This is a genomic window from Pseudomonas sp. 2,4-D (genome assembly GCF_030418155.1).
Lineage (GTDB): Bacteria > Pseudomonadota > Gammaproteobacteria > Pseudomonadales > Pseudomonadaceae > Aquipseudomonas > Aquipseudomonas alloputida.
Genome location: NZ_JAUHUI010000020.1, coordinates 1 through 98042, shown reverse-complemented (window position 1 = coordinate 98042; position 98042 = coordinate 1). Strand labels below are relative to the sequence as shown.

General features: G+C 61.9%; 83 protein-coding genes, 1 tRNA gene, 1 pseudogene and 1 riboswitch. Of the genes and pseudogenes, 59 read left to right on the top strand and 26 right to left on the bottom strand.

The features are described from left to right. Positions 1 to 259: 259 nt before the first annotated feature. Both putA and QYE47_RS15960 read right to left on the bottom strand, forming a co-directional pair. On the bottom strand, positions 260 to 4213 hold the full coding sequence (putA, locus tag QYE47_RS15965) for a trifunctional transcriptional regulator/proline dehydrogenase/L-glutamate gamma-semialdehyde dehydrogenase (protein WP_070384418.1): 3954 nt from the start codon (positions 4211 to 4213) through the stop codon (positions 260 to 262). Between the two features lie 64 nt (positions 4214 to 4277). After that, entirely contained in the window at positions 4278 to 4496 is a 219-nt protein-coding gene (locus tag QYE47_RS15960; RefSeq protein WP_134697803.1) for a hypothetical protein, read from the bottom strand. Positions 4497 to 4568: 72 nt separating this feature from the next. Between QYE47_RS15960 and putP the strand changes: the two genes are divergently transcribed. From putP to QYE47_RS15915, 9 genes are all read left to right on the top strand, one after another. Continuing rightward, positions 4569 to 6047 carry a sodium/proline symporter PutP gene (gene putP / locus QYE47_RS15955; protein ID WP_041167205.1) on the top strand — a complete coding sequence of 493 codons (1479 nt, stop codon included), beginning with the start codon at positions 4569 to 4571 and terminating at the stop codon, positions 6045 to 6047. Between the two features lie 106 nt (positions 6048 to 6153). Beyond that, entirely contained in the window at positions 6154 to 6990 is an 837-nt protein-coding gene (locus QYE47_RS15950; RefSeq protein WP_010955521.1) for a 23S rRNA (adenine(2030)-N(6))-methyltransferase RlmJ, read from the top strand. Between the two features lie 192 nt (positions 6991 to 7182). After that, positions 7183 to 8940 carry a carbamoyltransferase gene (locus tag QYE47_RS15945; protein ID WP_003249431.1) on the top strand — a complete coding sequence of 586 codons (1758 nt, stop codon included), beginning with the start codon at positions 7183 to 7185 and terminating at the stop codon, positions 8938 to 8940. Continuing rightward, complete coding sequence (locus QYE47_RS15940) at positions 8924 to 10054, top strand: glycosyltransferase (RefSeq protein WP_070384417.1); 1131 nt, start codon at positions 8924 to 8926, stop codon at positions 10052 to 10054. Before QYE47_RS15945 ends, QYE47_RS15940 begins: the two co-directional genes overlap by 17 nt. Further along, positions 10054 to 10950, top strand: coding sequence for an antimicrobial resistance protein Mig-14 (locus QYE47_RS15935; RefSeq protein ID WP_070384416.1), 897 nt, complete (start codon positions 10054 to 10056; stop codon positions 10948 to 10950). Before QYE47_RS15940 ends, QYE47_RS15935 begins: the two co-directional genes overlap by 1 nt. Next, the gene (locus QYE47_RS15930) at positions 10947 to 12350 is read left to right on the top strand and encodes a PIG-L deacetylase family protein (RefSeq protein WP_070384415.1); all 1404 of its coding nucleotides are present in this window, start codon (positions 10947 to 10949) and stop codon (positions 12348 to 12350) included. Before QYE47_RS15935 ends, QYE47_RS15930 begins: the two co-directional genes overlap by 4 nt. Before the next feature lie 48 nt (positions 12351 to 12398). Beyond that, positions 12399 to 13355 carry a glycosyltransferase gene (locus QYE47_RS15925; RefSeq protein ID WP_003249439.1) on the top strand — a complete coding sequence of 319 codons (957 nt, stop codon included), beginning with the start codon at positions 12399 to 12401 and terminating at the stop codon, positions 13353 to 13355. Between the two features lie 65 nt (positions 13356 to 13420). Next, positions 13421 to 14194, top strand: a complete 774-nt coding sequence (locus tag QYE47_RS15920; RefSeq protein ID WP_010955517.1) for a glycosyltransferase family 2 protein — start codon at positions 13421 to 13423, stop codon at positions 14192 to 14194. A 37-nt stretch (positions 14195 to 14231) separates the two neighbouring features. Continuing rightward, the gene (locus tag QYE47_RS15915) at positions 14232 to 15323 is read left to right on the top strand and encodes a glycosyltransferase (RefSeq protein ID WP_019437559.1); all 1092 of its coding nucleotides are present in this window, start codon (positions 14232 to 14234) and stop codon (positions 15321 to 15323) included. Between the two features lie 3 nt (positions 15324 to 15326). Here the strand turns inward: QYE47_RS15915 and QYE47_RS15910 are convergent, their stop codons facing one another. Beyond that, on the bottom strand, positions 15327 to 15932 hold the full coding sequence (locus tag QYE47_RS15910; RefSeq protein ID WP_014592616.1) for a hypothetical protein: 606 nt from the start codon (positions 15930 to 15932) through the stop codon (positions 15327 to 15329). A 100-nt stretch (positions 15933 to 16032) separates the two neighbouring features. On the opposite strand from QYE47_RS15910, the pseudogene QYE47_RS15905 reads away from it, so the two are divergent. The 3 genes and pseudogenes from QYE47_RS15905 to hldE all read left to right on the top strand — a co-directional run bounded on the left by QYE47_RS15905 (position 16033) and on the right by hldE (position 20583). Beyond that, positions 16033 to 17207: pseudogene (locus tag QYE47_RS15905) on the top strand (O-antigen ligase family protein). 15 nt (positions 17208 to 17222) lie between these two features. Then, positions 17223 to 19031, top strand: coding sequence for a lipid A export permease/ATP-binding protein MsbA (gene msbA / locus QYE47_RS15900; protein ID WP_070384413.1), 1809 nt, complete (start codon positions 17223 to 17225; stop codon positions 19029 to 19031). 130 nt (positions 19032 to 19161) lie between these two features. After that, positions 19162 to 20583 (top strand): bifunctional D-glycero-beta-D-manno-heptose-7-phosphate kinase/D-glycero-beta-D-manno-heptose 1-phosphate adenylyltransferase HldE, encoded by a 1422-nt coding sequence (gene hldE / locus QYE47_RS15895; RefSeq protein ID WP_003249449.1) that lies wholly within the window; start codon positions 19162 to 19164, stop codon positions 20581 to 20583. Between the two features lie 81 nt (positions 20584 to 20664). Here hldE and QYE47_RS15890 read toward each other — a convergent pair whose 3' ends face one another. From QYE47_RS15890 to QYE47_RS15875, 4 genes are all read right to left on the bottom strand, one after another. Then, positions 20665 to 21633, bottom strand: a complete 969-nt coding sequence (locus tag QYE47_RS15890) for a hypothetical protein (RefSeq protein WP_014592612.1) — start codon at positions 21631 to 21633, stop codon at positions 20665 to 20667. A gap of 58 nt (positions 21634 to 21691) precedes the next feature. Beyond that, positions 21692 to 22504: an aldo/keto reductase gene (locus tag QYE47_RS15885; RefSeq protein ID WP_003249454.1), complete on the bottom strand. Its 813-nt coding sequence runs from the start codon at positions 22502 to 22504 to the stop codon at positions 21692 to 21694. Next, positions 22501 to 23676: an FAD-binding oxidoreductase gene (locus QYE47_RS15880; RefSeq protein ID WP_014592611.1), complete on the bottom strand. Its 1176-nt coding sequence runs from the start codon at positions 23674 to 23676 to the stop codon at positions 22501 to 22503. The genes QYE47_RS15885 and QYE47_RS15880 overlap by 4 nt, the downstream gene beginning before the upstream one ends. Positions 23677 to 23764: 88 nt before the next feature. Continuing rightward, entirely contained in the window at positions 23765 to 24097 is a 333-nt protein-coding gene (locus QYE47_RS15875) for a multidrug efflux SMR transporter (protein ID WP_004577390.1), read from the bottom strand. 86 nt (positions 24098 to 24183) lie between these two features. Between QYE47_RS15875 and QYE47_RS15870 the strand changes: the two genes are divergently transcribed. Next, entirely contained in the window at positions 24184 to 25074 is an 891-nt protein-coding gene (locus QYE47_RS15870) for a LysR family transcriptional regulator (RefSeq protein ID WP_003249460.1), read from the top strand. An 11-nt stretch (positions 25075 to 25085) separates the two neighbouring features. Beyond that, positions 25086 to 26357 (top strand): lipid IV(A) 3-deoxy-D-manno-octulosonic acid transferase, encoded by a 1272-nt coding sequence (gene waaA, locus QYE47_RS15865; protein WP_070384412.1) that lies wholly within the window; start codon positions 25086 to 25088, stop codon positions 26355 to 26357. A gap of 114 nt (positions 26358 to 26471) precedes the next feature. Here the strand turns inward: waaA and QYE47_RS15860 are convergent, their stop codons facing one another. Further along, the gene (locus tag QYE47_RS15860; RefSeq protein WP_014592609.1) at positions 26472 to 27905 is read right to left on the bottom strand and encodes a TolC family outer membrane protein; all 1434 of its coding nucleotides are present in this window, start codon (positions 27903 to 27905) and stop codon (positions 26472 to 26474) included. A gap of 160 nt (positions 27906 to 28065) precedes the next feature. Then, positions 28066 to 28172: riboswitch (TPP riboswitch) on the top strand. 153 nt (positions 28173 to 28325) lie between these two features. Here QYE47_RS15860 and thiC point away from each other — a divergent pair. Together thiC and cytX are read left to right on the top strand one after the other, a co-directional pair. Continuing rightward, a complete protein-coding gene (gene thiC, locus QYE47_RS15855; RefSeq protein WP_070384411.1) occupies positions 28326 to 30206 on the top strand; it encodes a phosphomethylpyrimidine synthase ThiC in 1881 nt (626 codons plus the stop codon). A 144-nt stretch (positions 30207 to 30350) separates the two neighbouring features. Continuing rightward, entirely contained in the window at positions 30351 to 31634 is a 1284-nt protein-coding gene (gene cytX / locus QYE47_RS15850; RefSeq protein ID WP_041167102.1) for a putative hydroxymethylpyrimidine transporter CytX, read from the top strand. Here the strand turns inward: cytX and QYE47_RS15845 are convergent. Then, positions 31603 to 32349, bottom strand: a complete 747-nt coding sequence (locus QYE47_RS15845; protein WP_003249476.1) for an RsiV family protein — start codon at positions 32347 to 32349, stop codon at positions 31603 to 31605. The two genes, cytX and QYE47_RS15845, sit on opposite strands and share 32 nt — an antisense overlap. A gap of 185 nt (positions 32350 to 32534) precedes the next feature. Here QYE47_RS15845 and QYE47_RS15840 point away from each other — a divergent pair, with 185 nt between their 5' ends. The 9 genes from QYE47_RS15840 to QYE47_RS15800 all read left to right on the top strand — a co-directional run bounded on the left by QYE47_RS15840 (position 32535) and on the right by QYE47_RS15800 (position 41811). After that, positions 32535 to 33152, top strand: a complete 618-nt coding sequence (locus QYE47_RS15840; RefSeq protein ID WP_003249478.1) for an NUDIX domain-containing protein — start codon at positions 32535 to 32537, stop codon at positions 33150 to 33152. Further along, positions 33143 to 33595, top strand: coding sequence for a DUF1249 domain-containing protein (locus tag QYE47_RS15835; RefSeq protein ID WP_003249480.1), 453 nt, complete (start codon positions 33143 to 33145; stop codon positions 33593 to 33595). Before QYE47_RS15840 ends, QYE47_RS15835 begins: the two co-directional genes overlap by 10 nt. Positions 33596 to 33680: 85 nt before the next feature. Then, positions 33681 to 34481, top strand: a complete 801-nt coding sequence (cpdA, locus tag QYE47_RS15830; protein WP_014592606.1) for a 3',5'-cyclic-AMP phosphodiesterase — start codon at positions 33681 to 33683, stop codon at positions 34479 to 34481. A 131-nt stretch (positions 34482 to 34612) separates the two neighbouring features. Then, on the top strand, positions 34613 to 35221 hold the full coding sequence (locus tag QYE47_RS15825) for a YqiA/YcfP family alpha/beta fold hydrolase (protein ID WP_003249484.1): 609 nt from the start codon (positions 34613 to 34615) through the stop codon (positions 35219 to 35221). Between the two features lie 35 nt (positions 35222 to 35256). Next, complete coding sequence (gene parE / locus QYE47_RS15820) at positions 35257 to 37161, top strand: DNA topoisomerase IV subunit B (RefSeq protein ID WP_003249486.1); 1905 nt, start codon at positions 35257 to 35259, stop codon at positions 37159 to 37161. Next, positions 37158 to 38144 carry an esterase-like activity of phytase family protein gene (locus QYE47_RS15815; RefSeq protein ID WP_014592604.1) on the top strand — a complete coding sequence of 329 codons (987 nt, stop codon included), beginning with the start codon at positions 37158 to 37160 and terminating at the stop codon, positions 38142 to 38144. The genes parE and QYE47_RS15815 overlap by 4 nt, the downstream gene beginning before the upstream one ends. After that, the gene (locus QYE47_RS15810; RefSeq protein ID WP_010955495.1) at positions 38141 to 38659 is read left to right on the top strand and encodes a TIGR02281 family clan AA aspartic protease; all 519 of its coding nucleotides are present in this window, start codon (positions 38141 to 38143) and stop codon (positions 38657 to 38659) included. Before QYE47_RS15815 ends, QYE47_RS15810 begins: the two co-directional genes overlap by 4 nt. Positions 38660 to 38669: 10 nt before the next feature. Beyond that, the gene (parC, locus tag QYE47_RS15805) at positions 38670 to 40928 is read left to right on the top strand and encodes a DNA topoisomerase IV subunit A (RefSeq protein ID WP_014592603.1); all 2259 of its coding nucleotides are present in this window, start codon (positions 38670 to 38672) and stop codon (positions 40926 to 40928) included. A gap of 172 nt (positions 40929 to 41100) precedes the next feature. Continuing rightward, positions 41101 to 41811 carry a membrane integrity-associated transporter subunit PqiC gene (locus tag QYE47_RS15800; RefSeq protein ID WP_019437569.1) on the top strand — a complete coding sequence of 237 codons (711 nt, stop codon included), beginning with the start codon at positions 41101 to 41103 and terminating at the stop codon, positions 41809 to 41811. 411 nt (positions 41812 to 42222) lie between these two features. On the opposite strand, the gene QYE47_RS15795 is transcribed toward QYE47_RS15800, so the two are convergent. Then, on the bottom strand, positions 42223 to 43680 hold the full coding sequence (locus QYE47_RS15795) for an AhpA/YtjB family protein (RefSeq protein ID WP_004576414.1): 1458 nt from the start codon (positions 43678 to 43680) through the stop codon (positions 42223 to 42225). Between the two features lie 134 nt (positions 43681 to 43814). Between QYE47_RS15795 and serB the strand changes: the two genes are divergently transcribed. Then, positions 43815 to 45029, top strand: coding sequence for a phosphoserine phosphatase SerB (gene serB / locus QYE47_RS15790; protein ID WP_019437570.1), 1215 nt, complete (start codon positions 43815 to 43817; stop codon positions 45027 to 45029). 76 nt (positions 45030 to 45105) lie between these two features. Here the strand turns inward: serB and asd are convergent, their stop codons facing one another. Genes asd through QYE47_RS15775 form a run of 3 tightly spaced genes read right to left on the bottom strand, consistent with a single transcriptional unit; the run spans position 45106 to position 48368 of the window. Continuing rightward, the gene (gene asd / locus QYE47_RS15785; RefSeq protein WP_003249501.1) at positions 45106 to 45969 is read right to left on the bottom strand and encodes an archaetidylserine decarboxylase; all 864 of its coding nucleotides are present in this window, start codon (positions 45967 to 45969) and stop codon (positions 45106 to 45108) included. A 9-nt stretch (positions 45970 to 45978) separates the two neighbouring features. Further along, positions 45979 to 46788 (bottom strand): rhodanese-like domain-containing protein, encoded by an 810-nt coding sequence (locus QYE47_RS15780; protein ID WP_014592602.1) that lies wholly within the window; start codon positions 46786 to 46788, stop codon positions 45979 to 45981. A 44-nt stretch (positions 46789 to 46832) separates the two neighbouring features. After that, a complete protein-coding gene (locus tag QYE47_RS15775) occupies positions 46833 to 48368 on the bottom strand; it encodes an HDOD domain-containing protein (RefSeq protein ID WP_014592601.1) in 1536 nt (511 codons plus the stop codon). Between the two features lie 130 nt (positions 48369 to 48498). On the opposite strand from QYE47_RS15775, the gene motA reads away from it, so the two are divergent. Then, the gene (gene motA / locus QYE47_RS15770; RefSeq protein ID WP_003249507.1) at positions 48499 to 49350 is read left to right on the top strand and encodes a flagellar motor stator protein MotA; all 852 of its coding nucleotides are present in this window, start codon (positions 48499 to 48501) and stop codon (positions 49348 to 49350) included. Between the two features lie 3 nt (positions 49351 to 49353). Beyond that, positions 49354 to 50394, top strand: a complete 1041-nt coding sequence (motB, locus tag QYE47_RS15765) for a flagellar motor protein MotB (RefSeq protein WP_014592600.1) — start codon at positions 49354 to 49356, stop codon at positions 50392 to 50394. Positions 50395 to 50567: 173 nt separating this feature from the next. Here the strand turns inward: motB and rsgA are convergent, their stop codons facing one another. Then, positions 50568 to 51599: a small ribosomal subunit biogenesis GTPase RsgA gene (gene rsgA / locus QYE47_RS15760; protein WP_014592599.1), complete on the bottom strand. Its 1032-nt coding sequence runs from the start codon at positions 51597 to 51599 to the stop codon at positions 50568 to 50570. 152 nt (positions 51600 to 51751) lie between these two features. Here rsgA and orn point away from each other — a divergent pair, with 152 nt between their 5' ends. Together orn and QYE47_RS15750 are read left to right on the top strand one after the other, a co-directional pair. Continuing rightward, positions 51752 to 52294: an oligoribonuclease gene (orn, locus tag QYE47_RS15755; protein ID WP_003249514.1), complete on the top strand. Its 543-nt coding sequence runs from the start codon at positions 51752 to 51754 to the stop codon at positions 52292 to 52294. 91 nt (positions 52295 to 52385) lie between these two features. Then, positions 52386 to 52997: a trimeric intracellular cation channel family protein gene (locus QYE47_RS15750; RefSeq protein WP_003249516.1), complete on the top strand. Its 612-nt coding sequence runs from the start codon at positions 52386 to 52388 to the stop codon at positions 52995 to 52997. Between the two features lie 140 nt (positions 52998 to 53137). Here the strand turns inward: QYE47_RS15750 and queG are convergent, their stop codons facing one another. Beyond that, a complete protein-coding gene (gene queG, locus QYE47_RS15745) occupies positions 53138 to 54202 on the bottom strand; it encodes a tRNA epoxyqueuosine(34) reductase QueG (protein WP_014592598.1) in 1065 nt (354 codons plus the stop codon). 65 nt (positions 54203 to 54267) lie between these two features. On the opposite strand from queG, the gene QYE47_RS15740 reads away from it, so the two are divergent. The 13 genes from QYE47_RS15740 to QYE47_RS15680 all read left to right on the top strand — a co-directional run bounded on the left by QYE47_RS15740 (position 54268) and on the right by QYE47_RS15680 (position 69471). After that, positions 54268 to 55128 carry an NAD(P)H-hydrate dehydratase gene (locus tag QYE47_RS15740; RefSeq protein ID WP_014592597.1) on the top strand — a complete coding sequence of 287 codons (861 nt, stop codon included), beginning with the start codon at positions 54268 to 54270 and terminating at the stop codon, positions 55126 to 55128. Then, the gene (gene tsaE / locus QYE47_RS15735; protein WP_003249523.1) at positions 55116 to 55589 is read left to right on the top strand and encodes a tRNA (adenosine(37)-N6)-threonylcarbamoyltransferase complex ATPase subunit type 1 TsaE; all 474 of its coding nucleotides are present in this window, start codon (positions 55116 to 55118) and stop codon (positions 55587 to 55589) included. Before QYE47_RS15740 ends, tsaE begins: the two co-directional genes overlap by 13 nt. Before the next feature lie 11 nt (positions 55590 to 55600). Then, positions 55601 to 57031: an N-acetylmuramoyl-L-alanine amidase gene (locus QYE47_RS15730; RefSeq protein WP_014592596.1), complete on the top strand. Its 1431-nt coding sequence runs from the start codon at positions 55601 to 55603 to the stop codon at positions 57029 to 57031. Then, positions 57031 to 58929 carry a DNA mismatch repair endonuclease MutL gene (mutL, locus tag QYE47_RS15725; RefSeq protein WP_014592595.1) on the top strand — a complete coding sequence of 633 codons (1899 nt, stop codon included), beginning with the start codon at positions 57031 to 57033 and terminating at the stop codon, positions 58927 to 58929. The genes QYE47_RS15730 and mutL overlap by 1 nt, the downstream gene beginning before the upstream one ends. Before the next feature lies 1 nt (position 58930). Next, a complete protein-coding gene (miaA, locus tag QYE47_RS15720) occupies positions 58931 to 59902 on the top strand; it encodes a tRNA (adenosine(37)-N6)-dimethylallyltransferase MiaA (protein ID WP_014592594.1) in 972 nt (323 codons plus the stop codon). Between the two features lie 94 nt (positions 59903 to 59996). Further along, entirely contained in the window at positions 59997 to 60257 is a 261-nt protein-coding gene (gene hfq, locus QYE47_RS15715; protein WP_003249532.1) for an RNA chaperone Hfq, read from the top strand. Positions 60258 to 60269: 12 nt separating this feature from the next. Continuing rightward, positions 60270 to 61571 (top strand): ribosome rescue GTPase HflX, encoded by a 1302-nt coding sequence (gene hflX, locus QYE47_RS15710; protein ID WP_012274456.1) that lies wholly within the window; start codon positions 60270 to 60272, stop codon positions 61569 to 61571. Positions 61572 to 61667: 96 nt separating this feature from the next. Then, the gene (hflK, locus tag QYE47_RS15705; protein WP_014592593.1) at positions 61668 to 62849 is read left to right on the top strand and encodes an FtsH protease activity modulator HflK; all 1182 of its coding nucleotides are present in this window, start codon (positions 61668 to 61670) and stop codon (positions 62847 to 62849) included. Continuing rightward, positions 62849 to 63718: a protease modulator HflC gene (gene hflC / locus QYE47_RS15700; RefSeq protein WP_014592592.1), complete on the top strand. Its 870-nt coding sequence runs from the start codon at positions 62849 to 62851 to the stop codon at positions 63716 to 63718. Before hflK ends, hflC begins: the two co-directional genes overlap by 1 nt. A gap of 301 nt (positions 63719 to 64019) precedes the next feature. After that, positions 64020 to 65207, top strand: a complete 1188-nt coding sequence (locus QYE47_RS15695) for an ATP phosphoribosyltransferase regulatory subunit (protein WP_010955481.1) — start codon at positions 64020 to 64022, stop codon at positions 65205 to 65207. Between the two features lie 56 nt (positions 65208 to 65263). Continuing rightward, positions 65264 to 66556: an adenylosuccinate synthase gene (locus QYE47_RS15690; RefSeq protein ID WP_003249542.1), complete on the top strand. Its 1293-nt coding sequence runs from the start codon at positions 65264 to 65266 to the stop codon at positions 66554 to 66556. Between the two features lie 338 nt (positions 66557 to 66894). Continuing rightward, positions 66895 to 68829: a methyl-accepting chemotaxis protein gene (locus tag QYE47_RS15685; protein WP_041167101.1), complete on the top strand. Its 1935-nt coding sequence runs from the start codon at positions 66895 to 66897 to the stop codon at positions 68827 to 68829. 174 nt (positions 68830 to 69003) lie between these two features. Next, positions 69004 to 69471, top strand: a complete 468-nt coding sequence (locus tag QYE47_RS15680; protein WP_014592590.1) for a DUF2867 domain-containing protein — start codon at positions 69004 to 69006, stop codon at positions 69469 to 69471. Positions 69472 to 69553: 82 nt separating this feature from the next. On the opposite strand, the gene QYE47_RS15675 is transcribed toward QYE47_RS15680, so the two are convergent. The 3 genes from QYE47_RS15675 to QYE47_RS15665 all read right to left on the bottom strand — a co-directional run bounded on the left by QYE47_RS15675 (position 69554) and on the right by QYE47_RS15665 (position 72458). Then, positions 69554 to 71119: an iron ABC transporter permease gene (locus QYE47_RS15675; protein WP_003249548.1), complete on the bottom strand. Its 1566-nt coding sequence runs from the start codon at positions 71117 to 71119 to the stop codon at positions 69554 to 69556. Then, the gene (locus QYE47_RS15670; protein WP_003249550.1) at positions 71119 to 72132 is read right to left on the bottom strand and encodes an extracellular solute-binding protein; all 1014 of its coding nucleotides are present in this window, start codon (positions 72130 to 72132) and stop codon (positions 71119 to 71121) included. Before QYE47_RS15670 ends, QYE47_RS15675 begins: the two co-directional genes overlap by 1 nt. A gap of 239 nt (positions 72133 to 72371) precedes the next feature. Beyond that, positions 72372 to 72458, bottom strand: a tRNA-Leu gene (locus tag QYE47_RS15665). A gap of 272 nt (positions 72459 to 72730) precedes the next feature. Here QYE47_RS15665 and rnr point away from each other — a divergent pair. From rnr to QYE47_RS15620, 9 genes are all read left to right on the top strand, one after another. Next, positions 72731 to 75304: a ribonuclease R gene (rnr, locus tag QYE47_RS15660; RefSeq protein WP_003249552.1), complete on the top strand. Its 2574-nt coding sequence runs from the start codon at positions 72731 to 72733 to the stop codon at positions 75302 to 75304. Beyond that, the gene (rlmB, locus tag QYE47_RS15655) at positions 75301 to 76047 is read left to right on the top strand and encodes a 23S rRNA (guanosine(2251)-2'-O)-methyltransferase RlmB (protein ID WP_019437577.1); all 747 of its coding nucleotides are present in this window, start codon (positions 75301 to 75303) and stop codon (positions 76045 to 76047) included. The genes rnr and rlmB overlap by 4 nt, the downstream gene beginning before the upstream one ends. Before the next feature lie 289 nt (positions 76048 to 76336). After that, entirely contained in the window at positions 76337 to 76762 is a 426-nt protein-coding gene (gene rpsF / locus QYE47_RS15650; protein ID WP_003249557.1) for a 30S ribosomal protein S6, read from the top strand. Positions 76763 to 76790: 28 nt separating this feature from the next. After that, a complete protein-coding gene (gene rpsR, locus QYE47_RS15645; RefSeq protein WP_003249563.1) occupies positions 76791 to 77021 on the top strand; it encodes a 30S ribosomal protein S18 in 231 nt (76 codons plus the stop codon). Positions 77022 to 77054: 33 nt separating this feature from the next. Next, complete coding sequence (locus tag QYE47_RS15640; RefSeq protein ID WP_003249565.1) at positions 77055 to 77918, top strand: hypothetical protein; 864 nt, start codon at positions 77055 to 77057, stop codon at positions 77916 to 77918. 20 nt (positions 77919 to 77938) lie between these two features. After that, positions 77939 to 78385, top strand: a complete 447-nt coding sequence (gene rplI / locus QYE47_RS15635; RefSeq protein ID WP_070384410.1) for a 50S ribosomal protein L9 — start codon at positions 77939 to 77941, stop codon at positions 78383 to 78385. A gap of 113 nt (positions 78386 to 78498) precedes the next feature. Then, positions 78499 to 79896, top strand: coding sequence for a replicative DNA helicase (gene dnaB / locus QYE47_RS15630; protein ID WP_010955472.1), 1398 nt, complete (start codon positions 78499 to 78501; stop codon positions 79894 to 79896). A 173-nt stretch (positions 79897 to 80069) separates the two neighbouring features. Further along, positions 80070 to 80285, top strand: coding sequence for a DUF3077 domain-containing protein (locus QYE47_RS15625; protein WP_019438726.1), 216 nt, complete (start codon positions 80070 to 80072; stop codon positions 80283 to 80285). A 284-nt stretch (positions 80286 to 80569) separates the two neighbouring features. After that, complete coding sequence (locus QYE47_RS15620) at positions 80570 to 82870, top strand: YgiQ family radical SAM protein (protein WP_070384409.1); 2301 nt, start codon at positions 80570 to 80572, stop codon at positions 82868 to 82870. Between the two features lie 136 nt (positions 82871 to 83006). Here QYE47_RS15620 and QYE47_RS15615 read toward each other — a convergent pair whose 3' ends face one another. Further along, positions 83007 to 83594 carry a TIGR00730 family Rossman fold protein gene (locus tag QYE47_RS15615; protein WP_014592585.1) on the bottom strand — a complete coding sequence of 196 codons (588 nt, stop codon included), beginning with the start codon at positions 83592 to 83594 and terminating at the stop codon, positions 83007 to 83009. Positions 83595 to 83942: 348 nt separating this feature from the next. On the opposite strand from QYE47_RS15615, the gene azu reads away from it, so the two are divergent. Next, positions 83943 to 84392 (top strand): azurin, encoded by a 450-nt coding sequence (azu, locus tag QYE47_RS15610; RefSeq protein WP_003249580.1) that lies wholly within the window; start codon positions 83943 to 83945, stop codon positions 84390 to 84392. A 111-nt stretch (positions 84393 to 84503) separates the two neighbouring features. Here azu and nadE read toward each other — a convergent pair whose 3' ends face one another. Further along, entirely contained in the window at positions 84504 to 85331 is an 828-nt protein-coding gene (gene nadE, locus QYE47_RS15605) for an ammonia-dependent NAD(+) synthetase (protein ID WP_053868172.1), read from the bottom strand. 3 nt (positions 85332 to 85334) lie between these two features. Then, the gene (gene pncB, locus QYE47_RS15600; protein WP_014592583.1) at positions 85335 to 86540 is read right to left on the bottom strand and encodes a nicotinate phosphoribosyltransferase; all 1206 of its coding nucleotides are present in this window, start codon (positions 86538 to 86540) and stop codon (positions 85335 to 85337) included. Between the two features lie 512 nt (positions 86541 to 87052). Here pncB and QYE47_RS15595 point away from each other — a divergent pair. The 5 genes from QYE47_RS15595 to QYE47_RS15575 all read left to right on the top strand — a co-directional run bounded on the left by QYE47_RS15595 (position 87053) and on the right by QYE47_RS15575 (position 92147). Next, positions 87053 to 88189 carry a branched-chain amino acid ABC transporter substrate-binding protein gene (locus QYE47_RS15595; protein ID WP_003249588.1) on the top strand — a complete coding sequence of 379 codons (1137 nt, stop codon included), beginning with the start codon at positions 87053 to 87055 and terminating at the stop codon, positions 88187 to 88189. A gap of 154 nt (positions 88190 to 88343) precedes the next feature. Beyond that, on the top strand, positions 88344 to 89258 hold the full coding sequence (locus QYE47_RS15590) for a branched-chain amino acid ABC transporter permease (RefSeq protein ID WP_014592581.1): 915 nt from the start codon (positions 88344 to 88346) through the stop codon (positions 89256 to 89258). 2 nt (positions 89259 to 89260) lie between these two features. Continuing rightward, positions 89261 to 90562 (top strand): high-affinity branched-chain amino acid ABC transporter permease LivM, encoded by a 1302-nt coding sequence (gene livM / locus QYE47_RS15585; RefSeq protein WP_070384408.1) that lies wholly within the window; start codon positions 89261 to 89263, stop codon positions 90560 to 90562. Next, positions 90559 to 91434, top strand: coding sequence for an ATP-binding cassette domain-containing protein (locus QYE47_RS15580; protein ID WP_010955466.1), 876 nt, complete (start codon positions 90559 to 90561; stop codon positions 91432 to 91434). The genes livM and QYE47_RS15580 overlap by 4 nt, the downstream gene beginning before the upstream one ends. Then, positions 91431 to 92147: an ABC transporter ATP-binding protein gene (locus tag QYE47_RS15575; RefSeq protein WP_004576969.1), complete on the top strand. Its 717-nt coding sequence runs from the start codon at positions 91431 to 91433 to the stop codon at positions 92145 to 92147. Before QYE47_RS15580 ends, QYE47_RS15575 begins: the two co-directional genes overlap by 4 nt. Positions 92148 to 92191: 44 nt before the next feature. Here QYE47_RS15575 and QYE47_RS15570 read toward each other — a convergent pair whose 3' ends face one another. The 3 genes from QYE47_RS15570 to QYE47_RS15560 are packed head-to-tail and all read right to left on the bottom strand — an operon-like array spanning position 92192 to position 94997. Further along, complete coding sequence (locus QYE47_RS15570; RefSeq protein WP_081343643.1) at positions 92192 to 93241, bottom strand: RES domain-containing protein; 1050 nt, start codon at positions 93239 to 93241, stop codon at positions 92192 to 92194. Beyond that, the gene (locus QYE47_RS15565) at positions 93241 to 94149 is read right to left on the bottom strand and encodes a sce7725 family protein (RefSeq protein WP_070384407.1); all 909 of its coding nucleotides are present in this window, start codon (positions 94147 to 94149) and stop codon (positions 93241 to 93243) included. The genes QYE47_RS15570 and QYE47_RS15565 overlap by 1 nt, the downstream gene beginning before the upstream one ends. Further along, on the bottom strand, positions 94110 to 94997 hold the full coding sequence (locus QYE47_RS15560; protein ID WP_070384406.1) for a sce7726 family protein: 888 nt from the start codon (positions 94995 to 94997) through the stop codon (positions 94110 to 94112). The genes QYE47_RS15565 and QYE47_RS15560 overlap by 40 nt, the downstream gene beginning before the upstream one ends. A 786-nt stretch (positions 94998 to 95783) precedes the next feature. On the opposite strand from QYE47_RS15560, the gene QYE47_RS15555 reads away from it, so the two are divergent. Further along, positions 95784 to 96548 carry an SDR family oxidoreductase gene (locus QYE47_RS15555; protein ID WP_014592579.1) on the top strand — a complete coding sequence of 255 codons (765 nt, stop codon included), beginning with the start codon at positions 95784 to 95786 and terminating at the stop codon, positions 96546 to 96548. A 49-nt stretch (positions 96549 to 96597) separates the two neighbouring features. On the opposite strand, the gene QYE47_RS15550 is transcribed toward QYE47_RS15555, so the two are convergent. Continuing rightward, positions 96598 to 96846: a hypothetical protein gene (locus QYE47_RS15550; RefSeq protein WP_014592578.1), complete on the bottom strand. Its 249-nt coding sequence runs from the start codon at positions 96844 to 96846 to the stop codon at positions 96598 to 96600. Between the two features lie 105 nt (positions 96847 to 96951). Next, positions 96952 to 98042, bottom strand: a 1091-nt coding sequence (locus QYE47_RS15545; protein WP_301159098.1) for an AGE family epimerase/isomerase, incomplete at its 5' end; no start/stop codon positions are given.

The window sequence follows — 98042 nt, the reverse complement described above, 5'->3', positions numbered from 1 at the left end:
CTTTCGCGGGTGAACCCGCTCCTACGACGGCCTCTATCCAACTGTCCGTCACCGTGGTAGGAGCGGGTTTACCCGCGAAAGGACCGGCCCAGGCAGCCGAGAATTTCCAGGGGATAAACGGTAACAACAGAAGACACCCAGTCAGCGTTGGCATGACCACGTTCTGGTGAGCACCTGTTAGTCCAGCCCCTGCTTCAGGACATGCACGCATAAAAAAGGAGAGCCGAGGCTCTCCTTCTTCTTCAACAACCCTCAGCCATTAGCCGATGGTCATCAGGCTGGCGTTACCACCCGCCGCTGCAGTGTTCACGCTCACCGCGCGCTCGATGACCAGGCGCTCCAGCGCAATCTGGTGATCACCGCTGGACAGCCCGTGCACCCCAACGATCGCCCCGGCACGCTTGGCCACCTGCTGGCATACGCCGCGCAGCTGGTCCGAGTCGCCATGGTGGATTACTGCGTCGAACGCCACTTCATCCTTGTTCCAGTCCGCGACCAGCTTCACCTTGGCCTGCAGCTCACGCGGCAGGCGGGCGCGCAGAGCCTTGCCCGGTTCACCGTCAACCCACACCGCCGAGCTGCCAACGGCCAGTACCGCGGCGAACTGCGCCAGCAGGTCGGTTTCGTTGTCGGCCAGGCACAGTACGTGCTCCCGCGGCAGAATGGTGTAGCTGTTGCGCTCGCCGGTCGGGCCTGGCAGCAGGCGAGCGATGCCGCTCTGCGACTGGCTGGCGAACTGGCTGCACAGCGCGGCCAGGTCGGCAAGCTGGTTGTTCTCGGCCCAGGCCTTCAGGCCGTGCAGCGGTTTGACCAGCTGTTCGTGCAGAGTGCGGTCTGGCTTGCCTTCGCCGTCCTGCTGCTGGAAGTGGCGGCCAATGGCGTCGGCCGGGCGGGTCGACAGCAAGCGGTAGAGGTACAGCGGGCCGCCGGCTTTCGGGCCGGTGCCAGACAGGCCTTCACCACCGAACGGCTGCACGCCCACCACTGCACCTACAATGTTGCGGTTGACGTACATGTTGCCGGCGTTGGCGGTTTCCACCACCTTGGCGATGGTCTCGTCGATACGGGTGTGCACGCCGAGGGTCAGGCCGTAGCCGGAGTTGTTGATCTGCTCGATCAGCTGGTCCAGATTGCGGCGGTTGTAGCGCACCACGTGCAGCACGGGGCCGAAGATTTCGCGCTTCAGCTCGTCGAAGCTGTCCAGCTCGATCAGGGTTGGCATGACGAAGGTGCCGCGCTTGATCTCGGCAGCATCGGCAATCGCGACCTGGTAGACCGGGCGGCCTTTCTCGCGCATGCCCTGGATGTGCTTCTCGATGCCGGCCTTGGCTTCGGCATCGATCACCGGGCCGATGTCCACGGCCAGGCGGTCCGGGCAGCCCAGGCGGCTTTCAGCCATGGCGCCCTTGAGCATTTCGATCACGCGGTCGGCGGAGTCTTCCTGCAGGCACAGCACGCGCAGGGCCGAGCAACGCTGGCCGGCACTGTCGAAGGCCGAGGACACCACGTCGATCACGACCTGTTCGGTCAGTGCCGAGGAGTCGACGATCATCGCGTTCTGGCCGCCTGTTTCGGCGATCAGCGGGATCGGCCGGCCCTGGTTGTCCAGGCGGCCAGCGACGTTGCGCTGCAGCAGGCGGGCCACTTCTGTGGAGCCGGTGAACATCACGCCTTTGACGCGCTCGTCTCCGACCAGGCCGGCGCCGACGGTTTCACCTCGGCCCGGCAGCAACTGCAGCACGCCTTCTGGGATGCCCGCTTCCAGCAGCAGGCGCACGGCCTGGGCGGCGATCAGCGGGGTTTGCTCGGCAGGCTTGGCCAGTACCGGGTTGCCGGCAGCCAGGGCTGCGGCCACCTGGCCGGTGAAGATCGCCAGCGGGAAGTTCCACGGGCTGATGCACACCACCGGGCCCAGTGGGCGGTGGGCGTCGTTGCTGAAGTCGTTACGTGCCTGCACCGCGTAGTAGCGCAGGAAGTCCACGGCTTCACGCACTTCGGCGATGGCGTTGGCGAAGGTCTTGCCGGCCTCGCGAATGAGCAGGCCCATCAGCGGCTGGATCTCGGCCTCCATCAGGTCGGCGGTGCGCTCCAGAATGGCAGCACGCTCGGCTGGCGGGGTGGCCTGCCAGATCGGCGCGGCGTTCAGTGCGCACTGGATGGCGTTGTCCACGTCGGCAACGGTGGCCTCCTGCACATGGCCGACTACGTCGCGGTGGTCTGCCGGGTTCAGCACCGGTGCGGCAGCGCTCTCGCTGGCGGCGCAGGCCAGCAGCGGGGCAGCCTTCCAGTCATTGTGAGCGGTGGCCAGCATGGCGCAGGACAGCGATGCCAGGCGGTGTTCGTTGGCCATGTCGATGCCGGCCGAGTTGGCTCGTTCAGTGCCATACAGATCGCGCGGCAGCGGGATGCGTGGGTGCGGGAGGCCGATACTGCCTTCCTGGGTACCCATGCGCTCGATGCTGGCCACCGGGTCGGCGACCAGTTCCTGGATGGAAATCGAGTGGTCGGCGATGCGGTTGACGAACGAGGTGTTGGCGCCGTTTTCCAGCAGGCGGCGCACCAGGTAGGCCAGCAGCGTTTCATGTGTGCCGACCGGTGCATACACGCGGCACGGGCGGTTCAGCTTGCCATCGGCAATCTTGCCGACCACTTGCTCGTACAGCGGCTCGCCCATGCCGTGCAGGCACTGGAACTCGTACTGGCCCGGGTAATAGTTCTGCCCGGCAATGTGGTAGATGGCCGACAGGGTGTGGGCGTTGTGGGTGGCGAACTGCGGGTAGATGGCTTCTGGTACGGCCAGCAGCTTGCGGGCGCATGCGACGTAGGACACGTCGGTGTACACCTTGCGGGTATAGACCGGGTAGCCTTCCAGGCCTTCGACCTGGGCACGCTTGATCTCGCTGTCCCAGTAGGCGCCTTTTACCAGGCGGATCATCAGGCGGTGGCGGCTGCGCTTGGCCAGATCGATGACGTAGTCGATCACGTACGGGCAGCGCTTCTGGTAGGCCTGGATAACGAAGCCGATGCCGTTCCAGCCAGCCAGGGATGGCTCGAAGCACAGGCGTTCGAGCAGGTCCAGCGAAAGCTCCAGGCGGTCGGCTTCTTCGGCGTCGATGTTAAGGCCGATGTCGTACTGCTTGGCCAGCAGGGTCAGCGACAGCAGGCGCGGGTACAGCTCTTCCATCACGCGCTCGTACTGGGCCCGGCTGTAGCGCGGGTGCAGTGCCGACAGCTTGATCGAGATGCCTGGGCCTTCATAGATACCACGGCCATGCGAGGCCTTGCCGATCGAGTGGATGGCCTGCTCGTAGGACGCCAGGTACTTCTGCGCGTCGTGTTCGGTCAGTGCGGCTTCGCCGAGCATGTCGTAGGAGTAACGGAAGCCTTTGGCCTCGAAACGGCTGGCGTTGGCCAGGGCTTCGGCAATGGTCTCGCCGGTGACGAACTGCTCACCCATCAGGCGCATGGCCATGTCGACGCCCTTGCGGATCATCGGTTCGCCGCTCTTGCCGATGATGCGGGTGAGCGAGGAGGTGAGGCCGGTTTCGTTATGGGTGCTGACCAGCTTGCCGGTCAGCAGCAGCCCCCAGGTGGCGGCGTTGACGAACAGTGACGGGCTGTTGCCCAGGTGCGGCTGCCAGTTGCCGGTACTGATCTTGTCGCGGATCAGGGCATCACGGGTACCTTTGTCGGGGATACGCAGCAGGGCTTCGGCAAGGCACATCAGCGCCACGCCTTCCTGGGATGACAGCGAGAACTCCTGCAGCAGGCCCTGGACAATACCGGCACGGCCGCCGGCGCTTTTCTGGTTGCGCAGTTTTTCGGCAATGCCTGCGGCCAGCTTGTTGGTGGCGTCGGCCAGCGGCGCGCTCAGGCGCGCCTGCTCCAGCAGCATTGGCACCACTTCCTGCTCGGGGCGGCGGTAGGCAGCGGTGATCGCCGAGCGCAGTACCGACTGCGGCAAGATGCTTTCGGCAAATTCGAGGAAGCACTGGTGGCTGTGATCGGCCTGGATTTCACCGGCATCGTCGGCCGGGTTGCTGGCATGACCGTTGAGTTCGGTCAGGGTGGCGCCACCCTCGAGCTTCTCCAGATAGTTGAAGATCGCTTGCTTGATCAACCAGTGCGGCGTGCGGTCAATGGACTGCGCAGCTGCTTTGAGTCGCTCACGGGTCGGGTCGTCGAGTTTGACCCCAAGGGTGGTAGTCGCCATTTCTTATCCTCGTTATTGCCACGGTTGTGGCCTAAGCTGGCGTCAAGAGTATCTGTAGGACAATTCAGGTGCAACCAGGTGCAACCCGAATTTTTCGTGTGAAAGGTGCAACTCGTCCGACAGCTATTCCCATACCCTGAAAAGGGGCGCTTTCGGTGCGATTTATTCTGAAAAAGCGGTTTTTTGCTCCCGAAAGGAGCAAGAAGTGGGCTTTGTCGGAAATTGCACGGGCAGGTGCAACTTGCAAAAGAAAAATGGTTGCACCTTCTTTGCGTTGTTGCATAGCATTCGCCGCCTGGGTGCAACCGCCAACGCTGTGGTTGCGCATGATAAAAACAAACGCCAGGGCACACGCATGGGCAATCCACTAACGATCACCTTCGTGATCTACATCGCAGCAATGGTGCTGATCGGCTTCGCCGCCTATCGCGCTACCAACAACCTTTCCGATTACATTCTGGGTGGTCGCAGCCTCGGTAGCGTGGTTACCGCGCTGTCTGCCGGTGCCTCCGACATGAGTGGCTGGCTGCTGATGGGCCTGCCCGGTGCCATCTACTTTGCGGGCCTGTCCGAGGCCTGGATCGCCATCGGCCTGACAGTGGGTGCCTACCTGAACTGGCTGTTCGTGGCCGGCCGGCTGCGCGTGCAGACCGAACACAACGGTGACGCGCTGACCCTGCCGGACTACTTCTCCAGCCGTTTCGAAGACAATAGCGGGCTGCTGCGTATCATTTCCGCCATCGTCATCCTGGTGTTCTTCACCATCTACTGTGCCTCCGGCATCGTGGCCGGTGCCCGTCTGTTCGAGAGCACCTTCGGCATGTCGTACGAAACCGCTTTGTGGGCTGGTGCAGCGGCGACCATCGCCTATACCTTCGTTGGTGGCTTCCTGGCGGTGAGCTGGACCGATACCGTACAGGCGTCGTTGATGATCTTCGCGCTGATCCTGACCCCGGTAATCGTGCTGATCTCCACCGGTGGCTTCGACCAGACCTTCGCCGCTATCGAGGCGGTGAACCCGGCGAACTTCGACATGCTCAAGGGTGCCACCTTCATCGGCATCATCTCGCTGATGGGCTGGGGCCTGGGTTACTTCGGCCAGCCGCATATCCTGGCGCGCTTCATGGCCGCTGATTCGGTGAAGTCGATCGCCAAGGCGCGCCGCATTTCCATGACCTGGATGATCCTGTGCCTGGCGGGTACCTGTGCCGTTGGCTTCTTCGGCATTGCCTACTTCTCGGCCCATCCTGAACTGGCAGGCCCGGTTAGCGAGAACCACGAACGTGTGTTCATCGAGCTGGCCAAGATCCTGTTCAACCCATGGATTGCGGGTGTCCTGCTGTCGGCCATCCTGGCCGCAGTCATGAGTACCCTGAGCTGCCAGCTGCTGGTGTGCTCCAGCGCCCTGACCGAAGACTTCTACAAAGCCTTCCTGCGCAAGAATGCTTCGCAGGTCGAGCTGGTGTGGGTCGGCCGTCTGATGGTGCTGGCCGTGGCCCTGATCGCCATCGCCATGGCCGCCAATCCGGAAAACCGCGTGCTGGGCCTGGTGGCCTATGCCTGGGCTGGCTTCGGTGCCGCCTTCGGCCCGGTGGTGCTGATTTCGGTGCTGTGGAAAGGCATGACCCGTAACGGTGCGCTGGCCGGTATCGTGGTGGGTGCGCTGACGGTGATCCTGTGGAAGAACTTCGACACCCTCGGGTTGTACGAAATCATCCCGGGCTTCCTGTTCGCCAGCATCGCCATTGTTCTGGTGAGCAAGCTGGGCAGCCCTTCGCAGACGATGGTCAAGCGCTTCGAAGCGGCTGATGCGGCGTATCACGCCGACAAGTAACATCCGTTGAATTGGCGGCGCCTGCTTTGCGGGTGCCGCCAATCAGCAGCCAGGCCTGACTCCGCCTGCAAGGCAAGGTAAACTTGCCGCCTTCGCAGGAGTTGCCATGAACTATCGTCACGCCTTCCACGCCGGCAACCACGCCGACGTCCTCAAACACATCGTGCTGACCCGCCTCATCGCCCTGATGTCGCGCAAGGAGCAGCCGTTCGCCTATATCGATACCCACGCAGGGCTCGGTCTGTACGACCTGCAAGGCGACCAGGCAAGCCGTACCGGCGAGTACCTGGAAGGCGTAGCCCGCCTGTGGAATCGCGATGACCTGCCGGCCATGGCCGACGACTACCTGCGCATCATCAAGCGCCTGAATGCCGATGGCGAGCTGCGCTACTACCCGGGGTCGCCCGAACTGGCCCGTCGCCTGATGCGCCAGCAGGACCGCGCCCTGCTCAACGAGAAGCACCCCGAAGACGGGCCGCTCCTCAAAGAAAACATGAAAAAAGACCCGCGCGTGACCGTGCACCTGGGTGAAGGCTGGCATGTGCCCCGGGCCTTGCTGCCGGTGCAGGAAAAGCGCGCGATCATGCTGATCGACCCGCCGTTCGAGCAGGCCGATGAGCTCAAGCGCTGCACCACTGCCATGAAAGAGGCGATCGGCCGCATGCGCCAGACTGTTGCGGCCATCTGGTACCCGATCAAGGACCAGCGCTCGCTGACCCGCTATTACCAGGACCTGACCAGCACTGGCGCGCCGAAACTGTTGCGGGTTGAGCTGTATGTGCATCACCAGGACAGCCCGCAGGGGCTGAACGGCTCTGGCCTGGCCATCGCCAACCCGCCGTGGGGGCTGGAGGATGAACTTAAGGAGCTGCTGCCATGGCTGGCCAAAGAGCTGGCACAGACCGCCGGTAGTTACCGCATGGACTGGCTGATCGCCGAGTAAACCTGTAGGCGCGGGTTTACCCGCGAACACCGGCTACGCCGGTGCCATCCACCGCGTTGCCTGCTTCGCGGGTGAACCCGCTCCTACAAGGGGGCGGTGTGCCTCCAATGTTTGCGTTATAATCCCGCCCTTTAGCCGCCATCCGCCCACGAGGCCGCTGGCGCATTTTTACCGAATGAAGAGGCTAATCCCTTGGCATTGACGATTCTTGGCCTGTCCGGCGCCCTTAGCCATGACCCTTCCGCGGCCTTGTACATTGACGGCAAGCTGATTGCCGCCGCCGAAGAAGAGCGCTTCGTGCGTGACAAGCATGCGAAGAACCGCATGCCCTACGAGTCGGCGAAGTTCTGCCTGGAACAGGCAGGCATCAAGCCGTCCGACGTCGACGTGGTAGCCATCCCGTTCGCCCCGATCAGCCTGTTCGGCAAGGCGCGGTGGCACTATGCCAAGCGCTATTGGTACGCCCCGGATCGTGCACTCGATGCCATCCTGATGGGCAACCGTCGCTACAAGCGCTATCGCAAGAAGATCGTCTGGTGCCTGGAGCAACTGGGCTTCGACCCGAAAAAGGTCAAGATCGAGCCGGTCGAGCACCACCTGGCCCACGCTTCCAGTGCTTATCATTGCTCGGGTTTCAAGGAAAAAACCGCAATCCTCGGCATTGACGGCAAGGGCGAGTACGCCACCACCTTCTTTGGTTACGGCGAAAACGGCAAGATCCACAAGATCAAGGAATTCTTCGACCCGGACTCGCTGGGTGGCCTTTACGGTGCCATCACCGAGTTCCTGGGCTTCGAAATGCTCGATGGCGAGTTCAAGGTCATGGGCATGGCGCCGTATGGCGACGCCAGCAAGTATGATTTCTCGCGTCTGGCCAGCTTCGAAAACGGCGAGTTGGTGATCAACACCGAGTACGCCAACGTTATCGGCCTGCGCCGCTATAAAGAGAAGGGCAAGGGCTTCTACTTCTCGCCAAAGCTGATCGAATGGCTGGGCCCCAAGCGCGAAGGCGACATCGCCGACGAGCCGTACATCCATTACGCCGCCAGCATGCAGGCGCTGTTCGAGAAACTGGCGCTGCAGATGATCGACCATTACCTGGGCGACACCCTGCGTGAAACCGGCAAGCTGGCCTTCGCCGGCGGCTGTGCGCTGAACGTCAAGCTCAACCAGAAGATCATCGCCCGTCCGGACGTGAAAGAGCTGTTCGTCCAGCCGGCCTCCGGTGACGCCGGGACTGCCGTTGGCGCCGCCGCCTATGTTTCCCACGCCCGTGGCGTTCCGGTCGAGAAGATGGAGCACGTCTACCTCGGCCCGTCGTACTCCAACGAGGACGTGATCGCCGCCTGCGCCCGTCACCCGAACCAGCCAAAGTGGCGCAAACTCGAGAACATGCCGCAGCAGATCGCCCAGATCATGGTCGATGGCAACCCGGTAGCCTGGTTCCAGGGCCGTATGGAGTTCGGGCCGCGTGCCCTGGGTGGCCGATCGATCATCGGTTGCCCAAGCGTGGAAGGCGTGGCTGACCGCATCAACCACCAGATCAAGTTCCGTGAACGCTGGAGACCTTTCTGCCCGTCGATGCTCGACACTGTCGCCCCGCAGATGATCAAGGTCGACCATCCCGCGCCGTTCATGACCTTCACCTTCGAAGTCGCTGAAGAGTGGAAGACCCGCGTGCCGGAAGTGGTGCATGAGGACGGCACTTCGCGTGCCCAGGTGCTCAAGCGCGAGTACAACCCGCGTTACTACGACATGATGAAGGCGCTGGAAGACCTGACTGGCAACGGTGTGTCGCTGAACACCTCGCTGAACCGTCGTGGTGAACCGATGATCTGCTCGCCGACGGATGCCCTGAACATGTTCTTCGGCTCGGACCTGCAGTACCTGATCATGGAAGACATCCTGGTTGTGAAGGACGGCGCGGCCCCGTATGACCAGCCGCTCTGAACCGCGCATCCTGCAGTTCTGCCATGGCTATGACGGGCCGTTCCTGGACTGCGCCCGTCAGTACGCCAGCCTGTTTCAGGGGCGTGGGTACCAGGTGACCACGGTGTTCCTCACCGGCGCCGCCGATGCGCAGGTGGCGGCTGGCTGTGCGTCGGACGAGGTGCTGTTCCTTGAGTTCAGTTCCAAGGCCGTGCGCGGCCTGAAACTCGGCGCCATCCGCACATTGCGGCGCATTGCGGCCGAGCGCAATTTCGCTTTCTGCATCGCCCACCGCTTCAAGCCGATCTACGTTGCCCTGCTTGGGACCGGCCTGCCGGTGATTGGTGTGCACCATGCCTTTGGCGACTACCAGCGCAAAGGCCGCCGCCTGTTCGCGAACCTGTTCAGCAAGCGTCTGAGCCTGTTGGGTGTTTCGGACGCGGTACGTGACGATATGCGCCGTTGCTTGCCGCAGTGGCCGGCCGAACGCATCCAGACCCTGTACAACCGCATCGACATCGACGCCCTGCAAGCAGCCCTGGTGCCGCGCACTGACGCACGCCAGGCCTTGGGCCTGGATCCCCAGGCGTGGATCGTCGGCAATGTCGGGCGCCTGCACCCGGACAAGGACCAGGCCACCCTGTTGCGCGGTTTTGCCCAGGCACTGCCGGGGCTGCCGGCTGGCGCCCGCCTGGCGATCCTCGGCAAGGGGCGTCTGGAGGCGAGGCTCAAGGCGTTGGCTGCCGAGCTTGGCATTGCCGGGCAAGTCGACTTTCTTGGCCAGATACCGGATGCGCGCCGTTACTTCCAGGCGTTCGACGTGTTCGCTTTGAGTTCCGATCACGAGCCGTTCGGCATGGTCCTGCTCGAAGCGATGGTTGCCGGTGTGCCGGTGTTGGCCACGGCCTGTGGCGGAGCCCGCGAAGTGGTCGAGGGCGTTGGCGTGCTGTTCCCGCTGGGCGACGCCGCGCAGTTGGCCCAGGGCCTGCAGCACATGGCCGTACTGGACGCTGGGCAGCGCCAGGCCTGTGCCAGGCACATGCTGCAACGCCTGGGTGAGCGTTTCTCTGACCAGGCGGTGCGCGAGGCCTTCTGGCAACTCCCACAGGTGCGCGCGTTGGTGGGGCAGGCCTGATGCTCAATCGTATCCAGGCCTTCCGCGAACGCGGTTGGCAAGCTATCGATGCCAAGGCTTATGCCCAGGCGTGGGCGCGCTTTGGCGGCAGTGTTGCCACCCATCCGCTGGTGGTCGAGCAACTGGCGGACCTGGCACAGATCCCGGTGCGTTACCTGGGCTGGCACCAGGCTGGCGAGCTGAAAGCCGCCATCCCGGCCTGGGGGCGTCACCTGGCGCTGTCCAAGGACGTGCTGAAGCGTACTGGTAAGAAGGCCCTGTTCGACCTCGGTAATGCCGAGATCATTCTGCCGGCGGCGTCTGATGCCGCTGCGCCGTTGCGCCATACAATCCGTTACCTGTCCGAACTGAACCAGGGCCGCTTCATCGGCCTCAAGGCGCAGAAGGAGCAGTTGGCCATGGCCCGGGCGCCTGAAGACCTGTCGAAGAAGTTCCGCTACAACCAGCGCCGTGAACTGCGCCTGCTGGAAGAGGCGGGTGGTGTGGTACGCCCGATCAGCGACTTCAGTGCTCAGGAAATCGCCAGCATGTACTGCGACCTGTTCCTGCGCCGCTGGGGTTTTCCGGCCACCGGTGCCGAGCGTATGGCCGATGTGCTGGAGCGCCTGCGTGAGCTGCTGATCGGCTCGGTGCTGCTGCTGGACGGTAAGCCGATTGCCATCCAGCTGGTGTACCGCGTAGAAGCGCCGGAGTGGATCAGCGTCGAGTACATCAATGGCGGCGTCGACCCTGAAACCAAGGCCTTCAGCCCAGGCAGCGTGCTGAGCTTCCTCAATACCCAGGCCGCCTGGGAAGACGCCCGGTCGCGCAACAAGCCGCTGCGGTTCTCGTTCGGCCGTGCTGACCGTGAGTACAAGGACCGCTGGTGCAACCCTGTGCCGGTGTATCAAGCGTGAGCCGCAAGCAGCAGTTGCTCAAGCGCCACCGGCGCAACAAACGCCTGGGGCTGCTGGCGGGCCTGGTTGCGCTGGTCGCCCTCGGTGTTTTCAGCTGGTGGTGGCTGCCACTGCTGCTGTTGCCGCTGCTTTGGGCTGCCCATGAGGCCTGGTTTGCCGACCACCTGTTCTATGCACCGGGTGAGGACTATGCCTACGACTTCGGCGATCAGGTGCAGCAGGTTCCTGCCAGCCTGCACGATGGCTGGCTCAAGGCTGATTGCACGTTGCAGGGCGACGAAACCCTGGTGCTTGAACTGCGGCTAAAAAGCAGCTGGTTGGGCCGCTTTCTCGATCCTCGGGTCGAGCTGCTGGCTGGCGAAAAGGCCGATCGGCAAGCGTTCGAGCGTGGCGTTGATGGCGTGCGCTTCCTTAACCTGACGGGTCTTGCTGCGCCACTGCAGGCCGGTACGTTGCGACTGCGCGGCCGGCATTGCCGGCTGCAGGGCCAGTTGCGTCTGTGGATAACCCCCTCGGTCGAGCTGCAGCAGCGCCGGGTGATGGTGATCGCGCCACATGCCGACGACGCCGAGTTGGCCGCGTATGGGTTGTACAGCCAGGCCGACGAAAGCTGGGTGGTGACCCTGACCGCCGGTGAGATAGAGGCCGAGCACTACCAGCAGATGGGCCTGGCAAAGGCCGAGGCCGCGCGCCTGAAGGGGCGCCTGCGTGCCTGGGACAGCATCGTGGTGCCGCGTTGGGCCGGCGTGCCGGAGTCGCGTTGCATACAGCTGGGCTACTTTTGCCTGCAGCTGCCTGCCATGCAGGCAGCACCCGACCAGCCGGCCGCCTCACGTGAAGCCGACCTGGCCGATATCCGCGTGTTCCGCCAGTTCAACCCGTTCCCGTTACCGGGCGACCGTGATGGCGCACCCACCTGGCACAACCTGCTGGCCGACCTGCGAGCCTTGCTGGAGCTGGCCAAACCAGAGGTGCTGGTGATGCCGCACCCGCAGCTAGACCCCCATCCGGACCATATCTGCGCTCAGGCGGCGGTATTGGAAGCCTTGCAAGGCATGACCTGGCAGCCACAAACCTTGCTGTGCTACGCCAACCACCTGCACGATAACGACCGCTGGCCGATGGGCGACAGTGGCGATGGCGTGGCTTTACCGCCGCAATTGAGCGCTGCCCAGGCCTGGGCACCCTGCAGCCTGGTACTGGACTGCGCGACTCAGCGCGATAAGGCGATGGCCCTGGGCATGATGCACGACCTGCAGCCGCCGGCACCGTTCAAGCGCCGCCTGCGCCGTCTGCTGCAACGCTGGCTTGCCGGGCGACAGCCATCGCCTTATGGGGAGAACGAATTCTTCCGCAAGGCCGTGCGCCGACACGAACTGTTCTGGCGGCGTGACCTGTAAGCACGCCCCATGGTTGACCGCGAAGGCGCAGAGCGCCCAAGGAAAGCAATGAAAGTCCTATTTCTGGTGCAGAAGGAACAGCGGGCGATTCTTGACCGCCTGTACGATGGCGTCGCGGCCAACTGCGAGTGCGACCTGCGCTGGCTGACCAGCCAGGATCAGCGCAACCTGCGCCGTTACTTCAAGCGTGAGGTGCAAGTCGAGCGCTATGACCGCATCGTGTTCTTCCTGCGTTTCAAGCAGGAGATCCGTCAGGTGGCCTTCATCCGCACTGTGCCGAACCTGGTGATTCTCGAGCACGACGCCTACCAGAACTACATCCCGTGCAAGTACACCGGCAAGTTCAGCGCTCATTATCGTCAACTGCCATGGGCACGGGTGATCAGCTCCGGCTACATGGTCAGCGAGCGCTTGCGCCAGGAAGGTTTCGACGCGGTGTTCGTGCCCAAGGGCTATGACGAGCAGTTGCTGGCCGACCAAGGGCGTGAGCGTGATATCGAACTGGCCTTTGTCGGTAGCGTCAACAGCGTGGCCTACAGCGGCCGCAAGGCACTGCTGGACGAGTTGGGGCAGGTCGAGAACCTGTTGGTAACCCGTACCAAGTCGGGCGAGGACTACTGCAACACGCTCAACCGTATTCGTTTCTTCGTCAGTGCCGATGTCGGCATGGGCGAGTACATGATCAAGAACTTCGAAGCCATGGCCTGTGGCTGTGTGCTGCTGGCATACGACCAGGGCGAGGAAGAGAACCGTGCGCTGGGCCTGCAAGACATGCACAACGTGGTGTTCTATGACAACATCCCGACCCTTCAGGAAAAGCTCCGTCGTTTGCGCGCGAACCCCGAGCTAGCCCGGCAGATTGCAGAAAATGGCCGCCATCTGGCGGTTTCCCGTTTTAGTTTCGGCGCAGTTGGACGTAGCATCGTCGACCACATGCGCCCGGCGCTCAGGCCCCACCCGCCATTGTCTGCATGGCAGCGGCTGCGTCTGAAGCTGGGCATCTAAACAAGAGCTTTCACGCCCAGGAGCGGGTTGTTGAAGGCCGATAGTCGTAATGCGGAGGGAATCCGGTGCGCTTTTCAAATGAGAGTGACGTCACGCTCGTCGTGACCAGTTGTGGGCGGTTCGATCTGCTCAAAGACACCCTTGAGAGTTTCGATCGCTACAACACCGCGCCCATTCGCGAGGTATTCATCACCGAAGACTCTGGCGACGATGCTGTGCATGCCGCTGTGCCGGCGCACTGGAAGCCGCACTGCAAGGTGTTCGTCAACCGGCCCAAACTTGGCCAGTTGCCGTCTATCGACCTGGCCTACAGCCAGGTCAAGACGCCGTACATTTTTCACTGCGAAGACGACTGGCAATTCTATCGCCAAGGCTTTGTCGAAGACTCGCAGGCCATCCTGGATGTCAGTCCAAACATCTTGCAGGTCTGGTTGCGCAGCCATGCCCACGACCTGGCCATCCACAGCCCGTACATCCACTTGGGCGATCGCCAGGTGATCGCCGGGGTGCCGTGCTATCCGCTGCTGTCCGACAAGGCTGAGTGGCAGGCGTTCTCGCTCAACCCTGGGCTGCGCCGATTGAGCGATTACCAGCGCTGTGCGCCATTTGCCGCCTATGCTGGAGAAAAGGCGCTTTCCCGTCGCTACGCTGAGTTAAATCTGACAGCGGTCACCTTGGAGGGTGATGCAGTATTGCACACTGGATTCGGCAATCACGTGACCTTGCCCATTGAAGTGGAGCGTAAGGCCAAGCGTCGTCAACGTGATCGGTTGAAGCTGGCATTGACGCTGGTTGCGGGGGCCTTGATCGGCATGGGAATCACCATTTTTGTTCAATGAAGTCGCTGTCCCACCTGACTTGAGCGGGAGAGGGCCCATGAACATCGTCAATATGATGTGGGCGGGTGGAACGCCGTACATGTCCATCCACAAGGTGCACCGGCAGGTCTTGTCGAACGCGGGTGCCGATGCCCGGATCAGTAACTGGCTGCTGCTGGGGAGCGGGCTCTGCTGTGGGCTCGGTTCGACCCGGGAATGGCATATGCCCTCACGTGCGCTCAAAGGGCGGCATTTGTGGCGCTTGCTGCGCCCGTGGCTGCGCATGCGCTTGCGCAAGGCACTGGCCGAGGCCGGGGCAGAAGTGGTGCTGCTCGATGGTATTGGCGTCGCCCGGTTGGTGCTGCCATTGTTGCAGCGCATCGGGCACGTACGTGCCAAGGTACTGTTCCATGGCAAGACGCGTCTGCATGCCAGCGATATCCGCTTGTTGCAGATGTTTCCGTCCGAGCGTCTGAGTATCGCGGCGGTATCACAGACGTTGGCCGAGTCGCTGGAGCGTGACCTGGGCAGGCCGGTGCAGACGCTGCGCATGGCGCTCGACCCGCTTGCATTCGTCGAGCCTTTGCTGAGCCGGGACCAGGCCAGGCAGGCACTGAAGTTGCCTCAGGGCGCCGAGGTGATGCTGGGTGCGGTAGGGCGATTGGTAGAGAGTAAAGGCTTCGAAATGCTGATCGAGGCATTCGCCAGGGCCAGTGCACGGCAACCGGGCTTGCAGCTGGCGATCATTGGCGAGGGGCCGCAGCATGCCGTGCTGCAGCAGCGTATCGACGCGTTGGGCCTGGCCGAGCGCGTTCATCTGCGCGGTCACCGCGAAGACCTGCAGCAGCTGTATCGGGCATTCGACTGGCTATTGGTACCTTCGCGTTCCGAAGGCCTGGGGCTGGTGGTGCAAGAGGCGGTGATGGCCGATGTACCGGTGGTGTGCAGCGACCTGGAAGTGTTTCGCGAGCAGTTGCGCGACACGGGGGGCTACCTGCCGGTTGCCGACGAAAGCGCCTGGGCTGAGGCGATTGAGCGCTGTACGGCGCTCAGTGCATCGACGATCGCCGCGAAGCAGCGCCAGGCACTGGCACCGGAGCAGGCCTGGCAGGCTTTCTGCAGCGGCTCGCAGAGCCTGTTGCGCAGCTGACCTTCAGCGTGTCAGCAAGGCTGCCTCGAAGGCGGCAAGGGGGAACCGGTCGCCCAGGTTCTCCCGCTCGATATAGCGCACCATGTGCTGCACATTTCGTCGAATCATGCGGGCCGACAGTGGCGGGCGCAGAAAGCGCATGTCGGCCACGTCGATCAAGCCCAGACGCTGGTCGGGGGTGACCACCACGTTGCCCAGGTGCAGCGAGCGGAAATAAACGCCGCTGCGGTGCAACTGACGGATCAGCTCGATCAGGCGTGGCAGGTAAGCGTCCCAGCTGAAGCCGTCATCGCGCGACATCTGCAGCAGCGTTCGCCCGGGTAGCGGGCGATACAGCACCGCAGTGCGGCCCGGCAGGTCGAGCTTGTGCTGGCTGATCACTTCGAGGGTTGGGATGCCCAGTTGCGTCAGGCGCGCGGCGTTATCGACGAAGCGCTGCGAGTAAGGACGTAGCAGTGCAGATGAAATCAGACGCTTCCTACGAAAAACCTTGAGGAAATTTCCATCTGTGAGCAGGTAGACTTTGGCGCCATGGCTGTCTGCCTCAAGCACCTGTGCGCCGAGTGTCAGCTGATCGAAGTCGACCTGGGTGAGCCGGGAGCATTGCATGAATAGAGCCTTGTCGTCTGGCGAGCAAAATGACCGGCAATAATGCCGAAAATAATGCTGTAGCACCATGGATGGTGTTTCTGATTCATCGGGGGAAAGGATGTTGTATCAAAAAAACTGGGCACAAGCGTGGTTAGGTTTGGGCCTGGTCTGGTTCCTGGCGGCGATTGCCCTGGCACCCAGCAACAAGGTTTATCAGCAAGGTCTGGTGTTGTTCTTGTGGCTGCCAACGCTGGTATTGGCCTGGTCGGCCCGAGGTGTGCTGGTGCAAGCCTGGAGGCGGCAACCGGCGCTGTGGGGGAGTGTGCTGCTGTTGTTGGCCTGGAGCGGGCTGAGCCTGGCATGGTCGCCCGCCGAGGAGCCCCTGCGCGAGCTCAAGCGCTTGCTCTACATCCTGGTATTCCTGCTGGCGTTTCCGCTGTTGGCCCAGCTTGGCCAAGCCCGCATTCGTCAGTTATTGCTGCTTGGCAGCGCGCTGCTGGCCATCGCTGCGTTGGTCTCCATCATCAAGTTCTACGGGGTGCAGCGTGCGCCCCTGCTGTTCAGGCTGGCGGGTATCGGTGAGATATCCCACCCCATCCTGGGGGCTTATGTCATTGGTTCGGCCTTGCTCTTGATGCTCTACGAGCCTCCTCGGCAACGTGGCTTGCAGTTGTTGTGGCTGGCGGCACTGGCTTGCCTGGGGGCCTTCGCCATGCTCAGCCAGAGCCGTGGTGCGGTTCTGGCACTGGTGATTACCGTGGTGATGGCGCCGTTGTGGTTCCGTGACCGCCACAGCCGGGTGTTCTCTGTTCTGGCACTGCTTGCCACCGGCCTGGCCTTTTGGGCCGTGTACGACGTTATCGCCCAACGGGGCTCGTCCTACCGGCCGGAAATTTTCCATGCCGTTCTCCAGATGATTGCCGCGCACCCTTGGACTGGTCTTGGCCTGGGGGCTGATTACGAGGTGAGCGCCGTCGGCATGCACTTCGATCACACCCACAACATGTTCACCCATGTTGCCGTTGAAATGGGCTTGCCCGGCATGTTGCTGTGGGTAATGGTGTGGTTGTTCACGCTGGGCGAAATCGTGCGCGCCCGTGGCACCCTGTTCGGCAAGGTCCTGCTGGGCTTCTGGGTCTACTCGACCCTGGCCATGCAGTTCGATGCCGCCAGCCTCACCGGTACGCCACGTGCCGAATGGTTCATCAGCTGGCTGCCGGTGGGCCTTGCCATGTTGCTGCCATGGGGCGTGCCGAAAATGACGCCTGTGGTAAAATTGCCGGTTCAACCTGAACAGCGAGCTCGATAATGGCCGAAACACCGCGACCAGCGGAGCACACCTCCAGCCTGAAGATCTACTTCCGGCTGTTGAGCTATGTGAAACCCTATGTCGGCATTTTCCTGCTGAGCATTGTCGGTTTCGTGATCTTTGCCTCGACCCAGCCAATGCTGGCCGGCATTCTCAAGTACTTCGTCGATGGGCTGAGCAACCCCGAAGCGGTATTGTTCCCCAACGTCCCCTACCTGCGTGACCTGCAATTGCTGCAGGCGGTGCCGCTGCTGATCATCCTGATCGCTGCGTGGCAGGGCCTGGGCTCGTTCCTCGGCAACTACTTCCTGGCCAAGGTCTCTCTGAGCCTGGTGCATGACCTGCGGGTGGCACTGTTCAACAAGCTGCTGGTGTTGCCCAACCGCTATTTCGACAACCACAACTCCGGGCACCTGATTTCGCGCATTACCTTCAATGTGACCATGGTCACCGGCGCCGCTACCGACGCCATCAAGGTGGTGATCCGCGAAGGCCTGACCGTGGTGTTCCTGTTTGCCTACCTGCTTTGGATGAACTGGCACCTGACCCTGGTGATGGTCGCCATCTTGCCGGTGATTGCGGTTATGGTCAGCATCGCCAGCAAGAAATTCCGCAAGCAGAGCAAGAAGATCCAGGTAGCCATGGGCGACGTCACCCACGTTGCCTCGGAAACCATCCAGGGTTACCGCGTGGTCCGTAGCTTCGGTGGCGAGGCCTACGAACAGCAGCGATTCGGCCAGGCCAGCCAGAGCAACACCGACAAGCAACTGCGCATGACCAAGACCGGCTCGCTGTACACGCCGATGCTTCAGCTGGTGATCTACAGCGCCATGGCTGCGCTGATGTTCCTGGTGCTGTTCCTGCGCGGGGACTCCACTGCTGGTGACCTGGTGGCTTATATCACCGCTGCCGGCCTGCTGCCCAAGCCGATTCGCCAGTTGTCGGAAGTCAGCTCGACCATCCAGAAGGGCCTGGCAGGTGCCGAGAGCATCTTCGAGCAACTGGACGAAGCGCCTGAAGTGGACACTGGTTCGGTCGAGAAGGAACACGTGGAAGGGCGCCTGGAAGTGCGTAACCTGAGCTTCACCTACCCGGGTACCGAGCGTGAAGTGTTGAGCGATATCAGTTTTGTCGCAGAGCCCGGGCAGATGATCGCCCTGGTCGGCCGCTCCGGCAGTGGCAAGTCTACGCTTGCGGCCCTGATCCCGCGCTTCTATCACCACGACAAGGGGCAGATCCTGCTCGATGGCGTGGAGATCGAGCACTATCGCCTGCGCAACCTGCGTCGCCATGTTTCGCAAGTCACCCAGCATGTCACCCTGTTCAACGACACCGTGGCCAACAACATCGCTTATGGCGATCTGGCCGGTGCGCCGCGCGCAGACATCGAAGCCGCCGCGGCCGATGCCTATGCCAAGGAATTCGTCGACCGGCTGCCAAAGGGCTTCGATACCGAAGTGGGTGAGAACGGTGTACTGCTGTCCGGTGGCCAGCGCCAGCGTCTGGCAATTGCCCGTGCGCTGCTTAAGAACGCGCCGTTGCTGATCCTCGATGAAGCGACTTCGGCGTTGGATACCGAGTCCGAGCGGCATATCCAGGCCGCCTTGGATCACGTGATGCAAGGCCGTACCACGCTGGTGATTGCCCATCGGCTGTCGACCATCGAGAAGGCTGACCAGATCCTGGTCATGGACCAGGGCCGCCTGGTCGAGCGCGGTACTCACACCGAGCTGCTTGCGGCTAATGGCCATTATGCCCGTCTGCATGCCATGGGGCTGGATGAGCCGGCCAAGGCCGATATCACCTGAACCCTCCTTGATCGGGGCCGTCATGGCCCCGATTGTCACGGGAATTTTCCAGGGATGATCTGGCCATAAAGCCATTGACTACCCTGTGCTAATATCCTGCCCCTGTTCATTATTTCCATATGGGTTGCCCATGAAGTTGTCCATGCCGCGTTTCGATCAAGCCCCGGTACTGGTGGTCGGCGATGTCATGCTCGACCGCTACTGGCATGGCGGTACTTCGCGTATTTCGCCTGAAGCGCCAGTCCCGGTGGTCAAGGTCGATCAGATCGAGGATCGCCCCGGCGGCGCGGCCAACGTTGCCTTGAACATTGCTGCGCTGGGCGCGCCGGCTTCGCTGATCGGCGTCACCGGCCAGGATGAGGCTGCCGACAGCCTGGCCAACAGCCTGCAGGCTGCCGGTGTCCGTTCGGTGTTCCAGCGCATCGCGCACCAGCCGACTATCGTCAAGCTGCGGGTCATGAGCCGTCACCAGCAGCTGCTGCGTATCGATTTCGAAGAGCCGTTCGCCACCGACCCACTGTCGCTGGGCGCGGAGGTCGACAGCCTGCTCGAAGGCGTCAAGGTGCTGGTCCTGTCCGACTACGGCAAAGGTGCACTGAAAAATCACCAGAACCTGATCCAGGCGGCGCGGGCCAAGGGCATTCCGGTGCTGGCCGACCCCAAGGGCAAGGACTTTTCCATCTACCGTGGCGCCAGCCTGATTACCCCGAACCTCAGCGAGTTCGAGACCATCGTTGGCCGTTGCGTCGATGAGGCCGAACTGGTTGCCAAGGGCTTGCAGTTGCTGCAGGACCTGGACCTGGGCGCCCTGCTGGTCACCCGTGGCGAGCATGGCATGACCCTGCTACGCGTTGGTCAGCCGGCGTTGCACCTGCCAGCGCGGGCACGCGAAGTGTTCGATGTGACCGGTGCCGGCGATACTGTCATTTCCACCCTTGCCGCGGCCATTGCCGCGGGTGAGGACCTGCCCCATGCGGTGGCCCTGGCCAACCTGGCGGCGGGCATTGTGGTCGGCAAGCTGGGTACGGCTGCCATCAGCGCCCCTGAGCTGCGCCGGGCCATCCAGCGTGAGGAAGGCTCCGAACGCGGCGTGCTGGGCCTTGAGCAACTGCTGCTGGCCATTGATGACGCTCGGGCCCACAACGAGAAGATCGTCTTTACCAATGGCTGCTTCGACATCCTGCATGCCGGGCATGTCACTTACCTGGAACAGGCGCGGGCCCAGGGTGATCGCCTGATCGTTGCGGTAAACGACGATGCTTCGGTCAGCCGCCTGAAAGGGCCGGGCCGACCGATCAACAGCGTTGACCGGCGTATGGCCGTGCTGGCCGGTTTGGGCGCGGTGGACTGGGTGATCAGTTTCCCGGAAGGCACCCCGGAAAACCTGCTGAGCCAGGTCAAGCCGGATGTGTTGGTCAAGGGTGGAGACTATGGCATCGACCAAGTGGTTGGCGCTGATATCGTCAAGGGCTATGGCGGCACCGTGAAGGTGCTGGGGCTGGTCGAGAACAGCTCGACCACGGCGATTGTCGAGAAAATTCGCAAGAACTGATCTGACCTTGGGGCCGCTGCGGCGGCCCTCTGCAGGGGCGGGTTTACCCGCTCCGGCAAGCAGGTGAAAGCTTTCGGGATGTCACTTGTTCAGCGAGGTCCGCGCCCGCTCCAGCAGCGCTCGCGCCTTGTCGCCAAAGCGTTGCAAGTGCGACGCCCGTGCGGGCTTGCTTTCCACCAAACCCTGCTGCTTCACCCAATCCTTCCAGCGTACCCGTTCATCTGCCACCACCCAGCCTTCCTGCCGGGCAAAACTTTCTGCCAGGTACAGCCCACGCGTACTCGCCGGCACCAGTTCATCCTTTTTCAGCGTGTACAGCTCTGCCAGTGGCTGGCCGTCCTTCAATGGCATCAGGTACAGGTCGGGCCGTTTGCGGTTGAGCCGCGCCACCAGCTGGTCGCCCTCCAGCCGCTCGTCAACGTGGAACAAGCTGAGTTTCTTGGCGTCACGGGGCACTTGCAGGCGCATGTCATAGATCAGCTGTAGCGAAGCGGTGGGCAGGTGCACATAGGCCCGTGGGCGCTCCAGTAGCATCAGCTTGCCGCAATGCACCGGGCGTGCGGCACCGGACTCCGGAGCCAGCACGAAGTGGGGTGTTTCGCGGTAGTGCAGGGCGGCGGCGTAGGGTACGGGCAGCCAGGTGTCGTTGAAGCGCCCGCCCAGCCAACCTTCCGGGGTTTCCAGCAGGCACTCCTCGGCCACTTCCTGTACGGCCGTGTGCAGCGGCAGGTTCAGCTCCTGCGCCGGTACATAACCGGAAATCAGTTTCAGTACCACATCGCCACGGTCTTGGCGGCGCTGACGCACCAGTACCCAGTAATCGCGGTTCTGCCAATGCAGCGTGAGGCGCACCGACACGCCCAGGTTGGCCAGTTCGACCACGAAGTGTTGTGTGTCGGGTAACTGGATGGCCTTGCGCCGTTGCTGAGTCTGGGCAAAGTTCAGCGGCATGCCGATGCTTTGGTAGATCAAGCCTTCGGTCGTGGCCTCGACATGCAGTGGCAGTGTCTTGAAGTTGCTCGGGTTCTTGCGGATCAGCGTTCGCGCCACGAGGCTCCTCCTTGCGTCGGGTCAGTCTCCAGTCCCTGAGTCGGGAGCCTGAGGTAACTCAATGCTGGCCCAGGATGCGGGCGACGGTGGCCACGTTATGGGCCAGGTGCAACGGGTTGATGGTGCCGACAATAGCACTGCTGACGCCCGGGTGGGCGAACAGCAGCTCGAAGCTGGCCTGCACCGGGTCGACGCCCGGGGCCAGGCAGATATGCCCGCTCGCCAAGGCCTTCTTTACCAGGATGGCCTTGCCGTGTTCGGCAGCGTAGTCCAGCACCGGGCGTTCTGCCTGTTCGTTGAGGTTGTAGGTGACCATGGCGCAGTCGCCTTGCTCCAGTGCCTTCAGGCCGCCGGCGACGGTCTTGCCGGACAGCCCGAAACCGAGGATCTTGCCCTCCTGCTTGAGTTCGGCCAGGGTCTGGTAGACCTCCTGCTGTTCGAGGATGGCCAGGTCGTTGCCGTCGGAATGCACCAGCACCAGTTCGATGCGGTCGGTTTCGAGCCGGCGCAGGCTGCGCTCCACCGAGCGGCGGGTGTGGGCAGCGCTGAAGTCGAAATGCGACAGGCCTTCCTCGAACTCTTCACCGACCTTGCTGACGATTACCCATTCATCACGTTGGCCGCGCAGCAGCGGGCCCAGGCGTTCTTCGCTACGGCCATAGGCCGGGGCGGTGTCGATCAGGTTGATGCCAAGCTCGCGGGCCTGGGCCAGTAACAGGCGGGCTTCCTCATCGCCGGGGATCGTGAAGCCAGTGGGGTACTTCACGCCCTGATCGCGGCCCAGCTTGACCGTGCCGAGGCCCAGTGGAGAGACCGTGAGGCCGGTGCTGCCCAGCGGGCGATGGAACGCATGCAGGGTTGGCAGGCTCATGGCAGCAACTGCTCCCAGGCCGGTACGCTCAGTGGAGGGCGTGGGAGGTCGGCCAGGTCGGCCTGTGCTTGTGGACGAATGCCGTCGCGCTCCAGGTGGCTGATTACCCGGTCGCTGAAGTCCGGTGCCAGTGCCAGTTTGGTCGGCCAGCCCACCAGCAGGCGCTGCTGGTCGGCAAGGAAGGCGTTGTCCGGACGTGCCAGGCCAGATTGTGCAGGCTCAGCGCGGTCGACGCGCAGTGTGGCCCAGCGCACCAGGCTCTGATCGACCCATGGGAGCAGGTTGGCGATTTCCTTCTGCGCTGCAGCAATCTGCGCTGCAGGCTCGCGCGCCACGCCATCGGCTTCGGCCAGGTCCCCACCGAGGTACCAGACCCACTGGCCATCGGCTGCCGGATGGGTGGTCACCGTTACCCGCGGCTTGGGCCCGCCGCCGAGGCAGTGGGCGTACAAAGGTTTCAGGTTCGGGCCCTTGGCCATGACCATGTGCAGCGGGCGGGTTTGCATGGCCGGCTGATCCAGGCCCAGCGCCTGCAGCAAGCCTTCGGTGCCGGCTCCGGCGCTCAACACGATGCGTTGGGCACGGATTTCCCGGTCGTCCACGCGCAGGCCGACCAACGCATTACCTTCACGCAAGGGTTCGATGCGTTCACCTGCCAGCAAGGACTCGCCGGCCAGCTCGGCCAGGTTGGCCAGCAGGCTCGGGACATCGACCACCAGTTCCGCCAGGCGGTACACCTTGCCCTTGAACGCGCGGTCCTGCAGTGCCGGTGGCAACTGGTCACCCTTGACTTGGTCGACCCTGCCGCGCACGGCTTTGCTGGCGAAGAAGCTTGTGAGGTTGCCGGCCAAGGTGCCCGGCGACCACAGGTAGTGGGCATCGGAGAGCAGGCGGGTACGACTGAGGTCGAGTTCGCCGTCGCCGGCCAAGGCCTCGCGCCAGCGGCGCGGCATGTCGGCGATGGCTTCCGAGGCGCCGGTCAGGGCGCCGTGCAGGGCGTATTTGGTGCCGCCGTGGATGATGCCCTGCGACTTGATGGTCTGCTCGCCGCCAAGGCTGGCGCGCTCCACCAGCACTGTCGAGTAGCCCAGGCGGCGCAGGCGGGCATTGAGCCAGAGGCCTGCGACCCCGGCGCCGACGATCAGCACGTCAGTGGAAATGGCAGATGGCATGGCGGTACCTCGAAGACTGGGACAGCTGGCAAGTATACAGGCTATACCTGAGATGGCCCTATCGTCGGCGAGCCCCGCACAAGGGCTCTCAATGCCCAGCGGTCTTCGAGAACAGCTGAATCACCACCACGCCACCCACGATCATGGCCATGCCAAGCATCGCCGGCATATCCAGCTTCTGCCCGTAGATCACCAGCGCCGCCACACTGATCAGCACAATCCCCAGGCCCGACCAGATGGCGTAGGCAATCCCCACCGGAATGCTGCGGACCACCAGCGTCAGCATCCAGAACGCAATGCCATAGCCAACCACCATCAGTAGCAGTGGCAACGGCGTGCTCAGGCCTTTCACCGCTTTCATCGAGGCGGTGGCGATGACTTCGGCGCAGATGGCAATGGCGAGGTAGGTGTAGGCATTCATGGCGGGATCCTCCGTTACTGAGCGGGCATTCTAGACGTTGCCTGGATGGGGTAAAGTCATTACCTATCAATTTGGGAGATAGGTTGATGGCCGAGCAGTGGAACCTTGAACAATTGCGTACCTTTCTGCGCGTTGCAGAACTGCGCTCGTTCTCCGCAGTGGCACGTGAGCAGCACAAAGCCCAGTCGGCGATCAGCAGTGCCATCGCGCTGCTCGAAACCGACCTAGGGGTCACCCTGTTCGAGCGCAGCAGCGGCCGGCAACCGAAATTGACTGAAAACGGCAGCGCCTTGCTGGAAGACGCCCGCGAATTGTTACGCCAGTGCGAACGCCTGGATGGCCGCGCCCTGGCCCTGATGCGCGGGCAGGAGGCCTTGCTGCGGGTCGCGCAGGACGAAGCCATGCCGTATCAGCCGGTGATCGACAGCCTCGACGAACTGGCTAGCCGCTACCCGTTCCTGGAGGTGCAACTGGCCAGCGGAGCCCAGGGCGATGTGGCGCGCAAGCTGGTGGAGCGGCGCGCCGATCTGGGCCTGTTCTTCCTCCACGAAAGCATCCCGGCTTCCTTGGAGCGCCGTGCGTTGGGCAGCGTGGAGATGGTCACGGTGTGCGCGGTCGGCCACCCGCTGGCGGGCGAAGGCCGGGTCACCCGCCAACAATTGGCCCGCCACCGGCAGTTGCTGATCACGCCACAACAAAGCGGTTACCCCGGTGGCGAAGCGATCAGCCCACAGGTATGGCGTGCCGATAGCTTCTACGCCATGGCCGAACTACTGATGCGCGGCCTGGGCTGGGCCTGGTTACCCCGGCATGTGGTGCAGTACCCGACCTATCAGGCGCACATGGTCGAACTGGACAGCGACTGGCGGCCGCCGGCCTTGGTGGCAGAGCTGGCCTGGCGCCGCGATGAACCACTGGGCCCGGCCGCGCAATGGCTGGCCGAGCGCTTTGCAGTGCACCTTCGCGCGATCGGGTAGACTTAGCCGCCATGAACAGAACTCTCTATACCTTGCTGTTTCACCTGGGCCTGCCGCTGGTTGCGCTGCGCCTGTACCTGCGCGCGCGCAAGGCGCCGGCCTATGGCCAGCGTATCGGCGAGCGCTTTGCTTTCAAGCTGCCGGCCATGCGCCAGGGTGGTATCTGGGTACATGCGGTATCGGTGGGCGAGAGCATTGCTGCCGCACCCATGGTGCGTGCCTTGCTCAAGGCTTACCCGGAGCTGCCGATCACACTGACCTGCATGACCCCTACTGGCTCTGAACGCATTCGCGCCCTGTTCGCCGACGAACCGCGCGTGCAGCATTGCTACCTGCCCTATGACTTGCCTTGGGCGGCGGGGCGTTTTCTCGATCATGTACAGCCGAAGCTGGGCATCATCATGGAAACCGAGCTTTGGCCCAACCACATTCATCAGTGTGCCAGGCGCGGCATTCCGGTGGCGCTGGCCAATGCGCGCTTGTCCGAGCGCTCGGCCCGTGGCTATGGGCGCTTTGCCAGGCTTACCCGGCCGATGCTGGCCGAGATGAGCCTGATTGCCGTGCAGACCGAAACCGAGGCCCAGCGCTTCCGTGACCTGGGCGCACGCCCTGAGCGCGTGCAAGTCACCGGTTCGATCAAGTTCGACCTGACGATCGACGAACAGCTGCTGCCGCGCGCCAGGGCATTGCGTGAACAGTGGGGGGGCGGCCAGCGTCCTGTGTGGATCGCCGCCAGCACCCATGAAGGGGAAGATGCCTTGATCCTGCAGGCGCATCGGCAGTTGTTGCAGGTGCATGGCGATGCCTTGCTGATCCTGGTGCCGCGCCATCCCGAGCGCTTCAATGCAGTGCATGCGTTGTGCAGCGAGCAGTTCACCACCGTGCGCCGCTCTGCCGGCACACTGGTCGATGCGCAAACGCGGGTATTGCTGGGCGACACCATGGGCGAACTGCTGTTCCTGTATGCCCTGGCCGACATTGCCTTCGTCGGTGGCAGCCTGGTGCCGACCGGTGGGCACAATCCGTTGGAGCCTGCGGCGCTGGCCTTGCCGGTGCTCATGGGGCCGCATGTGTTCAACTTCCTCGAAATCAGCGCGATGCTGCGCGAGGCAGGTGCGTTGCAGCAGGTGGATGATGCTGACGGGCTGGCCGGTGCGGTACGCCGCCTGGTGGAACTGCCGCAGGATGCCAAGCGCATGGGCGAGGCGGGCAGGGCGGTGATGCGGGCCAATCAGGGGGCTTTGCAGCGATTGCTCGAGGGTCTGGGTGCGCTTATCCGCTGATTTTTGCATTGGCTCCTTCGCGGGCTCGCCCGCTCCCACAGGATGGATGCATGGCTCGAGGGCTGCGCTATCCCTGTGGGAGCGGGCGAGCCCGCGAATGGTCCAGCCCCTACCTCAAGGCCTGCGCTCGAAGTTCTTGGCCGCTGCTGCCGCCAGGTCCGGCGGCAGGAAGTCCTTGTCCGGGTTGTAGTCAGGTTTCAGGTAGCGCTTCAGGTCCTGCAGGTCTTGCGGGCTCAGGGTGCCGGCTGCCTGCTTCAGGCTCAGGTTGTCGAGGATGTAGTCGTAGCGGCTATTGTTGTAGTCGCGTACCGAGGTGTACAGCTGGCGCTGGGCATCAAGCACGTCGACGATGTTGCGGGTACCGACCTGGTAGCCGATTTCGGTGGCTTCCAGCGCGCTCTGGTTGGAAATGATCGACTGCTTGCGCGCCTGTACCTGTTCCACATCGGTGTTCACAGCGCGGTGCAGGTTGCGGGTGTTTTCCACGACCTGGCGGCGCAGGCTTTCACGCTGTTGCTCGCTCTGGCTCAGGCGCTGGTAAGCCTCGCGTACCTGCGAACTGGTCAGGCCGCCGCTGTAGATCGGGATGTTCAGTTGCAGGCCAACGCTGGTCTGCTCGACGTCGCCGCTGTAGCGCACCCCCAGTTGCGATGGGTTGGTGAAGCCAAGGCTGTCGTTGTCACCCTTCTGGTACTTCGCCACGGCGTCCAGGGTCGGTGCATGCCCGGCCTTGCGCTGACGCAGGGTCTCTTCTGCGGCAGAAACCGCGTAGTTGGTGGCCAGCAGGTTGAGGTTCTGGCGCCCGGCGGTTTCGACCCAGGCTTTGGCATCGTTGGGCGTTGGCACTTGTACCGGCAGGCTATGCACCACGCCCTGGATAGAGGTGTACTCACGGTTGGTCAGGGTCACCAGGGCCTCGAAGGCATCCTGCACCTGGCGTTCGGCGATGATCCGGTTGGCCCGTGCAGTGTCATAACTGGCTTGGGATTGCAGCACGTCGGTCTTGTCCGAAAGGCCCACGTCGAAACGCTCGTTGGACTGATCCAGCTGGCGCTTGAAGGCGGCTTCTTCTGCCTTGGTGGCGGCCAGGTTGTCCTGGGCGCGGAGGACGGCGAAGTAGTTTTGCGCGGTTTGCAGAATCAGGTTTTGCTCGGTCGCCGACAGCTCCAGTGCTGCCTGTTCGTTGACTGCTTCGGCGGCTTGCAACTGGAACCAGCGATCAGCGCGGAAGATCGGCTGAGCCAGGGTCGCGCTCCAGGCGTTGCCGCTGCGATTGGACGTGATGGATGGCTCGTCCAGCTTGGTGCGGGTGTTCATCATCTCGGCACCGGCCGACAGGTTTGGCAGCAACCCGGCGCGGGCCTGCGGCACCACTTCGCGGCGCGCCCCGTAATCGGCGCGTGCTGCAGCCAGGTCGGCGTTGTTGTCCACTGCTTCCTGGTAGACGCTGACCAGATCGGTTTTGACTGTCGAGGGCACGTCCGCTGCCCAGACCACTCCGTTGGACGCACAAGACACGGCTATCGCCAGTGAGAGTTTGCGCAGCATAGAGGCAATCCTTGTACGAAATTTAATTACTGAACTGTTGAGTATCGAGCGATGGGCCAGTGTAGTGCCATGCGCACCCGGCAACAATCGCTCGGTGTGCCTTTCATCATCCGCGCATTTACCTGCTTGGCTTTGCTGACCACTCCAGTCTAGACTGCGCATGTTCTTGTCGGGGTGCCTTGAAGCAAAGGCTGAGATCGCAGAGGTGCGGATCCCGTTGAACCTGATCAGGTTAGCGCCTGCGTAGGGAACAAGATTGCTCGCCTTCCCGGGGAGCCTCTTGTGCCAGGTCCGGGATTGTCACAGCTGCATACAGCTTCAGGCACCCCATGTCCGGCACTGCACCCAAAGAGGGTGCGTCCGCGCGTTTCAGGTTCACCCCGACATTCCACTGCTAGGAAGCCGTCAGGAGAGCCTGTGATGACCAAACAAGAAAAAGCGATCAACCTCAGCGAATCGGCACAAGTCGATCAGCAGTCCGTGCAACCGTTCCCGCGTTCGCGCAAGATTTATGTCGAAGGCTCGCGCCCGGACATCCGCGTTCCCATGCGTGAAATCAGCCTGGATGACACCCCGACCGATTTTGGCGGCGAGTCCAACGCCCCGGTGCTGGTGTATGACACGTCTGGCCCGTACACCGACCCCGACGTGATCATCGACGTGCGCAAAGGCCTGCCCGATGTGCGTTCGGCGTGGATCGAAGCCCGCGGTGACACCGAGCGCCTGGAAGGCCTGAGCTCCGACTTCGGTCAGCAGCGCCTGAACGATGCAGAGCTGGCCAAGCTGCGTTTCGCCCATGTGCGCAACCCGCGCCGGGCCAAGGCCGGCGCCAACGTCTCGCAGATGCACTATGCCCGTCAGGGCATCATCACCGCCGAAATGGAATACGTGGCCATCCGCGAGAACATGAAGCTACAGGAGGCCCGCGCCGCCGGCCTGCTGAATGAGCAACATGCCGGCCACAGCTTCGGTGCCAACGTCCCGAAAGAAATCACCCCTGAATTCGTCCGCCAGGAAATCGCCCGTGGCCGCGCGATCATTCCGGCCAACATCAACCACCCGGAAGTAGAGCCGATGATCATCGGCCGCAACTTCCTGGTGAAGATCAACGGCAACATCGGCAACAGCGCCCTGGGTTCCTCGATCGAGGAAGAGGTGGCCAAGCTGACCTGGGGCATCCGCTGGGGCTCGGACACGGTCATGGACCTGTCCACCGGCAAGCACATCCACGAAACCCGCGAGTGGATCATTCGCAACTCGCCGGTGCCGATCGGTACCGTGCCGATCTACCAGGCCCTGGAAAAGGTCAACGGCGTGGCAGAGGACCTGACCTGGGAACTGTTCCGCGACACCCTGATCGAGCAGGCCGAACAGGGCGTGGACTACTTCACCATTCACGCCGGTGTGTTGCTGCGCTATGTGCCCCTGACCGCCAAGCGGGTCACCGGCATCGTCAGCCGCGGTGGCTCGATCATGGCCAAGTGGTGCCTGGCGCACCACAAGGAAAACTTCCTGTACACCCACTTCGACGAAATCTGCGAAATCATGAAGGCCTACGACGTCAGCTTCTCGCTGGGCGACGGCCTGCGCCCTGGCTCGATTGCCGACGCCAACGACGCCGCGCAATTCGGTGAGCTGGAAACCCTCGGCGAGCTGACCAAGATTGCCTGGAAGCACGACGTGCAATGCATGATCGAAGGCCCCGGCCACGTGCCGATGCAGTTGATCAAAGAGAACATGGACAAGCAGCTGGAGTGCTGCGACGAGGCGCCGTTCTACACCCTCGGCCCACTGACCACCGACATCGCGCCGGGTTACGACCACATCACCTCGGGCATTGGTGCGGCGATGATCGGCTGGTTCGGTTGCGCCATGCTCTGCTACGTCACGCCGAAGGAGCACCTGGGCCTGCCGAACAAGGACGACGTCAAGACCGGCATCATCACCTACAAGATCGCCGCGCATGCCGCCGACCTTGCCAAGGGCCACCCGGGTGCACAGATTCGCGACAACGCCTTGTCCAAGGCGCGTTTCGAGTTCCGTTGGGAAGACCAGTTCAACCTGGGCCTCGACCCGGACACCGCCCGTGCTTTCCACGACGAGACCATGCCGAAGGAATCGGCCAAGGTCGCGCACTTCTGCTCGATGTGCGGGCCGAAGTTCTGCTCGATGAAGATCACCCAGGAAGTGCGTGAGTACGCTGCCAAGATCGAGGCCGTGGATGTGACGGTCGAGCAAGGCATGCGTGAGCAGGCCGAGCGGTTCCGCCAGGAAGGCAGCCAGCTGTACCACAAAGTCTAAACCGCAGCACCTTACCCTGTGGGAGCGGGCTTGCCCGCGAAGCAAGCACTGCGGTGCATGGCACCGGCTTTGCCGGTGTTCGCGGGCAAGCCCGCTCCCACAGGGTGGTGTATGCCACTTAACATCACTCCTGCGGACATGACCATGACATCACCCAGCCAGTTCTCTCCCGACCATCCAATCCCCATCCAGCAGCGCATCTTCGGTGCTCGCGACCTGTTTTCACTGTGGTTTTCCCTCGGCATCGGCCTGATGGTGCTGCAGGTCGGCGCCATGCTGGCGCCAGGCCTGGGCCTTGCTGGCGCGGTGCTGGCCATCGCTCTGGGCACCGGTGTCGGTGTGCTGTTGCTGGGGGCGGCGGGGGTTATTGGCAGCGACACCGGGCTGTCCGCCATGGGCACCCTGAAACTCAGCCTGGGCAGCCATGGCGCGCGCTTGCCGGCGCTGCTCAACTTGCTGCAACTGGTGGGTTGGGGCGCTTTCGAGATCATCGTCATGCGCGATGCTGCCAGCTTGCTGGGTGCGCGAGCGTTCGGTGAGGACAGTGCCTGGAACAGCCCCATGCTCTGGACGCTGTGCTTCGGTGCCCTGGCCACCCTGCTGGCTGTCAGCGGGCCACTGGCCTTCGTGCGCAAGGTGCTGCGCGCCTGGGGCATCTGGTTGTTGCTGGGCGCCTGTCTGTGGCTGACCTGGAACCTGTTCGCCAAGGCCGACCTGGCGGAGCTGTGGAACCGTGCCGGGGATGGTTCGATGTCGCTGGCGGTTGGCTTCGATATCGTCATCGCCATGCCGCTGTCCTGGCTGCCGCTGATCGCGGACTACTCTCGCTTTGCCCGCAATGGCAGGCATGTGTTCGGCGGTACGGTAGTGGGATACTTCATCGGCAACACCTGGCTGATGAGCCTGGGCGTGGCGTACACGCTGGCGTTCGCCGCCAATGGCGAAGTCAATGCCTTGCTGCTGGCCCTGGCGGGCGCCGGCATGGGGATTCCGCTGCTGCTTATTCTGCTGGACGAGTCGGAAAAGGCCTTCGCCGACATCCACTCGGCGGCGGTTTCCACCGGTGTGCTGCTACCGCTGAAGGTCGAGCACCTGGCGTTGGCCATCGGCGTGTTGTGCACCCTGATCGCCCTGTTGGCGCCACTGGCACAGTACGAAAACTTCCTGTTGCTGATCGGTTCGGTGTTCGCACCGCTGTTCGGCGTGGTGTTGATGGACCACTACGTGGTCCGTCGACGCCGTCTGCCAGCACAGGTCAATGGCTTGCACTGGCAGGCGTTGGTGGCCTGGTTTGCCGGGGCGGTGGCCTATCACCTGATTGCCGCCAAGGCGCCTGAACTGGGCGCTACCCTGCCCGCATTGCTGCTGGCAGGTGTGCTGCATGGGCTGCTAAGCCTCAGCCGCGGCCGGGAAACAGTTCAGGCTTGAGTACGCCATTCAGGCGCGGGTAGGGGATCTTCAGTTCCACGTGGCCCATGGAGTAGGGCGCGATGGCATAGACCTCGTACTTGACCACTACCGCGCCGTACGTCAGGGCGACGTGCGGCGATTTCTTGAACGGCCAGGTCTTGACGAACTCGGCATCCTTGTCCATACCCACGCTCATCAGCCAGGCACGGTGCGATTCTTCGACGGTTTTCCAGAAGGTGTCTTCCTGGCCGGGCACCAGCATGTCCTGCAGGGTCAGCACCTTGTCCAGTTTGCGTGAATAGTTGATGAAGCCGCGCCCGGGCATGCCGTGGGCGCCACCGCTGTCCAGGTAGCTGGACAACTCGATGATCACCAGCCCGTCATGCTGCTCGCGTACCTTGGCTTGCAAGTAGCTGCTGTTACGTTTGTCGGCACTGGCCAGATATTGCTGTTCGTAGGCCTGCAGGGTGGCTGGTGCGGTGCCATGCTGATTGTCTTCGGTCAGTTGCAGCAGGCGTTTTTCGACGATGCCGTCGAGCTTGGGCAGGGCCGGGAAGTGGATCATGTCGATGTTCACCAGCGGGCAGTCGCTCTCGCTGCAGCCGGGTTTGACATGCTCCCAGGCGTCGCGCTTGACCTCGAGCGGGGCCCGGTAGTTGGGCGTGAACAGGCTCTGGCAGGCGCCCAGAGCGAGTGCCAGCACGGCCACGGAAGTCAGTTTGACAAGTGTCATGATGATCCTTGCAGAACAGGGAAAAGTCGGCCTTTGACCGTCTGCGCGGCCTTCAGTTCGCCACTAAGCTAACAGAGTGAAGGGCTGCTGTCCCGAGTGCGCCAGCGGTTGCTGGAAAGGGGTGAAACCAACAGGCGTGCGGAGTAGGATGGCGCGAAGCAGTATTCGAGGTAATGAGGATTTCCATGTCAGACGCGTTGAACGCTGTGCCCAAGGGCTTCGAAATCATCGAGCGGGCCAATTGCTTCCAGGGCTTTTACAAGCTCGACAAGTTACGCCTGCGCCACGAGCTATTTGCCGGGGGCATGGGGCGCGAGATCAGTCGCGAACTGTTTGTGCGCCACGATGCGGTATGCGTGCTGCCGTACGACCCTGCGCGCGACGAAGTGGTGCTGATCGAGCAGTTCCGCGTGGGCGCACTGGATAAGGTCGCCAACCCTTGGCTGATCGAGATGGTTGCCGGGCTGATCGACAAAGACGAGCAGCCCGAGGAAGTCGCCCATCGCGAGGCTGAAGAAGAAGCCGGCCTGACCTTCAGCGCCCTTTGGCCGATGACCCGCTACTTCCCGTCGCCTGGCGGCAGTGACGAATACGTTCACCTGTTCCTCGGCCGTTGCAGCAGCGAGGGCGCGGGAGGGCTGCATGGCCTGGAGGAAGAGGGCGAAGACATTCGTGTACGCGTGTGGGCGTTCGAGGATGCCCTGCAGGCGGTGCGCGACGGGCGCATCTGCAATGCGGCCACCATCATTGGCCTGCAATGGTTGGCGCTGAACCGTGACGAAGTAAGAGGTATGTGGAAGTGAACCTGCTGCGCGAGCGCTATCGAGTTGACCTGGTCGGGCTGCAGGCAGCCTGCGAGGCCAACTATGCCCGGCTGATGCGCTTGTTGCCCGACATGCGCACCACCCAGAGCTCGCGCCGCATCGGCATGACCCAGGGTGACCAGATGCTTGGCGTGCTGGTGCTCGACGTGGTGCTGGCCTGCCCGTATACCACCACCCTGCATGTGCGGCAGGAACACAGCCTGCCGTGGTTGCCAGTGCCACACCTGGAAGTGCAGGTGTATCACGATGCACGCATGGCCGAAGTGGTCAGCGCCGAACACACCCGGCGCCTGCGCAGCATCTACCCGTATCCGAACGACGCCATGCATCAGCCGGACGAAAAGGCCCAGCTCAACCTGTTCCTGGGTGAATGGCTCAGCCACTGCCTGGCCTGCGGCCACGAACTGGCAAGTGTTCGCTGAATTGTGACGTGAGTCGGTTGCGGGTGTTTGCTCGTCACCGTCGCACAGCCATAATTCCCGCTGAATCCATTCGAGGAGATGGCCGTTGTCGCCGCCAGACCAATCCCGCCCCGTGCATGTGGTGCAACTGACCGATGCCCACCTGTTCGCCGACCCGGCTGGCAGCATGCTGGGCCTCAAGACCCGAGACAGCCTGCGCCACGTGGTGGCCCAGGTGCGGCGCGAGCAGCCGCTTGTCGACTTGCTGCTGTGCACGGGCGACCTGTCCCAGGATGCCAGCGTGGCATCCTATGAAGCGTTTCGTGAGCTGACCGCACCGTTTGGCGTACCCACTCGCTGGCTGCCGGGCAACCATGACGAGGCTCAGGTGATGGCGCAGGTGGCGCCGGAACTGGTGCAGGCGGTGACCGATATCGGCGCGTGGCGGGTGGTCATGCTCAACACCGCCGTGCAGGGTGCTACCCACGGGTTTCTGCAAGATGACCAGCTGGCCGTACTGGAAGCCGCCTTGAAAGAGGCCGGCGAGCGGCATTGCCTGGTGTGCTTCCACCATCAGCCAGTGGACATCGGATGCGCCTGGATCGCGCCGATCGGCTTGCGCAATGCCCAGGCGCTGTTCGATATCGTTGAAGGATATCCACAGGTACGGGCTTTGCTATGGGGGCATGTGCACCAGGAATGGGATGAGGTCCGAGAGGGGAGGCGCCTGTTGGCCACGCCGTCGACCTGCATTCAGTTCGCGGCGCGCAGCGAAGACTTCCAGGTGAGCGAAGAGCATCCGGGGTACCGCTGGTTGCGCCTGCATGCCGACGGGCGGCTGGAGACCGGGGTGGAGCGGGCGCTGGATTTCGAGGTGAAGCTCGACTTCGATAGCCCAGGGTATTGAGCAGGCCGCGTCGGCCTGCCGGAAATGTATTGCGAAATCCGTGGCACTGCGTCAAAACCCGGCGAACGCGCTACACTGCGCGTCCCTGCGCCCGCATTATCAGGCGCGAAGCCACAGATTCCGGGGGCAGCATGTCGGGTTCCATCCTCTATATCCATGGCTTCAACAGCTCGCCGCTTTCGACCAAGGCGCGTCAGCTGGAGGCAGTCATGCAGCAGCTCGGCCTGGCCGACCAGCTGCGAGTGCCGGCCCTGCACCACCACCCACGGCAAGCCATGGTCCAGCTCGAAGCGGCCATCGCCGAACTGGGGGCGCCACTGCTGGTGGGCAGTTCGCTCGGCGGCTACTATGCCACCCATCTGGCTGAGCGCCATGGCCTCAAGGCCCTGCTGGTCAACCCGGCGGTAACCCCGCACAAGCATTTCGACGGTTACCTGGGCACCCAGCGCAACCATTACAGCGGTGAAACCTGGGAGCTGACCCACGATCACGTGCAGGCCCTGGCCGAGCTGGAAGTCGCGGCCCCGGCCGATGCCGACCGCTATCAAGTGTGGCTGCAGACCGCCGATGAAACCCTGGACTATCGACATGCCGAGCGCTATTACCGTGCTTGTGCCCTGCGTATCCAGGCCGGTGGCGATCACAGCTTCCAGGGCTTCGCCGAGCGCCTGCCGGCACTGCTGGCCTTCGCCGGCATTGCCCGTGGGCAGTATGCGGCGCTCGATTTTTCTGTATTTTGACTTTTTTGCATTCACCAGACTGACGACGAGACCCTATGGCCAATCCCAGCGCTAGCGCCTATAACGCAGACGCCATCGAAGTCCTCTCGGGCCTTGATCCGGTCCGCAAGCGGCCGGGCATGTACACCGATACCAGCCGCCCCAACCACCTGGCCCAGGAAGTCATCGACAACAGTGTCGACGAAGCACTGGCCGGCCACGCGCGTTCGGTGCAGGTCATCCTGCATGCCGACCATTCGCTGGAAGTCAGCGACGACGGCCGCGGCATGCCGGTGGACATCCATCCGGAAGAGGGCGTGTCCGGGGTCGAGCTGATTCTCACCAAGCTGCACGCCGGCGGCAAGTTCTCCAACAAGAACTATCAGTTTTCCGGCGGCCTGCACGGGGTGGGTATCTCGGTGGTCAACGCCCTGTCGACGCAGGTGCGTGTGCGCGTCAAGCGTGACGGCAATGAGTACCAGATGACCTTTGCCGATGGCTTCAAGGCCAGCGAGCTGGAAGTGGTCGGCTCGGTCGGCAAGCGCAACACCGGCACCAGCGTGTACTTCAGCCCCGACCCGAAGTACTTCGACTCGCCCAAGTTTTCCATCAGCCGCCTCAAGCACGTGCTCAAGGCCAAGGCGGTATTGTGCCCGGGGCTGCTGGTCAGCTTCGAGGACAAGGCCAGCGGCGAAAAGGTGGAATGGCACTACGAGGATGGCCTGCGCTCCTACCTGGTCGACTCGGTCAACGAATTCCAGCGCCTGCCCGACGAGCCGTTCTGTGGCAGCCTGGCGGGTAACAAGGAAGCGGTTGACTGGGCTTTACTGTGGCTGCCCGAAGGCGGCGACAGCATTCAGGAAAGCTACGTCAACCTGATCCCCACCGCCCAGGGCGGCACCCACGTCAACGGCCTGCGCCAAGGCTTGCTGGATGCCATGCGTGAGTTCTGCGAGTTCCGCAACTTGCTGCCGCGCGGGGTGAAGCTGGCACCGGAAGACGTTTGGGAGCGCATCACCTTCGTACTGTCGATGAAGATGCAGGACCCGCAGTTCTCCGGGCAGACCAAAGAGCGCCTGTCATCACGCGAGGCCGCCGCGTTCGTCTCCGGTGTTGTCAAGGATGCTTTCAGCCTGTGGCTCAACGCCCACCCCGAACTGGGCATGCAACTGGCAGAACTGGCCATCAGCAACGCCGGGCGCCGCCTCAAGGCCAGCAAGAAGGTCGAGCGCAAGCGCATCACCCAGGGCCCGGCATTGCCCGGCAAGCTGGCCGATTGTGCGGGCCAGGACCCGATGCGTGCCGAGTTGTTCCTGGTCGAGGGTGACTCGGCCGGTGGTTCGGCCAAGCAGGCGCGGGACAAGGAATTCCAGGCCATCCTGCCGCTGCGCGGCAAGATCCTCAACACCTGGGAAGTGGACGGTGGCGAAGTCCTGGCCAGCCAGGAAGTGCACAACATTGCCGTGGCCATTGGCGTCGATCCGGGGGCAACCGACCTTGCGCAGCTGCGCTATGGCAAGATTTGCATCCTCGCCGACGCTGACTCCGATGGTCTGCACATCGCCACGCTGCTGTGTGCGCTGTTTGTTCAGCACTTCCGGGCACTGGTCGAAGCTGGGCATGTTTATGTGGCCATGCCGCCCCTGTACCGCATCGACCTGGGCAAGGAAATCTACTACGCCCTCGACGAAGCCGAACGTGACGGCATCCTCGACCGCCTGGTGGCCGAGAAGAAACGCGGCAAGCCGCAGGTAACACGCTTCAAAGGCCTGGGCGAGATGAACCCGCCGCAGTTGCGCGAAACCACCATGGACCCGAACACCCGGCGCCTGGTGCAGCTGACCCTGGACGACGTAGAAGCCACCTGCGAGCTGATGGACAAGCTGCTGGCCAAGAAGCGCGCCGGTGACCGCAAGAGTTGGCTGGAAACCAAGGGTAACCTGGCCGAGGTCATGGTTTGATTCGGCAAGTACTTGCCGTTTGCCTGACGCTGGTTGCCCTGCCCTGTCTGGCGGGCAACTGGCCAGAGCTGAAGATGACAGCCGAGCACCCGATCGACGGTATGCGCGGTGGCAACCTGTCGGGCCTGGTGGAATGCCGGGGCGGGTTGTGGGGCGTGTCCGACCGTGACGACGACCGTATCTACCGCTTCGATCAGCAGAGCCCGACCTGGCGCGCGCAGCCGCTTACCTTCACCCCGCCGGCTGTCCCTGAAAGCGGCCTGCCATGGGGGTTGAAGTCGCGCAACTGGGCGGCATCGTACATTCGCGGTGGCGAGCTGGATTTCGAAGGTATCACCTGTGATCAGGCGGGTAACCTCTATCTGGTCAGCGAGGCGCATGCCGCGGTGCTGCAATTGCCGCTGGAAGGCGAGCCGGACTGGTTGAGGATCGACTCGGCCATGGTGCGCCAGGCCCGGGCAAGCGGCATGCTGCTGAACTTCAATGCCCTGTTCGAAGGCCTGGCGATCAACCCGGCGGGTGACCGCCTGTGGCTGGCTGCCGAGCGTGAGCGCCGTGGCCTGGTGGCCATCGAGCGCCAGCAGTCGGTCTGGACCTGCGGGCGTGGTTGCGTGCTGCTGAGCGAGGCGGGGGTCGAAATGCAACCCGCACAGATGCCCAATGCCAGGGCACTGTCGCGCGACTTCGCTGACCTGGCCTGGTTCGAGGGCAAGCTATTTACCCTCGAACGTAACGCCTACCGGGTGTGCCGACGTGATGTCGACAGTGGCAAGGTTGAGCGTTGCTGGTCGTTCGCTGCAGATGCGCTGGTCGAGTCACGGCGCTACGCGCAGCCGTTTGGCCTGGCTGAAGCACTGGTGATCGATGCCAAGGGCGCCTGGATTGGCCTGGACAACAACAACGGCGCCCGTGCCGACGGTGAAACCCGCCCGGTCGTCTGGCGCTTCGACGCACCGGAAGGCGGCTGGAGCGCCAAACCATGAGCCAGGCGCCGGGCAAGCGCGCGGGCAAGTTACTGATGATCGTCGCCTGGGCGGCGGCGCTGTTTCTTGCCACGCGCTTTTTCGGCCAGTGGGAAGACAGCCAGCGTAACCCCAACCGCCAGGTGCAATCCGAGCATGGTCAAGGCTTTATCGAAGTGCGCCTGCTGAGTAATGGCCAGGGCCACTTCGTGGTGGATGGTGCCATCAACGGCCAGGTGGTGCATTTCATGCTCGACACCGGCGCCACCGACGTGGCGATCCCGGAGGCGTTGGCTCATGAACTGAGCCTGGAGCGCGGTAGCCCGGTACTACTGAGCACCGCCAACGGCCGCACCGAAGGCTACCGCACGCGCCTGACCAGCCTGCAACTGGGCGATATCCGCCTGCAGAACGTGCGCGCCATCGTGGTGCCGGGCCTGGATGGGTCCACCGTACTGCTGGGTATGAGTGCCCTGCAACAACTTGAATTTACCCAGCGCGGTGGCACCATGCTGCTGCGCCAGAACCTGAAATGACGAGGCCCGCATGAGCGACTCACTGGAACTCAGCCTGGACGGCGTAGAACGCCGCTCGCTGGCTGACTTCACCGAACAGGCCTACCTCAACTACTCCATGTACGTGATCATGGACCGTGCCCTGCCGCACATCGGCGACGGCCTGAAGCCGGTGCAGCGACGCATCGTCTACGCCATGAGCGAGTTGGGGCTCGATGCCGATGCCAAGCACAAGAAGTCGGCACGTACCGTCGGTGACGTGCTCGGCAAGTTCCATCCCCATGGCGATTCGGCCTGCTACGAGGCCATGGTGCTGATGGCGCAGCCGTTCAGCTACCGCTACACCCTGGTCGATGGCCAGGGCAACTGGGGTGCGCCGGATGATCCGAAGTCGTTCGCCGCCATGCGCTACACCGAGGCGCGGCTGTCGCGCTACGCTGAAGTGCTGCTCAGCGAAGTCGGCCAGGGCACCGTGGACTGGGTGCCGAACTTCGATGGCACGTTGCAGGAGCCAGCCGTGCTGCCTGCGCGCCTGCCCAACATCCTGCTCAACGGTACCACTGGTATCGCCGTGGGCATGGCCACCGACGTGCCGCCGCACAACCTGCGAGAGGTGGCCAGTGCCTGTGTGCGACTGCTCGATGAGCCCAAGGCAACCGTCGAGCAGTTGTGCGAGCACATCCAGGGGCCGGATTACCCGACCGAGGCAGAGATCGTCACGCCGCGGGCTGAAATTCTCAAGATGTACGAAAGCGGCCGCGGCTCGATCCGCATGCGCGCCGTGTACCGCGTCGAGGATGGCGACATCGTCGTCACTGCGCTGCCGCACCAGGTCTCCGGGGCCAAAGTGCTGGAGCAGATTGCCGCGCAGATGCAGGCCAAGAAGCTGCCGATGGTCGCCGACCTGCGCGACGAGTCGGACCACGAGAACCCGTGCCGTATTGTCATCATCCCGCGATCCAACCGCGTCGATGTCGACGAGCTGATGCAGCACCTGTTCGCTACCACCGACCTGGAAAGCACCTATCGGGTCAACGTGAATATCATCGGCCTGGACGGCCGGCCGCAGTTGAAAAACCTGCGAACCATATTGGTGGAGTGGCTGGAATTCCGTACCAATACCGTTCGTCGCCGCCTGCAGCACCGTCTGGATAAGGTCGAGAAGCGTCTGCACCTGTTGGACGGTTTGCTCACCGCATTCCTCAACCTGGATGAAGTGATCCACATCATCCGTACTGAGGAATACCCCAAGCAGGCCCTGATCGAACGTTTCGAGCTGACCGAGATCCAGGCCGACTACATCCTCGAGACCCGCCTGCGGCAGTTGGCGCGCCTGGAAGAGATGAAGATCCGCGGTGAGCAGGATGAGTTGCTGAAAGAGCAAGCCAAGCTGCAGGCCTTGCTGGGGAGCGAGGCCAAACTGCGCAAGCTGGTGCGCAGCGAGCTGATCAAGGATGCCGAAACCTATGGCGATGATCGTCGCTCGCCGATCGTAGCGCGTGCTGAAGCCAAGGCGCTGTCGGAAAACGAGCTGATGCCGACCGAGCCCGTCACCGTGGTGCTGTCGGAGAAGGGCTGGGTGCGCTGCGCCAAGGGCCACGATATCGACGCCACTGGCCTTTCCTACAAGGCCGGCGACGGCTTCAAGGCTGCTGCTGCGGGGCGTTCCAACCAGTTTGCCGTGCTTATCGATTCCACCGGTCGCAGCTACTCGCTGGCGGCCCACAGCCTGCCATCGGCGCGTGGCCAGGGCGAGCCGCTGACTGGCCGTCTGACGCCGCCACCGGGGGCGACTTTCGAATGTGTGTTGTTGCCTGACGACGATGCGCTGTACGTGGTGGCTTCGGATGCCGGTTACGGCTTCGTGGTCAAGGGTGAAGACCTGCAGGCCAAGAACAAGGCCGGCAAGGGCTTGCTCAGCTTGCCCAACGGGGCCAAGGTCATGACCCCGCGTCCAGTGGCTGATCGCGAGCAGGACTGGTTGGCGGCGGTGACCACCGAAGGCCGCCTGCTGGTGTTCAAGGTCAGCGACTTGCCGCAGCTGGGTAAAGGCAAGGGCAACAAGATCATTGGCGTGCCGGGTGACCGGGTGGCCAGCCGTGAAGAATTTGTTACCGATCTGGCCGTGATTCCCGAAGGCGCGACCCTTGTATTGCAGGCCGGCAAGCGTACCCTGTCTTTGAAGGCGGACGACCTGGAGCACTACAAGGGCGAGCGCGGTCGACGCGGCAGCAAGCTGCCACGCGGGTTCCAGCGCGTCGATGGGTTGCAGGTGGAAGTGCCGACATAACCGGTTGTAATGTCTGGAACGGCAATTTCAACGCCGTTTCGGGCAGAAATGCTGGAGTCGGACGGTTATTTCGCGGATGATATGCCCCTTGCGGTGCCGGCGTGGCCGTGTGCCCGTTTGAATCTACATGTATCACTGCGGTGTGCCTTGTGGCAGCCGCCTGGATGGGATGATGAAATTTCTGCGCCTTCCATTTGCGCTGTTGATGACTGGCCTGCTGGGCCTTGGCGGGTGCACCATGCATCAGCCGGTTGCCCTGTATCAGCTCGACAGTGGTGATCCTGGCCAGCCGTCGCAGAGTGCGGGCATGGCCGTGGTGCTCGGCCCGGTATCGGTGGCCGATTACCTTCAGCGTGAGACATTCCTGCAGCGTCAACCTGATGGCAGCCTGAGCGCGGCGACCGATGGTCGTTGGGCTGGCAGCCTTTCATCGGATATCGACCAGCTGCTGGTGCGTCAATTGGCTTGGCGTCTGGACAGCCAACGCGTAGTACTGGCCCCGGCGACTGCAGGCTTCAGCCCGGACGTGCAAGTGCTGTTGTCGATTACACGCCTGGACTCGGGCAAGAACCAGCCGGCCATCCTGGATGCCCAGTGGCGTCTGCTTGACCGCCGTGGCCATGTGCGTGACAACCGTATCATCCACCTCGAGCAGCAGCACGAGGGCAGTGAGTCGTCGCAGGTGCAGGCTCAGGGCCAACTGCTGCAGAAGCTGGCCGAACAGCTGAGCACAGCGGTGAAGCCGCTGGCCAACCAGCCGGCGATTGCCGAAGAGGCACCGAAAAAGCCCGCTGCACCGACGCAGGTGAAGAAGGGGCCGGAGAAACCCAAAATCCCGATGGCCTCGCCGATTCGCACCGATATGGAAGTTTATCGGTTCTGATCAAATGGCCAGATACGACAAAGCCCGCATTCGCTGCGGGCTTTTTTGTATCTGCCGGTCTTCGTAGGAGCGGGTTTACCCGCGAAGAGGCCGGCCCTGCTGGCCAATTTCTACCTGCCGTTCACCGTTGCCGCCGCTACCGTATTCGCGGGTAAACCCGCTCCTACACCTGATCGGGGGGGACACACATCGGAGGTTGGACACAGGCCGCCGTAGGGGCGGGTTTACCCGCGAAGAGGCCAGGCCTGTTGGCCAATTTCCACCCGCCGTTCACCGTTGCCGCTGCTACCGTATTCGCGGGTAAACCCGCTCCTACCGGGGGGCGCTATTGGCTGCATCTTGCGCCAGGCAGGTGGTCGCAAGGAAACCAGCCTGGCACAAGACATGCGCTGTAGATGCAGCGTATGCCTGTCAGGCGCGGTGCTCATGCATGCGCGCCAGTTGCCGTTCCAGCATTGACGGGTAGGGCTCCATCAGTCGCTCCACACAGCAGGCGCCTTCGGGGCTGGCGATCGGGCGAATACGTGCACGCTGGCGAATCAGGGCGTCATCGTTGATCTGCCGCTCCACCAGCAACAGGTTACGGCTGTGCTGCGACAGTGCCAGGGCATCCTGGACCTTCTCGGCCATCAGCAGGTCAACCAGTTCCAGCCCATGCAGGTCGTTGCCCAAGACCAGGCCTAGCTGCAGTTGCAGGGTAATGCCGCTGTCAGCTACCTCAATCTGCAGGGCGTGGCCCAGGGCGCGCAACAGTTCGCCACAGCAAATGGCGTTGGTCAGGTAGTCCTCGCCACACTCGCGGCTGTGGAACAGCACCAAGGTGCTGCCGTCGTTCAGCGTGTGGGTTTCACCGTCGTAGAGCGAGGCTGCGTGCTCCAGGCAATCGCGGTAGCGCTCGGTCAGCTCGGCCAGGCGTGTGCGTGGCAGGCGACGCAGTTGCTCCTGCGAGCCCAGCTGCACGGCAAGTACGGCGCTGTACTGCGGTTCGTCGGACTCGACCTCTGCGGCGGCCTTGGGTGCAGTGTCGTCGTCCAACAGGCCGGCGAAGGCCTCGTCGTCATCCTCGTCTTCCAGGGCAGCCTTGGCGCGCGGTACGGCCTTGGGTGCCGGGGCAGCGGCGGGCAGGTCGTCGAACTGCTCGTCGTCTTCTTCCTCAGGCTCCGGCTCCGGGGGCGGAGGCGGGGCCAGGCGTGCATGCAGCTGGCGGGCGATGTCGCCAATTTCGTCCTGGCGGTCGGTGGCCGGGGTATAGGGCTGCGGGTCGCGCAGCCATACCCGCAGCTGCAGCAGTGGCAGGGTGATGAAGCGGCCCTGACGCAAGCTGAGGGCCAAGGCCAGGGCCAGCAGGATAGCGGCCAGAATGCCCATGCTCTGCAGGCTGATCAGCATCGGTTGCTGGAACTGGCTCATGTCCAGGCTTATGCGCAGCTGCCCGGCCGTCACGTCCTGGAACGTGATTTTGGTCTGGTACAGGCCTTCGGCCTCGCCCAGCAGGCTGTTGCGCGGGCGCTGGCCGGCTTCGGCGAGGATGCGGTTATCCACGCTGTAGATTGCCGCATGGGCCACCAGCGGGTTTTTAACCAGGTTGCCCAGTAGCACGTTGAGGCTGAGGATGTCATTGGACACCAGCAGCTCGGTTGCCGATGTGGCCGTCTGGGTGGTCAGGCTCTGGCCCAAGGCATCGGCCTGCTCATGCATGGCCTGCTTGAACTGCAGGCCCATCACGCAGGCGTAGATCACCAGCGCCAGCGCCACCAGGAAAATGTTGGTGCAGGCGATGCGCAGTGCCAGCGGCACGCGACGTTGACTCAGGGCGCGATAGATCATCAGGAAGAAATTGTCTGGTTTGACTGGCGTGGGCCGGTTCACAGAGCTCGGCTCTTAATGGCATGAAAGTGGGGGGAGTATAGCGAGCCGGGTTTTGTCGGCAAAGTATCGTTGGCGCCCGATGGTCATGGAAAATCGGTAGAATGCGCATTTTTCATCGAAGTCGGAGCCAGGTTGTGCGCGAAATCGTCCTGATCAACATCACCGGTGAGGACCGTCCCGGTCTCACTGCGGCTATCACCGGCGTCCTGCTGCAGGGCGGTGTGAGTATCCTCGACATCGGCCTGGCGGTCATGCACGGCACCTTGTCGTTTGGCATCCTGGTCGACATCCCGGACAACGAAGTGGCTACCGCGCTGTTGCAAAGCGTGCAGGCCAAAGCCCACGAACTGAACCTGCAGGCCCGTTACACGCCAATTTCCGAGGCGGACTACCAGCATTGGGCCGATGGGCATGGCGAAGCGCGACACATCGTTACCCTGCTCAGCCGCAAGATCACTCCCGAGCAGCTGCAGCGGGTGAGTGCGGTGATCAGCCAGTACGGCCTGACCATCGAGCGTATCGAGCGCCTGTCGGCCCGGGTGGCACTGGATGCTGAAATCGACAAGGGCAAGGCAGCCGTCGAGATCTCCGTGCGTGGCGTGCCGAGCGATGCCCAGGCCCTGCGTGCCGACTTCTTTGCCCTGGCTGAAGAGCTGAGCGTCGACATCGCCTTCCAGAAGGACGATCTGTTCCGCCGCAACCGCCGCCTGGCGGTGTTCGACATGGACTCCACGCTGATCGAGGCCGAAGTCATCGACGAACTGGCCAAGGCGGCGGGTGTGGGTGAGCAGGTGGCGGCGATCACCGAGCGCGCCATGCGCGGTGAACTGGACTTCCGCGCCAGCTTCAAAGAGCGCATGGCGCTGCTCAAGGGCCTGGATGTGGGGGTGCTGGACGAGATCGGGGCATCGCTGCGCCTGACCGAGGGTGCCGAGAACCTGTTTGCCGAGCTCAAGCGCCTGGGATACAAAACCGCGATTCTGTCCGGTGGCTTTACCTACTTCGCTCGTCAGGTGCAGGCGCGCCTGGGTATCGACTATGTATTCGCCAACGAACTTGAAGTGGTCGATGGCAAGGTGACCGGCGTGGCTGTTGAGCCGATTGTCGATGCCCAGCGCAAGGCCGATTTGTTGAAGAAGCTGGCCAGTGACGAAGGCTTGCAACTGGAGCAGACCATCGCCGTGGGCGATGGCGCCAATGACCTGCCGATGCTGTCGCTGGCCGGGTTGGGCGTAGCGTTTCGTGCCAAGCCGCTGGTGCGCCAGTCGGCCAAGCAGGCGATTTCCACCTTGGGGCTGGACGGGGTGCTGTATCTGCTGGGCCTGCGTGATCGCGACGCCCGCGGCTGATCCGTGAATCCGGGGCCGCAGGGCGGCCCAACGAAAAAGGCCCTGCATATGCAGGGCCTTTTTCATATGGCTCGAATCAAGCCTGCACAGGCGCCGCCAGCTGCTGCCCCATGCGCACTGCAGAGCCCGCACCCAGGCTCTCAGCCCACTTCACCTGCTCCGGCCCGAACAGCACGATGGCGGTCGAACCCAGCTTGAAGCGGCCTAGTTCGGCACCTTTCTCCAGGTGGATCGGCGTGCGGCTGGCTTCGTCGTAACGGAAGGTCTTCAGCTCACGTTTGGGCGGCGTGACCAGCCCGGCCCAGACCGTTTCGATCGAGGCGACGATCATCGCGCCGACCAGTACCACAGCCATTGGCCCACGCTCTGTATCGAACAGGCAGACCACGCGCTCGTTGCGAGCGAACAGCTCGGGGACATTCTCTGCGGTGGTCTGGTTGACCGAGAACAGGCGGCCCGGCACATAGACCATTTCGCGCAGGGTGCCGGCCAGCGGCATGTGCACGCGGTGGTAGTCCTTGGGCGACAGGTAGATGGTGGCAAACTCGCCGCCCATGAACGGCGCGGCCATGGCCGGATCACCGCCCAGCAGCTCTTGCGCGCTGAAACCGTGGCCTTTGGCCTGGAAGATACGGCCGTGCTCGATCGGGCCGAGCTGGCTGACCGCACCGTCGGCCGGGCACAGGATGGCGCCCGGGGTTTCGTCCAGCGGACGGGCGCCAGGTTTCAGGGCGCGGGTGAAGAACGCATTGAAGTGCTCGTAAGCACTCAGGTCTTCGACCAGCGCCTCGCTCATGTTGACCTGGTAGCGCTTGGCGAACCATGCGGTGAAGGCGTTCTTGAACCAGCGCACGCGGCACTCGGCGATGCAGCCGGCCAGCCGCGACAGCAGGTGGTGCGGCAGCAGGTACTGGCTGATGATGAACAGACGGGATTTCATGCAGGTTCCTTAGACTTCTACAGGCGTGTCCGGGTGGTTGCCCCATTCGCTCCACGAGCCGGCGTAGGCCTTGACGCGTGGGTAGCCGAGGGCCTTTGCCACCAGGTAAGTGAAACCGGAGCGGCGGTGGGTCTGGCAGTGGGTGATCACCTCTTTGTCAGGGGTGATGCCCAGTTGCTCGAGGACTTGTTTGATGTCCTGGCGAATGCGCAGGTGGTCGTTGAGGTCCATGCCGGCGGTCCACTCGAAGTTGATCGCGCCGGGGATGTGGCCGCCTTTGGCTGCCAGCACTTTTTCGCCGCTGAATTCCTGCGGGCCGCGCGCGTCCCAGATGACCAGGTCATCGGCGCCCAGGCGGCTTTGCAGGTACTCGCGGGTGGCTGTGGGTGCGGCGTCGATGTGCAGACGGACCGGGGCGTTGCCACTGGCAGGCACTTCGGTGGACAGTTTGTCTGCCGGCCAGGCCTGGATACCGCCATTGAGGTAGTGGTAGCGCTTGTGGCCGATGACATCGAGCAGCCAGATGAAGCGCCCGGCCCAGCCGCCGCCTTCATCGTCGTACACCACATACACGGCATCGGCGCGGTGGCCGAGTTCGCTGAACAATTTTTCGAGCTCGCCCAGGGCTGGCAGCAGGCCGGGCGCCGGGGGCTGGCCGAGCTGGGTGCGCTTGCCTTCGACGAAGCGCGCGCCGGGGATATGCCCGCTGACATAGCGGTTGGCGCTGCTCAGGTCGACCAGGATCAGATGCGGCGAATCCAGGCGTGGCAGCAGGTCTGCAGCTTCGATCACCAGGGGCAGGCCGGAAAAGTCGGTCATCCACGGTCTCCAGTGTGGAAAGAGGGGCGATTGTAGCGCAAGGCTCAACCCTTGCGGTTGGTAAACACCGACAAGGCCCGCTCGATGCATTGCGCGGTCTTGCCGAAGGCTTGCACGCTGATATCGGCCAAAGGCCGGCAGCCCTGGTCGGCCACCAGCAGCATCAGCACCTGGTCGTTCGCAGCCAGCGAGCGAAGCAGTACATGTTCGCTGCGGAACAAGGTGCGCAGCGGGGCGGGCAACAGCGCCGAGAACTGGCTGTGGTTTTCCGGTGTGATGCGCAGCTGCCCGGCCTGACTCAGCAGCTTTTGCAGCAACTTGTTCTGCGATACCTGCAGGGCCAGAGCACCGGCCTCCTTGGGCAGGCCGGCAATTTGCTGCACGCGCAGGTAGTCGCTGGCTTTGTCCAGGCTAAGCAGCATGATGCGTTGCATGCCACAGGCCAGCAGGGCTTCTTGGGCCTGAGTGGCCAGGTGCACGGCGTTGGTGAACGGGCTGGGTTGGGCCAGCAGGTGCTGGCACAGCGTGCGCCAGCGTGCCAGGTCGTCGCTGCTGGGCGGTGGCGGGGCCAGCATGTCCGGGTGAGGGCGGCGTTGGTGCCACGGCCAGATCAAGGCCTCGGCCGGGTGGAACAGGGCGTGCCTGGCGTGGCGGCGGGCGCTGGCGGCAGCCTGCTGGTGCACCTGCTGCTGCACGTCTTCCAGCGAGGTTTGCAGGTACAGCGCGGTCAGCAGTTGCCAGCGCAGCAGGTGCGGGTTGTCCCAGCCGACCTGTGCCGCCAGGGCCAGGTTGTTGGCCAGCAGTACGGTATTGGCCGGCTGGTTGAACCAGCGCCGCAGGCCGGGCTCGGCGTCCAGGCGGTGTTGCTGGCTGAGCAGGTCTTCGTCGCGGGCGATATTCAGCACCAGGGCCAGTTGCTCGCGCTCTTCCAGCAGCAGGCGATAACCCTGGGTGACCCACTGGGGCAGGCGCCAATACTCGGCCATGGTCTGGCACAGCGCCATGATGCGCACGCCAAACAGTTCTTCCTCGACGTGGGCGGCGTCTTCACCTTTGTGGATAACCCGCAGCTCCCAAGTGTCGAGCAGCTTGGGGTAGGCCAGTGCCAGTGGCCAGAGCGGCGACAGGAACAGCAGGCTGCCCCAGTGAATCTCTTGCCACAGCCGTGCCAGGCGGCTGGCGAACAGGCCGCTGGCCTGCTGTGCCGCATGCTGGCTGATCATCTGGAACTGGCACAGTACCGGCGGAATTTCCTCCACGGGCAGCGCCGGCAGGCGTTTGAGAAGCTGCTCGCTGCGCTCCAGGCCCAGGCGGTTGAGAGCGACCTCCAGGCTTTCGGCGGGTTCGGCGAGGCTGGCATTGGTGGGGTGATTGGCTTCGCGCATCACTGACAGCACCAGTGCCGGGCTATCCTGCATCAGTTCGGCGATGTCGCGCAGCGAGCGGCGGCTATCGTGGATGGCAGCCATGACCCGGTCGTAGCTGTGCTTCGGCACGGGGATGCGAACACTCTCGAGCAGCTTTACCCAGGCCTCTAGCGTACGCGGGGCCTGAGTGGGCACCTTGGTTTCAATTGGCATTTTGACATCAGTCCGAACTGGCTTTTCGCATTGAGTGGCTATAGTCTGGCGCAGTTCTGCCGATAAGTAGAAGAAGAGTTTTAAAGCTCCCGTCTCTTCCCCTGACCACGACAGCAAGTGCTTTGAACCTATGGCTAAAATTATCGGCATCATCGTCGTATTCGCGAGCGTGCTCGGCGGCTACGTGCTCTCCCACGGCAAGATCGCAGCGCTGATCCAGCCGTTCGAAGTACTGATCATCGGCGGTGCGGCCTTTGGTGCATTCCTGCAGGCCAACCCTGGCCACATGACCATGCACGTCATCAAGAAGTCGATGAAGATGTTCGGCTCGCGCTTCAGCCATGCCTTCTACCTGGAGGTGCTGGGCCTCGTTTACGAAATCCTCAACAAGAGCCGTCGCGAAGGCATGATGGCCATCGAGGCCGACATCGAGGACGCCGCTGCCAGCCCGATCTTCGCCAAGTACCCGACGGTACTGGCCGATGAGCGCATGACCGCGTTCGTCTGCGATTACCTGCGCATCATGTCCACCGGCAACATGGCCCCGCACGAGCTCGAGGGCCTGTTCGACATGGAACTGCTGAGCATGAAGGAAGAGCTGGAGCACCCGTCCCACGCGGTGACCGGCATCGCCGACGGTATGCCCGGCTTCGGTATCGTTGCGGCGGTACTGGGTATCGTGGTGACCATGGCCTCGCTGGGCGATGGCGATCAGGCGGCCATCGGCATGCACGTAGGTGCGGCGCTGGTGGGTACCTTCTTCGGTATTCTGGCGGCTTACGGTTTCTTCGGCCCTTTGGCCAAGTGCCTGGAGCACGATGCCAAGGAAGAACTGAACCTCTACGAATCGATCAAGGCTTCGCTGGTGGCCTCGGCGTCGGGCATGCCACCTTCGCTGGCGGTCGAGTTCGGGCGCAAGGTGCTGTACCCCAAGCACCGCCCAAGCTTCGCCGAACTGGAACAAGCGGTTCGCGGTCGCTGAGTCATGGAGAACAATCAGCCCATCATCGTCAAGCGCGTCAAGCGCTTTGGCGGCGGCCACCATGGTGGCGCCTGGAAAATCGCCTTTGCCGACTTCGCCACGGCGATGATGGCGTTCTTCCTGGTGCTGTGGCTGTTGTCCACGGCCACGCCTGAGCAGAAGATCGCCATTGCCGGCTACTTCCAGGACCCTATTGGTTTCTCCGAGAGTGGCACGCCTTATGTCATCGACCTGGGGGGTTCACCGGAGATGGCGCCGGACAAAACCATCAATCCGGAAGTGAAGACCGAGCCGACGCAGCAGTCCCCCACTCAGCTGAGCAAGGACCAGGTCGAGACCATGGCCGAGCAGGTTGAGCGCGAGCGTCTGGAGCTTTTGCTGCAGGAACTGCAGAACAAGGTGGAAGAGAACCCACAGCTGCAGAAGTTCAAGGACCAGATCCTGTTCGAGATCACCCAGGACGGCCTGCGCATCCAGATCATGGATGCCGAGAACCGGCCGATGTTCGACATTGGTAGCGCGCGCCTGCAGCCTTACTTCGAAGATATCCTGCTGGCCATGGCTGACACCATCAAGGCGGTGCCGAACAAGATCAGCATCAGCGGCCACACCGATGCCAAGCCGTATGCGGGCACTGGCGAGTACGGTAACTGGGAGCTGTCGGCCAACCGCGCCAACGCCGCGCGGCGTGCCCTGGTGGCGGGTGGTTACCCGGACGGCCAGGTGGCACGGGTGGTGGGGTACGCCTCGTCGTCACTGTTCGACCGCAAGGACCCGTTCAACCCGGTCAACCGCCGTATCGACATCATCGTGCTGACCAAGAAAGCCCAGCGCAATATCGAAGGTGAGCAGGGGGCGCCGGAAACGCCGCCAGCTGCGCCAACTGCACCTGCAGCGCCAGCCAGTGGTGCTGCGCCAGGGGCTTCGGCACCGGCTGACCCAGGGGCAACTGAACAGCCACCGATGCAACCGCGCGAGCTGCGCCAGAAGCTGAACATCTTTGAAGATGGCACGCTGAAGATGGATGAAGCCAAGGAGCAGTAAGCGGCTTTTTGGTGCGGGCAACTGTGCTACCCAACACCTGAACGCTGGCGCGATCACTGTAGGAGCGGGTTTACCCGCGAAGCCTCCAGTGCGGTGAATGGCACCGGCGTTGCCGGTGTTCGCGGCTAAAGCCGCTCCTACAAGGGATCGCGGCAACTTTCATTTCGAGCGTTTCAGTAGCTGTCTTCTGCCAGGCTGGCGATGATCGAGCGGTAGCTGTTCATGCGCTGCGGCTTGATGCGCCCCTCTTCCAGTGCCTTGAGCAGCGCGCAGCCCGGTTCGCGGTCATGCTTGCAGTCGCGGAAGCGGCAGGTGCCGAACAGGTCGCGGAACTCGATGAAGCCATCCTCCACGTCGTCGCGGCTGACATGGCCAAGGCCGAACTCGCGGATACCCGGCGAGTCGATCAGGTCGCCGCCGTTGGGGAAGTGGTACAGCCGCGCCGTGGTGGTGGTGTGGGTACCCTGGCCTGACCATTCCGACAAGTCGCCGACGCGGGTGCCGGCGTCTGGCAGCAGGCTGTTGACCAGCGACGACTTGCCCACCCCCGACTGGCCGACGAACACGCTGATATGGCCGTCGAGTTGCTGCTGCAGGCGCTGCATGCCGTCGCCCTGGTGAGCCGATACTTCCAGCAGCGGGTAGCCCAGTTCGCGGTAGACCTCCAGCAGCGCATGCAGGCCGGGGCCGTTCTCGTCGTTGATCAGGTCGGCCTTGTTCAACAGCAGCAGCGGGCGCAGGCCGGCGTGCTCGGCCGCTACCAGATAGCGGTCGATCAGGTTCGGGTGCGGCTCCGGCGCCGGGGCGAACACGATCACGATCAGGTCGACGTTGGCTGCCACCGGCTTGAGTTGGCCATGGTTGTTCGGCCGGCACAGCTCGGTGCTGCGCGGCATCTGCGCCACGATCACGCCGATGCCCTGGTTACCCGCACGCCACACGACACGGTCACCGGTGACCAGTGCTGGCAAGTTGGCGCGCAAATGGCAGCGGAACACCTGGCCTGCGGTTTCGCCATCCTGAGCTTCAACTTCTACCTGCACGCCGAAGTGCGCGATCACCAGGCCCAGTTGTTCCGGCCCCAGGTCGCCACCTTCCAGTTCCTGCAGTGCATGCTGCTCGCGTTTGGCCGCGCGAGCGGCGCGCTCGCCCTGGATTTTTTCGATCCGCCAGTTTTGGCGGCGATTGAGCTGGCGTTTGGCCATGAAGGTACCGTAAGAGAGGCCCGGAGTGGGGCATTGAAAACGGCAGGCAGTTTAGCACGCCCGCCGCTGGACTATTCTGCTCACCTTTGTGCCGTGAATGGGCGTGCCTTGGCCACTAGGCTAATATGACCGCCTATATGAGGAGCCCCTGCATGCAAAACCCACAGAACCTGATCTGGATCGACCTGGAAATGACCGGCCTGGATCCGGACAGCGATGTCATCATCGAAATGGCCACCATCGTCACCGACAGCGAGCTCAATACCTTGGCCGAAGGGCCGGTGATCGCCATCCACCACAGTGACGAAGTGCTGGCGCGCATGGACGAGTGGAACACCCGCACCCATGGTGCTTCGGGGCTGACCCAGCGCGTACGCGAGAGCAAGGTCAGCATGGCTGAAGCCGAGGCACAGACCATCGCCTTCCTCGAGCAGTGGGTGCCTAAAGGCAAGTCGCCGATCTGCGGCAACAGCATCTGCCAGGATCGTCGTTTCCTCTACCGCCACATGCGCAACCTGGAAAACTACTTCCACTACCGCAACCTGGATGTCTCCACCCTCAAGGAACTGGCCGCGCGCTGGGCGCCGGACGTGCGTGACAGCTTCAAGAAGGGCAATACCCACCTGGCGCTGGACGATATCCGCGAATCGATCGCCGAACTGCGTCACTATCGCGAGCACTTCATCAAGCTGTGAGTCGAAATGGCGCAGATATTGTATCTGCGCCCCCTTTTGGTGCCTTGGGCAACTGGTTAGACTGCGCGCCTTTCCTGCACGGACCCGCACCATGTTGTTGATGCTCTACCTTATCGCCATTACCGCCGAAGCCATGACTGGCGCGCTGTCTGCCGGGCGTCGCGGCATGGACTGGTTTGGCGTGGTGCTGATCGCCTGCGTCACTGCGCTTGGGGGCGGTTCGGTGCGTGATGTACTGCTCGGGCACTATCCCCTGACCTGGGTGAAGCATCCTGAGTACTTGGTGCTGACCAGTTTTGCGGCGCTGCTGACCATTTTCATCGCGCCGATGATGCGCCGCCTTCGCTCGCTGTTCCTGGTGCTCGATGCCCTGGGGCTGGTGGCGTTTACCCTGATAGGTTGCATGACGGCGCTGGAGATGGGGCAGGGCATGCTGGTGGCGTCGATCAGCGGGGTGATCACCGGGGTGTTTGGCGGGATCCTGCGGGATATCTTCTGCAACGACATCCCGCTGGTGTTCCGCCGTGAGCTGTATGCCAGCGTGTCATTTGCGGCGGCCTGGTTCTATCTGGGATGCGTGTATTTCAAGGTGCCGGCGGAGCAGGCGATGTTGCTGACTCTGTTTGGCGGCTTCCTGGTGCGTCTATTGGCGATACGCTTCCACTGGGAAATGCCCAAGTTCCACTACAACGACCAGCAGTGACGCGATTTACAAGCGCAACATGGCCCATGTGGGAGCGGGCGTGCCCGCGAACACCGGCGAAGCCGGTGCCATTCCCTGTGTTGCCTGCTTCGCGGGCGCGCCCGCTCCCACAAGGATGGCGTATGCTCTGAGGCTGGTCGCTATTGAGCTCCGTGTCGGGCCAGCGCCCACTCCACATGCTCACGCACCAATTCCGATTCATCGTCACGCCTGGCCTTCAGCGCCTCGATCACGGGAATCGTGGAGGGCGCATTGCCCAACCCCACCGCCAGGTTGCGCAAGAACCGCTCGTACCCCGCCCGCCGCAAAGGCCCGCCCTCGGTCTTGCGCAGGAAGGTGCGTTCATCCCACAGGAACATCGCCGCCAGGTCGGTATTTTCCAGCCCGTGCCGTGGCTGGAAGTCCTGCTCCTGGCTGTGCTTGGCAAAACGGTTCCAGGGGCAGACGATCTGGCAGTCGTCGCAACCGAACACTCGGTTGCCCATCTTTGCGCGTAACTCGACAGGGATCGCGCCCCTTAGCTCGATGGTCAGGTACGAGATACAGCGCCGCGCATCCAGCACATAGGGCCCCACAAACGCCTGTGTCGGGCAGATGTCCAGGCAGGCCTGACAACGCCCGCAGTGCTCGCTGGTGGTGGCTTCGTCCACCGGCAGCGGCAGGTCGACGAACAGTTCGGCAAGGAAGAAGTAGCTACCCGCCTTGCGGTTGAGCAACAGCGTGTTCTTGCCGATCCAGCCCAGCCCGGCCTGTTCGGCCAAGGCTTTTTCAAGTACCGGGGCGCTGTCTACAAAGGCGCGGTAGCCGAACGGGCCGATGGCCTCCTGAATGCGGTCGGCAAGGAATTGCACGCGCTTGCGCACCAGCTTGTGGTAGTCCCGGCCAAGCGCGTAGCGCGACACGTAGGCCTTCTCCGGCTGGGCCAGGCGCTGCGCCATCTGCGTGTCGCCGGGCAGGTAGTCCATACGTAGCGAGACCACGCGTACCGTGCCGGGGATCAGCTGGTCGGGGTGTGACCTTTTGCTGCCGTGGGCGCCCAGGTATTCCATTTCACCCTGATAACCGGCGTCGAGCCAACGCTGCAGGTGGTGTTCGTGTTCGCCAAGGTCGACCCCGGCGATGCCAACATGGGCAAAACCGAGTTCCTGGCCCCAAATCTTGATCGATTGGGCCAGTTGGGCGAGGTCAGGTGCAGAGGCGGACATGGATGGGCAAGGCAATACGGGCTCAGGTGCGTATAATTCTGCCAGACATTGGAGCCTTTGACCCCATGCCGCAGACCAAACACCCTAGTAATGCCCCACAATTGCTCAGCAGCGTGACGGTTGCCCGCCTGCCGGCACGGCATGCGCATGCCCACAAAGGCGACTTTGGCCACGTACTGGTGGTCGGTGGCGATCTTGGTACCGGAGGCGCTGTATTGCTCAGCGCCGAAGCCGCCCTGCGTTGCGGCGCCGGGCTGGTCAGCGTGGCAACCCGGCCCGAGCACGTGTCGGCCAGCCTGGCGCGCCTGCCCGAGGTCATGTGCCTGGGTGTCCGTTCGGCCAACCAGCTGATGGGCGTGCTGGAGCGCGCCTCGGTACTGGTGGTCGGGCCCGGCCTGGGGCAGGCGGCGTGGGGCCGCAGCCTGCTGTCGGCGGTGGCCAACGCCGAGCGGCCGCAAGTGTGGGATGCCGATGCCTTGAATTTGCTGGCGCGGACCCCGCTGGCCCTGCCCAGTGGCAGCATCCTTACTCCGCACCCGGGGGAGGCGGCGCGGCTGCTGGGCATTGCCACCGAGGCCGTGCAGGCCGACCGTCCTGGTGCCGCGCGAAAGCTGGCGCGCCGTTATAACAGCGTCTGTGTACTCAAAGGTGCCGGCACACTGGTGGCAGCCCCGAGCGGGCAGCTGGCGTTGTGCGAGCGCGGGCACCCGGCGATGGCCGGCGCCGGCCTGGGCGATGTGCTGACTGGCGTGCTGGCAGCCCTGTTGGCCCAAGGCCTGGATGCCTGGGGCGCGGGCTGTCTGGGGGTGTGGCTGCACGCCTGTGCCGGCGAGCGCCTTGGGAAAAAAGGTAGAGGCCTGGCGGCCAGTGATCTGGCGCCGGCCATTCGTGAGTTGTTGGAGGAGCATTCTGCGTGTCTGGCTTAAATCTGTTTCTGGCCGATGAAGAGGCCACGGTCAAATTCGGTGCAGCACTGGCCGAGGTGACCGGCGGTCGCGGCGTGATTTTCCTCGAGGGCGACCTGGGCGCGGGTAAAACTACCCTGTCGCGTGGCCTGATCCGCGGTCTGGGCCATACTGGTGCTGTGAAAAGCCCGACGTTCACCGTGGTCGAACCCTATGAAATTGGCGAGGTCCGAGCCTTTCACTTCGACCTGTATCGCCTGGTCGACCCGGAGGAGCTTGAGTTCATGGGCATTCGTGACTATTTCGAGGGGGACCCGCTGTGCCTGTTCGAATGGCCACAAAAGGGTGCGGGCGTTTTGCCAAAGCCTGACCTGACCATTACCATAAGCCCCCAAGCGAGTGGACGCTCGCTGAACCTTTCGCCGCAGGGGGCTCGCGGCGAGGCCTGGTGCGTGGCACTGGCCGAACACTATAAACAGTAAGTGGGGTAGGTATGCGCATACGCGCACTGGTCGCCATCGTTGGGCTGCTGCTGACAACGGTGACCGTTGAGGCTCTGGCCGTCACTCAAGTCAAGAGCATGCGCCTGTGGCGCGCACCGGACAACACGCGGCTGGTCTTCGACCTGTCTGGCCCCGTGCAGCACAGTGTCTTCACCCTGAGCGCACCCGATCGACTGGTCATCGACATCAATGGTGCAACACTGGCCGCGCCACTGAATGTGGCCACCTCCAACACGCCGATAAGCAGTGTGCGTTCGGCCCAGCGTACTCCGACCGATCTTCGGGTTGTGGTCGACCTGAAAAAGTCGGTTACCCCGAAAAGCTTCACCCTGGCGCCCAATGCACAGTACGGCAACCGCTTGGTCGTCGACCTGTATGACCAGGAAGCTGACGCTATCGCGGCCAGCGCGCCGCCGCCTGCACCGGCCCCGGTACAAACGCCTGCGACCACGCCGGCGGTGCCAGTAACGCCGGCCCAGCCGGCGATCAAGCTACCACCGGTACCCAGTGGCAAGCGTGACATCGTGGTTGCCATCGATGCCGGGCACGGCGGCGAAGACCCTGGCGCTTCCGGCTCGCGTGGCCAGCACGAAAAAGACATCGTGTTGCAGATCGCCAAGGAACTGCAGCGTCAGATCAACAGCGAAAAAGGTTTCCGTGCAGAGCTGACCCGCACCGGCGATTACTTCATCCCGCTGCGCAAGCGTACGGAAATCGCCCGCAAGAAAGGCGCCGACCTGTTCATTTCGATTCACGCCGACGCGGCACCGTCGCGCGCAGCCTTTGGCGCCTCGGTGTTCGCCCTGTCCGATCGTGGTGCCACCTCCGAGACTGCACGCTGGCTGGCCGACACGGAAAACCGTTCTGACCTGATCGGTGGTGCGGGTAACGTCAGCCTCGACGACAAGGACCGCATGCTTGCTGGGGTGCTGCTTGATCTGTCGATGACAGCCACGCTCAGCTCCAGCCTCAACGTGGGGCAAAAGGTATTGGGCAACATGGGGCGCGTCACCTCGCTGCACAAGCAGCGCGTGGAACAAGCCGGTTTCATGGTGCTGAAGTCGCCGGATATTCCGTCGATCCTCGTTGAAACCGGGTTCATCTCGAACAACAACGAAGCAGCCAAGCTGGCCACCGCCAGCCACCAGCAGGCCCTGGCCCGATCGATCCGCACCGGGGTGCACCAGTACTTCCAGCAGAACCCGCCACCTGGCACCTATATCGCCTGGCTGCGTGACACCGGCAAGATTGCCGCCGGCCCGCGTGAACACATCGTGCGCCCTGGTGAAACCCTGGCGATGCTCGCCGTGCGTTACCAGGTCAGTGTGGCCAGCCTGCGCAGTACCAACAGCCTGAAGACCGATGAGCTGAAGGTAGGCCAGCGCCTCGATGTACCCGCCACAACCCTGGCCGCGCAATAATGAGTGGTGGTTCGCGAATTCAGCTGCTCAGCCCGCGGCTGGCCAACCAGATTGCTGCCGGCGAGGTTGTAGAGCGGCCGGCATCTGTAGCCAAGGAACTGCTGGAAAACAGCCTGGACTCCGGTGCCCGGCGTATCGATGTCGAAGTAGAACAGGGCGGCGTCAAACTGCTGAAGGTGCGGGACGATGGCAGCGGTATTTCTGCCGACGACCTGCCGCTGGCCCTGGCCCGACACGCCACCAGCAAAATCCGCGAGCTGGAAGACCTTGAAGGGGTATTGAGCCTGGGCTTCCGTGGCGAGGCTTTGGCCTCGATCAGTTCGGTGGCGCGCCTGACCCTGACCTCGCGTACCGCCAGTGCCAGCGAGGCATGGCAAGTAGAAACCGAAGGCCGCGACATGACGCCGCGGGTGCAGCCCGCGGCGCACCCGGTCGGTACCTCGGTGGAAGTGCGTGATTTGTTCTTCAATACCCCGGCCCGGCGCAAGTTCCTAAAGGCCGAGAAAACCGAGTTCGATCACTTGCAGGAAGTGATCCGCCGGCTGGCGCTGGCCCGTTTCGATGTCGGCTTCCACCTGCGCCACAACGGCAAGAGCATCCTCAGCCTGCACGAGGCCCACGACGAAACCGCCCGTGCGCGGCGGGTGGGCGCCATCTGTGGCCCGGGCTTCATGGAGCAGGCGCTGCCGATCGACGTCGAGCGCAACGGCTTGCGCCTTTGGGGCTGGGTCGGTTTGCCGACGTTCTCGCGCAGCCAGGCAGACCTGCAGTACTTCTTCGTCAACGGCCGGGCAGTGCGCGACAAACTGGTCGCCCATGCCGTGCGTCAGGCCTACCGGGACGTGCTGTTCAACGGCCGCCACCCCACTTTCGTGCTGTTCCTGGAGCTGGAGCCCAACGGCGTCGATGTGAACGTGCACCCTACCAAGCATGAAGTGCGATTCCGCGAAGGGCGCTCAGTGCACGACTTCCTGTATGGCACCTTGCACCGTGCCTTGGCCGATGTACGCCCGGAAGACCAGTTGGCTGCACCTGCTGCCGTGCCAGAGCTGGTTCGCCCCACTGGCCAGCAGGCCGGTGAGTTCGGGCCCCAGGGTGAAATGCGCCTGGCCTCGCCGGTGCTTGAGCAACCTCGAGCCCCACAGCAGTCGTTTTCCAACAGTGGCAGTGGCGCCGGTTACCAGTATCAGTACACTCCGCGCCCTTCGCAGCCGCTGCCGGCTGCAGAGGCGCAGGCGGTGTATCGCGAGTTCTACAAACCGTTGGAAGGCGGTGCAGCGCCTGCGACGGCCCTGCCCGAGAGCAAAGGCGACATTCCCCCGCTGGGCTACGCGCTGGCGCAGCTCAAGGGCATCTACATACTGGCCGAGAATGCTGTTGGCCTGGTGCTGGTGGACATGCACGCCGCCCATGAGCGGATAATGTACGAGCGCCTCAAGGTGGCCATGGCCAGCGAGGGCCTGAGCGGCCAGCCGCTGCTGGTGCCGGAAACCCTGGCCCTCAGCCAGCGTGAAGCCGACTGTGCCGAAGAGCATTCACAGTGGTTCCAGCGCCTGGGCTTCGAATTGCAGCGCCTGGGCCCCGAGACCTTGGCGATTCGCCAGATCCCGGCCTTGCTCAAGCAGGCCGAAGCCAACCGCCTGGTGCAGGACGTGCTTGCCGACCTTATGGAGTACGGCACCAGTGATCGCATTCAGGCGCACCTCAATGAACTGCTCGGTACCATGGCCTGCCACGGTGCCGTGCGCGCCAACCGGCGCCTGGCAATTCCCGAGATGAACGCCCTGCTGCGCGACATGGAAAACACCGAGCGCAGCGGCCAGTGCAACCATGGCCGTCCCACCTGGACCCAGATGGGCCTGGACGATCTGGACAAACTTTTCCTGCGCGGTCGATGAAATGAGCGGCAAGCCCCCTGCAATATTCCTGATGGGTCCGACGGCGGCCGGCAAGACCGACCTTGCCATCGAACTGACCACAGTGCTGCCGTGTGAACTGATCAGCGTCGATTCGGCACTTGTCTACCGCGGCATGGACATCGGTTCGGCCAAGCCGTCGAAAGAAATCCTCGCCGCCCACCCGCACCGGCTGATCGATATTCGCGACCCGGCCGAGAGCTATTCGGCAGCGCAGTTCCGTACTGACGCCCTGGGGGCCATGGCCGAGATCACCGCGCGCGGCAAGATCCCGCTGCTGGTCGGCGGCACCATGCTCTATTACAAGGCGTTGATCGATGGCCTGGCCGACATGCCGGCCGCTGATGCGGCGGTGCGCGCCGAGCTGGAAGCGCAGGCTGAAGCCCTGGGCCTGGCCGAGCTGCACCGCCAGTTGGCCGAAGTCGACCCGGAGTCCGCGGCACGTATCCACCCCAATGACCCGCAGCGGCTGATCCGGGCGTTGGAGGTGTACCGGGTGAGCGGCGAGAGCATGACAGTTCATCGTCGGCGTCAATTCGCGGAAAGTCGCGGCGCAGACGCAGGCGCCGGCGGACATTTGCCCTATACTGTCGCCAGCTTGGCGATTGCTCCTACAGATCGTCACATTTTGCATCAGCGAATTGCGTTACGATTTTCGCAGATGCTGGAACAGGGCTTCGTTGACGAGGTCCGATCGCTGCGAGCCAGAAGTGACTTGCACGCCGGGCTGCCGTCTATACGGGCAGTGGGGTATCGGCAAGTCTGGGATTACCTGGATGGCAAGCTGACTGAGAATGAGATGCGTGAACGCGGTATCATTGCTACCCGGCAGCTGGCCAAGCGGCAGTTCACCTGGTTGCGTGGCTGGCCTGAAGTGCACTGGCTTGACAGCCTGGCCTGCGACAATCTGTCCCGCACCTTGAAATACCTTGGGGCCATCTCCATATTGAGCTGAGTCCCTGCTGATTGCCGTCTATTCTTGCGAAGGGGCGGCCTAATTTATCGATTTTATTGATTTTCTATTATTTATCCTTACAGGAGTGCGGCATATGTCAAAAGGGCATTCGCTACAAGACCCTTACTTGAACACCTTGAGAAAAGAAAAGGTCCCGGTATCCATTTACCTGGTCAACGGTATCAAACTGCAGGGCTCGATCGAATCGTTCGACCAGTTCGTGGTATTGCTGAAGAACACCGTCAGCCAGATGGTCTACAAGCACGCCATCTCGACCGTAGTTCCGGCCCGTCCGGTCCGCCTGCCAAGCCCGACCGACAGCGAGCACGGCGACAGCGAGCCAGGCAACGCCTGATAGGAGCCTGCATTGTTCTTTGAGCGCCACGGTGGTGGTGAGCGGGCATTGCTCGTTCACTTGGAAGGTCAGAACCCTGAGGCGCGCGAAGACCCGCAGGAGTTTCAGGAGTTGGCATTGTCGGCCGGTGCCGACATCGTCTCGCTGGTCACGGTGACAAGGCATCAGCCTTCCGCCAAATACCTGATTGGCAGCGGCAAGGTCGAAGAGCTGCACGACCTGGTCCATGCCGAACAGGTAGACCTGGTGATTTTCAATCACACCCTCACGCCCAGTCAGGAGCGCAACCTTGAACGTGTGTTCGAGTGTCGTGTGCTCGACCGTACCGGGCTGATCCTCGATATCTTCGCCCAACGGGCGCGTACCCATGAAGGCAAGCTGCAGGTCGAATTGGCCCAGCTGGAGCACATGAGCACGCGGCTGGTGCGCGGCTGGACTCACCTTGAGCGACAAAAAGGTGGTATCGGCCTGCGCGGCCCGGGTGAAACCCAGCTGGAAACCGACCGCCGCCTGTTGCGGGTGCGTATACGCCAGATCAAGTCACGCCTGGAGAAAGTGCGCAGCCAGCGTGAGCAGGCGCGTCGCGGGCGCAAGCGCGCGGATATCCCCTCGGTGTCGCTGGTGGGTTATACCAACGCCGGCAAGTCCACGCTGTTCAACGCCCTGACCGAATCCGAGGTGTATGCCGCGGACCAGCTGTTCGCCACCCTCGACCCGACTCTGCGCCGGCTCGAGCTCAACGACCTGGGGCCGATCGTGCTGGCCGACACCGTAGGCTTCATTCGCCACCTGCCGCACAAGCTGGTCGAGGCATTTCGGGCTACGCTCGAAGAGTCGAGCAACTCCGACCTGTTGCTGCATGTGATCGACGCCCATGAGCCTGAGCGCATGGAGCAGATCGAGCAGGTGCTGGCGGTGTTGGGCGAGATCGGTGCCGAGGGGTTGCCGATCCTGGAGGTGTACAACAAACTCGACTTGCTCGAAGATGTCGAGCCACAGATCCAGCGCAATGCCGATGGCAAGCCGGAACGGGTCTGGGTATCGGCACGCGATGGGCGTGGCCTGGAGCTGGTTGGCCAGGCGGTTGCCGAGTTGCTGGGGGATGATCTGTTTGTCGGTACCCTGTGCCTGGAGCAGCGTTTTGCCCGCTTGCGCGCGCAATTCTTTGCCTTGGGTGCCGTGCAGAGTGAAGAGCATGATGAAGAAGGGCGCAGCCTGCTGAGCGTGCGACTGCCCATGGTCGAACTGAATCGCCTGGTCAGCCGCGAAGGCATGGAGCCGCAAGTGTTTGTCGAGCAACACACTTTGCAATAAATGCTCGTCGAGGTCGCCGGGCAGCAGTGACAGGCATTCTGTAGCATTGGACGGCGCGCCGTGGGCGCGTCTTTGCTTTATCAGATGGAGAGCGCTATGGCTTGGAACGAGCCGGGTGGCAACTCGAACAATCAGGATCCCTGGGGCGGCCGCCGTGGTGGCGGTGGCGGCGGTGGTGACAAGAAAGGTCCACCGGATCTGGACGAGGCCTTCCGCAAACTGCAGGACAGCCTGAATGGCATGTTCGGCGGCAGCAAGAAACGTGGCGGCGGTGATCGCAATGTCGGCAAGGGCGGTGGCCTGGGCCTGCTGGGCATCGGCCTGGCGGTGCTGGCTGCAATCTGGCTGTACAGCGCCGTGTATGTGGTCGACGAGCAGGAGCAGGCTGTTGTGCTGCGCCTCGGCAAGTACTATGAGACGGTCGGTCCCGGCCTGAACATCTACTTCCCGCCGCTTGATCGCAAGTACATGGAAAACGTCACGCGTGAGCGTGCCTACACCAAGCAGGGCCAGATGCTGACCGAAGACGAGAACATCGTCGAGGTGCCGCTGACCGTCCAGTACAAGATCAGCAACCTGCAGGACTTCGTGCTCAACGTCGACCAGCCTGAGGTGAGCTTGCAGCACGCGACCGAGAGTGCACTGCGTCACGTGGTGGGTTCCACTTCGATGGACCAGGTGTTGACCGAGGGTCGTGAGCAGATGGCCGTGGATATCCGCGAACGCCTGCAGCGCTTCCTCGACACCTACCGTACCGGTATCACCGTTACCCAGGTGAACGTACAGAGCGCGGCAGCCCCGCGTGAAGTGCAGGAAGCCTTCGACGACGTGATCCGCGCCCGCGAAGACGAGCAGCGTGCCCGCAACCAGGCCGAGTCCTATGCCAATGGCGTGGTGCCGGAAGCCCGTGGTCAGGCCCAGCGCATCATCGAGGACGCCAATGGTTACCGCGATGAAGTCATCGCTCGCGCCAAGGGTGAGGCAGACCGCTTCACCAAGCTGCTTGCCGAGTACCGCAAGGCACCTGACGTAACCCGTGAGCGTCTGTATCTGGAGACCATGCAAGAGGTCTACAGCAACTCGAGCAAGGTCATGGTGGCAACCAAGGACGGGCAGAGCAACCTGCTCTACCTGCCACTGGACAAGATGGTCGAAGGCAGCCGCAAGCCGTCCATGCCAACCACCAGCGCGTCGCCATCGGCTAACGATGCGGCCGCCCGTGCCGCGCAGGACATGCAACAGCAACAGCAGCCGCTGCGTACTAGGGAGAGCCGCTGATGAGCAATAGATCGCTGATCGCCCTGATCGCCGCCGTGGTCCTGGCCATCGTGGCCTGGAACAGCTTCTACATCGTGTCCCAGACCGAGCGTGCGGTACTGCTGCGCTTCGGTAAGGTGGTCGAGGCGGATGTTCAGCCAGGCTTGCACGTGAAGATTCCATACGTTAACCAGGTGCGCAGGTTCGACGCCCGACTGATGACCCTCGACGCTCCGACCCAGCGGTTCCTGACCCTGGAAAAGAAAGCGGTGATGGTCGACGCCTATGCCAAGTGGCGTGTCAAGGACGCTGAACGCTTCTACACCGCCACGTCCGGCATGAAGCAGATCGCCGACGAGCGTCTGTCGCGTCGTCTGGAAAGTGGCCTGCGCGACCAGTTCGGTAAACGGACCCTGCACGAAGTGGTTTCCGGTGAACGTGACGCGCTGATGGCTGACATCACTGCATCGCTGAACCGCATGGCGAGCAAGGAACTGGGCATCGAGGTGGTCGACGTGCGCGTCAAGGCCATCGACCTGCCGAAGGAAGTCAACCGCAGCGTGTTCGACCGCATGAGCACCGAGCGTGAGCGTGAAGCCCGCGAGCACCGTGCCAAGGGTAACGAGCTGGCTGAAGGTATCCGTGCCGATGCCGACCGTCAGCGCCGTGTGCTGCTGGCCGAGGCTTATCGCGAAGCGGAAGAAACCCGTGGTGATGGTGATGCCCAAGCGGCTGCTATCTATGCCAAGGCCTACAGCCAGGACGCTGATTTCTATGCGTTCCACCGTAGTCTGCAGGCATACCGCGAGAGCTTCTCGAGCAAGAGCGACGTGATGGTCCTGGACCCGAAGAACGAATTCTTCCGTTACCTGGACAAGAGCAGGCCTTGATGCTCAGGCCCTGATTTTCATGCAGCGGCACCCCGCCTGGCAGCTAATGCACCAGGCGGGGTGCATCCTGAATGAAAAGGGGTGTATGATGAGGCAGCCGGGAAATTTCCCGGCTTTTTTGCGTCTGCAAGGTTGATTGGCTCAGCGCCGGTTGACAGTTTGGTCAGCTCGCAAGGCAATTTGAGGGTGTCGGGTACGGTGGCTGCGCTGGGATCAGTGCTGCCCGCTGCTGTGCGCGATACCGGCTTTTCTGACGGTTTGCCTGCTGGCAAGCCGCCCGGACCAGAGGGGAAATGGCGTAATGGCAACGGTAGACCGCTGGCTGCTGCCAGATGGCATCGAGGAAGTACTGCCACCTGAGGCTGCGCGCATCGAGATCGCGCGCCGCCAGGTGTTGGACCTGTTCCAGAGTTGGGGCTACGAACTGGTCGTCACCCCGCATATCGAGTACCTGGAGTCGCTGCTTACCGGCGCCGGCCAGGACCTGGATCAGCGCACCTTCAAGGTAGTGGACCCGCAGTCCGGCCGCCTGATGGGCTTCCGCGCCGACTTCACCCCGCAGGTAGCGCGTATCGATGCGCACACACTGCGCCGTGAGGGCCCGAGCCGCCTGTGCTATGCCGGCAGCGTGCTGCACGCCCAGCCGCGTGCCCTGTCCACCTCGCGCAGCCCGATCCAGCTGGGTGCCGAACTGTACGGCGATGCCAGCCCTACCAGCGACGTCGAAGTCATCAGCCTGATGCTCGCCACGCTGCAACTGGCCGATGTGCCGGATGTGCACATGGACCTGGGCCACGTCGGTATTTACCGCGGCCTGGCCCGTGCCGCCGGCCTGTCTGGCGCGGTCGAACAGCAGTTGTTCGACGCCATGCAACGCAAGGCTGTCGATGAAGTGCAGGCGCTGACCGCCGACCTGCCGAAAGACCTGGGCAGCATGCTGCGCGCTCTGGTCGAGCTATGCGGTGGTCGTGAAGTACTGGCTGAAGCCCGCGTGCGCCTCGGTCGCGCCCCGGCCAGCGTGCTGGCGGCGCTGGACGACCTGCTGGCAATCGCTGATCGCCTGGCGTCGCGCTACCCGGACCTGCCGCTGTACTTCGACCTCGGCGAGCTGCGGGGTTACCACTACCACACGGGCGTGGTGTTCGCCGTGTTCGTGCCAGGCGAAGGCCAATCGATCGCCCAGGGCGGTCGCTACGACGATATCGGCGCCGACTTTGGCCGGGCACGCCCGGCTACCGGCTTCTCCACGGATTTGAAGACCCTGGTCACACTGGGGCGAGCGGAGGTCGTATTGCCAACTGGCGGCATCTGGATGCCGGACAGTGGCGACGCGGCCCTCTGGCAGCAAGTCTGCCAGTTGCGCAACGAGGGCCAGCGTGTGGTCCAGGCATTGCCTGGCCAGCCGTTGAGTGCTGCTCTCGAGGCGGATTGTGATCGGCAATTGATTCAGCAAGACGGGCGCTGGCAGGTTCTGCCGCTGGCCCAGTGAGTTTCTGCGTCGGCAACAGGCCGGCAACCAAGTTTGCGTGAATGAGGACCAATGTAATGGGTAAGAATGTCGTCGTCCTGGGCACCCAGTGGGGTGATGAGGGCAAAGGCAAGATCGTCGATCTGCTGACCGAACATGCTGCCGCCGTAGTGCGCTACCAGGGTGGCCACAATGCGGGTCACACCCTGGTGATCAACGGTGAAAAGACCGTTCTGCACCTGATTCCATCCGGCATCCTGCGTGAAGGCGTACAGTGCCTGATCGGTAACGGCGTGGTCGTTGCCCCGGATGCACTGATGCGTGAAATCACCAAGCTGGAAGAAAAAGGCGTACCGGTGCGCGAGCGCCTGCGCATTTCCCCGGCTGCGCCGCTGATCCTGTCGTACCATGTGGCCCTGGATCAGGCCCGCGAAAAAGCCCGTGGCGAAGCCAAGATTGGCACCACCGGCCGTGGTATCGGCCCAGCCTACGAAGACAAGGTTGCCCGCCGCGGACTGCGTGTGGGCGATCTGTTCCACCGCGAGCGTTTCGCCGCCAAGCTGGGTGAGCTGCTGGACTACCACAACTTCCAGCTGGTGAACTACTACAAAGAGCCAGCCATCGACTTCCAGCAGACGCTGGACGAGTGCATGGCTTACGCCGAACAGCTCAAGCCGATGATGCTCGACGTCACCGCCGAGCTGCACAACCTGCGTCGCGCCGGCAAGGACATCATGTTCGAAGGCGCCCAGGGCTCGCTGCTGGACATCGACCACGGCACCTACCCGTACGTCACCAGCTCCAACACCACTGCTGGCGGTATTTCCACCGGCTCCGGCGTCGGCCCGATGTACCTCGACTACATCCTCGGCATCACCAAGGCCTACACCACTCGCGTGGGTTCCGGTCCGTTCCCGACCGAACTGTTCGACGAGACAGGTGCTACCTTGGCCAAGCGTGGCCACGAGTTCGGCTCCACCACCGGCCGTGCCCGTCGCTGCGGCTGGTTCGATGCCGTGATCCTGCGTCGCGCCATCGACGTCAACAGCATCTCGGGCATCTGCCTGACCAAGCTGGACGTACTGGACGGCCTGGAAACCATCAACATCTGCGTTGGCTACAAGAACGAGAACGGTGCCGTCATCGACGCGCCTTCCGATGCCGACAGCTACATTGGCCTTGAGCCGGTGTACGAAGAGATGCCAGGCTGGAGCGAGTCGACTCTGGGTGTGAAAACCCTGGAAGAGCTGCCGCAAGCTGCGCGTGACTACATCAAGCGCATCGAAGAGCTGGTTGGCGCGCCGATCGACATCATTTCGACCGGCCCGGACCGCAACGAGACCATCGTGCTGCGTCATCCGTTCGCCTGATCTGCCCTCCAGGCTGATCTGACGCCGTGGCCCTGAGAAGGGCCGCGGCGTTTTCATTTGTGGGCATGTCTGTGCTGGCCAATATCCACCGGCAATCCACCGTTGCCGCCGCTACCGTATTCGCGGGTAAACCCGCTCCTACACTGGGTGTGGGGCACACAACGGCGGTGGGGGGAGGGCCGTTGTAGGAGCGGGTTTACCCGCGAATGGGCCGGCACACGAAACCCCATTGCTAGACCTTGGCGCATTTCCCTGCTGCCTACGGCACAACCCTTGCTGTAAGAAGTTTCTGTAGATGCCATCAAAATAGTGGCGCCAGAAAACACGAGGGTTACACCGTGTCTGCCATCCTCTCACTGTTACGAAGCCGCCTCTTGCGGCCTGTGTTTGTTGCCCTTGGTATCGCTCTTTTGGTGCAGGTGCTGGTTGCCGTTGCGCTCACCCGAAGCACGGTCACCGCCCTGGAGGCCGACCTTGGCGAACGGCTGGGTAATGACAGCCGCCAACTCGCAAGCGATCTGGAGCAAGCCGGGCAAGATGTGCGCTCTGGGCTCGACGGCCTGTCCAGCAGTACCCGCCAGCGCCTGAGCGCAGGGTTGTCGGAGCGCCTGCAAAGCGAACAGCAGCAACTTCGCAGCACCTTGGAGAAGAACCTCAAGGACTCCGCCAACGACATGGCCGAGTTGCTGGCTTCGGTTGCACCGCGGGCGATCTGGGACAACGATGTGCCAGTGCTCTCGGATTTCGCACGACGCGCGCAGCGCAATCCGAGCGTGCTGTTCGTGGTGTACGACGACGCTCAGGGTCAGCACCTGACTCGCTACCTCAACCGGCAAAACCCGATCAACCAGGCCTTGATGGAAAAGGGTCAGGGCGAGCGTGCGCTGGACAAGGTGATTGATGCTGCCCGGCGTGACCCGGCGGTGTACTTCGTCGAAGCCTCGATCAGCCCCAATGGCACGGAAATCGGTAAGGTGGTGATGGGGGTTTCCACTGCCGGCATCGACCATGAGCTAAAGGCGCTGGACCAGCGCTTCGCGGCGCTGATCGCTAGCGGAGAGCAGTTGGTTGGCGACAGCCTGGTCGGAGCTGCTGCTGATAGCGGCAAGACCCTGCGTGAGCGCCTGGAGAAGGCGCAGGGCAGTGCTGCCGCCATGCAGGCCAATACCGCGCAAACCGTGCGCGATGCCGCTGCAGAGCTGCGCTGGCGTATCGGTCTGGGCCTGGTGCTGGTCGGCCTAGGGGTGCTGGTGGTGGTGGCACTGGTGCTAGGCCGCCGGGTACTGAGCAAGCTACGCCTGTTGATTGCCGCCCTCGATGACCTGGCGGCCGGCGAAGGTGACTTGACCAAGCGCGTGCCGCTCGACAGCCGAGATGAAATCGGCGACATGGCCTCGGCAGTGAACCGCTTTGTCGACAAGTTGCAGCCGATTGTGCGCGAAGCCGGCGAGGTGGCGCAGCGCACGGGTGTGGAGATTGGCGCGATGGCCCAGCGCAACGCCGGCGCAGATGCTGCCGCCGCATTGCAGCGCGATGAAGTGGCCGCCAGCCTGCGCGACCTGTCGAGCATGGCTGATGAAGCACAAGCCGAAAGTCATGCGATGCAGGCGGCGTTGCAGCAAGTGGTGGATATCCGCCAGGCGACCGATGAAAACAGCCGCACCTCGACCCAGCTTGCCGGTTTGATCGAGAACCTGGCTGGGCAGGTGGATGCCGGCTCCCAGGTGATCGAGCGCTTGGCCAAGCAGAGCGAGCAGATCGAAGTGGTGCTGACGGTGATCCACGGTATCGCCGAGCAGACCAACCTGTTGGCCTTGAACGCCGCCATCGAGGCGGCCCGTGCTGGCGAAACCGGGCGCGGCTTTGCCGTGGTGGCCGACGAGGTGCGCGCACTGGCGAGCAAGACGCAGAGCTCCACCGGGGATATCCAGGCCCATATCGCTGCGTTGCAGAAGGGCGCCAAGGAAGCCGTGGCCACTATCAGCCAGGCTGGGCTCAAGGCTAGCGAAGGCTTGCTGGTGCTGCGTGACAACGAACGCCGCCAGCAGTCGGTGCAGGCGGCCGTGGAACAGGTGCATGCGGCCATAGGCCTGGCAACGCGGGCGGCCGAACAGCAGGCGAGCGGTGCGCAGGCGGTGCGTGGGCGGGTAGAAACCATTCATGCCCAGGCCGAGCGCTCGGCCGAGGTGGTGATGCAGACTACGGCCAGCAGCAAGGTGCTGGATGAACTGGCAGCGCAGCTGCGAGCCAGCCTGGGCCAGTTCAGGGCCTGACCCGGTTCTTGTAGGAGCGGCTTTGTGTCGCGATGGGCTGCAAAGTAGCCCCGGCAATTCATAGGTTGTCGCCAATACCCAGGGGCTGCCTCGCAGCCCATCGCGACACAAGGCCGCTCCTACAGAGGGCGCTGTTGCTATGATGGCGACGACACATGGCAAAGGGAGTTGTTCATGTCTGCCCAACTAGTCGCCGCCCCGGCCGAGCTGGATTTTCTTCATTGCGACAGCGTGCACATCGCTGCAACCATGACCGCGCTTCAAGCCTACTGTGCGATGACCTCGGATGTCCCCGGCTGGCTGGCCCAGGCGTTCCGCTTGCGCGACTTCATCTCGCGGCGCTTCAACGTCACTGCCATTCACGGTTTCTCATCGCGTAGCCCCGAGCGGGTGCCGGTAGTGGGTGAGCATCTGGACTTTTTCAGGGTCGAGGCCATCAGCGACCAGCAACTGGTCCTGACCTCGCGTGATACGCACCTGGCTGTAATGGTGAGTGTGGATCTAGATGATCAGGGGGAGGGGTGTCAGCGCTTGAGCGTGACCACCTCGGTGCAGTGCTTCAACACCTTCGGCCGGCTTTACATGTTGCCGGTCGGCAAGGCCCATGGGCCAATTGTGCGGCGCATGCTGCGTAACATCTGATGGCCGGCAAGCCCCCACAGGTACAGCGCAGGCCCTGAGTACGGCGCTGTGCTTGTGGAAGCGGGCAAACCCGCGAAGAAGTTCATGCCTTGTTCAGATACATCCGCGTAGTCAGCAAGTAAACCGGCAACCCCGACACCACGATCAGCAACGCAGCATAAGGCGCCGCTGCCGCGAACTCGACGTTGGCTGTGTGTGCCCACACCTCGGTGGCCAAGGTGGTCATGCCGGTCGGGCTGAGCAGCAGGGTAGCCGTCAGCTCTTTCATGGCATCCAGGAACACCAGCGCAAAGGCTGCCGCCATGGCCGGGAAGATGATCGGCAAGGTCACCCGGCAGAATGCGGCAAAGCTACTGGCGCCAAGGGTGCGCGCAGCTTCTTCCAGCGTTGGTGAGGCCTTGTTCAGTGCGGTGCGCACCGGCGACTGGGCCAGCGGCAGGAACAGCAGTGCATAGGCCAGCAGCAATAGTGCCGTGGTCTGGTACAGCGCCGGCACGTAGTGCAGGGCGAAGAACACCAACGTCAGGGCAATCACCAGGCCGGGCAGGGCGTGCAGCAGATAGGGCAGACGCTCAGCCCAAATCGCCAGGCGGCCTTTGTAGCGCACCACCAGGAAGCTGATAGGCAGAGCCAGCAGCACACAGAAGCCGGCACCGCCCAGCGACACCGACAGCGAGGTGAACAACGCCTTCGAGATGGCCGCCACCGGGAATGCCGCCGACGAACCCACGCTCAGCCAGTAACCGAGCATCGCCAGCGGAATGCCGCTGCCCAGCACCGCCAGGCCCACGCAGAACAGTTGAGCCAGCACCGCCCAGCCGCGCAGCCGCACCGGTTGCGCACGACGCGCTACGCCCTGGCCGATACGTACATGGCGGGCTTTGCCGCGCACCCGCAGTTCCAGCCACAGCATTGCCAGGCACATCGCCAGCAGCACGGCAGACAGCATGGCCGCGTTCGCGTTGCTGAACTCCAGTTCGAACTGCTGGTAGATCGCCGTGGTAAAGGTTTGCAGGCCGAGGATCGACAATGCGCCAAACTCCACCAGCATATGCAGGGCAATCAGTAGCGCACCACCGAGCATCGACGGCCACAGCAGTGGCAGGGTGACTTTGCTGAACACACCCCAGCGGCTGCAACCCAGGGTGCGTGCCGATTCCTCCAGCGAGGTGTCGAGGTTGCGCAGGGTCGCGGCAACGGGCAGGAACACCAGTGGGTATTTGGATAGGGCCATGACCATGATCGCGCCGCCCAGGCCTTCAAAGTCCGAACTTAGCGACACCCAGGTGAAGCTGCTGACGAACGACGGCACGGCGAATGGCAGGCACAGCACAACGCCCCACAACCGGCGGCCGGCCAGGTTGCTGCGCTCCAGCAGCCAGGCCAGTGCCAGGCCGACCACCATGCAGGTCAGCGTCACCCCGACCATCAGCATCAGGGTGTTGCGCATCAGCCCCCAGACAAAGGGCCGCCACAGCAGGTGCAAGGCTTCGCGCCAGCCGGCCTCCCAGGCTTTGATGGCGACATAAGCCAGTGGCAGCAAGCTCATTGCCACAAGGAACAGCACAGGCAGCACTACCCAGATGGAAGGGCGCTTGCGGCGCGGTACGAAGCGTACCGGCACCGGTTCGGACAGGGCGGCAGTCATCAGAGCAGGCCGACCTCACGCTCAAGTTCGATGGCTTCCTCGGCATTGCCCAGGTCAGCTGGCGAGATCTTCGGCGGGCGCAGCTCGTCGAATGGTTTCAGGCCGCGGTCAGAAACCATACCCTTGTGCAGCGGGTACTCGGCGGTGGTCTGGGTGATCACGCGCTGGCCTTCTTCGCTGGCCATCCAGTTGAGCAGGGCCTGGGCTTCTTTCGGGTGTTTGCTCGCCTTGACCACGCCTGCGCCGGAGATAGTGACCAGGTTGCCAGCATCGCCGTCGGCCAGGTAATAGAGCTTGGTGTCCAGCTTGCCGCGTTCGCGTTCAAGCGCGTACCAGTAGTAGTTGTTAACCAATACCGCAGCCACTTCACCTTTTTCCACGGCTTTGAGGGCGACCATGTTGTTGGTGTAGGTCTTGCCGAAGGCTTTCAGGCCAGTCAGCCATTCTTCGGTGGCTTCGCGCCCGTGCATCTTCAGAATGGCCACGGCCTGCTCCTGGAACGCACCGCTGGTGGGTACGTAGCCGACGCGGCCTTCCCACTCAGGGTTGGCGAAGTCCATCACCGTGGTCGGCAGGTCTTTCTCGTCGACTTTCTTCGGGTTGTACACCACGATGCGCGTACGGGCGGTGATACCCATCCAGGTGCCGTTGGCGCCAACGTACTCCTTGGGCATCATGTTCAACGTGGCGTCGTCAATCTTGGCCAGCAGGCCCAGCTCGCCCAGGTTGTTCAGGGGCGGGGACTCTTCGGTATAGATGATGTCGGCCGGCGAACGATCACCTTCCTCGATGATCTGGCTGGCCAGCTGGTTGCTGCTGCCTTTGCGGATGTCGATGTGAATGCCGGTCTTGGCCTCGTAGGCCTTGGCAATGGCTTCGCCGATTTCCTTGTGCTGACCGTTGTACATGGTCAGCGTGACCGGTGCGTCTGCCATGGCGGCCGGAGCGCCGATGACCAGGCTCAGCACTGCGGCGGCCAGGGTACGCATCAGCGGTTGCGGACGGATCGTCATGCGGGTACTTCCTCGCTTACGGCTACATATTTGGAAACAATGGTAAACGAAATTGTTTCTCAAGTGGCCGGGTGACGAGAAATTCATGGTCAGACCATGGTGCAAGGGGGCTGGGCGTGTGTTGCCTGTACGGGCCTCTTCGCGGGTGCACCCGCTCCTACAGCGTGCGCGTGTCGGGGAGGGGGGCACAAAAAACGCAGGCAAGAAAAAACCCACTAGCAAGCTAGTGGGTTTTTGTATGGTGCCCAGGAGAAGACTCGAACTTCCACGACCTTGCGGTCACTGATACCTGAAACCAGCGCGTCTACCAATTCCGCCACCTGGGCACACATTCGAGGTTACTTGATGCTTTACAGCATCGTTCATCTCTACTACAACTTCGGGGTTGTCCGTCGTTGTGGTGCGCACTATACGGACGCTCCCCAAGGCTGTAAAGCCCCCAATCGAAAAAAAATTCAAAAAATTCAACTTGTTGATTCCACAAGCCTATTTCTGCTGTTTATGCACTGCAGCGGGGGCTGTCCAAGGCAGACATTTCCGGTTTCAATACGCCTATGCCAGAATTCCTATCTATATACCCCAAGGTGAACCCCTTCTGATGGCCGATTGGCAATCCCTCGATCCCGAGGCCGCTCGCGAAGCGGAAAAATACGACAACCCCATTCCCAGCCGTGAGCTGATCCTGCAGCGTCTCGCCGACCGAGGCGAACCTGCTGCCCGCGAGGAGCTGGCAAAAGAGTTCGGTCTGTATGAAGAAGACCAGATCGAAGCCCTGCGCCGCCGCCTGCGTGCCATGGAGCGCGATGGCCAGCTTATCTATACCCGGCGCGGCACTTATGCCCCGGTAGACAAGCTGGACCTGATCTGTGGTCGCGTCTCCGGCCACCGCGACGGCTTCGGCTTCCTTATTCCCGATGACGGCAGCGAAGACCTGTTCCTCAGCCCGTCGCAGATGCGACTGGTGTTCGATGGCGACCGCGGCTTGGCCCGCGTCTCCGGTGTCGACCGCCGTGGCCGCCGTGAAGGCGTGCTGGTCGAAGTCATCTCCCGTGCCCACGAAAGCGTGGTTGGCCGCTATTTCGAAGAGGGCGGCATCGGCTACGTGACCCCGGACAACCCGAAGATCCAGCAGGAAGTGCTGGTGACCGCCGGGCGCAACGGCGGTGCCAAGATCGGCCAGTTCGTCGAGATCAAGATCACCCATTGGCCAACGCCGCGCTTCCAGCCGCAAGGCGATGTGGTCGAAGTCATCGGCAACTACATGGCACCGGGCATGGAAATCGACGTTGCCCTGCGCAGCTACGATATTCCGCACGTCTGGCCCAATGATGTGGTCAAGGAGGCACGCAAGTTCCGCTCCGAAGTCGAGGAGAAGGACAAAGAGAAGCGTGTCGACCTGCGCCATCTGCCGTTCGTCACCATCGACGGTGAAGACGCCCGCGACTTCGACGATGCCGTTTATTGCGAACCGCTGGGCAAGCTGCGTCTGTTCTCCGGTGGCTGGCGCCTGTACGTGGCCATCGCTGACGTCTCCAGCTACGTGCGTCTGGGCTCTGCCCTGGATGTCGAAGCCCAGCAGCGCGGCAACTCGGTGTACTTCCCCGAGCGCGTGGTGCCGATGCTCCCCGAAGAGCTGTCCAACGGCCTGTGCTCGCTGAACCCGCATGTCGACCGGTTGGCCATGGTCTGTGAAATGACCATGAACAAAGCCGGCCAGATGGTCGACTACCAGTTCTACGAAGGCGTGATCCACTCTCATGCCCGTCTGACCTACAACAAGGTCAGCAGCATGCTCGAGCACTCGCGTACCCGTGAGGGCAAGGCGCTGCGCGAAGAGTACAAGGAGGTCGTGCCGGACCTGAAGAACCTGTACAACCTGTACAAGGTGCTGGTGGAGGCGCGTCACACCCGGGGTGCAATCGACTTCGAGACCCAGGAAACCCGCATCATCTTCGGTGACGAGCGCAAGATCGCCGAAATCCGCCCGACCGTGCGCAACGACGCCCACAAGCTGATCGAGGAATGCATGCTGGCGGCCAACGTGGCCACCGCCGAGTTCCTGCAGAAGCACGGCGTACCGGCCCTGTACCGTGTGCATGACGGCCCGCCGCCGGAGCGCTTGGAAAAACTGCGCGCCTTCCTCGGCGAGCTGGGCCTGAGCCTGCACAAGGGCAAGGACCCGTCGCCGAAGGATTACCAGGCCCTGCTGGCGAGCATCGCCGGTCGCCCGGACTTCCACCTGATCCAGACGGTGATGCTGCGCTCGCTGAGCCAGGCCGTATACAGCACCGAGAACAACGGCCACTTCGGCCTGAACTACGAGGCGTACACCCACTTCACCTCGCCGATCCGTCGTTACCCGGACCTGCTGGTGCATCGCGCCATCCGCAGCATCATCCGCTCCAAGGTCGATACCCCGCACGTCAAGCGTGCCGGCGCCATGAGCATCCCCAAGGCGCGTATCTACCCGTACGACGAAAACACCCTGGAGCAACTGGGCGAGCAGTGCTCGATGACCGAGCGCCGGGCCGACGAAGCCACCCGTGACGTGGTCAACTGGCTCAAGTGCGAGTTCATGAAAGACCGCGTGGGCGAGACCTTCCCGGGTGTGATTACTGCGGTGACCGGTTTCGGCCTGTTCGTCGAGCTGACCGATATCTATGTAGAGGGTCTGGTGCACGTCAGTGCGTTGCCAGGTGACTACTACCACTTCGACCCGGTACACCATCGCCTGGCCGGCGAGCGCACCGGTCGCAGCTTCCGCTTGGGCGACACCATCGAAGTCAAGGTCATGCGTGTCGATCTGGATGAGCGCAAGATCGATTTCGAAGTGTCGGAAAAGACCCTCGCCGCACCGATCGGCCGCAAGCAGCGTGGCGCCGCGCCGGTTGCCGAAAAAGCCGAGCAGCAGCCGGCAACCGAAGCGAAAGCCACGCCCAAGCCGCGCAGCCGCAAGAGCGAAGCATCCGAAGCGTACTTCCCCAAGGATGCTGTGCAGCGTAATGCTGAAGTGCGTAAAAGCCGCGAGATGAAGAAAGCGCTGATGACCGACGCGCGCAGCAGTGCTGGCAGCAAATCGGAGAAAGGTGGCAAGCCGTCCGGCAAACCGACCAAGCACCGTAAAGGCCCGCCGAAGTCCGGCGCACCACGCAAAAACAAGAGCAATTCATGAGTCAGCTGGAAAAAATCTACGGCGTACACGCCGTGCAGGCATTGCTGCAGCACCATCCAAAGCGGGTCAAGCAGATCTGGCTGTCGGAAGGGCGCAGTGAGCCACGCCTCGAAACCTTGCTGGCGCTGGCCGCGGAAAACCGCGTGCCGGTCGGCCAGGCCGAGCGCCGTGAGATGGATGCCTGGGTCGAAGGCGTGCACCAAGGCGTTGTAGCCGAGGTCAGTCCGAGCCAGGTGTGGGGCGAGTTGATGCTCGAAGAGTTGCTTGAACGCACAGAAACGCCGCCGCTGATCCTGGTGCTGGACGGCGTGACCGACCCGCACAACCTCGGCGCTTGTTTGCGTACCGCGGATGCGGCCGGTGCCACGGCAGTGATCGTGCCCAAGGACAAATCCGCAACGCTGACGCCGGTTGTGCGAAAGGTGGCTTGTGGGGCGGCAGAAGTCATTCCGCTGGTGGCTGTGACCAATCTGGCGCGTACGCTTGAGAAGTTGCAGCAGCGTGGCCTTTGGGTAGTGGGTACCGCTGGCGAGGCCGAGCAGGAGATCTACCAGCAGGATCTGACCGGGCCGCTGGTGATGATCATGGGGGCGGAAGGCAAGGGCATGCGTCGGCTCACCCGTGAGCATTGCGACTTCCTCGTGAAGTTGCCGATGGCGGGTAGCGTCAGCAGTCTTAACGTGTCGGTGGCGACCGGGGTTTGCCTGTTCGAAGCCGTGCGTCAGCGTCAAGGCAAGCGCTGATTCTCAGCCTGTTCCGGCCTCTTCGCGGGTGAACCCGCTCCTACAGGGTGATTGCGTTCCCCTGTAGGAGCGGGTTCACCCGCGAATGGGCCCGCAGCTTGTGAATATGTTTCAGGCTGTTCAAATATTCACCAATCACCTTGCTTGTGCGCCCCGGCTTCTCTACAATTGCGCCCCTTGCCGAGCTGGCAGGCGCTCATGTGCCTCCCCTCCGTGCAAGACATACAGTGTCATTCACTCCTTGTCTGACCAGATTCACTGGCAGACTACTAACCCGTAAGGAGCATTCATGCGTCATTACGAAATCATCTTCCTGGTTCACCCGGACCAGAGCGAACAAGTCGGCGGCATGGTTGAGCGTTACACCAAGCTGATCGAAGAAGATGGTGGCAAAATCCACCGCCTGGAAGACTGGGGCCGTCGTCAACTGGCCTACGCAATCAACAATGTTCACAAGGCTCACTACGTGATGCTGAACGTTGAGTGCACCGGCAAGGCCCTGGCCGAGCTGGAAGACAACTTCCGCTACAACGATGCCGTTATCCGTAACCTGGTCATCCGTCGCGACGAAGCCGTTACCGGCCAGTCCGAGATGCTGAAGGCTGAAGAGAACCGCAGCGAGCGCCGTGAGCGTCGCGAGCGTCCTGAGCATGCTGACTCCGCCGAAGGCGACGACAGCAATGACAGCGACTCCAGCGATAACGCTGACGAGTAATCCACGGACCTTTAGAGGAGCCTATTAAATGGCACGTTTCTTCCGTCGTCGTAAATTCTGCCGCTTCACTGCTGAAGACGTGAAAGAGATCGACTTCAAAGATCTCAACACCCTGAAAGCTTACGTATCCGAAACCGGCAAGATCGTTCCAAGCCGTATCACCGGTACCAAAGCTCGTTATCAGCGTCAGCTGGCTACCGCTATCAAGCGCGCCCGCTTCCTGGCCCTGCTGCCCTACACCGACAGCCACGGCCGCTGAGACCGGGTCGTCGACAAGCAGTAAGGGATTAGCATGCGAGCGTTAGCAAGTTTCATCATGCGCGGTCGTGTGCAGGCCACCCTCGTGGTGGTCATCAGCGCGGTACTGCCGCTGCTGTTCTGGTTGAGTGCCGCTGCCGGCAGCCTCGTGCTGCTGCGGCGTGGGTTCAAGGATGCTACATCGGTCATCGCCGGCGGCTTGCTGGCCGGGCTGGCCGTGTGGGTCATGGGCGATCCCATCACCTTTCTGGTGATTGCGGGTGCCTTGGCCTTGGCCGCCATGTTGCGTGCCGAGCACCCCTGGAGCCGGGTGTTGCTCGCCAGTGCCGTGTTCGCCGTGGCTTTCAGCCTCGTGCTTGATCTGGCGCTGGCGCAAACCTTCGATGTGCTGGCCAAGGCGTTTGCCGAAGCCATGCCGAAAATCGAAGGGCAACCGGTGCTCTCCGGTGAGCTGATCCGCCCTGTGCTGGTCGCTTCCACAGCAGTGACGGTGCAGTTGTTCAGCGTGCTGGCGTTGATGCTGGCGCGCTATTGGCAGGCAGCGTTGTACAACCCTGGAGGCTTCGGTCGCGAGTTTCGCGAACTGAAGTTGCCGAAACAGACCATGGCGGTCTTGGTGGCAGTGATGGTGGTGGCGCCGTTTATCGGCCCGCAGTTCATCATCCTGGCATCGGCTTCCAGCCTGGTACTGGTGCTGGCCGGCATCGCCTTGATGCACGGGCTGGTGGCACAGGGCCGACTGGCCGGTTTCTGGCTGGTGGGGATGTACGTAACGCTACCGCTGATCATGCAGCTGATTTATCCGTTGCTGATGGTTCTGGCCATTGTCGACAGCCTGATTGATTTTCGCGGTCGCAAGTCCCCTCCGGGGAAAGACTCCGCGAACGGTGAAGGTTAAAAGTTAAGAGGTTTTACCAAATGGAACTGATCCTGCTGGAAAAAGTCGCTAACCTGGGCAACCTGGGCGACAAAGTAAAAGTTAAGGCTGGTTACGGCCGTAACTTCCTGCTGCCATTCGGCAAGGCCACCGTTGCCAACGCCGCCAACCTGGCTGCGTTCGAAGAGCGTCGTGCCGAGCTGGAAAAAGCAGCCGCTGACAAGAAAGCTTCGGCTGAAAGCCGTGCTGCCCAACTGGCCGAGCTGGAAGTGACCATCACTGCCACCGCTGGCGACGAAGGCAAGCTGTTCGGTTCGATCGGCACCCACGACATCGCTGACGCCCTGACCGCCTCCGGCGTTGTAGTGGCCAAGGCTGAAGTTCGTCTGCCGAACGGCACCATCCGTCAGGTTGGCGAATACGACGTAGCCGTGCACCTGCACAGCGACGTTGAAGCCACCGTACGCGTGGTCGTTGTAGCTGCCTAAGCTGCGCTAACTGGCTGGCTCCTTGCGAGTCAGGCAGTTAACATCGGGCACGGTCCTGTTTTCGACAGGCCGTGCCCTTTGTCTTTTTCATCCTCCAGAATTCTTTCGTGGCCATGAACGAGATCACCACCTCCGAACAGCTTGACCTGCAAACCGCAGCCCTGAAGGTACCGCCGCATTCCATCGAGGCCGAACAGGCCGTGCTCGGTGGCCTGATGCTGGACAACAATGCCTGGGAGCGGGTGCTGGACCAGGTGTCGGACGGCGACTTCTACCGGCATGACCACCGGCTGATCTTCCGCGCTGTGCACAAGTTGGCCGACGCCAACCAGCCATTCGACGTGGTGACCCTGCACGAGCAGTTGGACAAGGAAGGCCTGTCCTCGCAAGTCGGCGGCTTGGCCTACCTGGCCGAGCTGGCCAAGAACACCCCTTCGGTGGCCAACATCAAGGCCTACGCCGCGATCATTCGTGAGCGGGCCACGTTGCGCCAGCTGATCAGCATCAGTACCGACATCGCCGACAACGCGTTCAACCCGCAGGGGCGCAACGCTGCCGAGATTCTCGACGATGCCGAACGGCAGATCTTCCAGATCGCCGAGGCGCGGCCTAAAACCGGCGGCCCGGTGGGCGTCAACGAGCTGTTGACCATGGCCATCGACCGCATCGATACGCTGTTCAACTCCGACAGTGACATCACCGGTATCTCCACCGGTTACACCGACCTGGACGAGAAGACCAGCGGCCTGCAGGCAGCCGACCTGATCATCGTCGCGGGTCGTCCGTCGATGGGTAAGACCACCTTCGCCATGAACCTGGTGGAAAACGCCGTACTGCGTACCGACAAGGCGGTGTTGGTGTTCTCCCTCGAGATGCCAGGTGAGTCGCTGATCATGCGTATGCTCTCGTCCCTGGGGCGTATCGACCAGACCAAGGTCCGCTCCGGCCAGCTGGACGACGACGACTGGCCGCGCCTGACCTCGGCAGTGAACCTGCTCAACGACCGAAAATTGTTCATCGACGATACCGCGGGTATCAGCCCCTCGGAAATGCGCGCGCGTACCCGCCGCCTGGCCCGTGAGCATGGTGAAATCGCCATGATCATGGTCGACTACCTGCAGCTGATGCAGATCCCGGGGTCGGCCGGTGACAACCGTACCAACGAAATTTCCGAGATTTCCCGCTCGCTCAAGGCCCTGGCCAAAGAATTCAACTGCCCGGTCATTGCCCTTTCGCAGCTGAACCGCTCGTTGGAGCAGCGCCCGAACAAACGCCCGGTGAACTCCGACTTGCGTGAATCCGGTGCAATCGAGCAGGACGCCGACGTGATCATGTTCGTGTACCGCGACGAGGTGTACCACCCCGAGACCGAGCACAAGGGCGTGGCGGAAATCATCATCGGCAAACAGCGTAACGGCCCCATCGGTTTCGTGCGTTTGGCGTTTATCGGCAAGTACACCCGGTTCGAGAACTTAGCGCCGGGGATGTACAACTTTGATGATGATGAATAACCCATTGAGCTAGCAAGGCCGTTCCTACAAGGTTTGCGGTGCGCCTGCTAGCTCTGAAATCTGAGCGATGTTCGTTTGCCCTTGGCTGATGATCCGCCCCTCGCTCAGGGTGATCACCCGGTCAAACCCGCTCCTACAGGTTCACCATAGGCTTCAAGAGTTGCACCGTACCTGTGGGAGCGGGTTTACCCCACCCGTTGTTCCGCATCGAGCCCGGGATCCAGTGTAGAGACGCCCGCGAGCAGTCTTCGGAGTTGATGGGCTATGTGCGCGAACTGACCATCACCGGGTTGATGGATGAGAAGCCGATGATGATCTGGGCTGCCCATTACCTGAGTGCGATGGCCAAGGCGCTGATGGATGATGCTGAACTGTGGATGAGGCAGTGAGGGGTTGGCTTCAGGTTGCATGAAGGCCGCCAGGAGTTCGCCGCAACAGTTTCAGCGCCTGTGAGATCGAGCGCCGCCCGCGCGGCGCTTGATCTCACAGGCGCTGCAAGGATTCTGTCGAACACCTGGCAACCCCACTACCCCCCTCAAGCCAACCACCTGCCACGTCCATCCCCCAACCGTCGCCCCGCCCACCAATCCCCACGAATCCAGTCGGATTTGGTCAAAATTTGTGCTATATTCCGCGCCCGCGATTTCCCTGCACACCAGAACCGGTCACTGACATGCAAGCAGCCAAACCACTCTACGACTATCCCAAGTACTGGGCCGAATGCTTCGGGCCAGCACCTTTCCTGCCAATGAGCAGGGAGGAGATGGATTTGCTCGGCTGGGATTCCTGCGACATCATCATCGTGACCGGTGATGCCTACGTCGACCATCCGTCGTTCGGCATGGCCATCATTGGCCGTCTGCTGGAGGCCCAGGGCTTCCGCGTGGGCATCATCGCCCAGCCGAACTGGCAGTCGAAAGACGACTTCATGAAGCTCGGCGAACCGAACCTGTTCTTCGGTGTGGCCGCCGGCAACATGGACTCGATGATCAACCGCTACACCGCGGACAAGAAGATCCGTTCCGACGATGCCTACACCCCTGGTGGCCTGGCCGGCAGCCGTCCGGACCGTGCCAGCCTGGTGTACAGCCAGCGCTGCAAGGAAGCCTACAAGCATGTGCCGATCGTGCTCGGCGGCATCGAGGCTTCGCTGCGCCGCATCGCCCATTACGACTACTGGCAGGACAAGGTTCGTCACTCGATCCTGATCGACGCCAGCGCCGACATCCTGCTGTTCGGCAACGCCGAGCGTGCGGTGGTCGAGGTGGCCCAGCGCCTGTCCAACGGTGAGAAGATCGAGACCATCACCGACGTGCGCGGCACCGCCTTCGTGCGCCGCGATACCCCGCAGGGCTGGTACGAGATCGACTCCACCCGTATCGACCGCCCGGGGCGCGTCGACAAGATCATCAACCCGTACGTGAACACCCAGGACACCCAGGCCTGCGCCATCGAGCAGGCCAAGGGCGACCAGGAAGACCCGAACGAAGCCAAGGTGGTGCAGATTCTCGACAGCCCGGCCGTGACCCGGGAAAAGTCGGTGATCCGCCTGCCATCGTTCGAAAAGGTGCGTAACGACCCGGTGCTCTATGCCCATGCCAACCGCGTGCTGCACCTGGAGACCAACCCGGGCAACGCCCGTGCGCTGGTGCAGAAGCATGGCGAAGTGGATGTGTGGTTCAACCCGCCACCCATCCCCATGAGCACTGAGGAAATGGACTACGTGTTTGGCATGCCTTACGCCCGTGTGCCGCACCCGGCCTATGGCAAGGAGCGCATCCCGGCCTACGAGATGATCCGTTTCTCGGTGAACATCATGCGTGGCTGCTTCGGTGGCTGTACCTTCTGCTCGATCACCGAGCACGAAGGCCGCATCATCCAGAACCGCTCGCACGAGTCGATCCTGCACGAAATCGAAGAGATGCGTGACAAGGTGCCGGGCTTCACTGGCGTGGTCTCGGACCTTGGCGGGCCGACTGCCAATATGTACCGCATCGCCTGCAAAAGCCCCGAAATCGAGAAGCACTGCCGCAAGCCGTCGTGCGTATTCCCGGGTATCTGCGAAAACCTCAATACCGACCACAGCTCGTTGATCGAGCTGTACCGCAAGGCCCGCGCCTTGCCGGGTGTGAAAAAGATCCTGATTGCTTCCGGCCTGCGCTACGACCTGGCGGTGGAATCGCCGGAGTACGTCAAGGAACTGGTCACCCACCACGTTGGCGGCTACCTGAAGATTGCCCCGGAGCACACCGAGCGTGGCCCGCTGGACAAGATGATGAAGCCGGGTATCGGCACCTACGACCGCTTCAAGCGCATGTTCGAGAAGTTCTCGAAAGAAGCGGGCAAGGAGCAGTACTTGATCCCGTACTTCATTGCCGCGCACCCGGGTACCACCGACGAAGACATGATGAACCTGGCCCTGTGGCTGAAGGGCAACGGCTTCCGCGCCGATCAGGTACAGGCGTTCTACCCGTCGCCAATGGCCTCGGCCACGGCCATGTATCACTCGGGCAAGAACCCGCTGCGCAAGGTGACCTACAAGAGCGAAGGGGTGGAGATCGTCAAGAGCGACGAGCAACGCCGTCTGCACAAGGCGTTCTTGCGCTATCACGACCCGAAGGGCTGGCCGATGCTGCGTGAAGCGCTGCAGCGTATGGGCCGCGCCGACCTGATCGGGCCGGGCAAGCACCAACTGATCCCGCTGCACCAGCCGCAGACCGATACTTATCAGAGCGCGCGCCGGAAGAACTCGACCCCAGCAGGTAGCCGCAAGGTGGGCAAGGATCAGAAGATCCTCACCCAGCACACCGGCCTGCCGCCGCGTGGCAGCGATGGCAGCAAGCCGTGGGACAAGCGCGAAAAGGCCAAGGCCGAGGCGTTTGCGCGTAACCAGCAGGCGGCCAAGGAGCGCAAAGAGGCGAGCAAGGGCGGCAAGGGCAACAAGAAGCCGCGTCAGCCTGTCATTCCGCGTTAACTGATCGATTTTTGGGGGCTGCTTTGCAGCCCATCGCGACACAAGGCCCACACACATTGATCGGCATACGCAGTGCCTATGTGGGAGCGGCCTTGTGTCGCGAAAGGACCGCGAAGCGGTCCCAAAAATCTCAGCTTCAATCAGGCTGCTTGTCGACCCACTTCGGCGCCACCGGCGCGATAAAACGGTCCATCCCTTCCAATAGCTCGTCCGGCTGCTGCCCCAGCAGTAGCATCGCCCGGTGTTGCGGGCGCACGAAGCCTTCTTCGACGATATGGTCGAGGAACCCGCCCAGCTTGTCGTAGAAACCGATCACATCCAGTAGCCCGAGTGGCTTGGCGTGATAGCCCAGCTGCCCCCAGGTCCACACTTCGAACAGTTCCTCCAGCGTACCCAGCCCTCCCGGCAAGGCAATGAAGGCATCGCTCAGTTCGGCCATGCGGGCCTTGCGCGCATGCATGCCATCCACCACTTCCAGACGGGTCAGGCCTTTGTGGCCGACTTCAGCGTCCAGCAGGCTCTGCGGAATGATCCCGACCACTTCGCCGCCGGCCGCCATGGCCGCGTCGGCCACCACGCCCATCAAGCCGACCGCGCCACCGCCATACACCAGGGTCAAGCCACGGCGGGCAATGGCCTGGCCCAGCGCGACGGCTGCTTCACGGTAGGCAGGGTTGGCGCCCATGCTGGCGCCGCAGAACACACAAACGGAACGTACGGGCATTGCTCATCTCCTGTTACTCAGGCGCACAGGGTACGGCGCATGCCCGTCGCTTCCAAGGCCGGTTCATTCTGGTCGGGAGAATTCGCAGATGGCTCCTGTGGCCCCGTGGGCGTAGGCGGCGAGCAGGCTATTGAGGAAGTTGGAGATGGGCATTTGGTATTGCTCCTAAATGAGAGGTTGTCCCATCGTCTAATAAAAGGGCATGATGTGCCCTTAAATTGGTTGTATACAATCCATTGAACAATTCTACTGGCTGACCGCTTGACACCCCCTTGACCCATATCAGCAAGGGGCTGAACGGTTTCAGGCAGTCTCGCAATTGATAAAACCCTGCCAAGGAGATTCATGATGTTTGCGAAAGCTGTAGCGGTATCCCTGCTGACCCTCGCCAGCGCTTCTGTCTTCGCCGCCGAGTGCTCGGTCACTGTCGACTCGACTGACCAGATGTCCTACACCAGCAAGGAATTCACTGTCGACAAGAGCTGCAAGGAATTCACCGTCAAACTGACCCACTCCGGCAACCTGCCGAAGAACGTCATGGGCCACAACCTGGTGATCAGCAAGACTGCCGACATGCAGGCCATTGCCACCGAAGGCATGAGCCAGGGTCTGGATAAGGACTACCTGAAGGCTGACAACGCCGCGATCATCGCCCACACCAAGATGATCGGCGCGCCTGAGAAAGAAACTGAAGTGAAGTTCGACACTTCCAAGCTGGAAGCCGGTGGTGACTACAGCTTCTTCTGCACCTTCCCGGGCCACATCTCGATGATGAAAGGCAAGGTCATCGTCAAGTAATCAAAGGCTGACGGCGAACCCTGTAGGAGCGGGTTCACCCGCGAATGCGTCGGTGGGTTCACCATCGTATTCGCGGGTGATCCCGCTCCTACAGGTCTTTCTATCGCCTTATCAAGGGGCGAACGGCAGTTCGCGCTTGTGCTGGGTCTTGCGGTAGGTGGCGACGATGATGTCGAACGCTGCCTGGTCAACCGGCTGCCCATGCAGGAAGGCATCGATCTGCGCGTAGGTCACGCCATGTGACGCCTCGTCCGGCTTGCCCGGCTCCAGGTCTTCCAGGTCGGCCGTTGGCACCTTTTCCACCAGTGACTCCGGCGCACCGAAGCTGCGCGCAATCGCCCGTACCTGATTCTTCACCAGCCCACTCAACGGCGCCAGGTCGCAGGCACCATCGCCAAACTTGGTAAAGAAGCCCATCACCGCCTCGGCGGCGTGGTCGGTTCCGATCACCAGACCTGCGCGAGCGCCAGCGATGGTGTACTGGGCGACCATCCGGGTGCGTGCCTTGACGTTGCCAACCACGAAGTCCACCAGCGTCGGCGAGCCGTTCTTCAACGCCGCCACTTCAGCTGCCAATGCACGCACTGCCGGGGCGATATCCACCGTGTGAACTTCATCTGCCTTGATAACTTCCAGGCATGCCTGAGCGTCATGCTCGTCATGCTGTACCTGGTACGGCAGGCGCACGGCAATGAAGGTGTAGGCCTTGTCGCCGGTCTCTGCGCGCAGCTCGTTGATGGCGCGCTGGGCGAGCAGGGCGGCAGTCAGTGAGTCGACGCCACCACTGATGCCCAGCACCAAGGTCTTGAGTCGAGCGTTGGCCAGACAGTCCTTGATGAACGCCACCCGCCGGGCGACTTCGGCCTCGAGCGCTGCCGAGTCGGCGAACGGCGGCTGTACCTTCAGCGCCTGGGCAATCTCTTGCTGAACCGCTTGCATGGGTTACTCCTTGCTGGGGACTTTGAATACGTGGCGCATGTAGGCGACGAAGTTCTCGTCGCGGCACTGGGTCTTGGCGGCTTCATCAGAAATCTTGGCCACCGGCGCGCCGTTGCAGTCGGTCATTTTAAGCACGATGTTCATCGGTGCCACACCTGGGATGTCGCAGGTCAGGTTGGTGCCGATGCCAAAGCTGACGTTGATGCGTCCGCGCAGGGCGCGGAAAATTTCCAGCGAGCGGGTCAGGTTGAGGCCGTCGGAAAACACCAGGGTCTTGGTCATCGGGTCGATACCCAGTTTCTGGTAATGGGCAATGGCCTTTTCCGCCCAGGCTACCGGCTCGCCCGAATCATGGCGCAGGCCGTCGAACAGCTTGGCGAAGTACAGGTCGAAATCGCCGAGGAAGGCATCCATGGTGATGCAGTCGGTCAGGGCGATCCCGAGCAGGCCGCGGTACTCGCGTACCCAGCAGTCCAACGCCGCGATCTGGCTGTCGATCAGCCGTGGGCCGAGCTGCTGGTGGGCCATGATCCACTCGTGGGCCATGGTGCCCAGCGGCTTGATATCCAGTTTCCATGCCAGGTCGACGTTGCTGGTGCCGACAAAACGGCCGGGGAAGTCGTCGCGCAGTACCCTTGCCACTTCCTCCTGCACGCGGCTGGAAAAGCGCCGGCGGGTGCCGAAGTCGGCCACCTGCAGTTCGGCCAGCTCGTCGTCGCTGGCATGCGCACGCAGCCAGTCGAACTTGCGGTACAACTGGTCCCGCGCCTCGGCCAGGCGCATGTGCGGGTGCAGGTTGCGGTTACGTACTTCGCTGATGATGGCCAGCAGCGGCACTTCGAACAGGATCACATGCAGCCACGGGCCTTTCAGGCGCAGGAACAGCTGATCATTTTCGATGCCGACGTGCACGTAACGCAGGTTGAAGCGGAACAGGCGCAGAAAGCGTAAAAAGTCGGGCTTGAGGAAGCTGATGCGTTCGAGGAAGGCCAGCTGGCCATCGTCCAGGGTGAGGTCGCCAAGCCGTTCGAGCTGATTGCGAATTTCGCCGAGGTAGGGGCGCAGGTCCTCCCCGTTGCGGCAGCGGAATTCCCATTCGACGTCGGCGTCCGGGTAGTTGTGCAGCACACCTTGCATCATGGTGAGTTTGTAGAAATCGGTGTCGAGCAGGTTGTGCACGATGCGCTCGGCGAATGCGCTTTCGCTCATCAAGGGGGCTCCGGAAGCGGCGATTGGCGGACATTGTGCCAGCCTTTTCCACCTTGTGTGGCTGTTCCGGCCTCTTCGCGGGCACGCCCGCTCCTGCACGGTGCGGGTACTTGCTCCTGTTGTAGGGGCGGGTTTGCCGGCGAAGAGGCCGGAACGGCCAAAACAGAGGTGTTTTTCCGTGCACCAGCTAGCCTTGAAACGGTGCCGCCTGTAGCAGTCGCGCACCAGCAGTGTGCAGTTCGGTGACGTCCGCTGTTACAGGGCGGTTGCACGTAAACACTTGCCAGGGTTGCAATGATGGCACTCGACGGTTGCTCCTTGTCTGTACGTGTGGTGGCGCCTGCCGCGTGGCAGACGGTTGCACGCTCAATAAAGAAAAGGCCGCCCGTCGGCTGCAGGCACCCTTCACAGTGTGTTTTCCCGGAATACAAAACCGATGGCACGGCCCTTGCTCTGAGTACCGGGCTGAGAAGTTGTAGTGCCAACCAAAAAAACTCTAGGAGCACCACCTCATGTCGCAGACGTTTTACAAGAAAGGTTTCCTGGCTCTGGCCGTAGCTACGGCACTGGGTGTTTCTTCGTATGTTCAGGCCGACGTCAAGATCGGTGTAGCGGGCCCCATGACCGGTGCCAACGCAGCGTTTGGCGAGCAGTACATGAAAGGTGCGCAGGCAGCGGCTGACAAGATCAACGCCGCCGGTGGCGTGAATGGCGAGAAAATCGTCTTGGTCAAAGGCGATGACGCCTGTGAGCCGAAGCAAGCGGTGGCCGTGGCCAACCGACTGGTCGACCAGGACAAGGTGATTGGCGTGGTAGGCCACTTCTGTTCTTCCAACACGATCCCGGCCTCCGAGGTATATGACGAGGCGGGCGTGATCGCCATCACCCCAGGTTCCACCAACCCACAGGTCACTGAGCGCGGCCTGAGCGCCATGTTCCGCATGTGCGGCCGTGACGACCAGCAGGGGATCGTCGCTGGCGACTACATCGTCGACGTGCTCAAGGGCAAGAAGGTCGCGGTGTTGCACGATAAGGACACCTACGGTCAGGGCTTGGCCGACGCGACCAAGGCGCAGCTGGAAAAACGCGGCGTGAAGCCTGTGCTGTACGAAGGCCTGACCCGTGGCGAGAAAGACTTCAGCGCGGTGGTCACCAAGATCCGCTCTACCGGTGCCGACGTGGTCTACTTCGGCGGCCTGCACCCGGAAGCCGGCCCGCTGGTACGCCAGTTGCGCGAGCAGGGCCTGAAGGACGTCAAGTTCATGTCCGATGATGGCATCGTCACCGACGAACTGGTGTCCACCGCCGGCGGCGCGCAATACGTTGACGGAGTGTACATGACCTTCGGTGCCGACCCGCGCCTGCTGCCAGACAGCAAGGCGGTGGTGGAAGAGTTCCGCAAGGCGGGCACTGAACCTGAGGGCTACACCCTGTACGCCTACGCTTCGCTGCAGGCCCTGGCTGCCGCGTTCAATGGCGCGAAGTCGAACAAAGGCGAAGACGCTGCCAAGTGGCTCAAGGCCAACCCGGTGCAGACCGTCATGGGTGAGAAGAAGTGGGACAGCAAGGGCGACCTGACCGTGTCCGACTACGTGGTCTACCAGTGGGACAAGACCGGTAAATACCACCAGCTGGAAAAACAAAAATAACAACGGCCCGCGGCCCGGGCGTTTGCTCGGGCCCAAGCCCCGCGGTACCTGTCTTTATTCGTAGATCTGCACAGTTCTGCGCTGCGAGGGCCCCGCACAGGTGGCCCGCGCCGTGGTCGGCGCTCGTGCAATCTCAATCAGGTGAGATTGCGTTATGGATGGTATTTTCCTGCAGCAACTGGTCAACGGCCTGACCCTCGGGTCGGTCTATGGCCTGATCGCCATCGGCTACACAATGGTCTATGGCATTATCGGCATGATCAACTTCGCGCACGGCGAGGTGTACATGATCTCCGCTTACCTCGCGGCGATCAGCCTGGCATTGCTGGCTTACTTCGGTGTCGAATCGTTCCCCCTGCTGATGCTGGGCACCTTGTTGTTCACCATCGTCGTCACCGGCGTTTATGGTTTCACCATCGAGCGCATCGCCTACAAACCGCTGCGTAACTCCACCCGCCTGGCACCGCTGATCAGTGCCATCGGCATTTCGCTGATCCTGCAGAATTACGCGCAGATCAGCCAGGGCGCCCGCCAGCAAGGCGTGCCAACCCTGCTGGAAGGCGCCATGCGTGTCGAAGTCGGAACCGGCTTCGTGCAACTGACTTATACCAAGATCTTCATCCTGGTGGCGGCCTTCGTCGGCATGGGCCTGCTGACCTACGTGATCAAGTACACCAAGCTCGGCCGCATGTGCCGTGCTACCCAGCAAGACCGCAAGATGGCCTCGATCCTGGGTATCAACACCGACCGGGTGATTTCCTACGTGTTCGTCATCGGTGCGGTGATGGCCGCCCTGGCCGGCGTGCTCATCACCATGAACTACGGCACCTTCGACTTCTACGCCGGCTTCATCATCGGTATCAAGGCGTTCACTGCCGCAGTGCTCGGGGGTATTGGCTCGTTGCCGGGGGCCATGCTCGGCGGGATCATCCTGGGCATTTCCGAGTCGCTGTTCTCAGGCTTGATCAACTCCGACTACAAGGATGTGTTCAGCTTCTCGCTGCTGGTGATGATCCTTATCTTCCGCCCACAAGGCCTGCTGGGTCGCCCGCTCGTGGCTAAGGTGTGAACATGTCCGTTGCCAAAACTGCCTCTCTTAGCGAAACCAAGGGTTTCGACCTTAAACGCAGCCTGCTGGAGACCATTGTCGCTGGCCTGCTTGCACTTATCGTGTTTGGCCCGGTCGTTGGCGTGGTGCTCGACGGCTACACCTTCAATGCCGAGCCGCGCCGCGTGGCCTGGCTGGTCGGCGGTGTGATGGTGGGGCGCTTCCTGCTCAGCCTGTTCCTGCAGACTGCCCCCGGGCAGCGCATGCTCCTGGGCTTCGACAGCGGTGGCTCGGGCGTGCATGTGACCGCACCGGACTACAAGTCGCGCCTGCGCTACATCATCCCCGCGCTGATCGTGATTGCCATCGTTTTCCCGATCTTCGCCAACAAGTACCTGCTGACCGTGGTCATCCTCGGCCTGATCTACGTATTGCTGGGCCTTGGCCTGAACATCGTGGTCGGCCTGGCCGGCCTGCTCGACCTGGGTTACGTGGCGTTCTATGCCATCGGTGCCTACGGCCTGGCGCTGGGTTACCAGTACCTGGGGCTGGGCTTCTGGAGCGTGCTGCCGCTGGCGGCCATCGCTGCGGCGCTGGCCGGGTGCATCCTCGGCTTCCCGGTGTTGCGCATGCACGGTGACTACCTGGCGATCGTGACGCTGGGCTTTGGCGAGATCATCCGCCTGGTGCTGAACAACTGGCTATCGTTCACCGGTGGCCCCAACGGCATGCCGGCACCTTCACCCACCTTCTTCGGCCTTGAGTTCGGCCGCCGGGCCAAGGATGGCGGGGTGCCTATCCACGAGTTCTTCGGCTTCGAGTACAACGCCAGCCTCAAGTTCGTGTTCATCTACGCGGTGCTTTTCATCGTCGTGCTGGCAGTGCTGTACATCAAGCATCGCCTGACTCGCATGCCGGTCGGCCGGGCCTGGGAAGCGCTGCGCGAAGACGAGATCGCCTGCCGTTCGATGGGCCTGAACCACGTGCTGGTCAAGCTGTCGGCCTTTACCCTGGGCGCCTCGACTGCCGGTCTGGCCGGGGTGTTCTTCGCCACCTACCAGGGCTTCGTCAACCCGTCGTCATTCACATTCTTCGAGTCGGCGCTGATCCTCGCCATCGTCGTGCTGGGTGGCATGGGCTCGACCGTGGGTGTGGTCATCGCGGCGTTCGTGCTGACCGTGGCGCCGGAACTGCTGCGCAGCTTCTCCGAGTACCGGGTGCTGCTGTTCGGCGTGCTGATGGTGCTGATGATGATCTGGCGACCGCGTGGGCTGATCCGCATCAGCCGTACCGGTGTGACCCCGCGTAAAGGAGTGGCGCCATGAGCGACGATATCATTCTCTCGGTCGACAACCTGATGATGCAGTTCGGTGGCATCAAGGCGCTCAGCGACGTCAGCCTGAAGGTTCGGCGCAACCAGATCTTTGCCCTGATCGGCCCCAACGGCGCCGGCAAGACCACGGTGTTCAACTGCCTGACCGGCTTTTACAAGGCCAGTGGCGGACGTATCGAACTGAACGTGCGCGGCAGCCACACCAACGTCATCCAGCTGCTCGGCGAACGCTTCCAGGCGGCCGACTTCGTGTCGCCTGCGCGCTTTGCCAACCGTATGTACTACAAGATGTTCGGCGGTACCCACCTGGTCAATCGCGCCGGCCTGGCGCGCACCTTCCAGAACATTCGCCTGTTCAAGGAAATGTCGGTGGTGGAGAACCTGCTGGTGGCCCAGCACATGTGGGTCAACCGCAACCTGCTGGCCGGGGTGCTCAATACCAAGGCCTACCGCAAGGCCGAAAGCGATGCACTGGACCACGCCTTCTACTGGCTGGAAGTGGTCGATTTGGTCGATTGCGCCAACCGCCTGGCCGGCGAGCTGTCGTACGGCCAGCAGCGGCGCCTGGAAATCGCCCGGGCCATGTGCACGCGGCCGAAGATCATCTGCCTGGACGAACCGGCGGCGGGCCTTAACCCGCAGGAAACCGAGGCACTCAGCCGCATGATCCGTGTGCTGCGCGACGAGCACGACATCACCGTGGTGCTGATCGAGCACGACATGGGCATGGTCATGAGCATCTCCGACCATATCGTGGTGCTGGACCACGGCAACGTGATTGCCGAAGGTGCGCCGCAGGACATCCGCCACAACCCGACGGTGATTGCCGCCTACCTGGGTGCAGACGAAGAGGAACTGGTATGAGTGCACCCATTCTCGAGCTGAAGGACCTGGACGTGTTCTATGGGCCGATCCAGGCGCTGAAGAAGGTCTCGATGCACATCAACGAGGGCGAGACGGTAAGCCTGATCGGTGCCAACGGTGCCGGCAAGTCGACCCTGCTGATGTCGATTTTCGGCCAGCCGCGGGCGGCATCCGGGCATATCGTGTACCGCGGCACCGACATCACCCGCAAATCCTCGCACTACATCGCCTCCAACGGCATTGCCCAGTCGCCGGAGGGGCGCCGGGTGTTTCCCGACATGACCGTCGAGGAAAACCTGATGATGGGTACCATCCCCATCGGCGACAAGCATGCCGACGAAGACATGCAGCGTATGTACGAGCTGTTCCCGCGGTTGAAGGAGCGGCGTAACCAGCGGGCCATGACGATGTCCGGTGGCGAGCAGCAAATGCTGGCGATTGCCCGGGCGCTGATGAGCCGGCCGAAGTTGCTGTTGCTGGACGAGCCCTCGCTGGGGCTGGCGCCGATCGTGGTCAAGCAGATTTTCTCGACCCTGCGAGAACTGGCCAAGACCGGGATGACCATCTTCCTGGTGGAGCAGAACGCCAACCATGCGCTGAAACTGTCGGACCGGGCCTATGTGATGGTCAACGGGCAGATTCGCATGACCGGGACCGGGCAGGAACTGTTGGTCAATGAGGAAGTGCGTAACGCTTATCTTGGCGGGCATTAGCGTCAACAACGTTGCTAGCCGCAATGGCTAGCAACGCTTAAGCATTATTGAGGATATAACGGTAGCGTTCTATGGGAAGTTTCCATGACAGTATATTCGGTGGGGGCTTTTATGTTGAATGAATCAGTATCAAAAACAACATAATTCTTCCCCGATGCGAATGAGCTGTTGAATATAATGCCATCCAGTCTTGCCTCGGTTTTTATGAATTCGCAGAGGAACTGAGTTGGTATATATTCTAAATGACCGTTTTCAGGCCTCACAGGCTTTGACAAATCATTAGAAAAAATCTCAAGCAAGTTAAGTAGGTTGAGCACGAGCTCCAACTGATCCTCTTCAAATGATGCGGCTGAGCAAGCTGTCCGGGGCTCAGTTAGGTCTAGTAGGAAGAGTTCATTTTTAGGAAATGCTTCTGAGACATAAATTTTTGTTGAGTTGGTTGGGCGAACTTCATTGATGCAGGTTTCAATATTTTCAGCAAGGTAAAGGTAGGGGACGCCAACAGGGTTCGCCCTACCTCCGCTAACAATGCTTGCGGGAGGGCTTCCCATTTGACCACTCTTCAGGGGAGAGTCGGAAATTCGCGCCCTGTAAAAATTTTCACGAGGATAGATCGGGGTTTTAAGCTGTTCTATTAGTTGAAATAGTACTATGCTGCCTGCGGCAGTTGTTGCTTGTCTGAAAATTGTTGAGTAAATAGAAGCTTGAGGGAAGAAACGATTGGTGTGCTTGATTTCCTGTTTGAACTCTTCCCACTCTTGGTTATGGCGGAGAATGTCGAATGTAAATGTGAATTGACGATTCGAATATCCCTGTTCAGAAAATATCTCATCAATCAGGTCCGCGGCTGAGCGGACGTTCTTTGTAAAGATTCCGTAGTGATAAGTCAGTATTTCGGTAAAGCTATATCCAACTGGTGACTCTTCAAGGCCATAGGTAAACAGCTCAAGCTTATCTCTTAGGTTTGCGGGAGATGTACAGTTTGTTCGTGCACTGCCACAGTGACTGCAGCGGGTTATTTCCGCAAGGCTGTTGATTTTCTCCTTAATGGCAATGTCGGAGAAACAATTGATGCAGCATGCCGTCATACTCATCACCCCCCTATGTAGTCAGCAATAGTTTCAATATGATGTTTCAAAGACATCTTTTTAACTACGCCAAGACCGGGGAACGGTTTAGCATTCAAGTCAAGAAGTCCAGTTAATCCTGTGGATTTATAAAATTTTTGTGGATTATCATTGACATGGGTAGTCAGCTTCCGCAGAGCATCGCTAAATTTACCGCCAGGGTTGGTAGGGGAGTCATCGTTAAATGAGGAGAAATGACGAACATACATTGAATCGAATTGCTCGTCATCAATATAGCTCAAATGTATGGTTACTACATAAGCAGGTCCGCCCGATTCGCTATAGTCCTCGCTCAGGATGGTAAAGTCACCAAATCCGATGACATTCGCCGTTTTTTTGTAGTCGACATGGGTGTTCGAGTAAAAGGAGGACTCCTCGTAGTCAGCGTTCCTTGACTGTTTATCAAAGGAGTCTTTATAAATGATTAAATTTTTCAGCAATGGGATTGCAGCGGTAGAGACTCTTTCTGTGTTTATGAAAGTGAATTTCGCGTCGTTTATGAGCGCGATGGTTGTTTTGTCAATGCTGCCCTCGAGGAAAACTGCCGTTTCGTTGTTGATGCTTTGTTGTATTTCTTCAGGAATTTTACGCTTCGTGCTAATTTTGATGCACGGTATATACTTGTTTTTAACTACCTTGTTAAGTGAATCTGCTAAGTTTATTTCTGATTTTGAAAAATCGCCGAGTGATGGATTCACAACGATAACAGGCACTATGCCTTGTTCGAACAGGCATTCAATAGTGGCTGTCAGTGGTTTTAAATTGGTTCTGACAGGCTCGATGAATGGTGTGACCGATTTAGGTGGAAGTTTTGTTGCAAGTTCTCTAAGTGCGATTAATTCAAACTGTTTGCCTCTAAGGATTGGGTAATACATAAAGCGTCCTTTCTAAGTTGGCTGTTAAGCGTTGAAATAAGCTTATCTTGTTGGCTTTTGTTTAGTTTGTAGCTAATTCCTGCGGCGAGCAGTGAGTCGGGCAGCGACATCAAAAAGTGCTGGTCATTTTTTCTCGATTTTTTTAGTACTTTACAAAACTCGAATCGCAATTTCATAGGGCACGCGGCCTGCATCAATTTTTCACACTCAAAGAATACTTCAGTGTTGCAGAGGTCCGGTTTGTACCCATAGATGCGCTCGACAAGTTCAAGGTATTCACTCATCCTTAATGAGCGGATCAAGGTGCGAGCGTCAATAGCGTCGTCAATGGTCGAGGCTTCTATTAGCGTTTTTAGCGTTCCTCGCTGGGTTAGTTGAATTAAACCAGTATCACCCAGGTCGAATTTACTCAACTTTTCAATTTGAGACTCTTCAGCGACCACATACGTCCTGTCAAAAATCATCCGATACTGGCTGAGTTGACCATGGAGCCTATCGAGATTGTCGTAGTTTGACTTGATTTCATAGCATGTTGAGTGACCATTTATTATCACGCAGTCGGCTTTGCTTTTACCTACGCGAAACTCAGTTATTGCCGTTGCTGTGTTGAGTGAATGTTTTCCCAGAAGTATCTTTTGAATGATGACGTTTTTGAGGAAGTATTCATTTCTAAAAGTTTTGCTCAGCGTCCTATAGCAATGATTATAAATATCACTGATAGTGAAGCTCTCTGCGAGTTCCGCCTTAAAGGAGGAAGCTATGGCTTCAATGAAGCTGGTATCTCCGCAGCTAAGTTCGGAAATACGCTTGCTGGAAAAAATTTGTGACAAATCTGGGCGATTGAGCATTGGCAGATTCCAAGTGTTCCTTGGACAAAATTTCGCAAAAATATTAGCACACCAGTGCCCTGACATCTAAGGTTCTCGATGCGGATGGGAGGGTGTGAAGCGCTCTGTGGCGGTTTGGCCCGATCCCTATGAGTCGGACGGGCAGGAGCGGCTGGTCAGCAGGAAGTGCGCAACGTTTACCTCGGCGGGTGCTGAGTGGCATTCGGGGATACAAGGGGCCCCATTCTCAATGTGGACAACCTGCCGCGCCTCTCTCTCGATACACGTCAATATCCTATAGCATGCCCTTGTTTCCCCAGGCTTGATCTTGTCCACGGATAATGTGGAACCGCCTGTGGAAAACATGGTGGCATCTCGCTCCAGCCCTTTGATACCAGGCCCTGCAGCGATGCGATCATTTCTTGATCATATCCTTCCTGTGGATGACCTTTCAGGGTTTTTCACAGATCCCAAAGCACCTCGAAATAAGCGGCAAGGCTGTGGATAACTCTGTGGGGAAACCTTGGACAGACCGCTGCAGGCGGCATGTTTGAAAGCCTTGCGCCATCACCGCCAAGATATCCACCGACCACAACCTGCTGAAAGGGTTCCGTGCAGTGGACAAGTTGCCCCCAATCTGTGGGGAAAGCCTTGTGGATAACATGCGCATACCTGGCGGCGAGCCCTCTGCCGCAAGGGTTTGCAGAATATGAACAAAAAATGAACAGCCCCTGAGCGGCTTGCTGGCTGCGCCGTGCGCGGGCATGCTGCAAAGCTGCCATGACAACCTACCGTGAGGAACACAGCATGACGTCCACCGTATTCATCACTGGCGCGACTTCCGGTTTCGGCGAGGCCACCGCCCGCCGCTTTGCAGAAGCCGGCTGGAAGCTGGTACTCACTGGGCGCCGCAAAGAGCGCCTGGATGCCCTGTGCGCTGAACTGTCGGCCAAGACCGAAGTGCATGGCCTGGTGCTGGACGTGCGTGACCGCAAGGCCATGGAGCAGGCTATTGCCCACCTTCCGGCCGGCTTTGAAAAGATTCGCGGTCTGGTCAACAACGCCGGCTTGGCGCTGGGTGTGGATGCTGCGCAGAACTGCAGCCTGGACGACTGGGAAACCATGGTCGACACCAACATCAAGGGCCTGATGTACACCACTCGCCTGCTGCTGCCACGGCTCATCGCCCATGGCCGCGGCGCGTCGATCCTGAACGTCGGGTCGGTGGCGGGCAACTATCCGTACCCGGGCAGCAACGTGTATGGCGGCACCAAGGCCTTCGTCGGCCAGTTCTCGCTGAGCCTGCGTTGCGACCTGCGCGGTACCGGCGTGCGTGTGAGCAACATCGAGCCGGGCCTGTGCGAGAGCGAGTTCTCGCTGGTGCGCTTCGGGGGTGACCAGGCCAAGTACGATGCTACCTACGCGGGTGCGGAGCCGATCCAGCCACAGGATATTGCCGAGACCATCTTCTGGATCCTCAACCAGCCGGCGCACATCAATATCAACAGCCTGGAACTGATGCCGGTGAGCCAGGACTGGGCAGGGTTCTCGATCGACCGATCAAAAGGCTAAGCACGAGGCGCGAACCGGAAAGATCCGGTTCGCGAAGCAACCGCATCGCTCAGTTGATATAGTAAAAGCCGGTTCTTTCTTCAGGGATGATGCCTAACGCTTGAAGGACATCGTTGATGGCGTCATGCCGGCCCATGTCCTCGGCCGTTGCTTCGCAATTGATGACACGGCGCAGGCTTAGCAGGTAGCTGAGTTTGCCATGGGAGTGCTCGTCATAGCGGTGGCCGTGATCGATTATCTTCTGTGCCGCTCGGTTGATCTGCTCTTCGACAAATGCCTTGAAGGCTTCTGCTTCCATGTTGGTTACTCCTGAACGTTCGAGAAAGGAGCACCAACATAGGCGTGGGGAGATGCTTCCGGCAGAGGGAAACGCTCACCCCTGACAGGTTCGTTGGATGGACAGTCAGAGGCTCGACTGATTCAGCCCTTCCAGGCAGGTAGCCAAGTGATAAGGCGTGGTCGATGGCATGTCATCCCTGCTCACCGCGCCGTCACCCCCTCGGCACTCATACCAGCCGGCGTCACGCAGGAATCGCGCTGAAAGGGCGCCCAACTGCCCCGCGAGCTTTGCTTCACTGCCTTCACGCAATGTAAGCGCCCGCAGGTACTCGGCCTGCGCCCAGATACGCTGGGAGGCATCTAGCACCCGGCCATCCACATTGAGCATGGCCAGTACTGCCGCATCCTTCACCCCGAATTGCTCGGCAAAGCCGAAAGCCCGGTCTATTGACGCATGCAGCGGCGTGTCACGCAGCAGCGGGGAGGTATGCAGCAGATAGAACCACTCGAACTGGTGCCCAGGCTCGAACCAGTTATCCACAGCCCCGCGTGGCTTTTCCAGCATCAGGCCATGGGCCGGTTCAATGAAATGCGCCTCGAGCGCCTGACACAATTGCAGCAGCGACTGGCGGACATGTTCGTCGTCACGCACAGCCATTACTTGCAGGAACGCTTCGGCCAGGTGCATCTGCGGGTTTTGCAGCGGGCCACTGCCGAGGTCGGCCCAGTCTTCGCCCAGGCAGGCTTCGTACAGGCCATCGTCACGGGCGAACTGCTGGTCGATGATGTCCAGCGCAGCATTCAACGTGGACTCCACCAGGTTTTCGCGCACTTTGCCCCAGTAGTGCGCGCAGGCGAACACGATGAAGGCGTGGGTATACAGGTCCTTGCGCCGGTCCAGCGGCTTGCCGTGGGCGTCGATGCTGTAGAACCAGCCCCCGTGCTCGGCATCATGGAAGTGCTTTTGCAGCGAGCGAAACAGGGCTGCGGCGCGTTCGGCGGCGCCTGGTTGGCCGATACGGCTACTGAACACGTACAGCTGGCGTGCACAGGCCATGGCCCGGTAGCGCTGCACCGGCAACGGTTGGTGCTGGGCGTCCAGCGCTTCGTAGGGCAGGGCCATGTCGGCGTTCCAGCCCGGGCCTTGCCACAGCGGCACGATGCGTTCGGCGAAGTGCTGGTTGAAGCGGGCCAGTTCGGGCAGGGTGGGGCGGG

Bases quoted from the DNA above. Each gene is read 5' to 3' on its own strand.
- QYE47_RS15740 (WP_014592597.1), top strand. From the start codon at position 54,268: ATGCCGCAGACCAAACACCCTAGTAATGCCCCACAATTGCTCAGCAGC.
- mutL (WP_014592595.1), top strand. From the start codon at position 57,031: ATGAGTGGTGGTTCGCGAATTCAGCTGCTCAGCCCGCGGCTGGCCAAC.
- QYE47_RS15925 (WP_003249439.1), top strand. From the start codon at position 12,399: ATGAAAGTCCTATTTCTGGTGCAGAAGGAACAGCGGGCGATTCTTGAC.
- QYE47_RS15810 (WP_010955495.1), top strand. From the start codon at position 38,141: ATGAGCCAGGCGCCGGGCAAGCGCGCGGGCAAGTTACTGATGATCGTC.
- motB (WP_014592600.1), top strand. From the start codon at position 49,354: ATGGAGAACAATCAGCCCATCATCGTCAAGCGCGTCAAGCGCTTTGGC.
- QYE47_RS15615 (WP_014592585.1), bottom strand. From the start codon at position 83,594: ATGCCCGTACGTTCCGTTTGTGTGTTCTGCGGCGCCAGCATGGGCGCC.
- QYE47_RS15560 (WP_070384406.1), bottom strand. From the start codon at position 94,997: ATGCTCAATCGCCCAGATTTGTCACAAATTTTTTCCAGCAAGCGTATT.
- QYE47_RS15620 (WP_070384409.1), top strand. From the start codon at position 80,570: ATGCAAGCAGCCAAACCACTCTACGACTATCCCAAGTACTGGGCCGAA.
- rlmB (WP_019437577.1), top strand. From the start codon at position 75,301: ATGAGTCAGCTGGAAAAAATCTACGGCGTACACGCCGTGCAGGCATTG.
- rpsR (WP_003249563.1), top strand. From the start codon at position 76,791: ATGGCACGTTTCTTCCGTCGTCGTAAATTCTGCCGCTTCACTGCTGAA.
- parC (WP_014592603.1), top strand. From the start codon at position 38,670: ATGAGCGACTCACTGGAACTCAGCCTGGACGGCGTAGAACGCCGCTCG.
- msbA (WP_070384413.1), top strand. From the start codon at position 17,223: ATGGCCGAAACACCGCGACCAGCGGAGCACACCTCCAGCCTGAAGATC.
- rpsF (WP_003249557.1), top strand. From the start codon at position 76,337: ATGCGTCATTACGAAATCATCTTCCTGGTTCACCCGGACCAGAGCGAA.
- QYE47_RS15940 (WP_070384417.1), top strand. From the start codon at position 8,924: ATGACCAGCCGCTCTGAACCGCGCATCCTGCAGTTCTGCCATGGCTAT.
- putP (WP_041167205.1), top strand. From the start codon at position 4,569: ATGGGCAATCCACTAACGATCACCTTCGTGATCTACATCGCAGCAATG.
- QYE47_RS15780 (WP_014592602.1), bottom strand. From the start codon at position 46,788: ATGACCGACTTTTCCGGCCTGCCCCTGGTGATCGAAGCTGCAGACCTG.
- pncB (WP_014592583.1), bottom strand. From the start codon at position 86,540: ATGAGCGAAAGCGCATTCGCCGAGCGCATCGTGCACAACCTGCTCGAC.
- QYE47_RS15555 (WP_014592579.1), top strand. From the start codon at position 95,784: ATGACGTCCACCGTATTCATCACTGGCGCGACTTCCGGTTTCGGCGAG.
- miaA (WP_014592594.1), top strand. From the start codon at position 58,931: ATGAGCGGCAAGCCCCCTGCAATATTCCTGATGGGTCCGACGGCGGCC.
- QYE47_RS15775 (WP_014592601.1), bottom strand. From the start codon at position 48,368: ATGCCAATTGAAACCAAGGTGCCCACTCAGGCCCCGCGTACGCTAGAG.
- QYE47_RS15580 (WP_010955466.1), top strand. From the start codon at position 90,559: ATGAGCGACGATATCATTCTCTCGGTCGACAACCTGATGATGCAGTTC.
- parE (WP_003249486.1), top strand. From the start codon at position 35,257: ATGGCCAATCCCAGCGCTAGCGCCTATAACGCAGACGCCATCGAAGTC.
- nadE (WP_053868172.1), bottom strand. From the start codon at position 85,331: ATGCAAGCGGTTCAGCAAGAGATTGCCCAGGCGCTGAAGGTACAGCCG.
- orn (WP_003249514.1), top strand. From the start codon at position 51,752: ATGCAAAACCCACAGAACCTGATCTGGATCGACCTGGAAATGACCGGC.
- QYE47_RS15935 (WP_070384416.1), top strand. From the start codon at position 10,054: ATGCTCAATCGTATCCAGGCCTTCCGCGAACGCGGTTGGCAAGCTATC.
- queG (WP_014592598.1), bottom strand. From the start codon at position 54,202: ATGTCCGCCTCTGCACCTGACCTCGCCCAACTGGCCCAATCGATCAAG.
- hldE (WP_003249449.1), top strand. From the start codon at position 19,162: ATGAAGTTGTCCATGCCGCGTTTCGATCAAGCCCCGGTACTGGTGGTC.
- putA (WP_070384418.1), bottom strand. From the start codon at position 4,213: ATGGCGACTACCACCCTTGGGGTCAAACTCGACGACCCGACCCGTGAG.
- QYE47_RS15840 (WP_003249478.1), top strand. From the start codon at position 32,535: ATGTCAGACGCGTTGAACGCTGTGCCCAAGGGCTTCGAAATCATCGAG.
- QYE47_RS15570 (WP_081343643.1), bottom strand. From the start codon at position 93,241: ATGAGTATGACGGCATGCTGCATCAATTGTTTCTCCGACATTGCCATT.
- hflK (WP_014592593.1), top strand. From the start codon at position 61,668: ATGGCTTGGAACGAGCCGGGTGGCAACTCGAACAATCAGGATCCCTGG.
- rnr (WP_003249552.1), top strand. From the start codon at position 72,731: ATGGCCGATTGGCAATCCCTCGATCCCGAGGCCGCTCGCGAAGCGGAA.
- QYE47_RS15960 (WP_134697803.1), bottom strand. From the start codon at position 4,496: ATGCAACAACGCAAAGAAGGTGCAACCATTTTTCTTTTGCAAGTTGCA.
- QYE47_RS15595 (WP_003249588.1), top strand. From the start codon at position 87,053: ATGTCGCAGACGTTTTACAAGAAAGGTTTCCTGGCTCTGGCCGTAGCT.
- QYE47_RS15675 (WP_003249548.1), bottom strand. From the start codon at position 71,119: ATGACTGCCGCCCTGTCCGAACCGGTGCCGGTACGCTTCGTACCGCGC.
- QYE47_RS15870 (WP_003249460.1), top strand. From the start codon at position 24,184: ATGGCCGAGCAGTGGAACCTTGAACAATTGCGTACCTTTCTGCGCGTT.
- QYE47_RS15565 (WP_070384407.1), bottom strand. From the start codon at position 94,149: ATGTATTACCCAATCCTTAGAGGCAAACAGTTTGAATTAATCGCACTT.
- hfq (WP_003249532.1), top strand. From the start codon at position 59,997: ATGTCAAAAGGGCATTCGCTACAAGACCCTTACTTGAACACCTTGAGA.
- QYE47_RS15950 (WP_010955521.1), top strand. From the start codon at position 6,154: ATGAACTATCGTCACGCCTTCCACGCCGGCAACCACGCCGACGTCCTC.
- hflC (WP_014592592.1), top strand. From the start codon at position 62,849: ATGAGCAATAGATCGCTGATCGCCCTGATCGCCGCCGTGGTCCTGGCC.
- rsgA (WP_014592599.1), bottom strand. From the start codon at position 51,599: ATGGCCAAACGCCAGCTCAATCGCCGCCAAAACTGGCGGATCGAAAAA.
- QYE47_RS15800 (WP_019437569.1), top strand. From the start codon at position 41,101: ATGAAATTTCTGCGCCTTCCATTTGCGCTGTTGATGACTGGCCTGCTG.
- QYE47_RS15680 (WP_014592590.1), top strand. From the start codon at position 69,004: ATGTCTGCCCAACTAGTCGCCGCCCCGGCCGAGCTGGATTTTCTTCAT.
- QYE47_RS15575 (WP_004576969.1), top strand. From the start codon at position 91,431: ATGAGTGCACCCATTCTCGAGCTGAAGGACCTGGACGTGTTCTATGGG.
- QYE47_RS15640 (WP_003249565.1), top strand. From the start codon at position 77,055: ATGCGAGCGTTAGCAAGTTTCATCATGCGCGGTCGTGTGCAGGCCACC.
- rplI (WP_070384410.1), top strand. From the start codon at position 77,939: ATGGAACTGATCCTGCTGGAAAAAGTCGCTAACCTGGGCAACCTGGGC.
- QYE47_RS15875 (WP_004577390.1), bottom strand. From the start codon at position 24,097: ATGAATGCCTACACCTACCTCGCCATTGCCATCTGCGCCGAAGTCATC.
- QYE47_RS15880 (WP_014592611.1), bottom strand. From the start codon at position 23,676: ATGCCATCTGCCATTTCCACTGACGTGCTGATCGTCGGCGCCGGGGTC.
- thiC (WP_070384411.1), top strand. From the start codon at position 28,326: ATGACCAAACAAGAAAAAGCGATCAACCTCAGCGAATCGGCACAAGTC.
- QYE47_RS15690 (WP_003249542.1), top strand. From the start codon at position 65,264: ATGGGTAAGAATGTCGTCGTCCTGGGCACCCAGTGGGGTGATGAGGGC.
- azu (WP_003249580.1), top strand. From the start codon at position 83,943: ATGTTTGCGAAAGCTGTAGCGGTATCCCTGCTGACCCTCGCCAGCGCT.
- QYE47_RS15825 (WP_003249484.1), top strand. From the start codon at position 34,613: ATGTCGGGTTCCATCCTCTATATCCATGGCTTCAACAGCTCGCCGCTT.
- QYE47_RS15885 (WP_003249454.1), bottom strand. From the start codon at position 22,504: ATGAGCCTGCCAACCCTGCATGCGTTCCATCGCCCGCTGGGCAGCACC.
- livM (WP_070384408.1), top strand. From the start codon at position 89,261: ATGTCCGTTGCCAAAACTGCCTCTCTTAGCGAAACCAAGGGTTTCGAC.
- QYE47_RS15860 (WP_014592609.1), bottom strand. From the start codon at position 27,905: ATGCTGCGCAAACTCTCACTGGCGATAGCCGTGTCTTGTGCGTCCAAC.
- QYE47_RS15550 (WP_014592578.1), bottom strand. From the start codon at position 96,846: ATGGAAGCAGAAGCCTTCAAGGCATTTGTCGAAGAGCAGATCAACCGA.
- cytX (WP_041167102.1), top strand. From the start codon at position 30,351: ATGACATCACCCAGCCAGTTCTCTCCCGACCATCCAATCCCCATCCAG.
- asd (WP_003249501.1), bottom strand. From the start codon at position 45,969: ATGAAATCCCGTCTGTTCATCATCAGCCAGTACCTGCTGCCGCACCAC.
- waaA (WP_070384412.1), top strand. From the start codon at position 25,086: ATGAACAGAACTCTCTATACCTTGCTGTTTCACCTGGGCCTGCCGCTG.
- QYE47_RS15910 (WP_014592616.1), bottom strand. From the start codon at position 15,932: ATGCAATGCTCCCGGCTCACCCAGGTCGACTTCGATCAGCTGACACTC.
- QYE47_RS15915 (WP_019437559.1), top strand. From the start codon at position 14,232: ATGAACATCGTCAATATGATGTGGGCGGGTGGAACGCCGTACATGTCC.
- QYE47_RS15695 (WP_010955481.1), top strand. From the start codon at position 64,020: ATGGCAACGGTAGACCGCTGGCTGCTGCCAGATGGCATCGAGGAAGTA.
- QYE47_RS15590 (WP_014592581.1), top strand. From the start codon at position 88,344: ATGGATGGTATTTTCCTGCAGCAACTGGTCAACGGCCTGACCCTCGGG.
- QYE47_RS15670 (WP_003249550.1), bottom strand. From the start codon at position 72,132: ATGACGATCCGTCCGCAACCGCTGATGCGTACCCTGGCCGCCGCAGTG.
- dnaB (WP_010955472.1), top strand. From the start codon at position 78,499: ATGAACGAGATCACCACCTCCGAACAGCTTGACCTGCAAACCGCAGCC.
- QYE47_RS15750 (WP_003249516.1), top strand. From the start codon at position 52,386: ATGTTGTTGATGCTCTACCTTATCGCCATTACCGCCGAAGCCATGACT.
- QYE47_RS15730 (WP_014592596.1), top strand. From the start codon at position 55,601: ATGCGCATACGCGCACTGGTCGCCATCGTTGGGCTGCTGCTGACAACG.
- QYE47_RS15845 (WP_003249476.1), bottom strand. From the start codon at position 32,349: ATGACACTTGTCAAACTGACTTCCGTGGCCGTGCTGGCACTCGCTCTG.
- motA (WP_003249507.1), top strand. From the start codon at position 48,499: ATGGCTAAAATTATCGGCATCATCGTCGTATTCGCGAGCGTGCTCGGC.